109 protein-coding genes, 2 tRNA genes and 2 pseudogenes (1 of these 113 only partly in view) are annotated in these 113,370 nt (G+C 70.5%); 60 read left to right on the top strand and 53 right to left on the bottom strand.

Annotation, left to right across the window (positions count from 1 at the left end):
* The 13 genes and pseudogenes from ABH926_RS39705 to ABH926_RS39645 all read right to left on the bottom strand — a co-directional run.
* A protein-coding gene (locus tag ABH926_RS39705) for a DUF4233 domain-containing protein (protein WP_370371269.1) crosses the window boundary here: on the bottom strand, window positions 1–312 show its 5' portion. Its footprint begins 75 nt before the window's first position; the window shows 312 of its 387 coding nt (coding positions 1–312); it begins with the start codon at window positions 310–312; its stop codon lies off the left edge, out of view.
* Entirely contained in the window at window positions 309–1,859 is a 1,551-nt protein-coding gene (locus ABH926_RS39700) for a folylpolyglutamate synthase/dihydrofolate synthase family protein (RefSeq protein ID WP_370371267.1), read from the bottom strand. Before ABH926_RS39700 ends, ABH926_RS39705 begins: the two co-directional genes overlap by 4 nt.
* A 37-nt stretch (window positions 1,860–1,896) precedes the next feature.
* Window positions 1,897–4,560 carry a valine--tRNA ligase gene (locus ABH926_RS39695; protein ID WP_370371265.1) on the bottom strand — a complete coding sequence of 888 codons (2,664 nt, stop codon included), beginning with the start codon at window positions 4,558–4,560 and terminating at the stop codon, window positions 1,897–1,899.
* Between the two features lie 47 nt (window positions 4,561–4,607).
* The gene (locus ABH926_RS39690; RefSeq protein WP_370371334.1) at window positions 4,608–4,958 is read right to left on the bottom strand and encodes a type II toxin-antitoxin system PemK/MazF family toxin; all 351 of its coding nucleotides are present in this window, start codon (window positions 4,956–4,958) and stop codon (window positions 4,608–4,610) included.
* A gap of 17 nt (window positions 4,959–4,975) precedes the next feature.
* Window positions 4,976–5,191, bottom strand: coding sequence for an antitoxin (locus ABH926_RS39685; protein WP_370371264.1), 216 nt, complete (start codon window positions 5,189–5,191; stop codon window positions 4,976–4,978).
* Between the two features lie 110 nt (window positions 5,192–5,301).
* Complete coding sequence (gene clpX, locus ABH926_RS39680; protein ID WP_370371263.1) at window positions 5,302–6,618, bottom strand: ATP-dependent Clp protease ATP-binding subunit ClpX; 1,317 nt, start codon at window positions 6,616–6,618, stop codon at window positions 5,302–5,304.
* A gap of 216 nt (window positions 6,619–6,834) precedes the next feature.
* A complete protein-coding gene (locus tag ABH926_RS39675; protein WP_370371261.1) occupies window positions 6,835–7,479 on the bottom strand; it encodes an ATP-dependent Clp protease proteolytic subunit in 645 nt (214 codons plus the stop codon).
* Window positions 7,480–7,556: 77 nt separating this feature from the next.
* Window positions 7,557–8,183, bottom strand: coding sequence for an ATP-dependent Clp protease proteolytic subunit (locus ABH926_RS39670; protein ID WP_370371260.1), 627 nt, complete (start codon window positions 8,181–8,183; stop codon window positions 7,557–7,559).
* A 219-nt stretch (window positions 8,184–8,402) separates the two neighbouring features.
* Complete coding sequence (gene tig, locus ABH926_RS39665) at window positions 8,403–9,803, bottom strand: trigger factor (RefSeq protein ID WP_370371258.1); 1,401 nt, start codon at window positions 9,801–9,803, stop codon at window positions 8,403–8,405.
* A gap of 127 nt (window positions 9,804–9,930) precedes the next feature.
* Entirely contained in the window at window positions 9,931–10,389 is a 459-nt protein-coding gene (locus ABH926_RS39660) for a GNAT family N-acetyltransferase (RefSeq protein ID WP_370371255.1), read from the bottom strand.
* Window positions 10,390–10,443: 54 nt separating this feature from the next.
* Window positions 10,444–10,974, bottom strand: a complete 531-nt coding sequence (locus ABH926_RS39655) for a hypothetical protein (protein ID WP_370371254.1) — start codon at window positions 10,972–10,974, stop codon at window positions 10,444–10,446.
* Window positions 10,975–11,017: 43 nt separating this feature from the next.
* A complete protein-coding gene (locus ABH926_RS39650) occupies window positions 11,018–13,873 on the bottom strand; it encodes an acyltransferase family protein (protein ID WP_370371252.1) in 2,856 nt (951 codons plus the stop codon).
* 3 nt (window positions 13,874–13,876) lie between these two features.
* Window positions 13,877–15,342, bottom strand: a pseudogene (locus ABH926_RS39645) (glycosyltransferase family 2 protein); the annotation flags it as partial.
* Window positions 15,343–15,466: 124 nt separating this feature from the next.
* Between ABH926_RS39645 and ABH926_RS39640 the strand changes: the two are divergent.
* Entirely contained in the window at window positions 15,467–16,189 is a 723-nt protein-coding gene (locus ABH926_RS39640) for a DUF2625 domain-containing protein (protein ID WP_370371250.1), read from the top strand.
* A 31-nt stretch (window positions 16,190–16,220) separates the two neighbouring features.
* Here ABH926_RS39640 and ABH926_RS39635 read toward each other — a convergent pair whose 3' ends face one another.
* Together ABH926_RS39635 and ABH926_RS39630 are read right to left on the bottom strand one after the other, a co-directional pair.
* Window positions 16,221–17,648, bottom strand: a complete 1,428-nt coding sequence (locus ABH926_RS39635; protein ID WP_370371332.1) for an aldehyde dehydrogenase family protein — start codon at window positions 17,646–17,648, stop codon at window positions 16,221–16,223.
* Window positions 17,649–17,818: 170 nt separating this feature from the next.
* Window positions 17,819–19,924 carry an MMPL family transporter gene (locus ABH926_RS39630; RefSeq protein WP_370371249.1) on the bottom strand — a complete coding sequence of 702 codons (2,106 nt, stop codon included), beginning with the start codon at window positions 19,922–19,924 and terminating at the stop codon, window positions 17,819–17,821.
* 180 nt (window positions 19,925–20,104) lie between these two features.
* Between ABH926_RS39630 and ABH926_RS39625 the strand changes: the two genes are divergently transcribed.
* Complete coding sequence (locus tag ABH926_RS39625) at window positions 20,105–20,584, top strand: ribose-5-phosphate isomerase (protein WP_370371247.1); 480 nt, start codon at window positions 20,105–20,107, stop codon at window positions 20,582–20,584.
* Window positions 20,585–20,746: 162 nt separating this feature from the next.
* Here the strand turns inward: ABH926_RS39625 and ABH926_RS39620 are convergent.
* The 3 genes from ABH926_RS39620 to ABH926_RS39610 all read right to left on the bottom strand — a co-directional run bounded on the left by ABH926_RS39620 (window position 20,747) and on the right by ABH926_RS39610 (window position 23,174).
* Window positions 20,747–20,817 (bottom strand) — tRNA-Gly (locus tag ABH926_RS39620).
* A 103-nt stretch (window positions 20,818–20,920) separates the two neighbouring features.
* Complete coding sequence (locus ABH926_RS39615; RefSeq protein WP_370371245.1) at window positions 20,921–22,240, bottom strand: SpoIIE family protein phosphatase; 1,320 nt, start codon at window positions 22,238–22,240, stop codon at window positions 20,921–20,923.
* A gap of 100 nt (window positions 22,241–22,340) precedes the next feature.
* Window positions 22,341–23,174: an Fpg/Nei family DNA glycosylase gene (locus ABH926_RS39610; protein ID WP_370371243.1), complete on the bottom strand. Its 834-nt coding sequence runs from the start codon at window positions 23,172–23,174 to the stop codon at window positions 22,341–22,343.
* Between the two features lie 57 nt (window positions 23,175–23,231).
* On the opposite strand from ABH926_RS39610, the gene ABH926_RS39605 reads away from it, so the two are divergent.
* On the top strand, window positions 23,232–23,798 hold the full coding sequence (locus tag ABH926_RS39605) for a hypothetical protein (protein WP_370371242.1): 567 nt from the start codon (window positions 23,232–23,234) through the stop codon (window positions 23,796–23,798).
* A gap of 65 nt (window positions 23,799–23,863) precedes the next feature.
* Here ABH926_RS39605 and ABH926_RS39600 read toward each other — a convergent pair.
* Both ABH926_RS39600 and ABH926_RS39595 read right to left on the bottom strand, forming a co-directional pair.
* Window positions 23,864–23,937 (bottom strand) — tRNA-Pro (locus ABH926_RS39600).
* A 143-nt stretch (window positions 23,938–24,080) separates the two neighbouring features.
* Window positions 24,081–24,716 (bottom strand): disulfide bond formation protein DsbA, encoded by a 636-nt coding sequence (locus ABH926_RS39595; protein WP_370371240.1) that lies wholly within the window; start codon window positions 24,714–24,716, stop codon window positions 24,081–24,083.
* Window positions 24,717–24,829: 113 nt separating this feature from the next.
* Here ABH926_RS39595 and pepN point away from each other — a divergent pair, with 113 nt between their 5' ends.
* On the top strand, window positions 24,830–27,406 hold the full coding sequence (gene pepN, locus ABH926_RS39590) for an aminopeptidase N (RefSeq protein ID WP_370371238.1): 2,577 nt from the start codon (window positions 24,830–24,832) through the stop codon (window positions 27,404–27,406).
* Window positions 27,407–27,517: 111 nt separating this feature from the next.
* Here pepN and ABH926_RS39585 read toward each other — a convergent pair whose 3' ends face one another.
* The 3 genes from ABH926_RS39585 to ABH926_RS39575 all read right to left on the bottom strand — a co-directional run bounded on the left by ABH926_RS39585 (window position 27,518) and on the right by ABH926_RS39575 (window position 28,970).
* The gene (locus tag ABH926_RS39585) at window positions 27,518–27,907 is read right to left on the bottom strand and encodes a DUF5130 family protein (RefSeq protein WP_370371236.1); all 390 of its coding nucleotides are present in this window, start codon (window positions 27,905–27,907) and stop codon (window positions 27,518–27,520) included.
* A complete protein-coding gene (locus ABH926_RS39580; protein WP_370371235.1) occupies window positions 27,894–28,307 on the bottom strand; it encodes a hypothetical protein in 414 nt (137 codons plus the stop codon). Before ABH926_RS39580 ends, ABH926_RS39585 begins: the two co-directional genes overlap by 14 nt.
* A 120-nt stretch (window positions 28,308–28,427) precedes the next feature.
* Entirely contained in the window at window positions 28,428–28,970 is a 543-nt protein-coding gene (locus ABH926_RS39575) for an HNH endonuclease (RefSeq protein ID WP_015795894.1), read from the bottom strand.
* Between the two features lie 263 nt (window positions 28,971–29,233).
* Here ABH926_RS39575 and ABH926_RS39570 point away from each other — a divergent pair, with 263 nt between their 5' ends.
* The 12 genes from ABH926_RS39570 (at window position 29,234) to ABH926_RS39515 (ending at window position 41,876) form a co-directional block, all read left to right on the top strand.
* Window positions 29,234–31,393, top strand: coding sequence for a prolyl oligopeptidase family protein (locus tag ABH926_RS39570; protein WP_370371232.1), 2,160 nt, complete (start codon window positions 29,234–29,236; stop codon window positions 31,391–31,393).
* 5 nt (window positions 31,394–31,398) lie between these two features.
* Complete coding sequence (locus ABH926_RS39565; protein ID WP_370371230.1) at window positions 31,399–32,328, top strand: LLM class F420-dependent oxidoreductase; 930 nt, start codon at window positions 31,399–31,401, stop codon at window positions 32,326–32,328.
* A gap of 53 nt (window positions 32,329–32,381) precedes the next feature.
* Window positions 32,382–33,413, top strand: a complete 1,032-nt coding sequence (locus ABH926_RS39560; protein WP_370371229.1) for a mechanosensitive ion channel family protein — start codon at window positions 32,382–32,384, stop codon at window positions 33,411–33,413.
* Between the two features lie 80 nt (window positions 33,414–33,493).
* A complete protein-coding gene (locus ABH926_RS39555) occupies window positions 33,494–34,348 on the top strand; it encodes an ABC transporter ATP-binding protein (protein WP_370371228.1) in 855 nt (284 codons plus the stop codon).
* Window positions 34,345–35,226, top strand: a complete 882-nt coding sequence (locus tag ABH926_RS39550) for an ABC transporter permease (protein ID WP_370371226.1) — start codon at window positions 34,345–34,347, stop codon at window positions 35,224–35,226. Before ABH926_RS39555 ends, ABH926_RS39550 begins: the two co-directional genes overlap by 4 nt.
* Window positions 35,223–36,512, top strand: a complete 1,290-nt coding sequence (locus tag ABH926_RS39545) for a sensor histidine kinase (protein ID WP_370371225.1) — start codon at window positions 35,223–35,225, stop codon at window positions 36,510–36,512. Before ABH926_RS39550 ends, ABH926_RS39545 begins: the two co-directional genes overlap by 4 nt.
* Window positions 36,505–37,140, top strand: a complete 636-nt coding sequence (locus ABH926_RS39540; protein WP_370371223.1) for a response regulator — start codon at window positions 36,505–36,507, stop codon at window positions 37,138–37,140. The genes ABH926_RS39545 and ABH926_RS39540 overlap by 8 nt, the downstream gene beginning before the upstream one ends.
* Window positions 37,141–37,225: 85 nt before the next feature.
* On the top strand, window positions 37,226–37,864 hold the full coding sequence (locus tag ABH926_RS39535) for a maleylpyruvate isomerase N-terminal domain-containing protein (RefSeq protein WP_370371331.1): 639 nt from the start codon (window positions 37,226–37,228) through the stop codon (window positions 37,862–37,864).
* Between the two features lie 76 nt (window positions 37,865–37,940).
* Window positions 37,941–38,354, top strand: coding sequence for a TIGR03668 family PPOX class F420-dependent oxidoreductase (locus ABH926_RS39530; RefSeq protein ID WP_370371221.1), 414 nt, complete (start codon window positions 37,941–37,943; stop codon window positions 38,352–38,354).
* Window positions 38,355–38,448: 94 nt separating this feature from the next.
* Window positions 38,449–39,630 (top strand): ROK family protein, encoded by a 1,182-nt coding sequence (locus ABH926_RS39525; protein ID WP_370371219.1) that lies wholly within the window; start codon window positions 38,449–38,451, stop codon window positions 39,628–39,630.
* Window positions 39,631–39,669: 39 nt separating this feature from the next.
* Complete coding sequence (locus tag ABH926_RS39520; RefSeq protein ID WP_370371218.1) at window positions 39,670–40,938, top strand: 6-phospho-beta-glucosidase; 1,269 nt, start codon at window positions 39,670–39,672, stop codon at window positions 40,936–40,938.
* Entirely contained in the window at window positions 40,929–41,876 is a 948-nt protein-coding gene (locus ABH926_RS39515) for an N-acetylglucosamine kinase (protein ID WP_370371216.1), read from the top strand. The genes ABH926_RS39520 and ABH926_RS39515 overlap by 10 nt, the downstream gene beginning before the upstream one ends.
* A gap of 159 nt (window positions 41,877–42,035) precedes the next feature.
* On the opposite strand, the gene ABH926_RS39510 is transcribed toward ABH926_RS39515, so the two are convergent.
* Both ABH926_RS39510 and ABH926_RS39505 read right to left on the bottom strand, forming a co-directional pair.
* Complete coding sequence (locus tag ABH926_RS39510; protein WP_370371214.1) at window positions 42,036–42,464, bottom strand: OsmC family peroxiredoxin; 429 nt, start codon at window positions 42,462–42,464, stop codon at window positions 42,036–42,038.
* Window positions 42,465–42,537: 73 nt separating this feature from the next.
* Complete coding sequence (locus ABH926_RS39505; protein ID WP_370371212.1) at window positions 42,538–43,914, bottom strand: DUF2079 domain-containing protein; 1,377 nt, start codon at window positions 43,912–43,914, stop codon at window positions 42,538–42,540.
* Between the two features lie 280 nt (window positions 43,915–44,194).
* Between ABH926_RS39505 and ABH926_RS39500 the strand changes: the two genes are divergently transcribed.
* The 3 genes from ABH926_RS39500 to ABH926_RS39490 all read left to right on the top strand — a co-directional run bounded on the left by ABH926_RS39500 (window position 44,195) and on the right by ABH926_RS39490 (window position 45,752).
* Window positions 44,195–44,584 carry a globin gene (locus ABH926_RS39500; protein WP_370371211.1) on the top strand — a complete coding sequence of 130 codons (390 nt, stop codon included), beginning with the start codon at window positions 44,195–44,197 and terminating at the stop codon, window positions 44,582–44,584.
* Between the two features lie 44 nt (window positions 44,585–44,628).
* On the top strand, window positions 44,629–44,982 hold the full coding sequence (locus ABH926_RS39495; RefSeq protein WP_370371209.1) for a DUF6204 family protein: 354 nt from the start codon (window positions 44,629–44,631) through the stop codon (window positions 44,980–44,982).
* Between the two features lie 113 nt (window positions 44,983–45,095).
* Entirely contained in the window at window positions 45,096–45,752 is a 657-nt protein-coding gene (locus tag ABH926_RS39490; RefSeq protein WP_370371208.1) for a M23 family metallopeptidase, read from the top strand.
* Window positions 45,753–45,771: 19 nt separating this feature from the next.
* Here ABH926_RS39490 and ABH926_RS39485 read toward each other — a convergent pair whose 3' ends face one another.
* A complete protein-coding gene (locus ABH926_RS39485; protein WP_370371207.1) occupies window positions 45,772–46,266 on the bottom strand; it encodes a MarR family winged helix-turn-helix transcriptional regulator in 495 nt (164 codons plus the stop codon).
* A gap of 111 nt (window positions 46,267–46,377) precedes the next feature.
* Here ABH926_RS39485 and ABH926_RS39480 point away from each other — a divergent pair, with 111 nt between their 5' ends.
* Window positions 46,378–46,878, top strand: coding sequence for a YceI family protein (locus ABH926_RS39480; RefSeq protein ID WP_370371205.1), 501 nt, complete (start codon window positions 46,378–46,380; stop codon window positions 46,876–46,878).
* 6 nt (window positions 46,879–46,884) lie between these two features.
* On the opposite strand, the gene ABH926_RS39475 is transcribed toward ABH926_RS39480, so the two are convergent.
* From ABH926_RS39475 to ABH926_RS39455, 5 genes are all read right to left on the bottom strand, one after another.
* Entirely contained in the window at window positions 46,885–47,601 is a 717-nt protein-coding gene (locus ABH926_RS39475) for a hypothetical protein (protein ID WP_370371204.1), read from the bottom strand.
* The gene (locus ABH926_RS39470) at window positions 47,598–48,077 is read right to left on the bottom strand and encodes an acyl-CoA thioesterase (protein WP_370371202.1); all 480 of its coding nucleotides are present in this window, start codon (window positions 48,075–48,077) and stop codon (window positions 47,598–47,600) included. Before ABH926_RS39470 ends, ABH926_RS39475 begins: the two co-directional genes overlap by 4 nt.
* Window positions 48,077–49,741: an energy-dependent translational throttle protein EttA gene (ettA, locus tag ABH926_RS39465; RefSeq protein WP_370371200.1), complete on the bottom strand. Its 1,665-nt coding sequence runs from the start codon at window positions 49,739–49,741 to the stop codon at window positions 48,077–48,079. The genes ABH926_RS39470 and ettA overlap by 1 nt, the downstream gene beginning before the upstream one ends.
* A 168-nt stretch (window positions 49,742–49,909) precedes the next feature.
* Window positions 49,910–51,001 (bottom strand): hypothetical protein, encoded by a 1,092-nt coding sequence (locus ABH926_RS39460; RefSeq protein ID WP_370371199.1) that lies wholly within the window; start codon window positions 50,999–51,001, stop codon window positions 49,910–49,912.
* 769 nt (window positions 51,002–51,770) lie between these two features.
* Window positions 51,771–52,307, bottom strand: coding sequence for a single-stranded DNA-binding protein (locus tag ABH926_RS39455; RefSeq protein ID WP_370371197.1), 537 nt, complete (start codon window positions 52,305–52,307; stop codon window positions 51,771–51,773).
* A 219-nt stretch (window positions 52,308–52,526) separates the two neighbouring features.
* On the opposite strand from ABH926_RS39455, the gene ABH926_RS39450 reads away from it, so the two are divergent.
* Window positions 52,527–54,392, top strand: coding sequence for a long-chain fatty acid--CoA ligase (locus tag ABH926_RS39450; protein WP_370371195.1), 1,866 nt, complete (start codon window positions 52,527–52,529; stop codon window positions 54,390–54,392).
* On the opposite strand, the gene ABH926_RS39445 is transcribed toward ABH926_RS39450, so the two are convergent.
* From ABH926_RS39445 to ABH926_RS39435, 3 genes are read right to left on the bottom strand one after another with little or no spacing between them, the layout of a single operon-like run.
* Window positions 54,383–55,165 (bottom strand): oxygenase MpaB family protein, encoded by a 783-nt coding sequence (locus ABH926_RS39445; RefSeq protein WP_370371194.1) that lies wholly within the window; start codon window positions 55,163–55,165, stop codon window positions 54,383–54,385. The genes ABH926_RS39450 and ABH926_RS39445 overlap by 10 nt on opposite strands.
* Window positions 55,162–55,524 carry a fluoride efflux transporter CrcB gene (gene crcB / locus ABH926_RS39440; protein ID WP_370371192.1) on the bottom strand — a complete coding sequence of 121 codons (363 nt, stop codon included), beginning with the start codon at window positions 55,522–55,524 and terminating at the stop codon, window positions 55,162–55,164. Before crcB ends, ABH926_RS39445 begins: the two co-directional genes overlap by 4 nt.
* Window positions 55,521–56,123: a CrcB family protein gene (locus ABH926_RS39435; RefSeq protein WP_370371191.1), complete on the bottom strand. Its 603-nt coding sequence runs from the start codon at window positions 56,121–56,123 to the stop codon at window positions 55,521–55,523. The genes crcB and ABH926_RS39435 overlap by 4 nt, the downstream gene beginning before the upstream one ends.
* Window positions 56,124–56,449: 326 nt before the next feature.
* On the opposite strand from ABH926_RS39435, the gene ABH926_RS39430 reads away from it, so the two are divergent.
* A complete protein-coding gene (locus ABH926_RS39430; protein WP_370371189.1) occupies window positions 56,450–58,867 on the top strand; it encodes a phosphocholine-specific phospholipase C in 2,418 nt (805 codons plus the stop codon).
* A 1-nt stretch (window position 58,868) separates the two neighbouring features.
* Here the strand turns inward: ABH926_RS39430 and ABH926_RS39425 are convergent, their stop codons facing one another.
* On the bottom strand, window positions 58,869–59,381 hold the full coding sequence (locus ABH926_RS39425; protein WP_370371187.1) for a GNAT family N-acetyltransferase: 513 nt from the start codon (window positions 59,379–59,381) through the stop codon (window positions 58,869–58,871).
* A gap of 47 nt (window positions 59,382–59,428) precedes the next feature.
* Window positions 59,429–59,767, bottom strand: a complete 339-nt coding sequence (locus ABH926_RS39420) for a hypothetical protein (RefSeq protein ID WP_370371185.1) — start codon at window positions 59,765–59,767, stop codon at window positions 59,429–59,431.
* A 205-nt stretch (window positions 59,768–59,972) separates the two neighbouring features.
* Between ABH926_RS39420 and ABH926_RS39415 the strand changes: the two genes are divergently transcribed.
* Window positions 59,973–61,172 (top strand): MFS transporter, encoded by a 1,200-nt coding sequence (locus tag ABH926_RS39415; protein ID WP_370371184.1) that lies wholly within the window; start codon window positions 59,973–59,975, stop codon window positions 61,170–61,172.
* A 47-nt stretch (window positions 61,173–61,219) separates the two neighbouring features.
* A complete protein-coding gene (locus tag ABH926_RS39410) occupies window positions 61,220–62,524 on the top strand; it encodes a D-arabinono-1,4-lactone oxidase (protein WP_370371183.1) in 1,305 nt (434 codons plus the stop codon).
* Between the two features lie 22 nt (window positions 62,525–62,546).
* Here ABH926_RS39410 and ABH926_RS39405 read toward each other — a convergent pair.
* A pseudogene (locus ABH926_RS39405) lies at window positions 62,547–63,005 on the bottom strand (cation:dicarboxylate symporter family transporter); the annotation flags it as partial.
* 466 nt (window positions 63,006–63,471) lie between these two features.
* Between ABH926_RS39405 and ABH926_RS39400 the strand changes: the two are divergent.
* The 4 genes from ABH926_RS39400 (at window position 63,472) to ABH926_RS39385 (ending at window position 67,854) form a co-directional block, all read left to right on the top strand.
* Window positions 63,472–65,181 carry a nitrite/sulfite reductase gene (locus ABH926_RS39400; RefSeq protein WP_370371181.1) on the top strand — a complete coding sequence of 570 codons (1,710 nt, stop codon included), beginning with the start codon at window positions 63,472–63,474 and terminating at the stop codon, window positions 65,179–65,181.
* The gene (locus ABH926_RS39395; protein ID WP_370371179.1) at window positions 65,178–65,357 is read left to right on the top strand and encodes a hypothetical protein; all 180 of its coding nucleotides are present in this window, start codon (window positions 65,178–65,180) and stop codon (window positions 65,355–65,357) included. The genes ABH926_RS39400 and ABH926_RS39395 overlap by 4 nt, the downstream gene beginning before the upstream one ends.
* Before the next feature lie 91 nt (window positions 65,358–65,448).
* Window positions 65,449–66,429, top strand: coding sequence for a GH25 family lysozyme (locus tag ABH926_RS39390; RefSeq protein ID WP_370371177.1), 981 nt, complete (start codon window positions 65,449–65,451; stop codon window positions 66,427–66,429).
* Window positions 66,430–66,738: 309 nt separating this feature from the next.
* On the top strand, window positions 66,739–67,854 hold the full coding sequence (locus tag ABH926_RS39385; RefSeq protein WP_370371175.1) for a hypothetical protein: 1,116 nt from the start codon (window positions 66,739–66,741) through the stop codon (window positions 67,852–67,854).
* Between the two features lie 34 nt (window positions 67,855–67,888).
* On the opposite strand, the gene ABH926_RS39380 is transcribed toward ABH926_RS39385, so the two are convergent.
* On the bottom strand, window positions 67,889–68,632 hold the full coding sequence (locus tag ABH926_RS39380) for a hypothetical protein (protein WP_370371173.1): 744 nt from the start codon (window positions 68,630–68,632) through the stop codon (window positions 67,889–67,891).
* A gap of 51 nt (window positions 68,633–68,683) precedes the next feature.
* On the opposite strand from ABH926_RS39380, the gene ABH926_RS39375 reads away from it, so the two are divergent.
* Complete coding sequence (locus ABH926_RS39375; protein WP_370371171.1) at window positions 68,684–70,414, top strand: thiamine pyrophosphate-dependent enzyme; 1,731 nt, start codon at window positions 68,684–68,686, stop codon at window positions 70,412–70,414.
* A 9-nt stretch (window positions 70,415–70,423) separates the two neighbouring features.
* On the opposite strand, the gene ABH926_RS39370 is transcribed toward ABH926_RS39375, so the two are convergent.
* Entirely contained in the window at window positions 70,424–71,272 is an 849-nt protein-coding gene (locus ABH926_RS39370; protein WP_370371169.1) for an LLM class flavin-dependent oxidoreductase, read from the bottom strand.
* 484 nt (window positions 71,273–71,756) lie between these two features.
* Here ABH926_RS39370 and ABH926_RS39365 point away from each other — a divergent pair, with 484 nt between their 5' ends.
* The 8 genes from ABH926_RS39365 to ABH926_RS39330 all read left to right on the top strand — a co-directional run bounded on the left by ABH926_RS39365 (window position 71,757) and on the right by ABH926_RS39330 (window position 79,558).
* Entirely contained in the window at window positions 71,757–72,494 is a 738-nt protein-coding gene (locus ABH926_RS39365; RefSeq protein WP_370371167.1) for a phosphoadenylyl-sulfate reductase, read from the top strand.
* Between the two features lies 1 nt (window position 72,495).
* A complete protein-coding gene (gene cysD / locus ABH926_RS39360; protein WP_370371165.1) occupies window positions 72,496–73,419 on the top strand; it encodes a sulfate adenylyltransferase subunit CysD in 924 nt (307 codons plus the stop codon).
* A gap of 2 nt (window positions 73,420–73,421) precedes the next feature.
* Window positions 73,422–74,762, top strand: a complete 1,341-nt coding sequence (locus ABH926_RS39355) for a sulfate adenylyltransferase subunit 1 (protein WP_370371163.1) — start codon at window positions 73,422–73,424, stop codon at window positions 74,760–74,762.
* A gap of 124 nt (window positions 74,763–74,886) precedes the next feature.
* Entirely contained in the window at window positions 74,887–76,014 is a 1,128-nt protein-coding gene (locus tag ABH926_RS39350; RefSeq protein ID WP_370371161.1) for an ABC transporter substrate-binding protein, read from the top strand.
* A gap of 29 nt (window positions 76,015–76,043) precedes the next feature.
* On the top strand, window positions 76,044–76,850 hold the full coding sequence (locus ABH926_RS39345; RefSeq protein ID WP_370371160.1) for an ABC transporter ATP-binding protein: 807 nt from the start codon (window positions 76,044–76,046) through the stop codon (window positions 76,848–76,850).
* Window positions 76,840–77,721: an ABC transporter permease gene (locus ABH926_RS39340; protein WP_370371158.1), complete on the top strand. Its 882-nt coding sequence runs from the start codon at window positions 76,840–76,842 to the stop codon at window positions 77,719–77,721. Before ABH926_RS39345 ends, ABH926_RS39340 begins: the two co-directional genes overlap by 11 nt.
* Window positions 77,718–78,479: a sirohydrochlorin chelatase gene (locus ABH926_RS39335; RefSeq protein WP_370371156.1), complete on the top strand. Its 762-nt coding sequence runs from the start codon at window positions 77,718–77,720 to the stop codon at window positions 78,477–78,479. Before ABH926_RS39340 ends, ABH926_RS39335 begins: the two co-directional genes overlap by 4 nt.
* Before the next feature lie 101 nt (window positions 78,480–78,580).
* The gene (locus ABH926_RS39330) at window positions 78,581–79,558 is read left to right on the top strand and encodes a quinone oxidoreductase (RefSeq protein WP_370371154.1); all 978 of its coding nucleotides are present in this window, start codon (window positions 78,581–78,583) and stop codon (window positions 79,556–79,558) included.
* Window positions 79,559–79,574: 16 nt separating this feature from the next.
* On the opposite strand, the gene ABH926_RS39325 is transcribed toward ABH926_RS39330, so the two are convergent.
* The 4 genes from ABH926_RS39325 to zapE all read right to left on the bottom strand — a co-directional run bounded on the left by ABH926_RS39325 (window position 79,575) and on the right by zapE (window position 82,736).
* A complete protein-coding gene (locus ABH926_RS39325) occupies window positions 79,575–80,141 on the bottom strand; it encodes a hypothetical protein (RefSeq protein ID WP_370371153.1) in 567 nt (188 codons plus the stop codon).
* A 43-nt stretch (window positions 80,142–80,184) separates the two neighbouring features.
* Window positions 80,185–80,682: an N-acetyltransferase family protein gene (locus ABH926_RS39320; protein WP_370371152.1), complete on the bottom strand. Its 498-nt coding sequence runs from the start codon at window positions 80,680–80,682 to the stop codon at window positions 80,185–80,187.
* A 62-nt stretch (window positions 80,683–80,744) separates the two neighbouring features.
* Window positions 80,745–81,590, bottom strand: a complete 846-nt coding sequence (locus ABH926_RS39315; protein WP_370371151.1) for a polyphosphate kinase 2 family protein — start codon at window positions 81,588–81,590, stop codon at window positions 80,745–80,747.
* A 57-nt stretch (window positions 81,591–81,647) separates the two neighbouring features.
* Complete coding sequence (gene zapE, locus ABH926_RS39310) at window positions 81,648–82,736, bottom strand: cell division protein ZapE (RefSeq protein WP_370371149.1); 1,089 nt, start codon at window positions 82,734–82,736, stop codon at window positions 81,648–81,650.
* Window positions 82,737–82,880: 144 nt separating this feature from the next.
* On the opposite strand from zapE, the gene ABH926_RS39305 reads away from it, so the two are divergent.
* Together ABH926_RS39305 and msrB are read left to right on the top strand one after the other, a co-directional pair.
* Window positions 82,881–83,657: a pyrimidine reductase family protein gene (locus ABH926_RS39305; protein WP_370371147.1), complete on the top strand. Its 777-nt coding sequence runs from the start codon at window positions 82,881–82,883 to the stop codon at window positions 83,655–83,657.
* A 5-nt stretch (window positions 83,658–83,662) separates the two neighbouring features.
* The gene (gene msrB, locus ABH926_RS39300) at window positions 83,663–84,073 is read left to right on the top strand and encodes a peptide-methionine (R)-S-oxide reductase MsrB (protein WP_370371145.1); all 411 of its coding nucleotides are present in this window, start codon (window positions 83,663–83,665) and stop codon (window positions 84,071–84,073) included.
* 10 nt (window positions 84,074–84,083) lie between these two features.
* On the opposite strand, the gene ABH926_RS39295 is transcribed toward msrB, so the two are convergent.
* Entirely contained in the window at window positions 84,084–84,899 is an 816-nt protein-coding gene (locus ABH926_RS39295) for a hypothetical protein (protein ID WP_370371143.1), read from the bottom strand.
* Window positions 84,896–86,974: an ATP-binding cassette domain-containing protein gene (locus ABH926_RS39290; protein ID WP_370371142.1), complete on the bottom strand. Its 2,079-nt coding sequence runs from the start codon at window positions 86,972–86,974 to the stop codon at window positions 84,896–84,898. The genes ABH926_RS39295 and ABH926_RS39290 overlap by 4 nt, the downstream gene beginning before the upstream one ends.
* A 250-nt stretch (window positions 86,975–87,224) precedes the next feature.
* On the opposite strand from ABH926_RS39290, the gene ABH926_RS39285 reads away from it, so the two are divergent.
* Complete coding sequence (locus tag ABH926_RS39285; protein WP_370371141.1) at window positions 87,225–87,518, top strand: hypothetical protein; 294 nt, start codon at window positions 87,225–87,227, stop codon at window positions 87,516–87,518.
* A 111-nt stretch (window positions 87,519–87,629) separates the two neighbouring features.
* On the opposite strand, the gene ABH926_RS39280 is transcribed toward ABH926_RS39285, so the two are convergent.
* On the bottom strand, window positions 87,630–88,421 hold the full coding sequence (locus ABH926_RS39280) for an NUDIX domain-containing protein (RefSeq protein WP_370371139.1): 792 nt from the start codon (window positions 88,419–88,421) through the stop codon (window positions 87,630–87,632).
* Window positions 88,422–88,754: 333 nt separating this feature from the next.
* Here ABH926_RS39280 and ABH926_RS39275 point away from each other — a divergent pair, with 333 nt between their 5' ends.
* Window positions 88,755–88,898 carry a hypothetical protein gene (locus ABH926_RS39275; RefSeq protein ID WP_370371137.1) on the top strand — a complete coding sequence of 48 codons (144 nt, stop codon included), beginning with the start codon at window positions 88,755–88,757 and terminating at the stop codon, window positions 88,896–88,898.
* Here ABH926_RS39275 and ABH926_RS39270 read toward each other — a convergent pair.
* On the bottom strand, window positions 88,875–89,573 hold the full coding sequence (locus tag ABH926_RS39270) for a hypothetical protein (RefSeq protein WP_370371135.1): 699 nt from the start codon (window positions 89,571–89,573) through the stop codon (window positions 88,875–88,877). The two genes, ABH926_RS39275 and ABH926_RS39270, sit on opposite strands and share 24 nt — an antisense overlap.
* A gap of 61 nt (window positions 89,574–89,634) precedes the next feature.
* Between ABH926_RS39270 and ABH926_RS39265 the strand changes: the two genes are divergently transcribed.
* From ABH926_RS39265 to ABH926_RS39255, 3 genes are all read left to right on the top strand, one after another.
* Window positions 89,635–90,336, top strand: a complete 702-nt coding sequence (locus tag ABH926_RS39265; RefSeq protein WP_370371134.1) for a hypothetical protein — start codon at window positions 89,635–89,637, stop codon at window positions 90,334–90,336.
* 124 nt (window positions 90,337–90,460) lie between these two features.
* A complete protein-coding gene (locus ABH926_RS39260; RefSeq protein ID WP_370371330.1) occupies window positions 90,461–91,126 on the top strand; it encodes a molybdopterin-dependent oxidoreductase in 666 nt (221 codons plus the stop codon).
* Window positions 91,110–91,886: a cytochrome b/b6 domain-containing protein gene (locus tag ABH926_RS39255; protein ID WP_370371133.1), complete on the top strand. Its 777-nt coding sequence runs from the start codon at window positions 91,110–91,112 to the stop codon at window positions 91,884–91,886. Before ABH926_RS39260 ends, ABH926_RS39255 begins: the two co-directional genes overlap by 17 nt.
* Here the strand turns inward: ABH926_RS39255 and ABH926_RS39250 are convergent.
* Window positions 91,862–92,761, bottom strand: a complete 900-nt coding sequence (locus ABH926_RS39250; protein ID WP_370371131.1) for a hypothetical protein — start codon at window positions 92,759–92,761, stop codon at window positions 91,862–91,864. The two genes, ABH926_RS39255 and ABH926_RS39250, sit on opposite strands and share 25 nt — an antisense overlap.
* Window positions 92,758–94,566, bottom strand: coding sequence for a DUF4192 domain-containing protein (locus ABH926_RS39245; RefSeq protein WP_370371129.1), 1,809 nt, complete (start codon window positions 94,564–94,566; stop codon window positions 92,758–92,760). The genes ABH926_RS39250 and ABH926_RS39245 overlap by 4 nt, the downstream gene beginning before the upstream one ends.
* Before the next feature lie 190 nt (window positions 94,567–94,756).
* Between ABH926_RS39245 and ABH926_RS39240 the strand changes: the two genes are divergently transcribed.
* From ABH926_RS39240 to ABH926_RS39210, 7 genes are all read left to right on the top strand, one after another.
* Window positions 94,757–95,446, top strand: coding sequence for a response regulator transcription factor (locus ABH926_RS39240; RefSeq protein WP_370371127.1), 690 nt, complete (start codon window positions 94,757–94,759; stop codon window positions 95,444–95,446).
* On the top strand, window positions 95,443–96,957 hold the full coding sequence (locus ABH926_RS39235) for a sensor histidine kinase (RefSeq protein ID WP_370371126.1): 1,515 nt from the start codon (window positions 95,443–95,445) through the stop codon (window positions 96,955–96,957). Before ABH926_RS39240 ends, ABH926_RS39235 begins: the two co-directional genes overlap by 4 nt.
* Before the next feature lie 203 nt (window positions 96,958–97,160).
* A complete protein-coding gene (locus tag ABH926_RS39230) occupies window positions 97,161–98,945 on the top strand; it encodes a S1C family serine protease (protein WP_370371124.1) in 1,785 nt (594 codons plus the stop codon).
* A 30-nt stretch (window positions 98,946–98,975) separates the two neighbouring features.
* Window positions 98,976–99,782: a lipoyl(octanoyl) transferase LipB gene (gene lipB / locus ABH926_RS39225; protein ID WP_370371122.1), complete on the top strand. Its 807-nt coding sequence runs from the start codon at window positions 98,976–98,978 to the stop codon at window positions 99,780–99,782.
* A gap of 81 nt (window positions 99,783–99,863) precedes the next feature.
* The gene (gene lipA, locus ABH926_RS39220) at window positions 99,864–100,823 is read left to right on the top strand and encodes a lipoyl synthase (RefSeq protein ID WP_370371120.1); all 960 of its coding nucleotides are present in this window, start codon (window positions 99,864–99,866) and stop codon (window positions 100,821–100,823) included.
* A 278-nt stretch (window positions 100,824–101,101) separates the two neighbouring features.
* Window positions 101,102–101,323, top strand: a complete 222-nt coding sequence (locus ABH926_RS39215; protein WP_370371118.1) for a hypothetical protein — start codon at window positions 101,102–101,104, stop codon at window positions 101,321–101,323.
* 62 nt (window positions 101,324–101,385) lie between these two features.
* Entirely contained in the window at window positions 101,386–102,114 is a 729-nt protein-coding gene (locus ABH926_RS39210; RefSeq protein WP_370371116.1) for a DUF4191 domain-containing protein, read from the top strand.
* Window positions 102,115–102,312: 198 nt separating this feature from the next.
* On the opposite strand, the gene ABH926_RS39205 is transcribed toward ABH926_RS39210, so the two are convergent.
* Window positions 102,313–102,720 carry an RDD family protein gene (locus ABH926_RS39205; protein ID WP_370371115.1) on the bottom strand — a complete coding sequence of 136 codons (408 nt, stop codon included), beginning with the start codon at window positions 102,718–102,720 and terminating at the stop codon, window positions 102,313–102,315.
* 238 nt (window positions 102,721–102,958) lie between these two features.
* Here ABH926_RS39205 and glnA point away from each other — a divergent pair, with 238 nt between their 5' ends.
* From glnA to ABH926_RS39180, 5 genes are all read left to right on the top strand, one after another.
* Complete coding sequence (gene glnA, locus ABH926_RS39200) at window positions 102,959–104,383, top strand: type I glutamate--ammonia ligase (protein ID WP_370371113.1); 1,425 nt, start codon at window positions 102,959–102,961, stop codon at window positions 104,381–104,383.
* A 280-nt stretch (window positions 104,384–104,663) separates the two neighbouring features.
* Window positions 104,664–104,888 carry a type II toxin-antitoxin system VapB family antitoxin gene (locus ABH926_RS39195; RefSeq protein ID WP_370371111.1) on the top strand — a complete coding sequence of 75 codons (225 nt, stop codon included), beginning with the start codon at window positions 104,664–104,666 and terminating at the stop codon, window positions 104,886–104,888.
* Complete coding sequence (locus tag ABH926_RS39190; RefSeq protein WP_370371110.1) at window positions 104,885–105,295, top strand: PIN domain nuclease; 411 nt, start codon at window positions 104,885–104,887, stop codon at window positions 105,293–105,295. Before ABH926_RS39195 ends, ABH926_RS39190 begins: the two co-directional genes overlap by 4 nt.
* Window positions 105,296–105,411: 116 nt before the next feature.
* A complete protein-coding gene (locus ABH926_RS39185; RefSeq protein WP_370371108.1) occupies window positions 105,412–106,050 on the top strand; it encodes a hypothetical protein in 639 nt (212 codons plus the stop codon).
* Window positions 106,051–106,255: 205 nt separating this feature from the next.
* Window positions 106,256–107,290 carry an SMI1/KNR4 family protein gene (locus ABH926_RS39180; RefSeq protein WP_370371107.1) on the top strand — a complete coding sequence of 345 codons (1,035 nt, stop codon included), beginning with the start codon at window positions 106,256–106,258 and terminating at the stop codon, window positions 107,288–107,290.
* 153 nt (window positions 107,291–107,443) lie between these two features.
* Here the strand turns inward: ABH926_RS39180 and ABH926_RS39175 are convergent, their stop codons facing one another.
* Window positions 107,444–107,932: a hypothetical protein gene (locus tag ABH926_RS39175; RefSeq protein WP_370371105.1), complete on the bottom strand. Its 489-nt coding sequence runs from the start codon at window positions 107,930–107,932 to the stop codon at window positions 107,444–107,446.
* Between the two features lie 712 nt (window positions 107,933–108,644).
* On the opposite strand from ABH926_RS39175, the gene ABH926_RS39170 reads away from it, so the two are divergent.
* The 3 genes from ABH926_RS39170 (at window position 108,645) to ABH926_RS39160 (ending at window position 110,541) form a co-directional block, all read left to right on the top strand.
* On the top strand, window positions 108,645–108,935 hold the full coding sequence (locus ABH926_RS39170) for a GlsB/YeaQ/YmgE family stress response membrane protein (protein ID WP_370371103.1): 291 nt from the start codon (window positions 108,645–108,647) through the stop codon (window positions 108,933–108,935).
* Window positions 108,936–108,999: 64 nt separating this feature from the next.
* Window positions 109,000–109,746 (top strand): ANTAR domain-containing protein, encoded by a 747-nt coding sequence (locus ABH926_RS39165; RefSeq protein WP_370371102.1) that lies wholly within the window; start codon window positions 109,000–109,002, stop codon window positions 109,744–109,746.
* A 66-nt stretch (window positions 109,747–109,812) separates the two neighbouring features.
* Window positions 109,813–110,541, top strand: coding sequence for a GAF and ANTAR domain-containing protein (locus tag ABH926_RS39160; RefSeq protein WP_370371100.1), 729 nt, complete (start codon window positions 109,813–109,815; stop codon window positions 110,539–110,541).
* Window positions 110,542–110,565: 24 nt separating this feature from the next.
* Here the strand turns inward: ABH926_RS39160 and ABH926_RS39155 are convergent, their stop codons facing one another.
* Window positions 110,566–110,967 (bottom strand): DUF1003 domain-containing protein, encoded by a 402-nt coding sequence (locus tag ABH926_RS39155; RefSeq protein WP_370371099.1) that lies wholly within the window; start codon window positions 110,965–110,967, stop codon window positions 110,566–110,568.
* Window positions 110,968–111,236: 269 nt separating this feature from the next.
* Here ABH926_RS39155 and ABH926_RS39150 point away from each other — a divergent pair, with 269 nt between their 5' ends.
* Window positions 111,237–113,057 carry an APC family permease gene (locus ABH926_RS39150; RefSeq protein ID WP_370371097.1) on the top strand — a complete coding sequence of 607 codons (1,821 nt, stop codon included), beginning with the start codon at window positions 111,237–111,239 and terminating at the stop codon, window positions 113,055–113,057.
* Between the two features lie 7 nt (window positions 113,058–113,064).
* Here the strand turns inward: ABH926_RS39150 and ABH926_RS39145 are convergent.
* The coding region (locus ABH926_RS39145; RefSeq protein ID WP_370371095.1) for a sigma-70 family RNA polymerase sigma factor at window positions 113,065–113,370 on the bottom strand (306 nt) is incomplete at its 5' end.

Raw genomic sequence — 113,370 nt, 5'->3', positions numbered from 1 at the left:
CTCCGCGTCGATCTGCCGTCCGGCCTTCAGGGCCCAGTACCACAGCAGCGCGAAGCAGCCGCCGATGAAGAACATGTCGGTGATGACGAAGCCGGCGACGATCAGCGCCGCCTGCAGCACCCAGCCCACGGTGTAGGCCCAGGGCTTGCGCAGCGTGCCGCACAGCAGCGCGGCCAGCACCATGCCCGGACCGCATATCGCCCAGACCGTGCCGGAGCTCAGGTCGGAGAGCTTCATCGCCACCAGGGCGAAGAAGAGGATCACCAGGACCTCGAAGCACAGCACCGAGGCCGCCATCCGCCGGACCATCATCGGTCGTCACCGCCGAACTCGTCGTCAGAGAACTCTTCGCGGGCGCCGTCGCTCCCCCGATCCCGATCCCCGAAGGGGTCGAAGTCGCGGTCGTCGAAGTCCTCCTTCTCGGCGTCCTGGAACTGGACGTCCTCGAAGGAGTGCCGGTCCTCGACGCGCTCGGAGCGGTCCCGCACCAGCAGGGTACGCGCCTGCCCCGCGGTGACCACCGACCCGGTCACGATGACGCCGGCCCCGCTGGAGGTGCCGGCCGGGACCGCCTCCTCGGCCAGGCCGATCGCCACGTCGATGGCCTCGTCCAGACGGTTCGCCACGTGCACCCGGTCGGCGCCGAAGATCTCGGTGGCCAGCTCGGCCAGCACCGCGGCGGGCATCGCGCGCTCGGTGTTGTTCTGGGTGACGACCACCTCGTTCAGCACCGGCTCCAGGACCTCCAGGATCCCGGCGACGTCCTTGTCGCCCATCGCGCCGATGACGCCGACCAGGTGGTCGAAGGTGAAGTCGTCGGCCAGGGCCTGCGCGGTGGCCCGGGCGCCGGCCGGGTTGTGGGTGGCGTCCAGGATCACCGTGGGGCCGCGGCGGACCACTTCCAGCCGGCCCGGCGAGGTGACCTTGGCGAACGCCTCGCGGACCACGTCCGGGTCCAGCGCGGCACCGCCCCGGCCGGCGCCGAGGAAGGCCTCGACGGCGGCCACCGCGGTCGCCGCGTTGTGCGCCATGTGCTCGCCGTACAGCGGCAGGTAGACGTCGGTGTACTCGCCGGCCAGGCCCTTGATCGCGATCTGCTGGCCGCCGAGCGCCTGCTGGCGCTCCACGACCCCGTACTCGATGCCCTCGCGGGCCACGGTGGCGTTGACCTCGGCGGCCCGGCGCAGGATGACCTCGGCGGCCTCGACCGGCTGCTGGGCCATGACGACGACCGCGCCCTCCTTGATGATCCCGGCCTTCTCCGAGGCGATCTGCGCCGGGTTGTCGCCGAGGATGTGCGCGTGGTCCACGGCGATCGGGGTGATCACCGCGACCTGGCCGTCGGCGACGTTGGTGCAGTCCCAGGTGCCGCCCAGGCCCACCTCGAGGACCGCGACGTCCACCGGGGCGTCGGCGAAGGCCGCGAAGGCCATGCCGGTGATCACCTCGAAGAAGGACATCGGGAACTCCTGCGAGGAGTCCACGATGTCCACGTACGGCCGGATGTCCTCGTAGACCTCGACGAAGCGCCGAAGCGGGATCGGCGCCCCGTCCAGGGTGATGCGCTCGTTCATCGACTCCAGGTGCGGCGAGGTGAACCGCCCGGTGCGCAGGTTGAGCTCGCGCAGCAGGGTCTCGATCATCCGCGCGGTGGACGTCTTGCCGTTCGTCCCCGTGATGTGGACGACCGGGTACGCCTTCTGGGGGTCGCCCAGGATCTCGGTCAGGGCCCTCACCCGTGCCAGGGTGGGGTCCATCTTGGTCTCCGGCCAGCGCTCCAGGAGCTCGTGCTCGACTTCGTCGAACTGCTCCTGGAGGCTCTGCTCGTCAAAACCTGGATGGTCGATGTTCGTCGCCATGGTGCTGATGGTTCCTTATCGCGGCCGATGAGGCCGATTAAGCGGACGGCAGCGCGTCGAGCTGGGCGCCCAGGCGGGCGATGTCACTCTCGGCGTCGGCCAGCCGCTTGCGGATCTTGTCCACCACGGCGTCGGGCGCCTTGGCCAGGAAGTCGGCGTTGCCGAGCTTCGCGTTCGCCTGCTCGACCTCCTTGCGCGCGGCGGCCAGGCCCTTGTCCAGCCGCTTGCGCTCGGCGGCCACGTCGATGGTGCCGGACGTGTCCAGCTCCACCTTCGCCCCGGTCGCGGCCAGGGTCGCGGTCGCGCTGAAGCCGTCCTCGGGGGCGGTGAGCCGGTTCAGCAGCCGGATCGCCGGCTCCTGCCCGGCCAGCTTCGGGTCGGTCAGGGTCAGCCGCGCGGCCACCCGCTGCGCGTCCTTCACGCCCTGGTCGGTCCGGAACCGGCGCACCTCGGTCACGACCTCCTGCACCGCCTCGATCACCGCCTCGGCGTCCGGGTCCACCCGCGACAGGTCGGCGGCCGGCCACTCGGCGATCACGATCGACTCGCGGCCGGTCAGCGCCGTCCACAGCGTCTCGGTCACGTACGGCACGGCCGGGTGCAGCAGACGCAGCATGACGTCCAGCACGTGGCCGAGCACCGCGCGCGCGGTCTGCGCAGCCCTGCCTTCCGATGTCTCAGTGTCTGCGGCCACGCCGATCGGCAGGCGCAGCTTGGACAGCTCGATGTACCAGTCGCAGACCTCGTCCCACGCGAAGTGGTAGAGGGTCTCCATGGTCTTGGCGAACTGGAAGTCCTCGTAGAGGGCGTCCACCTCGGCCACCACCTCGTTGAGGCGGCTCAGGATCCAGCGGTCCTCGACCGTGAGCTTCTCGGCGGCCGGCAGTTCGGACGGCACGAACGCGCCGTTCATCATCGCGAACCGGGTGGCGTTCCAGATCTTGTTCGCGAAGTTGCGCGCACCGGCGATCCAGTCCTCGGCCACCGCCTGGTCCGCGCCGGGGTTCGCGCCGCGCAGCAGGCCGAAGCGCACCGCGTCGGAGCCGTACTTGTCCATCCACTCCAGCGGGTCGACGCCGTTGCCCTTGGACTTCGACATCTTCTTGCCGAACTGGTCGCGCACCAGACCGGACAGGACCACCTTGTCGAAGGGCTGCACGCCGTCCATGGCGTACAGGCCGAACATCATCATCCGGGCCACCCAGAAGAAGATGATGTCGTAACCGGTGTGCAGCACCGAGGTCGGGTAGAACTTCGCCAGATCAGGGGTCTGCTCCGGCCAGCCCAGCGTGGAGAAGGGCCACAGCCCGGAGGAGAACCAGGTGTCGAGCACGTCCGAGTCCTGATACCAGCCCTGGCCGGCCGGCGGCTGCTCGTCCGGGCCCACGCACACGACCTCGCCGTTCGGGCCGTACCAGATCGGGATCCGGTGGCCCCACCACAGCTGGCGGGAGATCGTCCAGTCGTGCATGTTGTCGACCCAGGCGAAGTAGCGCGGCTCCATCTCCTTCGGATGGATCTGCACCCGGCCGTCCCGCACCGCGTCGCCGGCGGCCTTGGCCAGCGACTCCACCTTCACCCACCACTGCATCGACAGGCGCGGCTCCACCACGGTGTCGCAGCGCGAGCAGTGGCCCACCGGGCGCAGCAGCTGCTTCTGACCGACGATGCGGCCCTCCTCGCGCAGCGCCCGCACCACGGCCGGCCGTGCCTCGAAGCGGTCCAGGCCCAGGAACGGGCCGTGCACGGTGATGTTCGCGTGCTCGTCCAGGATCGTGGGCATCGGCAGGTTGTGCCGGCGGCCGATCTCGAAGTCGTTCGGGTCGTGCGCCGGCGTCACCTTCACCGCGCCGGTGCCGAACTCGGGGTCCACGTGCTCGTCGGCCACGATCGGGATGCGGCGGTCGGTGAGCGGGAGGTCCACCTCCCGGCCGATCAGGTGCCGGTAGCGCTCGTCGTCGGGGTGCACGGCCACCGCGGTGTCGCCGAGCATCGTCTCGGCGCGCGAGGTCGCCACCACGATCGAGTCGTCGCCCTCGCCGTAGCGGATGGAGACCAGCTCGCCGGGCTCGTCGTAGTGGTCCACCTCGATGTCCGACAGCGCGGTCAGACAGCGCGGGCACCAGTTGATGATGCGCTCGGCGCGGTAGATCAGGCCGTCGTCGTACATCTTCTTGAAGATGGTCTGCACGGCCTTGGACAGGCCCTCGTCCATGGTGAAGCGCTCGCGCGACCAGTCCAGGGAGACGCCCAGCCGGCGCTGCTGGCCCAGGATCTTGCCGCCGTACTCGGCCTTCCAGTCCCAGACCTTCTTCACGAACGCCTCGCGACCCAGGTCGTGCCGCGACAGGCCGTCCTTGGCCAGCTCACGCTCCACCGCGTTCTGGGTGGCGATGCCGGCGTGGTCCATGCCCGGCAGGTACAGGGCCTCGAAGCCCTGCATCCGCTTGCGCCGGATGATGGCGTCCTGGATCGACTGGTTGAGCGCGTGGCCCACGTGCAGCGAACCGGTCACGTTCGGCGGCGGGATGACGATGGTGAACGGCTCCTTGTCGGAGGCCGCGTCGGCGGTGAAGTAGCCGTTCTTTACCCACCGCTCGTACAACTCGCCCTCTACCTCTACCGGCGCGTAAGCGGTCGGCAGTGTGGTGGCGGCGCTGTCGGCAGCGCCCTGGGCGGCTGGGTTGGTGGTTTCATTCACGCAGACAAGCTTAGTGGTGCGCAGGTGGCCTTTCTGCCGAGTATCCGCTACAGCGCGAGATGCAGGCGCAGGGCGGCATCCAGGCGCTTCATGGTCTCCGGGTTCAGGGTCGTGATTCGGCGGCCGACACGGGAGACGTCGACAGTGCGGACCTGTTCGGCCTGGGCTTTGGAGTCATTGCGCAGTCCCGGGTGGTCGGCGGCCTTGATGAGCACCTGGAACGGATAGACGCGCGTGGTGTTGGAGGTCACGGGCACGATCGTGACGACGCCGCGGCCGTGCCGGTGCGAGGCGGTGTTCGCGCCGTCGTTGGAGACCACGACGGCCGGCCGGCTCTTGGGGGCCTCGCTGCCGCGCGCCGGGTCCAGATCGACCCAGAAAACGTCGCCGCGGCGCATCGCGGGGACCGGAGCGCTCACTCGGCGATCCCGTCGCCGAGCACGGCCTCCCACAGCTCGGCGTCGCCGGAGCCGACCCATTCGTCGTAGGCGGCGGTGTAGTCGTCGACCAGGCTCAGGGAGCGGGCCAGATCGATGGCCTTGTGGACCGCCGCCGAGCGCGACTCCGCGTTCAGCTCGTCCAGGAACGCCAGATCGTCGTCCGGGAGGGAGATGCTGAGTTTCGTCACCATGAGGTAATCCTACCCTGGTACGACCCCGGTGCTACCACGGTAGTACTCGAAAGAGCGAAAGCGGCGGTCCGCCGAAGCAAACCGCCGCCTTGCCTGTCTGTTGAGGAACCTTAAGCGGACCGCTCCCGCCGCTCGTTGAGGTTCTGCTGAGTTCCGGTCCGCCGGAACTGCTGGTCCCGCGGCACCAGCGTGGGCAGCACGTGCTCGCGCACCACCTCGCCGGTGATGACCACGGTGCCGACGTCGGAGTGGCTGGGGACCTCGTACATCACCGACATCAGCACCTCCTCCATGATCGCGCGCAGCCCGCGGGCGCCGGTGCCGCGCAGGATCGCCTGGTCGGCGATGGCCTCCACGGCGTCGTCCTCGAAGACCAGCTCCACGCCGTCGAGCTCCATCAGGCGCTGGTACTGCTTGATCAGCGCGTTGCGCGGCTCGACCAGGATGCGGACCAGGGCCGCGCGGTCCAGCTTGTGCACCGAGGTGACCACCGGCAGCCGGCCCACGAACTCCGGGATCATGCCGTACTTGAGCAGGTCCTCGGGCAGCACGTCGGCGAAGACGTCGGTGGTGTCCACGTCGTAGCGGGAGCGCAGCTGGGCGGTGAAGCCCATCCCGCGCTTGTTCACCCGGGCGTCCACGATCTTGTCCAGGCCCTCGAAGGCGCCGGCCACGATGAACAGCACGTTGGTGGTGTCGATCTGCAGGAACTCCTGGTGCGGGTGCTTGCGGCCGCCCTGCGGCGGCACCGAGGAGACCGTGCCCTCCAGGATCTTCAGCAGCGCCTGCTGCACGCCCTCGCCGGAGACGTCCCGGGTGATCGACGGGTTCTCGGCCTTGCGGGCGATCTTGTCGATCTCGTCGATGTAGATGATCCCGGTCTCGGCCTTCTTGATGTCGTAGTCGGCCGCCTGGATCAGCTTGAGCAGGATGTTCTCGACGTCCTCGCCGACGTACCCGGCCTCGGTCAGCGCCGTGGCGTCGGCGATGGCGAACGGGACGTTCAGCATCCGGGCCAGGGTCTGCGCCAGGTAGGTCTTGCCGCAGCCGGTGGGGCCCAGCATGAGGATGTTGGACTTGGCCAGCTCGATGTGCTCGGCCCGGCGCCCGCCGCGCTCGCGCTGGTAGTCACCGGCCTGCACCCGCTTGTAGTGGTTGTACACCGCCACCGACAAGCTCTTCTTGGCGTTCTCCTGGCCGATGACGTACTCGTCGAGGAAGTCGTAGATCTCCTTGGGCTTGGGCAGCTCGGCCAGGCCCCGGGCCGCGGCCGGCTCGCCGGGCTCCTCCTCGATGATCTCGTTGCACAGATCGATGCACTCGTCGCAGATGTACACGCCGGGGCCCGCGATGAGCTTCTTGACCTGCTTCTGGCTCTTGCCGCAGAAAGAGCACTTCAGCAGGTCGGCGTTGTCGATGCGTGCCACGGTGGAGCTTCTCCTTTGTGAAGATCCCGGTGCTGGACCCACTACTGGCGCCCTGGAGGCGCTTCGTAGTCTGTCCCCCAAGACGGTACCGCTCATACCCCCGGCAAGGCTTGAGCGCTCGGCAATCGCGAGCGCATCGGCCGTGGCATCGAATGATAATCCGATACCACGGCCCGTGGCGGGTCACCCCGCCCATATATCAGTGTCCGCAACCGGTCATCGCGTGTTCAGGGTGTCCGTGCGGGAGGTCAGGACCTGGTCGATGATCCCGTAGTCCTTGGCCTCGTCGGCGGACAGGATCTTGTCGCGGTCGATGTCCTTGTGCACCTGCTCGGCGTCGCGGCCGCTGTGCTTGGCCAGCATCTGCTCCATGACGGTGCGCATCCGCAGGATCTCGTTGGCCTGGATCTCCAGGTCCGACAGGTCGCCGCGGCCGCCCTCGCTCCAGGGCTGGTGGATCAGGATCCGGGCGTTGGGCAGCGCCAGGCGCTTGCCCGGGGTGCCGGCCGCCAGCAGCACGGCGGCCGCGGAGGCGGCCTGGCCCATGCAGACCGTCTGGATGTCCGGCTTGACCCACTGCATCGTGTCGTAGATGGCGGTGAGCGCCGTGAAGGAGCCGCCGGGGCTGTTGATGTAGATCGAGATGTCCCGGTCCGGGTCCATCGACTCCAGGGTGATCAGCTGGGCCATCACGTCGTTGGCCGAGGCGTCGTCGATCTGCACGCCGAGGAAGATGATCCGCTCGTCGAACAGCTTCGAGTACGGGTCCCACTCGCGGAAGCCGTAGCTGGTGCGCTCGCTGAACTTGGGGACGATGTAGCGGGCGTCGTGCTCGGGCCCGCGGTAGAGCATGTCGTTCATGGAAAGAGGTCCTCCGAGAGGGGGCGGCCGGGTGGAAGCGGGGCTGGGGGGGCGGGCGAGCGGGCTCGCCACGGGCCTCAGTCCTGGGCGGTGCCGCCGGCGCCGGGGACGTCGTTGGCGTGCGTCATGATGTCGTCGATGAGGCCGTACTCCTTGGCCTCCACGGCGCTGAACCAGGTGTCGCGGTCGGAGTCCAGCTCGATCTTGTCCAGCGACTGCCCGGTGTGCTGGGCGGTCAGCTCGGCCATCCGCTTCTTGCTGCGCAGCAGGCGCTCGGCCTGGATCCGGATGTCCGCCGCCGAGCCGCCGATGCCCGCGGAGCCCTGGTGCAGCAGGATCTCGGTGTTCGGCAGCGCGAAGCGCTTGCCGGGGGTGCCGGCGGTGAGCAGGAACTGGCCCATCGAGGCCGCCATGCCCATGCCCACGGTCACGATGTCGTTGGGGATGTACATCATCGTGTCGTAGATCGCCAGGCCGGCCGAGACCGAGCCGCCGGGGCTGTTGATGTAGAAGTAGATGTCCTTCTCGCTGTCCTCGGCGGTGAGCAGCAGCAGCTGGGCACAGAGCGAGTTGGCGATGTCGTCGTCGACCTGGGTGCCCAGGAAGATGATCCGGTTGCGCAGCAGCCGGTTGTAGACCTGGTCGCTCAGGCCGAGCGGGCTGTCAACGCCCGCACGGGCCATCGGGGTCAGCGGCGTCGTCATAGGTTCACCCTGCCTGGTTCGTCGGAAGCGGAAATGCCGGACCGGCGACGACGAGCCCTGTCAGGGGTGTGATCGATCCGGTCCTAGGACGACCCTAACGCCCCGCTCCCCCGGGACGTCGGCGGCCCGGCCCTTGTTCGCTGACGGCATACGCGAAAGCCCCGCCTCCTGCGCAGGGGACGGGGCTTTCGTATGACCGCGTGTTCGAACGGCGCGGAATCAGTCGTGCTTGTGGCCGTAGTGCTCGTCCTCGGGCGCGCGGCCGTGGCTGTCCGGGTTCTCGCCGTCGGTGTCCTCGACGTCGGGAGCGTTGATCTTCTTGACGTCGACCTCGTTGCCGGAGGCGTCCTTGACCGTGGCGGCCTCCAGGACCAGGTTCAGCGCCTTGCCGCGGCGGACCTCGCCGACCAGGGCCGGGATCTGGCCCGCCGAGGAGATCTGCTGGGCGAACTCGTCCGGACGCATGCCGGCCTGCTGCGCGCGCTGGATGAGGTGGTTGGTCAGCTCGCCCTCGTTCACCGAGATCTCCTCGGCGTTGGCCAGCTTGTCCAGGATGAACTGGGCCTTGACCCCGTCGCGCACCTCGTCGGCGAGCTCGGCGTCGTACTCCTCCTCGGTCTTCTCCTGCAGCTTGAAGAAGCCCTCGCGGGTCATGCCGCCCATCGCGATCTGCCGGTCCAGGGCCTCGTTGCGCCAGGCCAGCTCGGCGTCCACGACGGACTTGGGCAGCGGGATGTCCACGCGCTCCAGCAGGACCTCCAGGACCTTGTCCCGGGCCGAGGCGACCTGCTCGAACTGCTCGGAGCGCTCCAGCGTCTCGCGGACGTTGGTGCGGAACTCCTCCATGGTGTCGAACTCGCTGGCCAGCTGGGCGAACTCGTCGTCCAGCTCGGGCAGCTCGCGCTCCTTGACCGCGGTGACGGTGACCTCGATGGTCGCCTCCTCGCCGGCGTGCGAGCCGCCGAGCAGCTTGGAGGTGAAGGAGGCGGTCTCGCCGGCCTTCTTGCCGATGATCGCCTCGTCGGTGCCCTCGATCAGCTGGGTGGAGCCGACCTCGTAGCTCATGCCCTTGGCGGTGCCGTCCTCCAGCACCTCGCCGTCGATCGAGGCGGCCAGGTCCAGCGTGACGAAGTCGCCGTCGGCCACCTCGCGCTCGACCTCCTTCAGGGAGCCGAAGCGCTTGCGGATCTCCTCGATGCGCTCGGTCACGGCCTCGTCGGCCACCGTCGCGTCCTCGACCTCGACCTCGATGTCGTCGTAGGCCGGCACCTCGAACTCGGGGCGGACGTCCACCTCGGCGGTGAACTTCAGGTCCTGGCCCGGCTCGAGCTCCGTCAGGTCCACGTCGGGCTGGCCGACGACCTCGATCTTGTGCTCCTCGACCGCCTGGCCGTAGAACTGCGGCAGGGAGGAGTTGATGGCCTCCTCCAGCGCGGCACCGCGGCCGAAGCGCTGGTCGATGACCGCGGCCGGGACCTTGCCCTTGCGGAAGCCCGGGATCGAGACCTGCTCGGCGATCTTCTTGTAGGCCGCGTCGAGGCTCGGCTTGAGCTCCTCGAACGGGACCTCAACGGTGAGCCGGACCCGAGTCGGGTCCAGGGTCTCGACAGCGCTCTTCACTGCTGCTCTCCTTGCGGCGCTGCCGGCCGGCAGCCTCGAGTCATGGCGCGACGTCGCGCGTGGACGGGATACGAAGCCCCATCGTAACCCGGAGTGCCGCCCCTGAAGGAAACGGTCCCCGAACTCGCTACAGCTCTCTTGCGTAGCAGTGGGACGTCGGCTCATCGGCATACGCTCCGAAACCCGGGATCCGTATGTAGCCGGAACGCTCGTAGAAGCGGATCGCGGCGGCCTGTTTGGGCCCGGTCTCCAACCGGAGCGTGCGCCAGCCGCGTGCTACCGCTGCGTGTTCCAACGCCGCCAGGACGGCGCCGGAGACACCCCGGCCGCGCTGGTCCGGCACGACGTACATGCGCTTGATCTCGGCCGCGCCGGACTCCAGCGGACGCAGCGCCCCGCAGCCCGCCGGCACGCCCGCGACCTGCGCGATCAGGAAGACGGCGATGTCCGCCGCGGTCGGCGCGACGCCGGGCTCGCTGCCCGGGCCGTAGAGGGCCTCTATCTCGGCCCGCTGCGCGTCACGCAGAGCGACCGCGCGCGGATCGTCCCAGGGGACCTCGTCGACGGTGATGGTCGGTGCGCTCACCGGATCAGTGTGGCGCGGACAGATGTCCCCGGTGTTTCCCCTGATTCAGCTGGTTCAGCTGAACAACGCCTGCACGGTCATCAACGGCATCATCACCAGCAACACCGCGCCCAGCGCCGCCAGGACCGCGAACACCACGACGTTGAACCGGCCGATCGGCCCGACCGCGAAGTCGGCCTCGGCCGGGACGTACCGCACCTCGGCGGTCGCCCCGACCTCCAGCATGCGGCTGGAGGCGTCGGCGTGCCGGTGGGTGGCGCCGTCGGGGGTCGCGTACTCGAAGACGGGATAGGTGAAGTCGCTGTTGTAGAAGGAGACCACGGCGGCCACAGTCGCGGTGGCACTCTCGGCGCCGGAGCGCAGCCGCCAGCGCAACCGCAGGCCCGCGAGGTAGTCGGTGCGCAGCGCGGCGACCGCCAGGAACGTGCCGAAGGTCGAGGTGACCGCGCCGATCAGGACACTCGCATAGCCGTTGTTGGTGTCGGCGTCGGTCGCGACTGTCAGGACCGCCTCCACGACATAGAGAAGCACTGCGACCAGCAGTATCCGTGCGCCCTTGGACATAGCGGCCCACTTCTCAGCCATGCGCAGCCCCTCCCAGGGTTCTCGAGGGCACCGATGGTAGCGGTCATCCCTCCCGGGTCGAGATCCGGAGGGCGGCTACGGTCATCGGGCGGCCGGCGGCGGTGGCGGGGCCGGGACGCGCGGCGGCCGGACCGCCGACCGAGCCGGGGAAGGTGCCGCCGAGCGCCAGGTCGAAGATCACGAAGAACCCGTGGTGGACGGCGGCGTCCCAGGTCGCGGGGTCGACCGCGGTGGCGTCGAGCTGGAAGACCTCGGTGTCGTCGACCGACCAGCGGATCTGCTCGGGGCTGCGGGAGCGGTCGATGTCGACGGAGTACTCGTGCGTACCGGAGGTGCAGGTGGGACAGGGACGCTCGCCGGAGGTGAGACCGGTCGGCTCGTGGCAGGGCGCGCCGCAGTGGAGCGTGGACCACATGGAAGGGTGACCGTCCAGCCCTTCGAGGACGTCGATCTCGCCGCCGGACGGCCAGGGCGCGCTGCCGTCGCGGACGCCGCTGCCGAGCGCCCAGAACGCGGGCCAGTAGCCGGTGCCGTCGGAGGTGGTGACATCGGGAAGCGTGACCTTGGCGCTGATCCGGAGCTCGCCGCCGGGCAGCGCGGCGAAGTCGGAGCGGCGGGTCTCGACGCGGCCGGAGGTCCAGGTGCCGTCGGCGGCGCGCAGCGGGGTGAGCTGTAGGGCGCCGTGACCGTCCAGCTGGACGTTGGCCGGGTCGGCACTCATCGTCTCTACCTCGCCGGTGCCCCAGTCCGGCGCCGGACAGCCCGGATAGCAGTGGCCGGTGTCGATCAGCCAGTCGCGGGACGGCGGCGAGGACCCGGCCGGCCCCTGGAAGTCAGCGGCGAACACCGTCCGCCACGGGCTCGCGAACGGAAGCCGCGCGGCGAGACGCGAGATCAGGAGGTAGGCGGCGGCATCGGTGAGGTGGGAGTCGTCGCGATAGAGAAGGACACTGTCGAGGACCGCCGGGCACTTGGCATCGGGGCACAGCAGGGAGCTGAAGTCGATCGGCGTGACACGGGGATCCGCGGTGAGCGGATCGGTGGTCAGCGCGCTGCTTTTGCTGAAGGCGCAGTCGTTCCAGTCATGGTGCGAGCCGGAGACGCAGACCGGGATGTCGGCGTCGGGCTTGGGGGTGTCGTGGATGGCGGCGATCGGGACGCCGAGGCCGGCCGGCACGCTCAGCGGACGGTCCCACGCGGCCTTCGTCTGCGCGGGTGAGGCGTACCAGTCCAGCTCGGAGATGACGATCAGAGCCGGCCGCGGCTCCTTGCCGAGCTGGTCCAGGACCGAGTCACGCCAGGTGTGGCCCTCGCGATAGTCGCGGCCGAGGACGGGACTGCTGACCGTGAGGTCGGCGAAGGGACACCCTTGTTTGACGCGTTCCTCGACGTCCATGTGCCGGTCCGCAGCGATGCGGCTGATGGCGGAGAACCATTGGCCGGCATGGGAATCGCCGATGAGGACGATGCGGTCGGCGGGAAGGTCGGCCGGAGCCGGCGGGTTCGAGGCTCGGACCAGGCCGGTCGACGACGGCGTCGCTTGGGGCGCCGGGACGAACAGGCAGGGCCGGCTGACGGCGACCGCCGGCGCCACCTCGCAGTCCCCGTCCGGCGGGAAGTCCTTGCGGGCCTGGGCCGGCGTGGGCATGGTCGGACCGCCGGTGCGGTACGTCGCCGGGGATGCCAGGAGATGCGATCCGCCCGACGCCGCCGCCGGCAGGCTTCTGAGGTCGAAGGCCTGGGCACCGCCGAGAGTGCGGGCCGCTCCGGTCCCGACCGCGAGACCGGCGGCCAGAGGGAGCATCACGGCTGTCGCGCCGATGGCCATGCCTCGGCGTGGTACTTCGGTGATGAGCTTCGAGAAGCGGACTGGCTGCTCGACCAGGCGCATGGTCGCATAAGCCGGGAGCGCCGACGCCGCTGCCAGCATCGCGGACGCCTCCCAGGGGAGGTCGCCCCATCTCGCCTGAGCCAGGACCAGGATCGGCCAGTGCCACAGATACAGAGTGAAGGACAAGCGCCCGACGGCGCGCGGCGGTCTGGTCGCGACGAGCCCTGATATCGAGAACTTCGGGTACTCCCCTGCGCCCGCGAACAGAATGAGGACGGTACCGGCAACGGGCATCAGCGCTGCGGTTCCGGGATACGGCGTCTTGGCGCTGAAGCTGGCGGTCGCGGCGACGACCAGCGCCATGCCCGCGAAGCCGGCGGCTGTCCGAGTTCGTTTGCAGTCAAGCGATCTGCCGCCGATGGCCACAGCGAGCACCGCACCCGCGCCGAACTGCCAGGCACGCGACGGCGAGCCCATGTAGGCGAGCGGCAAGGACGTGTGCGTCCAGTGCAGCGACAGCACGAACGAGGCAACCGACAGCACCAGGACCTCGGCGAGGACATAGCCACGCACCGACCTGTTCCGCTTACGGGCGAACAGGATCGCGAGGAGCACCAACGGCGCCCACACGATGTAGAACTGCTCCTCGACGCCGAGCGACCAGTAGTGCAGCAGCGGACTCGGCGCCCGCGACGCGGCCAGGTAGTTGGTCTGGTCCGCGACGAAGCGCCAGTTCCCGCCGTTGAGCGCCGCGCTGAGGAGGTCGTACGCAACGTCCTGCTGGCGCAACGGTGGCAGCCACACCCACGTGGCCGCCGCGGTGAACAGGAGGACCACGGACGCCGCCGGCAAGATGCGGCGCGCGCGACGTGCGTAGAACTCTTTGAGAGAGAAGCCGCTGCCCCGCACCACCTGGCCGGTGATGAGGTAGCCCGACACGACGAAGAACACGTCGACGCCCACGTAGCCGCCGGCCATCCCCGGCACCGCGGCATGGAAGCCGAGCACCAGCACGACGGCGACGGCTCGCAGGCCTTCGATGTCCGGACGGAATCCGCGCACGGCCACGCGTCAGCCCAGCCAGGGCAGCATCGGACGGAACACGCCGGTGGCCGCGGCGCCGCAGAGGACGAGGGCGAGGGTGATGGCCACGGCTTCGGGCCAGCGGAGGCGGTGGTCGGTATTGGCTGGTTGAACACCGTCAGTGGTTGGCTGAAGACCGTCCCGGTCTGTGTCGTTCATGACGCCGTCCTTGCGTGCAGTATTCATTTGGTTCGCACCAGATCCCTGATCAGCGGCAGGGTCAGATAGCCGGTCACGGCCACATACGCGGCCACGCCCCACAACCGCCCCGCCCCGAAGCGCGCGACGTCCGCCGCCAGCGCGACCACCGCCGCGCCGGTCGTCGCGCCCAGCCACAGCACCGCGAGCCGAGCGATGCTCCGCGCCAGCCGCGACCGTCCGCCCCCGGCGCCGGTCGGCACCCAGTCGGCGGCCCGGCCGCGCAGCGTGTGCACGAGCGCCGCCGCCGCGGCGAAGGCGACGAGGTGGTTCGCGCGGACCACCTCGATGCGCCAGCGCGTGCGCGACACCGCCGGCAGCAGCACGAACCACACCCACAGCGGGGCCGGCAGCGGCAGCACGTGCCAGGGCCGGATCTGCTCCGGGTAGCCCGCCAGCATGATCAGCGGCGGGATCGGCGCGGCGAACACGTTCACCGCCATGACCACGTAGCCGATGACGCCGTTGTAGAAGCACAGCCGGGTCCGCCAGGCGGCACCCACGCGCTTCAGGTCGCGGCCGGTGAGCAGGTGCAGGTTGCCCATCGCCCAGCGGTACTGCTGGTTCACGAACGCCGGCAGGCTCTCCGGCGAGATGCCCTTGGCGACCAGCACCGGCACGTACTGCGTCCGGTAGCCGCGCCCGAGCATCTCAAGGCCCGTGTACATGTCCTCGGAGTGGTCCAGCTTGGCGAAGCCGCCGATCGCGTCCAGCGCCGCGCGCCGGTAGACGGCGTTGCTCCCGCAGCAGATCGCGGCGTCGGCTGCGTCCCGTGAGGGCTGGACCCACCGGAAGAACCACTCCTGCGCCGCACCCGCTGCGCGCTGGAGCCATGACATCGACTCGTCGGTGTCGAAGAACTGCGGGCTCTGGACGATCCCGACTGTCGGGTCGGCCAAGTACGGGACCAGGTGGTCCAGGAAGTCGGCGCGCGGGCAGAAGTCGGCGTCCAGGATCGCGACCACGTCGCCGGTCGAGATCGTCAGCGCGTGGTTCAGGTTCCCGTCCTTCTTCAGGTGGCCTCGGTCCGGTCGCACCACGTACCGGAACCCGAACTCGCCGGCCAGCGCCGCCACGTCGGGGCCGGCGGCGTCGTCCAGGACGTATACGGTCAGCTCGCCGCGCCACCGCATGCGGGCGACGTGGGAGTACGCGTTCCTGAGGACGTCCAGCGGTTCGCCGCAGGTCGGGAGGAACAGGTCCACGCTTGGCGCGTCTGCGGGACTCCACGCGCGTACCAGGACGTCGTGACCGGCGCCGCTAACCAGCGGTCTAGACCTCTCGATGGCCGTCCGGTGAACGATCTCTGAATCGTCCCGGAGCCCCGACGGGGCTGCGACAGGGTCGGCAACGCCGGGCGGATCTGCCATGATCGGGCGGATGCGAGAACTCACCGACCTGATCGAGGTGGAGGATCCGGCGTGGCCGGAGCTCCAGGCGTTGTTCGCGGCGTCTCCGTCACCCCTGACCGTCTTCGCGCCCGATCCCGGGGAGAGCACACGCGGGCTGCGACAACTCCAGGTGACGGCGCGGTCGATGCTCGGCGGGCTGACCCTCAACTGCGGCGGCCTGCTGGTCGACGACGGCTGGGTGCGGGTGTTCGGCGGCGGCTCCGGGCGGGACGGGAGCCTGCCGAGTCTGGCGCGGGTGAACGGGTTCCCCGAGGCTTTCGACCCGGCGTGGCAGGCCGGAGCCGGGCTGGTCCTGGCGCACGACGTGCTCGGCGGGGTGTTCGCGCTGAACGGCGTGGACCCGGCCGGCGCGGGGCGTCCCGGGCAGCCGGGGCAGATGATCTACTTCGCGCCGGACACGCTGCAATGGGAGGCGCTGGAGATCGGGCACTCGGCCTGGCTCGCGTGGCTGCTGTCCGAGCGGCTGGAGGAGTTCTACAGCGCGCTGCGCTGGGAGGGATGGCGCGAGGAGGCAGCCGCGGCCGGTCCGGCGCAGGGCATCAGCGTGTTCCCGTTCCTGTGGTCCAAGGAGGCGAAGGACGTCTCGACCACCAGTCGGCGGACGGTACCGATGGCCGGGATCCTGGGGATAGCCGCAGACTTCGCTCAGCAGATCGGCGCCGGGGACCCAGGGTTCCTCGGGCTTGTGTGACCCCGCGGCGGAGCCTGCGGCTGCTCCCGTCTCAGCTCACCCGGAACTGGAGCGACTTCGTCTGCAAATATTCCTCCAGCCCGAAGCGGCCCAGCTCGCGGCCGACGCCGGAGCCCTTGTAACCGCCAAAGGGCGCCGCGAGGTTGAACCGGCCGCCGTTGATGTCGACCTGGCCGGTGTCCATGCGGCGGGCGAAGGCGGCGGCCTCGTTGTCGTCGGCCGCCCACACCGCGCCGGCCAGGCCGTACTCGGTGGCGTTGGCGATGCGCAGGGCGTCCTCGGCGTCGTGGAAGGACATCACGGAGATGACCGGGCCGAAGATCTCCTCGCGGGCCACGGCCATGTCCGTGGTGACGTCGGCCAGGACCGTCGGGCGGACGTAGAAGCCGGTGGGCAGGTCCTCCGGCGCCTGCGCGCCGCCGACCACGACCCGGGCGCCCTCGCCGACGGCGTCGTTCAGGTAGCCGCGCACACGTTCTCGCTGCTTGGCGTTGACCAGCGGGCCGACCCGGGTCTCGGGCCTGGTCGGGTCGCCGGGCGCGAACTTGGCCGCGGCCTCGGCGGCGATCGCCACCGCCTCGGCGTAGTGGTCCTCGGGGACCAGGAGCCGGGTCCAGGCCGAGCAGGTCTGGCCGGAGTTGTTGAAGACGTTGGCGACCGCGACGTTGACGGCCTTCGCCAGGTCCGCGCCGGGCAGCACCACGCACGCCGACTTGCCGCCGAGTTCCAGCGCCACCCGCTTCACCCCGCGCCCGGCCTGCTCGGCGACCTGCCGGCCGACCGCGGTGGAGCCGGTGAAGGAGAGCATGTCGACGTCCGGGTGCGCGGCCAGGGCCGCCCCGGCCTCCGCGCCGGTCCCGGTGACCAGGTTGAAGACGCCGGCCGGGAAGCCGGCCTCGTCGACCAGCCGGGCGAACAGGCGCGCGGTCAGCGGGGTGTCCTCGGCGGGCTTGAGCACCACGGTGCACCCGGCCGCCAGCGCCGGCATCACCTTGGCGACGACCTGGTGCAGCGGGTAGTTCCAGGGCGTGATCGCACCGACCACGCCAGCCGGCTCGTGGTAGACCGTGGAGTTGCCGACCTGCTCTTCGAACTCGTAGTCGGCCAGGATGCGCAGGTAGCTCTCGGCCACCCCCAGCGGCAGCGCGGCCTGCACGGCGGTGGCGAAGCCGACCGGGCAGCCGAGTTCGGCCACCACGGTCTCGACGATCTCCGGCTGCGCCTCGGCCAGCTTGGCGACCAGGTGCCCGAGGAACTCCAGCCGGTAGTCCTTGTGGCTGGCGCCCCAGGCGCGCGCGGCCGACCGCGCCGCGGCCACGGCGGCGTCCACGTCGGCGGCCCCGCCGGCCGGGATCACGGCGATCACCTCTTCGGTCGCCGGGTTCAGCACGTCCACGGTCTCGGTGGACGCCGAGGGGATCCATTTGCCGCCGATGTACTGGTCGGTGAAGCTGAGCACGCTCATTGGGCCGTCCCGGTTAACTAGCAGTGCGAATTTCTGCGGACGCTAGCGCCACGATCATGGCGGCACAAGGACGGACCGGGAGGTAGCGGTCGTGTCGTTGCTCACGGACCCCGCGGGGCGCACCCGGCTCACGGCCGTGCCCACGGTGGTGCTCACGGCGACGCTCACGGCGACGGCCGCACGCGCAGAACCCGGGCGGCCCACCGCGGCAGCACCCAGTTCCAGTGCCCGAACAGCGACACCAGCGCGGGCACGAGCAGCGCGCGCACCACGGTGGCGTCCAGCAGGATGCCGATGCCCAGGCCGGTGGCGAAGATCTTCAGGAACGTCGGCGGGGCGCTGGCCAGGGCGGCGAAAGCCAGGAAGAGGATCAGCGCGGCACTGGTGACCAGCCGTCCGGTGCGGCCCAGGCCCACGATCACGGCGTCGTTGGTACTGGCCCCGGCGTCGTGCTCCTCGCGCATACGGGACAGGATGAAGACCTCGTAGTCCATCGACAGGCCGTAGAGGAACGCGAAGACGATCATCGGGATCCAGAACGGGATGCCGCCGGTCGCCGGGATGCCCCAGACGGCCTCGGAGCCGTGGCCGTCCTGCCAGATCAGGACCATGCCGCCGTAGGCCGCGGCGACCGAGAGCAGGTTCGCCAGCACCGCCTTGGCCGGGAGCAGCAGCGAGCGGAAGGTGCGGGCCAGCACCAGGAAGGTGAGGATGGCCAGGATCGTGAGCAGGATCGGGAACTGGCCGTACATCTTGTGGATGTTGTCGATGTTGGCCAGCGCGCTGGAGGCCACGAGCGTCCCGGGGACGGCGGTGTCGAGGGTGGTGCGGGTGAGCTTGGCGACGTGCTGGCCCTGGCGGGTGGCGGATTCGTCGCTCGGCAGGACGACCGTGAGCGGCCAGCGCGTGGTCGGAGCCTTCTCCGTCCCCGGCGGCGGCGTGGTCACCGGGATCACCGCGTAGACGCCGTTGCCGGGTGTCAGGGTCGTGGGCTGGGTGTTCGGCGGACTCAGGACCACGTAGGGATTGAGCACGCCGCTGGGGATGTCGGCGGCACGCAGGGCCTCCAGCCCCTGCCGCGCCTGGCCGGACTTGGCGAGCGAGTCGGTGGTCGGGTCGCCCTCGTGGATGCCGAGCGCGACGACGGCCAGCGGGACCAGCACGAGCAGCGCCAGCCCGGCGGCCAGCCAGCGCCGGCGGACCACCCAGCGCGCCCACGCCGTCCAGGCTCGGCTCGGCTTGTCCTCGTGCCGCAGGCGCGGCCAGTCCAGGCGGCGGCCGAAGCCGGTGAGCGCGATGGGCAGCAGGGTCAGGGTCACGGCCACGCTGACCACCGGGATCAACATGCCGCCGATGCCGATGGAGCGCATGAACTGGATCGGCACCACGATCAGCGACAGCAGGCCCAGCGCCACGGTCAGACCGCTGACCAGCACGGCGCGGCCGGCCGTGGCCATCGCCCGGTGGACCGCGGCCTCGTTGTCGGCGCCGTGCGCCACCTCCTCGCGCCACCGGGTGACCAGCAGCAGCGAGTAGTCGATGGCCACACCCAGCCCGATCAGCCCGACCATGTACTGCACCACGGCCTGGACCTTCATGAATTCGGACAGCAGCAGCACCACGAGGTAGCTGGACAGGATCGAGACCGCGGCGATCACCAGCGGCAGCACCGCCAGGAAGGACCCGAACACGAAGGCCAGCACGATCAGTGCCCCGGCCCCGCCCAGCAGCGCCTCGGCCAGCACCCCGTTGCCACCGCCGTTGCCGTTGGACGACAGCGCCGTGATGCCGGTGACGTATACCTGGGTCCCCGGCGGCGCCGCGGCCGCGAGCTGGTGCGGAAGCGCACGGACGGCGTCGGTCTGGGTCCGGGCGTCATGCACCTGGTCGCCGGTGGCGGGAGTGAAGACGAGCGCGAACATGGTCCGGCCGTCGGACCCGATGAACGCCGGGTCGCCAGTGGTGTAGTAGTCGACGACCCGCCCGGGCACCGCCGCCAGCGCGGGCTCCAACGCCGGCCGGGCCTGCTCCGGCGTGACACCCGGAGGCAGCACGAATACGGGCACGAGCGGATCGAGCCCGCCCCCGACGTGATACTGGGCGACCAGGGCATCACTCGCGGCGGCGCTCGGCGTCCCGGCGATGGTGAAGCTCTGGTTCAGGTGCTTGGACAGGATCGACGAAGCCCACCCACCACCGAGCAGCAGCACCAACCACAACGCGGCGATCCCCCGCCGCCTCGCGAGCACGAATCTCGAGAATCGTTCCACGGCTGCCACCCCCGTCGGTAGGAATCGGCTTCGCTACTCCACTCTGCTACCGGTAACGGTGCTCACTCCAGCATCATGATTGACTACCACAACAACAGTGCACCACCGCACCACCGACCGCAATCGGCCGAACGGGTGGCCGACGCTGCCGCCCGGGCCCCGGATGGGATAATCCTCCATATGCGCATCTACCTCGGCAGCGACCACGCCGGCTACGACCTGAAGAACCACCTCGTGACCTGGCTGACCGCCGCCGGGCACGAAGCAGTCGACTGCGGCCCCCACACCTTCGACGCCCAGGACGACTACCCCCCGTACGTGATGCTGGCAGCGAGCAAGACCGCCGCCGACCCCGACAGCCTCGGCATCGTCATCGGCGGCTCCGGCAACGGCGAAGCAATCGCCGCCAACAAGGTCTCCGGCATCCGCGCCGCCCTCGCCTGGAGCGAGGAAACAGCCCGCCTCGGCCGCGAGCACAACAACGCCAACGTCATCAGCATCGGCGCCCGCATGCACACCGAGGACGAGGCCACCCACTTCGTCGAGGTCTTCCTCACCACCGCCTTCACCAACGAAGAGCGCCACATCCGCCGCATCGAGATGATGAGCGACTACGAGAAGAGCGGCGAGCTCCCGCCCCTGCCCACCAGCGCCGGCTGAGGCACGCAGGTCGCACTAAGGCTGAGATGTCAGGGGCCGCCCGAGTTCGGGCGGCCCTTTCACGTTGTACTCGTCGCGAAGGCAGCACCGCACCGAAGCAACCCGCGAAACGCCGAGAGCCCAACTCCGCCGCGAGGCCTGAGCTGGGCTCCAGAAGTAAAGAGCGGATGACGGGAATCGAACCCGCACAATCTGCTTGGAAGGCAGAGACTCTACCATTGAGCTACATCCGCACCCGCAGCCCCGAAGCGCCGCGCGTGCGTCTATCTTGGCACACTCCGTGCTCCGTTCTCACCCCGGTTCCGGCTGGCGCCGCCGCCGGCTGAGTGCGCCGGGCTACGTGCGCCAGACGACGACCAAGGCGCGGTCGTCCTTCACGTTCGGGGCGACCTCGTTGATGAGGCGGTCGGCTCCGCCGGCGAAGCTGGTGGTGAGGCGGGTTTCGGCGGCGCCGAGGAGGCGGTCCAGGCCTTCGTCGAGGTCGCGGCCGGGGCGTTCTACGAGGCCGTCGGTGAACAGGAGGAGGGCGTCGCCTCGGTCGAGGCAGCCTTCGGTGGCGGGGAATTCGGCGTCGTCGAGGATGCCGAGGAGGGGGCCTTCGGCTTCTTCGGTGGACCAGCGGCCTGTTTTGGCTGTCAGGCGGGCGATGGGTGGGTGGCCTGCGCTGTGGAAGCGGTAGTGGCCGGTTTCCAGTTCGACGACGAGGTGGACCGCTGTGGCGAAGCCTTCGTCCCAGTCCTGGCGCAGGAGGTACTTGTTCGCCGAGGTGAGGAAGTCGCGGGAGGGGACGGTGCCCAGGAGGCCGCCGAAGGCCCCCGACAGGAGGAGGGCCCGGGTGCCTGCTGCCAGGCCCTTGCCGCTGACGTCGACCAGGCTCAGTTCCAGGGTCTGGCCGTGGGTGTGCGGTTCGTCAGAGTCGGCGCCGTGGGCGGAGGGGTGGTCCTGGTCGGCGGGGGTCGGCCCTGAGGCGGTCGCGGGGGTGGCCTGCATGGTGGCCGGCGGGACGCCCGGGACGCTGCTCGTGCCGACCGGGTTGGTCGCCGGTTCGGGGCGGCGTTGGGACGGGAAGGCCGGGTGGGACAGGGCCGCGATGAGGAAGTCGCCGGCGAAGGACTGGCCGCCCGCGGAGCGGATTGACATGTCGACGTGCCAGTCGGCGGGGAGGCGGGGGACCAGGCCCTGGGCGCGGAGGCGTTCTCGCAGGTCCAGGAGCATCGCCTCGCCGCGGGTGCCCTGTACGCCCAGGCGGAGGCGGGAGCGGGAGGTCAGTATCACCAGGGCCGCGGTGGCGAACACGGCCAGGGCCGCGCCGAAGGCGACCTCGGCGCGCTCGCGGTGCCAGGACACGCCAGCCAGGACCGCGATGCAGATCACCAGCAGGAGCAACTGCCCGCGCAGCTTCATCAGCAGGCCGCCGGCCAGGACCGGCAGGGCCAGCATCGCCGGGGTCCAGGCCTCGGGGAAGGCCACGGTGAGCATGCCGAAGCCGACGGCCACCATCCCGAGCGCGGGCAGCAGGTAGAGGTCAGAGGCCATGGCGTGGTCGGTGAGCCAGCGGCCGATCCCGCTGTCGGCCAGGCGCGCGCCGACGATGCGTCGGCGTCGCCCGGTGGCGCTGCGCCTGCCGGACCGCCCGTTCCCCGAGTCCGCGGTCATGCGCGAACCATATCGGGAGTACGGCCTCTTCGTCACCCTGCGATCACCGGGCGACCACGGTGCGCAGTGGATCGCAGGATTCGAACATTCGTCCGTTGACTCAAGCGGCGGCCTTCTGGCAGGTCGGGCACCAGAACAGGTTCCGGTCCCGGACGCCCGCCGTCGCGACCGGGGTTTCGCACACCAGGCACGGCTGGCCGCTCCGGCGGTAGACGTACACCTCTCCGCCGTGGTCGTCCTTGCGCGGCGGACGTCCCATCGCTTCCGGTGTGTGCTGCGGCCACACCGTGTCGATCCGGCCGATGCGCGCGCCCTCGGCCATCAGGGCGACCAGGTCGTCCCAGATCCCGTCCCACTGCTCGCGGGTCAGCTCGCGGCCCTTGCGGTACGGGTCGAGCCCGGCCCGGTAGAGCACCTCGGCGCGGTAGACGTTGCCCACGCCGGACAGCACCGACTGCTCCATCAGCAGCTCGGCGACGGTCAGCGAGCTGTTCGAGATCTTGCGCCAGGCCAGGTCCGGGTCGGCGTCGGCGCGCAGCGGGTCCGGGCCCAGGCGGCGCAGCAGGGCCGAGCGCTCCTCGGGGCCGTACAGGTCGCACGCCGAGGCGCCGCGCAGGTCGGCATGTCCGGATTTGCCCACCATCCGCAGCCGCACCTGGCCCACCACCGGGCCGGGCGGCTCCTCGGTGACGTGGAACTTCCCATACAAACCCAGGTGCACGTGGATCCAACGGTCCGGGCCGAATCCGATGAACAAATGCTTCCCGTGCGCCTCGGAGCCGGCATACGGAAGATCTGCCACCAGCCGCGCACTGGCTTCGAAACGCCCCTGCGGGCTGCTGACCTCGGACAACGGGGATTCGGAGGTGAATTCGGGGGTGAAGACCGAGTCGAGTTTGCCGGCAAGACGGTGAATCACGTGACCTTCGGGCATACCTAAGGACACTACCCGTCCCCACCGACACCGGATCACGACGAAGGCGGCAGCCTGATGACCATTGAGAGCCTCGGCCGCAAGGGCGGCCCCAAGCCCGGAGACCTCGGCGCGAACCCGCGCCACAGCCGACGCCCGCAGCCGGAGACGAGGATCGTGCCCACGGCGCGACCCAAGCCCGCACCGCCGCGGACGCCTCCGGGTATGAGCGAGGCACGACGGGCCGTCCCCCAGCCGCCGGCGCAGCGACCCCAGGGACAGCAGCCCCAAGGACAGCGGGCCCAGGGAATGCAGCCCCAGGGAATGCAGGGAGCTCAAGAAGCTCAGGAGTCGCAGGGGCAACAGGCCCAGGGACAGGCACAGGGACAACAGGCGCAGGCGCACACCTCGACGCAGTCCCGCGTCAGCGAAGCGAAGCCGGCCAGGCCCCCCGAAGCCCAGAACACCCGGGACCGGACTCCCGGACCGAACCCCGGACAGCAGAAACCCCGCGGTCGCGGGGACGCCAAGGCCGAGAACCGCGGCGAACGCTCCCTCTACGACGGCGGCTCCCCCTCCGCGAACCGCCTGGGTCCGGCGAAGGCGATGCGCGCCCGGGACGTTTCGCGGCCGCGTGACTGGTGATGGGGGACACGGCGATATATGGCGAAGGCCCGGGACCGTCAGGTCACCGGGCCTTCTGCGTCATGTCGGGATGACAGGATTTGAACCTGCGACATCGTGCCCCCAAAGCACGCGCGCTACCAAGCTGCGCCACATCCCGGTCCTCGCGACAGCAGGTTAGCACTGCGGTAGTCCCTCAGTCCTGACGCTTTCCGCGCTGAGCGGACGGCGACAGGGACAGCGACAGGGACGGGGACCGTATTAGCGGTCCCCGCCTGAGCACACCTCTATAGCGTGTCCCGCTCAGTCGAAGATCGGGTCCTGAGTCCGGGTCCGCTTGAGCTCGAAGAACCCGGGCGTGGACGCCACCAGCACGCAACCGTCCCACAGCTTGCCCGCGTCCTCGCCCTTCGGCGCCGGGGTCACGACCGGGCCGAAGAAGGCCACGCCGTTCACCGCCACCACTGGGGTGCCGACGTCCTGGCCGACCAGGGTTATGCCCTCGGAGTGCGACTTGCGCAGCGCCTCGTCGTAGCGGTCGGTGTCGGCGGCGTCGGCCAGCGAGGCCGGCAGGCCGACCTCCTCCAGCGCCTCGATGATCACCTCGCGGGTGTACTCGCGACCGCCGGGGTGGTGCCGGGTGCCCAGCGCCGTGTACAGCGGCAGCACGTACTCGTCACCGTGCTCCTGCTGCGCGGCCGTCACCACGCGGACTGGGCCCCAACCTGCGTCCATCAGGTCGCGGTACTTCTCCGGCAGGTCCTCGCGGTGCTCGTTGAGCACCGACAGCGACATGACGTGCCAGCGCACGTCCACCGGACGGGTCTTCTCGACCTCCAGCATCCAGCGGGACGTCATCCAGGCCCAGGGGCACAGCGGGTCGAACCAGAAGTCGGCCACGGCGCGCGGGACCGCCGTTTCGGGGGTAGGAGAGCTCATGCCCCAACCCAACACCATCGGACCTGCGGCTAATCCCGGAGGCGCCCGCCAGGGCGATCGTGCAAGGATCGATGGCGACAACTCGATTCAAAGCGACAAGGAGCCGTGCAAGGGTGCCCGGTACTAATCTGACCCGCGAAGAAGCCCAGGAGCGCGCGGCGCTGCTGGACGTCCAGTCCTACGAGGTGAGCCTGGACTGGTCGAACGCCTCCGATCCGGAGGCGAAGACCTACCCATCGGCCACGACGGTGCGGTTCCGGGCGAACACCCCGGGCGCGTCCACGTTCATCGACCTGATCGCCCCCGGAGTGCGGGAGATCACGCTGAACGGGAAGGCGGTGGACCCGGCCGAGGCCTTCAAGGACAGCCGGATCACGCTGGCGAACCTCCAGGCGGACAACGAGCTGCGGGTCGTCGCCGACTGCGCCTACATGAACACCGGCGAGGGTCTGCACCGGATGATCGACCCGGTGGACGGCGAGGCCTATCTGTACACGCAGTTCGAGGTCCCGGACTCGCGACGGGTGTTCGCCGCGTTCGAGCAGCCCGACCTGAAGGCCACCTTCGCCTTCACCGTCCAGGGCCCGGACTCCTGGCAGATCTTCTCCAACTCCCCCACCCCGGCCGCCGAGCCGAACGGGGACGGCACGGCCGTGTGGGTCTTCGAGCCGACCCCGCGGATCTCGTCGTACATCACCGCGCTGGTCGGCGGGAAGTACCACGTCGCGCGCTCGGAGCACACCACCAAGCGCGGGCAGAAGATCCCGCTGGCGGTGGCGGTGCGGACCTCGCTGGCCGAGTACCTGCGTCCGGAGGAGATCTTCGAGGTCACCCGGCAGGGCTTCGACTTCTTCACCGAGAAGTTCGACCGCGACTACCCGTTCGCGAAGTACGACCAGCTGTTCGTGCCGGAGTTCAACGCCGGCGCGATGGAGAACGCGGGCTGTGTCACCTTCCGCGAGGAGATGATCTTCCGGTCGAAGGTCACCGACGCCGCCTACGAGCAGCGCGCCGAGGTCATCCTGCATGAGATGGCCCACATGTGGTTCGGTGACCTGGTCACCATGCAGTGGTGGAACGACCTGTGGCTGAACGAGTCGTTCGCCACCTTCACCTCGTTCTACGCGCAGTCCGCCGCGACCCGCTTCAAGGACGCCTGGACCACCTTCGCCAACGGCGAGAAGTCCTGGGGCTACCGCCAGGACCAGCTGCCCAGCACGCACCCGATCGTCGCGGAGATCAGCGACCTCGAGGATGTGATGGTCAACTTCGACGGCATCACGTACGCCAAGGGCGCCTCGGTCCTGAAGCAGCTGGTGGCCTGGGTCGGCGACGACCACTTCTTCGAGGGCGTCCGCGCCTACTTCAACCGCCACGAGTGGGGCAACACCACCCTGGCCGACCTGCTCGGCGCGCTGGAGGAGACCTCCGGGCGCGACCTGAAGGAGTGGGCGAAGGCTTGGCTGGAGACCGCCGGTCCGAACACGCTGCGGCCGGTGTATGAGGTCGATGACGCGGGCAACTTCACCTCCTTCGCCGTTGAGCAGGAGGGCTTCTCCGAGCAGTTCCCGACGCTGCGTCCGCACCGTTTGGCGATCGGTTTGTACAACATGGTCGAGGGCGCGCTGGTGCGTACCGACCGGGTGGAGCTGGACGTCACCGGCGCCCGCACCGACGTGGCCGACCTGGTCGGCAAGGCCCGCCCGGCGCTGGTGCTGCTCAACGACGACGACCTCACCTACGCCAAGATCCGCCTGGACGAGCATTCGATGGCGACGCTGGTGGACCATGTCGGTGATTTCGCCGAGTCCCTGCCGCGGACCCTGTGCTGGGGCGCTGCCTGGGACATGCTGCGCAACGCCGAGCTGGCCGCGCGCGACTACCTCAAGCTGGTGTTGAGTGGCATCGGCCGGGAGTCCGACATCGGCGTGGCGCAGCTGCTGCAGCGGCAGGCCAAGTCCGCGGTGGAGCTGTTCGCCGACCCGGCGTGGCGCCCGACCGGCCAGGCGCTGCTGGCCGACGCCTCCTGGGAGCACCTGAAGGCCGCCGAGCCCGGCTCGGACTTCCAGCTCGCCTGGGTCCGCTCCTTCGCCGGCGCCGCGCTGACCGACGAGCAGCTGGCCTACGTGGCCGCCCTGCTGGACGGCTCCCAGACCCTGGAGGGCCTGACGGTCGACACCGAGCTGCGCTGGACCCTGCTGATGGCCCTGGTGGTCGGCGGCAAGGCGGACGTCCCGGAGATCGAGGCCGAGCTGGAGCGCGACAAGACCGCCACCGGCGAGCGCTACGCCCTCCAGGCCCGCGCCGCCCGGCCGACCGCCGAGGCCAAGGCCGAGGCGTGGGCATCGGTGGTGGACGGGGACACCCTGGCCAACCACACCGTGGCCTCGGTCATCGGCGGCTTCCAGTCGGTCCCGGCCGACAAGCGCGAGGAACTGCTGAAGCCCTACGTCGCGAAGTACTTCGCCTCGGTCGAGGGCGCCTGGGACTCCCGCACCCACGAGATCGCCACGCAGATCGCGACCGGCCTGTACCCGACGTTCGTGATCGAGCAGGGCACGCTGGAGGCCACGCAGGCGTTCCTGGACTCGGCGCAGCCGGTCCCGGCGCTGCGGCGGCTGGTCGTGGAGTCCGCGGACACCGTCGGGCGCTGCCTGAAGGCGCAGGAGAAGGACCGCTCCGCGGCCTGAGAACAGACCGGTCCGGCATCTCGGGGACGAGAGGCCGGACCGGGTCGGAAAGACTGAAGCGGCCCGGGCGGACATCGCCCGGGCCGCTTCGCTGTGCGGTGGTTCCTGCGGTTACGGCTGCCCGGCGTGCAGCACCGGGGCCTTCATCGCGTGCTCCATCAGCGAGCCCAGGCCGTTGACGATCCCGCCGGCCAGGTCGCCGAGGGCGAACGTGGAGGCCATGGCGGCCGCGGCCAGGCCGGCCGCGCGATCGTCGACACGGCGCTTGGCGTCCACGCCGGTGACGATCTGCAGCTGGTTGCGGCGCGGGTCGACGACGACCAGCACGGAGCGGTCGGCCTCGGCCAGCTGCCGGTGCAGCCGCACCGACTGGGCGTGCAGGTCGCCCTCGACGGAGCCGACGTAGACCGAGAACTTCAGGCCGGTCTGCTGCTCGGCGGTGGCGATCGCCTTGGCGATGTCCTGCTCCTGACGGGCGCTGAAAGCGTCACCAGCGGGCACTGGCGCCTCCCTCGGTCTGGGCCTCGGAGTAGGCCGTGAGCTCCTTCAGCGAGGTCCCGGTCAGCGCGCGGCCGGCGGCCTCGCCGTGCTCGTCGCGCGGGCCGCCGAACCAGACCGGCGCGGCCCACCAGCTGAGCTGGTGCGGCCGGTAGCGGTTGCCGCGGGCGATCGACGGGGCGAGCACCAGCAGCGCGATGATGCAGAAGATCGCAGCCGGGATGCCGATGTACACGAGGATGGTGGCGACGGCGGACATGCCGGGGCCCGGGTCGTCGCCCGCGTCCCTGTGCAGGGCGAACGCCGGGGACGCCAGCAGCAGGGGCACCGCCGCCAGCGAGCCGAGGGTCGCCGTACGCAACGCCCGGCGCGTCCGCGCTTCGGGGGTGGTCGGTGGTTTCACGTCTCCACGGTATCTGACGTGGCCTCACGCCTGAAAAGCAGGGGCCGCCCCCGGCGAACCGGGAGCGGCCTCTGGCTTTCTGTACTGCAATTCGCGGGTCGGTGCTCAAAGAGATTCAGGTCAGGCGGCCGCGAAGGCTCCGTCCACCCCGAGCCCTTTAGGCTCCCCGCCGTACGCCTCCAGATAAGGCGACCAGCGCGGGTCCTGTCTTCCTGAGGACAAGATCCGCCAAGCCGAACCGGCCGGCTGTGCCGGGGCCCGGCGCATGCGCCACCCCAGGTCCGGCAGCGGACGGTCCGCCTTCACGTGGTTGCAGCGGCGGCAGGCCGAGACGACGTTGTCCCAGGCGTGCTGTCCGCCGCGCGAACGCGGGATCACATGGTCGATGCTGGTCGCGGGCGCGTCGCAGTAGACACACCGGCCGCCGTCGCGAGCGAAGATGGCACGGCGTGTCAGGGGCACCGCCCGGCGGTTCGGCACCCTGATGTAGCGGGTGAGCCGGATCACCGAGGGCGCGGGCATCGACCAGGTGGCCGCGTGGAGCAGGTCGCCGGATCCCTCAAGGGTGACGGCCTTGTCGCTGAGGATCAGAACCACTGCGCGGCGTTGGCTCACGACGCATAACGGCTCATACGAAGCGTTCAAAAGAAGTGCGTGCGGCACTGGTGGCCTCCTGACCGAGTCCGACGCGTGGCTCGCGCCGGAGCTAACGTTCCCGGCCCGCTTACAGCGCACCCGGCGGGCGGCCGATGCCTCAGCTGACACATCAGCGCACGTCGGAGTGCGTATCCGCGGATCGGTTCACGGGTAGATCCAGTCTGTCCGCTGTTGTGGTTCCCGCGCTACCAGATTTCACGCACATCTTCAAAATCATGTGTCACGAGAGGGTTAACGCAGATCGTCCACAACACATAGTCTTCTGAGGCATGTCGTCCTTTGCATACCCGCAGGCCGAACGTCTCACTGTGGCCGATCACCTGCATGGCCGCGACGTCCCCGATCCTTACCGCTGGCTGGAGGACCCGAAGGACCCGCGGACCGAAGCCTGGGGCGCGGCCCAGGACTCCCTGCTGGCCGAGGCCCGCGCGGGCTGGCCGGCCACCTCCGGATTCGCCGCGCGGCTGGCCGCGCTGATGGGCACCGGCGACGTCTCGGCGCCGACGTGGCGCGGCGGACGCCGCTTCCTGACGCGGCGGCTGCCGAGCCAGGAGCACGCGGTGCTGCTCGTGATCGAGGCCGACGGCACCGAGCGGGTGCTGCTCGACCCGGTGGCGCTCGATCCGTCCGGCACCACGACCCTGGACGGCTGGCAGCCGTCGAAGGAGGGCGACCGCCTGGCCTACCTGGTCTCGGAGGCCGGGACCGAGGAGTCCGTCCTCTACGTGATCGACGTCGACACCCTGGACCGCATCGAGGGCCCGATCACCCGCGCGCGGTACACCCCGGTGGCCTGGCTGCCCGGCGGCGAGGCCTACTACTACGTCCGCAAGCCGCACCCCGACACCGTTCCCGAAGGGGAAGAGCAGTTCCACCGGCGCGTGCAGCTGCACAAGGTGGGGACCGACCCGGACGTCGAGGACGTCGAGATCTTCGGCGCCGGCAAACCGAAGACCAGCTATTACGGGGTCTCGGTGACCCGCGACGGCCGCTGGCTGGAGATCGACACCCACGCCGGGACCGCGCCGCGCAACGACGTGTACGTCGCCGACCTGGCCGCGAGCTCCCACGAGTGCCCCGAACTGGTCCCGGTCCAGGTCGGCCAGGACAACCTGACCTCGGTCGAGATCTGCGACGCCGACTCCCCGCTGACCGGCAGCGTCCTGCTGTGGACCGACCGGGACGCCCCGCGCGGCCGGATCTGCGTGGCCCCGGCCGGCGAGCTCGCCTACGAGAACTGGCGCGACCTGGTCCCCGAGGACCCGGACGCGGTTCTGAACTCCTTCGCGCTGCTGGACGGCCCAGAATTGGAACGGCCGCTGCTGGCCGTGGCCCGCACCCGGCACGCGGTCGGCGAGCTGGCGCTGCACGACGCCCGCACCGGCGAGAAGGTCGGCGAGATCCCGCTGCCGGGCCTGGGCACGCTGGCCGGGCTGACCACCCGCCCCGGGGGCGGGCACGAGCTCTGGTTCGGCTACACCGACTACACCACCCCGCTGCAGATCCACCACTTCGACGCCCGCGCCGGCCTGACCACCCTGTGGGAGCGGCCGCCGGCCGAGGTCGAGCTCCCGCAGGTCCGCACGCGGCAGGTCACGTACACGTCCAAGGACGGCACCGCGATCCGGATGTTCGTCATCGAAGCCGGCCAGGACGACGCAGGGGCTGCAGAGGGCGCAGAGGGCGCCACGGGCCCGAAGCCGACCATCCTCTACGGCTACGGCGGCTTCAACATCTCCATGACCCCGGTCTACAGCCCGCGGATCCTGGCCTGGGTCGAGGCCGGCGGCGCCTACGCGGTCGCGAACCTGCGCGGCGGCTCCGAGGAGGGCGAGGAGTGGCACCGCGCCGGGATGATGGAGAACAAGCAGAACGTCTACGACGACTTCCACGCCGCCGGCGACTGGCTGGTCGACGACGGCGTCACCACGCGCGCGCAGCTCGGGATCTTCGGCGGCTCCAACGGCGGGCTGCTGGTCGGCGTGGCGCTGACCCAGCACCCTGAGAAGTACGCGGCCGTGCTGTGCTGGGCGCCGCTGCTGGACATGATCCGCTACGAGCAGCACGGCCTCGGCGTCACGTGGAACGAGGAGTACGGCACGGTCGAGGACCCCGAGCAGTTCGGGTGGCTGATCGCCTACTCCCCGTATCACAACGTGCACGAGGGCACCGCGTACCCGGCCACGCTGTTCGCCGTCTTCGACAGCGACAGCCGCGTCGACCCGCTGCACGCCCGCAAGCTCGCCGCCGCCCTCCAGCACGCCACCTCGGCGCCGATCGCCGAGAAGCCGGTGCTGTTCCGCGCGGAGCGCGAGGCCGGACACGCCGCCCGCAGCGTCTCCAAAACCGTGGGGGTATACGCCGATATGTGGGGCTTCATGGCCGCGGAGCTGGGACTGGAAGTGACGCCGACCGGCGTGCCAGTCTGACCCTTATGGATCTTCGAGTACTCACGGAACCGCAGCAGGGTGCCTCCTACGACACCCTGCTGCGGGTCGCCCGCGCCGCCGAAGACCTCGGCTACGACGGCTTCTTCCGCTCCGACCACTACCGGGCCGGCGGAGTCGCGGACGGGCTGCCGGGTCCCACCGACTGCTGGACGACGCTGGCCGGACTCGCACGGGAGACGCGGCGCATACGCCTGGGCTCGCTCGTGACGCCGGTGACGTTCCGCCTCCCGGGGCCGCTGGCGATCCAGGTGGCGCAGGTGGACCAGATGTCCGGCGGCCGGGTCGAGCTGGGCCTGGGCACCGGCTGGGACGCGGCCGAGCACGCCGCGTACGGGATCCCGTTCCCGGACCGCAGGTTCGACCTGCTCGAGGAGCAGCTCCAGATCGTCAAGGGGCTCTGGAGCACGCCGGCCGGGCAGAGGTACTCGTTCAAGGGCGAGCACTACGAGCTCACCGACTCCCCCGCGCTCCCCAAGCCCGCGCAGAGCCCGCATCCGCCGATCATCGTCGGCGGCCGGGGTCCGCAGCGGACGCCGCGCCTGGCCGCGACCTACGCCTCGGAGTACAACTCGAACTTCCGGCCCTCGGACCAGGTCGCGGACAGCTATGTCCGGGTGCGGGAAGCCTGCGAGGCGGTCGGGCGCGATCCGGACACCCTGACTCTGTCGGTGACCATGGTCGTGGCCTGCGGACGGACCGACGCGGAGATCGAGCGGCGCGCCGAGGCGATAGCGCGCAAGACCGCGGCGAACCAGATGGTGCTGCGGCTGACGCCGGGTCGACTTCTCGAAAAACTTGGCGAATATCACGCGATCGGAACCCGGCGCGTCTACCTGCGCACTTTCGACCTCGACGACCTGGACCAGCTGGAGCTCATCGCGAGCGAAGTTTTTCCGGCCGCGCGGATCCTCTAATCTGGCGATGTTTTCATACGTCTTCTTGATGACCCCGTGAGGCCCTGAACCAAGTGTCCGCAGCTTCCATCCTCGCCGCAGCGCACAAGCCGCCGTCCACGCCCGGTGCCGGCTCCTCCAGCGCTCCGTCGACCGATCCGACCGGGTCGCTGAGCACGAAGGCGGAACACGTGGGCAACTGGTTCAGCAACCACACCAGCGTCATCGTCTCCGACACGATCACGATCGTGTCGATCATCGTCGTGGCGATGATCCTGCGGAAGGTCACCCGGACCTTCATCCGCCGGACCATCGAGAAGGCCGCGATGCGCGCCGAGTCCAAGCCGGGGCGGTTCCTGGAGTCCGGGCTCCTCATGGGCGCCGAGCGGCGGATGCAGCGCACCCGCGCCCTCGGCGGCGTCCTGGGCAGCATCGCCAGCGTGACCATCATGATCATCGCGACGCTGATGATCGTCCAACAGCTGCACATCCCCACCGGGCCGCTGCTGGCCTCGGTCGGCGGCCTGTCGGTGGCGGTCGGCTTCGGCGCCCGCGACGTGGTGACCGACCTGCTGGCCGGGATCTTCATGATCATGGAGGACCAGTACGGGGTCGGCGACTTCATCGACGCCGGCGTCGCCAAGGGCACCGTGGAGGACGTGGGCCTGCGGATCACGCAGCTGCGCGACCCCGACGGCGTGGTCTGGTACGTGCGCAACGGCACCATCAAGCGGGTCGGCAACCAGTCGCAGGGGCACGCGCGCGCCATCGTGGACGTCCCGGTCTCGTACACCGAGAACCCCTCGCGGGTCAGCGACATCATGGTCGAGACCGCGCACCAGCTGTTCGAGGACCCGATGTGGAAGGCCAGCTTCCTGTCCGAGGCGCCGACCATCGCGGGCATCGAGTCCATCGAGGGCGACCACATGATGATGCGCGTCAGCATGCGCACCGCCCCGCGCACCAGCTCCGAGGTCGCGCGGGAGCTGCGGTACCGGCTGCTCGCGGCCTTCGACGAGGCCGGGGTGAAGGTCGGCCTGCCCGCGGCCTCCGGGAGCAGCGGCGTCGAGGACGCCGTCCCTGCTCAAACGGGGCGCAACCCCTGAGGGGTCCATCGACCGGTTGACCCCCGGATTCAACCGGTAGCACCTCATGTCCGGACCGCCCCGGCGGGCACTGTGGAGGCATGACCACAGCACTGCGCGTCAGGGGACTGCGCAAGAACTACGGGGACGCCGCGGCGCTCGCCGGCGTCGATCTGGACGTCGCCGCCGGCGAGGTCTTCGCGCTGCTGGGACCGAACGGCGCGGGCAAGAGCACCGCCGTGGAGATCCTGGAGGGGCTTCGGGGGCGCGACGCGGGCGAGGTGTCGGTGCTGGGCGTGGACCCGGCCCGGGCGGACCACCGGTGGCGGGCCCGGATCGGGGTCGTGCTGCAGGAGGCCAAGGACTTCACCATGCTGCGGGTCGGGGAGGCCGTGCGGCAGTTCGGCGCCTACTACCCGGCCCCCCGCGACCCGGACGAGGTGATCGCGGCCGTCGGGCTCACCGAGCAGACCCGCACCCTCACCTCGCGGTTGTCCGGCGGGCAGCGGCGGCGGCTGGACGTGGCCCTGGGCATCATCGGCGGCCCGGAGCTGCTGTTCCTGGACGAGCCGACGACCGGGTTCGACCCGGCCGCCCGCCGGCAGTTCTGGGAGCTGATCCGCTCGCTGCGCACCGCCGGGACCACGATCCTGCTCACCACGCACTACCTGGAGGAGGCCGAGGCGCTGGCCGACCGGGTCGGCGTGCTGGCCGAGGGCCGGCTGGTCGAGGTGAACGCGCCGGACCGGCTCGGCGGCCGGGACCGGGCCGAGGCGATCGTGACCTGGGAGGAGGACGGCCACCGCTGCGAGCAGCGCACCTCGGAGCCGACGCGGTTCGTCGCTGAGCTGTCGACGCTGTTCCGGGGCGAGATCCCGGGGCTGTCGGTGGTGCGGCCGTCGCTGGAGGACATCTACCTGGGGCTGATCGGGGCGCGGGAGGAGAGTTCGCGATGAGCGCGATGGCGACAGGGCAGACAGTCGAGACGGCGGGGGCCGCGGAGGGGACGACTGAGGCCTTGGAACGACAGCGTGCCACGCTGCGCGAGGTGTGGCGGATCGGGCGGGTGCGGATGGCCGTGGAGGTGGTGCAGCTGACCCGCAACACCGGCCTGCTGATCTACACCTTCGCGGTGCCGGTGGTGATGCTGCTGCTGTTCGGGTCGATCTTCCGGGGGCGGATCGAGGGGACGGACGCGACGTACCAGCAGGTCTACGCGACCGGGATGATCGGTATGTGCGTCATCAACGGCGCGCTGCAGAACCTGGCGTACCAGGTGGCCGGGGAGCGCCACACCAAGGCGCTCAAGCGGCTGCGGACCACGCCGATGCCGGCCGCGTCGTACTTCCTGGGCAAGGTCGCCTCGGTGCTGGCCGCGACGCTCGCTCAGGTCGCGGTGATGCTGCTGGTCGGGGTGACGGTGATGGGGCTGAGCCTGCCGACCTCGCCGGAGCGCTGGTTCACCTTCGCCTGGGTGCTGATCCTCGGCTGCACCGCCTGCAGCCTGCTGGGCATCGGGATGAGCGGGCTCATCCGCTCCGAGAACGGCGGCGCGATCGTCTGGCTGCCGATCATGGTGTTGCAGTTCATCTCGGGGGTGTTCATCTTGTTCTCGCAGTTGCCCAAGGCGGTCCAGGAGATCGGGGCGGCGTTCCCCATCAAGTGGCTGTGCCAGGGGATGCGCTCGGTGTTCCTGCCGGACTCGTTCAAGTACGCCGAACCGGCCCGGTCCTGGGAACACGAGCGGCTTGCCCTGGTGCTGGCGGGCTGGTGTGTGATCGGCTTGGTCCTGTGCCTGAAGACGTTCACGTGGCGGGGAAGGGACGACGGGTGATCGAGCCCGACACGTCGGACGGGCCCGCGGGCCCGTCCGACGCCCCGGCGTCCGGCACCCCGGCGTGCAGCGGCCCGGCCGAAAAGCCGGCCGCCGGCGCTTCCGCCGTCAGCGACACCATCGCCCAGGACGCCCGCGACTCCTTCGAGTCCTGGAAGCGCATCGCGCGGTGGTGGGCCATCGGATGGCACTTCGGCCTGGCCGTCGGGGTCCTGCTGGTCGCGATCGAGCACAAGCCGGTCTGGCTGTACTTCGCGCTCGCCGGGATGTCGGCGTCCTACCTGCTGCTCCAGCACCGCTGGCTGCTCGACCGCGGCAGCCCGCGCGCCGTGTACTACCACCTGGCGATCGTGTGCACGCTGTGCTTCGCCCTGGTGTGGGCCGACATCAGCCTGGTCTTCTTGGCCAGCGTCGTGTTGTCCCAGTTCTCGCCGCTGACCGGTTTCCGGACCCGGGGCATCCTGCTCCTGGCCGTGGCCTCCGCGGTCCTGACCCTGCCGATCGCCCTGCGCGACGGCCTCACCGGCGGCAGCGCGGCCGCCTGGGGGCTGACGGCCGGCGCCGCGCTGTTCTTCAACCTGTTCATCGGGGTCTTCTTCGGCGAGATGCTGAACGACCACGACCGGCGCGGCGCGCTGATCCGCGAGCTGGAGGCCACCCGGGCCGAGCTGGAGCGGGCCCACCACGAGGCCGGCGTGCGCGAGGAGCGCGAACGGCTGGCCCGGGAGATCCACGACACCCTCGCCCAGGGCTTCACCAGCCTGCTGATGCTGATCCAGGCCGCCGAGGCGACGCTGGACACCGACCCCGCGACCACCCGGGAGCGGCTGGACCTGGCCGCCCGCTCCGCCCGGGAGAACCTGGCCGAGGCCAGGGCCCTCATCGGCGGCGACCCGACCGCCGGACTCCCGCTGGACGCGGCCCTGCGGCGCGCGGCGGCCCGGATCGGCGAGGAACTGGGCATGACCACCGCGGTCGACATCGGCGGGACCCCGCGGACACTGACCGCCACCGTGCAGGTCGTGACACTGCGGGTGGCGCAGGAGGCGCTGGCCAACATCCGCAAACACGCGCAGGCTGCGTCGGCCACGGTGTGGCTGACCTACGGCGCCGACCGGCTGACGCTGGCCGTGGAGGACGACGGCGTCGGGATGCCGGCGGCGCCCTGCGACGGGTTCGGCATGCGCTCCATGCGCGAGCGCGTCGAGCAGGTGGGCGGCGAGCTGACGATCACCAGCGCGCCCGGTGCCGGGACGCGCGTCGAGGCGGAGGTGCCCTATGAGTGAGCGGGACGGGAATCTCCGTGTCCTGATCGTGGACGACCACCCGGTGGTCCGCGCCGGGCTGACCGGCATGCTGGCCGCCGAGCCGGACCTGGAGGTGGTGGCCGAGGCCGCCGACGGGGCCGAGGCCGTGCGCCTGGCCCTGGAGCTGGCTCCGGACGTGGTGCTGATGGACCTGCGGATGGCCGGCGTGGACGGGGTCGAGGCCACCGCCCGGCTGGCCGCCGCGGCCCCGGCCGTCAAGGTGCTGATCCTGACCACCTACGACACCGACGCCGACATCGTCCGGGCGGTCGAGGCCGGGGCCACCGGCTACCTGCTGAAGGACACCCCGCGCGCGGACCTGGCCGAGGCGGTGCGGCTGGCCGCCCGCGGCGAGACGGTCCTGGCCCCGGCGGTGGCCGCCAAGCTCGTCAGCCGCATGCGCACGCCCGCCGCGCCGCCGCTGACCCCGCGCGAGCGCGAGGTGCTGGCGCTGGTCGCCCGCGGCCTGGCGAACGCCGAGATCGGCCGCGAGCTGTTCATCAGCGAGGCCACGGTGAAGACCCACCTGGTCCGGGTGTTCGGCAAGCTCGGCGTGGACGACCGCACCGCGGCGGTGACGAAGGCGATGGCCCAGGGCCTGCTGTGAGGGGAATGCCCCGCCCCCGCCGCGAGGTTGACCGCGCAGGAACTCGGCGACGGCGATTGGGGACAGCACGGTGGCACAGACAACGGTGGCACAGACAAGGGATCTCTACCTGAGCGTGGCGGACACGGCAGCGAAGCTGTTGGCCGCACCAGAGGTCGCAGAAGGCTGGGACAAGCCATCGGCCCTGGCGAAGCTCAGCGTCCAGGGGCTGGCAGGCCATCTGGCCGGGCAGGTCTTCTTCATCCCCGCGGTGCTGGCCGAGCCGGTACCCGCCGAACCCGCCATCTCGATCCACGAGTACTACGAACAGGTCAGCTGGATCGGCTCGGACCTCGACACGCCGTTCAACCAAGCCATCCGGTCCGGTGGCGAGCAGGAGGCAGCCGACGGGCCGGCCGCTCTGGCCGCCCGGGTCGCCGCGTGCGTCGAGGGGTTGGGCACCGTCCTGCCGGCCGCACCGGACCGCCTGGTGCGCCGCCCCACCTGGGGTCCGTGGTCGATCACCCTCGACGACTTCGTGACCAGCCGGATGCTGGAGTTGATCGTCCACTCCGACGACCTCGCCTACAGCGTCGGACTGCCGACGCCGGAGTTCCCGGCCCGCGCCGTCGAGACGGTCGTGGACCTGCTGTCCCGCATCGCCCTGCGCCGGCACGGCGCGACCGACGTCCTGCGCGCGCTGAGCCGCAGCGAACGCGCTCCGGCTTCGATCTCCGCGCTCTAGCCCCGTTCCGGGACCGGGGGCGGCCGGGCGGCGCGCTGACCGCGCCGCCCGCAGGACCCTGCCTACCCTCGGAGCCATGACCCCCGAACAAGCCCGCGCCCTCTTCCTGCGGCAGCCGCACGCGATCCTGGCCACCGCGGACGCCTCAGGCGTCCCTCATCTGGTGCCGGTAGTCTTCGCCGAGGCCGGTGCCGGCCTGGCCCTCGTGGTGGACCACAAGCCCAAGCGCAGCACCGATCTGAAGCGGTTGCGGAACATCGCGGCGAACCCGCACGTCTGCTTATTGGCGGAGCACTACGACGCCGACTGGAACGCCTTGTGGTGGGCCCGCGCCGACGGCACCGCCCGCGTCAGCCCTCTGGCGCCGGAGGTACTGACCGCGTTCCAGCGGAAGTACCCGCAGTACCGCGCGACGCCCCCGCAGGGGCCCGCGGTGGAAGTGGCGGTCGCGAAGTGGTCGGGCTGGGCCGCCCGGCGGGAAGACTCTTGACGAGCGGGGACGGGACCGCTACCCTCCCTTTTCGTTAGTAAACTTTCCTAATAGTTGCCGACCGGCACGAGGGAGCGGGGAGGAGAATGCCGCCGTGGCCAATCCTGACACCACCCCCGGTACCCCCCGTCTTCTGCGGTCGATCAACGACCGGTCGGCCCTGGAGCTGCTCCTGGAGCACGGTCCGCTGACCCGCACCCGGATCGGAGCGCTGACCGGGCTGTCCAAGCCCACCGCCAGCCAGCTGGTCGACCGGCTGCTGACCGCCGACCTGATCGTCCCGGCCGGCACCGCGGCCGGCGGCCCCGGACCCAGCGCGCAGCTGTACGCCGTGAACCCGGCCGCCGGGCACGCCGGCGGGGTCGACGTCACCCACACCCGGGTCACCGCCGCCGTCGCCGACCTGACCGGCGAGGTGGCCGGCGAGTTCGAGGTGCCGGTGGTCGGCCGCAGCGCGGCCGGGAGCGTGGAGCGCGTGCGCGACGCGCTGCACGGCGCCGCCGAGGCCGCCGGGGTCGCCCCGGAGGCGGTGCGGCACGTGGTCATCGGCGTCCCCGGCGCCCCGCACCCGCAGACCGGCCAGCTCGGCTTCGCCCGCGACCTTCCCGGCTGGCACGGCGGCAACCTGGCCCGCCTGCGCGAGGTGCTGGGCGTGCGGGTCGAGGTGGAGAACGACGTGAACCTCGCCGCCATCGCCGAGCAGCACCTGGGCCAGGCCCGAGGCGCCGACGACTTCGTGGTGTTCTGGATGGGCAACGGCATCGGGCTGGCGATCGTGCAGGACGGCAGGTTCGTGCGCGGCGCGAGCGGCGGGGCCGGCGAGATCGGCTACATGCCGGTCGCCCTGGATCCGCAGGACCCGCTGATGAGCTCGACCAAACCGGTGAAGAACACCTTCCAGAACATCGCCGGCCGCCCGGCGGTCCTGCACCTGGCCCGCGAGCACGGCATCCGCGTCGACGACCACTCCGAGGCCGTGCGGCGCGCGGTGGAGACCGGCAACACGGCCATGCTGACCACCCTGGCCCAGCGCACCGCGCGCGGGCTGGCCCCGGTCCTGGCGGTCCTGGACCCCTCGCTCGTCGTCCTGTCCGGCGGCACCCTGCGCGCCGGCGGCGACCTGCTCAAAGACCTGATCACGCACGAGCTGCACGCGGTGGCGGTCCCCCGCCCGACGCTCGCGGTGTCCACCGTGGAGGGCAACCCGGTCCTGGCCGGAGCCATCCACGCGGCGCTGCGGACGGTGCGCGAAGACCTCTTCAACCGCGGGGTGTAGCTCGCGTATGGACGATTTAGACCGGGACAGGAGCCTGACATGAAACTTGCCGTTGTGGGCGGTGGGTCGACGTACACCCCGGAGCTGGTGGACGGTTTCGCGCGGCTGCGCGACACGCTGCCGCTCACCGAGCTCGCGCTGATCGACCCGGCCGCGGACCGGGTGGAGCTGATCGGCGGGCTGGCCCGCCGCATCTTCGCCAAGCAGGGGCACCCCGGCGTGGTCACCACGCACACCGAGCTGGAGTCCGGTGTCGAGGGTGCGGACGCCGTGCTGATCCAGCTGCGGGTCGGCGGGCAGGCGATCCGCAACGTGGACGAGAGCTTCCCGCTGGAGTTCTGCTGCGTCGGCCAGGAGACCACCGGCGCCGGCGGCTTCGCCAAGGCGCTGCGGACCGTGCCGGTGGTGCTGGACATCGCCGAGCGGGTCCGGCGAATAGCACCGCAGGCCTGGATCATCGACTTCACCAACCCGGTCGGCATCGTCACCCGCTCCCTGCTCGATGCCGGGCACCGCGCCGTCGGGCTGTGCAACGTGGCCATCGGCTTCCAGCGCCGCGCCGCCGCGCACCTGGGGGTGGAGCCCTCGCGGATCAAGCTCGACCACGTCGGTCTCAACCACCTGACCTGGGAGCGCGGCTTCTACCTGGACGGCGAGGACTTCCTGCCGAAGTACCTCAGCGAGTCGCTGGAGGAGATCTCCCACGACATCGAGCTGCCGGCCGAGCTGATCAGCAGGCTCAACGCGATCCCGTCCTACTACCTGCGCTACTTCTACGCCCACGACATCGTCGTGAAGGAGCAGATCGACCAGGTCGCCAAGGGCGAGAACCGGGCCAAGGCGGTCGCGGCCGTGGAGGCCGAACTGCTGGCGCAGTACGCGGACCCGACGCTGGACACCAAGCCGGAGGCGCTGAGCAAGCGCGGCGGTGCGTTCTACTCCGAGGCCGCGGTCGAGCTGCTGGCCTCGCTGCACGGGAACCTCGGCGAGGAGCTGATCGTCAACGTCCGCAACGCCGGCACCTTCGACTTCCTGGCCGACGACGCGGTGATCGAGGTCCCCGCGATCGTCGACGCCTCGGGGGTACGCCCGGCGCCGCTGCGCACGCCGATCGAGCCGCTCTATCGGGGCCTGATCGGACACGTTTCCGCCTACGAGGAGCTGGCCGTGGAGGCGGCGATCAAGGGCGGGGTGGACCGGGTCCGCACCGCGCTGCTCGCGCACCCCCTGGTCGGCCAGGCGGACCTGGCGGACAAGCTGGCCGACTCGCTGGTCGCCAAGAACCGCGACTTCCTGCCGTGGGCGTGACCCGGGCGGCCGTCCTGGCGATCGACGGCGGGAACAGCAAGACCGAGGTGGCGCTGGCGGCGGCGGACGGCACCATCCTGGCCTGTGTGCAGGTGGGCGGCTTCACGCCGCACCTGGACGGCATGGCCGGGGCGGTGTCGGCGGCCGGGCAGGGCGTGGCGCTGATCCGCGCCGAGCTGGGCCTGGCCGCGGACGAGCCGCTGGCCGAACTGCTGGCCGCCTACGTGGCCGGGGCGGACTTCCCGGTCGAGGTCGAGGCGCTGGCCGCGGAGTTCGCCGCGCGCGGCTGGGCCGAGCGCACGATCGTCGACAACGACTCGTTCGCGCTGATGCGCTCGGGGACGTCGCGGCCCTGGGGTGTGGCCGTGGTCTGCGGGGCGGGCATGAACTGCGTCGGCATCGCGCCGGACGGCACGCACGCGCGCTTCCCGGCGCTCGGCATCGTCTCCGGGGACTGGGGCGGCGGTCCGGGCATCGGCGAGACCGCGCACTGGTACGCGGTGCGCGCCGAGGACGGCCGCGGCGCGCCGACCGTGCTGCGCAAGGCGGTGGCCGAGTACTTCGGCTGCGCGTCGATGGCGGAGCTGGTGGAGTCGATCCACTTCGGGCGGATCGCCGACGACCGGTTCGGGGAGCTGGCGCCCCTGGTCTTCGAGGTCGCCGGACTCGGCGACGAAGTGGCGCTGTCGATCGTGGAGCGGCTGGCCGACGAGGTGTGCTCGTGGGCGTTCGCCGCGCTGGCCCGGCTGGAGCTGATGGACTCCGACGTCGAGGTGGTGCTCGGCGGCGGGGTGCTGCGGGCGCGGCAGCCGCTGCTGACGGCCGGGATCGAGCGGCGCTTCGCCGAGCGGGCGCCGCGGGCGGTGCTCACCGTGGCGACCGAGCGGCCGATCCACGGGGCGGTGCTGCTGGGGCTGGACGAGCTGGCCCGGCGCTAGCCCGGCGCTAGCCCGGCGCCGGCTGGGCGCCGGCTCGGTGCTAGCTCGGCACTACTAGCTCGGCGCAGATGTACGGACTCCGGTGCGCCGGGGTTCGTCTCCTGAGATGACTGAGGTCCCTGTCGCCGAGACAGGGACCTCAGTCATTCGCTGACCGGCTCAGACGAGCGCGGCGTCCAGCGTGATCGACGGGACGCCGGCCAGCGCCTTGGACACCGGGCAGTTCGCCTTGGCGTTCTCGGCGGCGGCCTGGAAGTCCTCGGCGCTCAGGCCCGGCACGTCGGCGCGGACCACGAGCCGGATGCCGGTGATGCCCTCGCCGGGCTGGAAGTCGACCTCGGCGTGGGTGTCGACGGTGCGCGGCGGGGTGCCGGCGCCGGCCAGGCCGTGCGACAGCGCCATCGAGTAGCAGGTGGCGTGGGCGGCGGCGATCAGCTCCTCGGGGCTGGTCTGCTCCGCGGCCTCGGTGGCGCGCGACGCCCAGGTCACGTCGAAGGTGCCGCTGTGCGACGAGGCCAGCGTGACGTTGCCCTTGCCGTCGAGGAGGCTCCCCTCCCAGTGCGTGTCGGCCTTGCGCGTAGTCGCCATGGGTGTCCTACCTTCTTCCTTGCAGCAGTCGAAAGCTCCTGACGCGATCCTCTCACGCAGTCGGCGGGTGCGCTCAGCCAGTCCGTTTGAACACGAACACGTTGTTCTGGCGATCGGCGAACACTTCCTGGTAGCTGTAGCCCGGGTGCCGGGAGACGACGAAGTCCAGGGCCGAGGTCTGCCCCTCCCACCCCGTGCGGTCGATGTCGAAGGCCACGTAGTCCGGCGGCACGACGATGTTCGCGTTGCCGATCCACAGCGTCTGGTCGCGCGCGGCCAGCGCGGGCAGCATCTCGACGGTGGTCTCCACGGTGACGCCGGGCGGGATCGTGGCTTCGGCGCGCTTGATGGCCTCGGCGCGCGCGTCGGGGAACCAGGTCTGGTGGTGCAGCAGGTCCTGGAGCGGGAAGGACGGCGTCAGCGCGGCGGCGACCGCGAGCATGGCGACAGCGCCGTGCTTGAGCTGGGCATCGCCGATGACCCGGAGCCAAGTGCGCGATTCCGGAGTTTCTGCGGGGTCGGCCGCCTCCCGTTCCCGGGACTCCCGCATCAGGACCAGGCCGTGGATCGCGGCGGCGAAGACCACGACCATCGGGACGACGCTGTAGTGGAAGTCCGTGCCCCAATAGGACGGCATGACGTTGATGAAACGGGCCACCAGCGCGGGAACCGCGAGCAGGACCAACGGGGAGCGGAGCGCGACGAATGCGACTGGCAGAAGCGTCATCAGCATCGTGCGCTCCTTGTCGCCGATGCCGTTCACGAACTGTCGGGGAACGCAGGTGAGGAGCTTGCCGACGCCGGTGTGGAGCTTGGGGTCCAGGCAGCCGCCCTCGTTCCAGTACTCGTAGACGCCGTTCGGATTGAAGTGCGGTATGACGATCTTCACCAGGAAGGAAGTCGTCAGCACTCCGAGGGCGAGGCCACAGGCGAGGACGGTTCCTTGGGAGAAGCGGCGTCCCCGGAAGCGCGTCCGGGCCACGACCATCGCGATGATGATCGGGACGAGCAGTGCGAGGTCTTCCTTGACGAACAGGAGCGGTAGCGCCCACAGGATGGTCTTGCTGTTGTCGCCCCGGATGTAGGCACAGAGGCTGAACGCTAAGGCCGGGACCGCGAAGGCCACCTCATGGAAATCGAAGTTCGCGGCCTGGACGACGCCCCAGGACAGACCGAAGGCGGCGCCTATGGCGTATCCCTGATAGCGGCCCACCAGATCGATCGCGGTTCTGGTGAGCGGAACGGCGGCCAGCGCGAGGAGTACGGACTGCCCCACCAGAAGCGTGACCGGCGTCGGGAAGACGCGGAAGAACGGGGCCAGGAGTATCAGGATCGGGTGCCAGTGGTCGCCGAGGAGGTCCATGTTCTCGCCCCGGATACCGACCATGGGCGCCTGCAAGTGCGCGTAGCCGCGGACTGCTTCGGTGAAGATGCCGAGGTCCCAGGACATGGAATCACGGCGTTCGTACCTGAGTATGGAGATCAGCGCATAGAGGACAAATGAGACGCCGGCTATGAGCCACGGCGCATAGCGGGCGAGCTTGTTCGGCGGCTCCGCAGCGGGTTCTGGAAAGCTGCCCTGTGGGTCGCCTATAGGGGAGTTCTCTATAGCGAGATCTGCGGGTTCGGTCGTTCCCATGGTTTTCGCGAACCCCGTATCCAGCGCTTTTGACTCCCCCGGCATGCATGCAGCATAGAACCCGGCCTCTGAGCGGTGGGACAATGGGGTTGTGAGTGATCGCGAGGAACCCGTCACGTTCTACGAGGCGGTCGGCGGCGCGCCGACCTTTCGGAAGCTGGTCGCGCGCTTCTACGAGGGCGTGGCTACCGACCCCCTATTGCGGCCGATGTACCCAGAGGAAGACCTCGGCCCCGCTGAGGAACGCCTGCGCATGTTCCTGGAGCAGTACTGGGGCGGCCCGACGACGTATTCGGACCAGCGCGGCCATCCACGCCTGCGCATGCGCCACTTCCCGTTCAAGGTCGACCCGGCCGCGCGCGACGCCTGGCTGACCCACATGCGGGTCGCGGTGGACGAACTCGAACTGCCGCCCCTGTACGCCGCGGAACTGTGGGACTACCTTGTGCGCGCCGCGCACAGCATGGTCAACGCAGAGTAGAAATCCACTCGTGGCGCCGGCCGAGGCGGTTTAGGGTCGGCGCCATGAACGATCGCACCTTCCGGGTCATGGTCCGCGGCTCCTTCGACGCCCTGACCGACGACCAGCGTGCCGCACTGCTTGCCGAGGCGGCGGAGCACGACGTGCTGAACGCGGCGTTCACCCCGGAGGGGCGGCTGACGTACGACCTGACGATGCGGCCGTTCTTCACGTTCCGGTACCTGGAGCACGGCGAGCGCGAGGAGGACATCGTCGCCGCCGGCGAGCTCGCGCAGGCCAAGGCGGAGCAGTGGCTCACGGAGCACGGCTACGGGTACAAGGGGCTGAAGGTCAGCGCGGAGGACATGGCGCTGATGCCGCTGGCGAAGCGGCAGCGGAAGGCCCGGGCGGCGGGTTGAGGGCGAGTTCGCTCACATCCGGTGCACCCATCGACGGCTCTTGGTCAGCCCGAATAACAGGGCGTAACTAAGCGACCACTCTCCATGAGGCCCTATTTGTCTAGGTTTGACGGATGCTCTCCGGACGCCTCCGCAAGCCCGACCGTCGCCGTTCGCTGTTCATCGCAGCCGGCGTCGGCCTTTCGCTGACGCTGACGCTGGCCGCTGTCGCGACCCCGGCCGTCGGCGCACGTCCCGGCGCACCGATCGCCAAGGCGCAGGAAGCCGTGGCCGCCGCCGAACCGGCTGCGACACCCGAGGTGGCGGCTGTTCCCGCCCCTGAACCGGCTCCGGCTCCCGCTGCTGCCCCTGCGCCGGCTCCTGCGCCTGCGCCGACCCACGTCTCGCCGCTCCCGGGTGCACGCGTCACGGCCACCTTCGGCGCGAGCGGCACGAACTGGAGCAGCGGCAAACACACCGGCCTCGACCTCGCCGCGCCCCATGGCACCCCGATCCGGGCGGCCGCCGACGGCACAGTCGTCTCCGCCGGCTGGTCCGGGCCCTACGGTCTGCGCGTCGTCGTGAAGCACGCCGACGGCACCTCCACCGCCTACAACCACATGTCGCGGATCGAGGTCTCGCGGGGCCACGTCGCGGTCGGCCAGACCGTCGGGCGCCTGGGCTCCACCGGCAACTCCACCGGTCCGCACCTTCACTTCGAGGTGGCGGCCGCCAACGGCACGCTGGTGGACCCGCTGAGCTGGCTGCACGACAAGGGCGTCGCGGTCTGACCGACCGCTCCGCCCGCGCTCAGCACTCCGCGCCGCCACCGGGATCGAGCCCGACCACCGACTCCACCAGCGCCGCGAACCCGTCCTCCCCCATGGGCCCCAGCGCGCGCTCGCGCAGCGCCCCGAGGAAGGTCTGGATCGCCTCGCTGGCGACCCGCAGCCCGTGTTCGGTCAGCGTCACCAGGATCACCCGGCGGTCGGCGGCCGAGGGGCCGCGCTCGATCATCCCGGCCTCGGCGAGGCGGTCGGCGACCTTGGTCGTGCCGGCCGTGGAGAAGCCCAGGACCGCCGAGAGCTGACTCATCTTCGCCGTGTACTCCGGACTGCTCGCCAGGTACCACAGCGCCTGGAACGCCGAGGGCGCCACGCCGGTCCTGGCCTCGACGTCGTCGAGCAGGCGCCCGTTCAGCCGCCGGAACGCCCCCTGGAGCTGGTTCCACTGCTGCAACAGCGCGAGGTCCGCCATCGAGGGGCAGGCCTCTTCTCCCCCGCTGTGCCCATCCGTCCCGTTCACGTTGACCAGGATAGGTCACCGAGCTACTATCTCGCCAGTTAGATAATTACTGGCGAGAAGATAGCGTGCTACCTATCCGCTCGACCATCCGTCGCTTTCAGGGAGCTAGTCATGAGCGAGAAGTGGACCCTCGATCCCGCAGGCCACGAGGTCACCGTCAGGAACAAGACGTTCTGGGGCCTGGCCACCGTCCGCGGCGTCTTCAAGACCGTACACGGCGAGGGGGTGCTGGCCGAGGACGGCACCGGCGAGGGCCTCGTCACCGTCGAGTCCGCCTCGCTCGACACCCGCCTGGCCAAGCGCGACACCCACCTGCGGTCGAGCGACTTCTTCGACGTCGAGCGCCACCCGACGTTCCAGTTCGCGGCCGACCGGATAGGCCCGGTCAGCGCGGACAGCGCCGAGGTGCAGGTCCAGGGCACGCTGAAGGTGCGCGACGTCGTCAAGCCCCTGACGTTCATCGCGCATGCCGACCGGCGCGCGGACTCCGTCACGCTGACCGCGACGATCCCCTACACCCGCGCGGACTTCGGGATGACCTGGAACCAGCTCGGCATGATGGCCGCCAAGGGCGAGATCGGCGTGAAGCTGCGCTTCACGCGGCAGAGCTGAGCCCTCTTAGGCGAGCAGGCCGGACCCGGTCCGCAGCACTACCGTCCCGAACGGCGCGTCCAGCCGCAGCCACCGGCCCGAAGAGCGCACCACGGCCGACGCGGACTGGGCCTGCCCGAGGAACGCCATGGCCCGCGCGGCGTGCGCGGCCCGGACCGTCAGCCCGAACGTCAGGGGCCGGTCCCAGATCTCGGCGGCGATGCGGTCCACAGCCGCGCGCGTCCGCTCCTTGTCCGCGATCGCCTCGGCGCGCGCCTTGAACTCGGCGATGCCGCCCAGCGCGGCGGTCTCCACCTCCGCGACCGGCAGCTCGCCGACCGTCCGCCAGCCGGTGCGCGGCGGCAGGAACCCGGTCCAGGCGGTCGCCCCGGCCAGCGGGCGCGGCAGGGGCAGCGCGCCGTCGTCGGCGATCGCGTGGAGCAGGTCGCCGGCCGAGACGGTGACGTCGGCCTCCACGCTCACGGAGGTCCGGACCTCGGAGCCCGCCCCGGAACCGGCCACAGCCTCGGCCTCGGCCTCAGCCGCGGGTCCGGCGGGATCCAGCGCGAGGGTGCGCAGGGTCAGCACGTCGAACGGCGGCTGTCCCCAGACCCCGACCGCCGAGCCCGACGCCACCACCCGCACCGCCGCGGCCTTGTCGAACCGCAGCAGCCGCGTGAGGTACCCGCCGAGGTCGGCGGCCTCGTCCGCGCCGGCCAGCCGCAGCGCCGACACCGTGCTCACGCTCCCGCCGGGGTGTAGTACTCGGCGAGGTAGTCCTTCTCCACCTGCGACAGCCGCCGCAGGTGGTTCCCCTCGATGTTGAACGGCACCAGGACCGACGAGGCGGTCGCGTAGACGGCCTCGTCGTCGCGGACCTCGTAGGCCACGGTGAACTTCGCGGTGGCGATGGCGGTCACCCAGACCTCGACGCGCACCGGCTCGGGCCGGTAGACCAGCGGGCGCCGGTACTCGATCTCGTGCTTGGCCACCACCGTGCCGAACGTGGCGAACCCCTCCACCCCGGCCTCGGCGGCGCGGCGGAACATCCAGTCCACCCGCGCCTCCTCCAGGTAGCGGAGGTAGACCACGTTGTTGACATGCTGGTAGGCGTCCATGTCGGACCACCGCAGCGGGCACAGGTACACGTGCCGTCTCCCCGGCGCGGCCGGGGAGACGGTCGTCGTGCCGTCCGTGCTGGTCTGGGCGGTGCCGGTCATCAGTCGCGCGTCAGCTTCCGGTAGGTGGCACGGTGCGGGCGCAGCGACTCCGGGCCGAGACGCTCGGCCTTGTTCTTCTCGTAGCCCTCGAAGTTGCCCTCGTACCAGAACCACTTCGAGTCGCCCTCCCACGCCAGGATGTGCGTGGCGACCCGGTCCAGGAACCAGCGGTCGTGGGAGATGACCACGGCGCAGCCGGGGAAGTCCAGCAGCGCGTTCTCCAGCGAGGTCAGGGTCTCCACGTCCAGGTCGTTGGTGGGCTCGTCGAGCAGCAGCAGGTTGCCGCCCTGCTTCAGGGTCAGCGCCAGGTTCAGCCGGTTGCGCTCGCCGCCGGAGAGCACGCCGGCCGGCTTCTGCTGGTCCGGGCCCTTGAAGCCGAACGCCGAGACGTAGGCGCGCGAGGGCATCTCGACCTGGCCGACCTTGATGTAGTCCAGGCCGTCGGAGACGACCTCCCACAGGCTCTTCTTCGGGTCGATGCCGGCCCGGTTCTGGTCGACGTAGGAGATCGAGACGGTCTCGCCGATCTTGACCGACCCGCCGTCCGCCTGCTCCAGGCCCACCATGGTCTTGAACAGCGTGGTCTTGCCCGCGCCGTTCGGGCCGACGACGCCGACGATGCCGTTGCGCGGCAGCGTGAAGGACAGGTCGTCGATCAGCACCCGGTCGTCGAAGCCCTTGACCAGGTCGGACACCTCGATCACGACGCTGCCCAGACGCGGGCCCGGCGGGATCTGGATCTCCTCGAAGTCCAGCTTGCGGATCTTGTCCGCCTCAGCGGCCATCTCCTCGTAGCGGGCCAGCCGCGCCTTGCTCTTGACCTGGCGGGCCTTGGCGTTGGAGCGCACCCACTCCAGCTCTTCCTTGAGGCGCTTCTGCCGCTTGGCGTCCTTCTGCCCCTCGACCCGCATACGCGAGGCCTTGGTCTCCAGGTACGTCGAGTAGTTGCCCTCGTAGGGGTAGGCCCGGCCGCGGTCCAGCTCCAGGATCCACTGCGCGACGTTGTCCAGGAAGTACCGGTCGTGGGTGACGGCGACCACGGTCCCGGCGTACTTCTCCAGGTGCTGCTCCAGCCAGTTCACCGACTCGGCGTCCAGGTGGTTGGTGGGCTCGTCGAGCAGCAGCAGGTCGGGCGCCTCCAGCAGCAGCTTGCACAGCGCCACCCGGCGCTTCTCGCCACCGGAGAGCACCTTGACGTCGGCGTCGCCGGGCGGGCAGCGCAGGGCGTCCATGGCCTGCTCGATCTGCGAGTCCAGCTCCCAGGCGTTGCGGTGGTCCAGCTCGTCCTGCAGCTTGCCCATCTCGGCGAGCAGCTCGTCGGAGTAGTCGGTGGCCATCTGCTCGGCGATCTCGTTGAACCGCTTGAGCAGGTCCAGGGTCTCCTTGACGGCCTCCTGGACGTTCTCCAGGACGTTCTTGGTCTCGTCCAGCGGAGGCTCCTGCAGCAGGATGCCGACGGAGGCGCCGGGCGCGAGGTTGGCGTCGCCGTTCGACGCCGTCTCCAGCCCGGCCATGATCTTCAGCACGGTGGACTTGCCCGCACCGTTCGGGCCGACGACGCCGATCTTCGCCCCCGGCAGGAACGACAGGGTCACGTCGTCGAGGATGACCTTGTCGCCGTGGGCCTTACGCGCCTTGCGCAGGGTGTAAATGTACTCCGCCATAACCTAGAGCTTAGTTGCCGCGGGTTAATGGTTATGACGCCGTCACTCGGAAGGCGGGGATGTGACGGGGGTCACCAGCCCGGGACCCCCTCCTCAGACCCCGTTTCAGGACTCTGATTCGCTCGACCTTGCCGCATTGTTCCCGGTCACACCCCGCATACCGCCACTTCAGCAGGCCACCAGCAGACCGGGAGCATCCCCACCGGGACGCGACCGCGCCACACCACTGCCGTCGACACACGCCCCTTGCGACCCGGTGGCACGCGCGTACACGGCGACGAAGTCACGAGCGGAGTGGCTGAAGTAGCGCTCGGCGGACCGCGGGTAGTCACCCCACTTGAAGGGACGCGGGTCACCGGGGTTCGCAGACGAGTCGTAGGCCATGAACGACGGCCAGCTGATGTTGATGTCAAGCTCCATGGCCCGCACCGCACCGGCCTGCTGCAACGCGGTCGCCAGCGAACGCGGCGACATCGTCGGACCGAGCGCGAAGACGACATCCCCGGCCGCGGTGACACCGACCCCGGACCGACGCACATAGGTGGCGCCACCGTCGGTGACACCCCAGGTGAAGAGCGAGTCGATGTCCCCGGCGATCCGCCCACCGTCGATCATCAACTGCCGCTGCTGCCGCACCCCGACGATGTCGGGCCCCAACTGCGCATCACGCCCCCACACCCCCACAGTGAAGGAGCCATCCCGCCGAAAAACCTCGGCGGCGACCCCGGGCACGAGCGGCCCATGCTGCTTCCCGCCGAGATAGAAGCCACCACCGGAGTCACCCATGAGAAAGCCGCCATTCCACGTGGCGACAAGCCCATCCCGCCGATCCCGCGGCAGCATGTCGGGCTGCGACCAACTCCCACCGGGCTGCGCATAGCCGGGATGGAGCTCGAACCGCGCAGCGGACTCCTTGATCCACGCAATCGCCACCGGCGAGGAGGTCCCGGCAGCCCGCAGCATGGTCCCCTGCACAACGGGCTCCCCATGCGAATCAGCGGCGAGCACACGCCACTCCCCCTCCCCGGGAAACGCCCGAGCCGCAGCCGCGACAAGCGGGGCTTGCAGCGGGTCGGCCGGCGGCTGGCTCGCGCGCACGGGGGCAGGCTTCGCCGCGGGCAGCGCGGTGCCGACGGCGAGCGCCTGCGAGGGCGCGGACGCGGTACCCGCGCATATCGCACCGGTGACCGCCGCGGCCACGGCGGTGCTGACGGTCAGTGCTGGAATCCATCGCGCGCGACCGCGCTTCATGTCACCCACTGCGATTATCTGCCCGGGGTGGGTGGCGGGCAGACGACGCCGAATGGCTGATGTAGGGGCTGGGCGCGACGGCGCGGCAGGCGCCGCAGAGTCGCTGGCCCAGCACGGCGGGGTGCAATGCGCGCCGGCAAGGTGGGCTCAGCAGCGCTGCGCAGCGAGGCAATGGGCGCGGCAGCGTGGGCGATTCAGCTCAGCTCAACCGGCTCGGCAGGTGGGCGCCGCTGGCTCCTCGGCCGGCTGGCTTGGTATCGGCAGGGATACGGCGGCTCGGCGCGGCAGCATGGCCACCATCGGCTCGGCGGGACACCGAGCTTGGTGCGGCGGCAAATCGGCACCGGATGTGGCAGTCGTTCGGCAGCGCGGCAGAACGGCGGCTCGGCGGCTCGGCGGCTCGGCGGCAGCATGGCCACCATCGGCTCGGCGGGACACCGAGCTTGGTGCGGCGGCAAATCGGCACCGGATGTGGCAGTCGTTCGGCAGCAAGGCAGACCTGTCGCGCAGCGATGCGCCTCGCATGGCAGCTGGCTGCCAACACAGCGGCCTTGCCGGTTGCAGCTGTGGTCTCTCGCAAGGCGTGCGAGCACGCCACGCGTGGCAGCCGGCTGCCGTCGCCGGCAGCCAACACAGCGGCCTTGCCAGTGCGGCTTGGGCATGGCCTAATCCGCTGAGGCGACCGGTCCCCGCAACCGGTCGTTTACCTCAGGGCGCAGGCGCTTGAGATAGCGGCGTCATGACCTCAGCACTCGAGCCGCGTGGTGTCGGAGTCGTGTCATGCCGCCGCCGGAAGGCTCACCACCTCTGCGGGGGCGGGCGCTGTCGCAGTGTTCGCGGGTTCCGGGCCGGTGGTCGGCAGGGCTGCTGTGCTCGCCGCTGCTGCCACTGCCGCCTGCGCTGCCGCTGCCTCCTCGCGGCGGCGGCCGGGGCCTGGGATGCGGGTGCCGCCGGGCGGGGTGGAGTGGCGGTAGACGGTGGTGCCCCAGCGGAGGTCGTGGCCGATGGCTTGGATGTCGAGTTCGGCGGTGGTCATGTTCTCCTCGCCGCGGCGCCAGCGGCTGATGCGGAGGCGGCCGGTGGCCACCACCGGGTCGCCGACGCCCATGCTGCTTGCCACGTGGTCGGCCAGGGAGCGCCAGCAGACCGCGCTGAAGTAGTTGGGGTCGCCGTCGGTCCAGGTGCCGGTGCGTTTGTCGTAGCGGCGGGGGGTGTTGCGGATTTGGAAGCGGGCGATCGGGTTGTTGTCGGTGCCCTGGCCGTAGCGGATGTCGCTGCAGACGGTGCCGACCACGGTGACGGTGGTTTCGTTCATCGGTGCATCCCCCTGGATGTGCTGATGTGCTGGGTTTCTGGGTTGTTCGCGGGGTGATCGCCGGGCCCCGGGTTGCTGTGGGACTATGCTCGCATTCTTCGCTAATCGGGCACAAGGGTTCGAAGAGGGGTGCACTCTTTTGGCCTAGTCAGGGCTCTTCCGTGGGGCGGTGGGCGGTTTTAGTGTTTGCCGAAACGCTGCCGACGCAGGAGGTTCGTCGTGACCGGAACCGTGGACAACGCCGCCGCCGAGGACTTCTACGCCGTGATCGCGGGGCAGACTGTGCCCTCGCTGCTGGCGCGCAATGCGGTCGAGTTCGGGGAGCGGGCGGCGATCACGAGTGCCCCGGACGCCGACGGGCAGACCAGCACCCTGACGTGGGCCGAGTTGCGGGAGCGCGCCGCGGAGTTCTCCGAGGGCTTGGTGGCGCTGGGCCTGGAGCCCGGGGACCGGCTGCTCACCATGATGTCCAGTCGGCCCGAGCACTGGATCACCGACCACGGCGCGCAGCACGCCCGCGCCATCCCCTGCACCGCCTACGCCACCTTGTCCACCGACCAGATCGGCTTCGTCGCCGCGCACAGTGCCGCGCCGATCGTCGTGCTGGAGGGCCGGCACGAGATCGAGCGCTGGCAGCCGGTGTTGGCGAGCCTGCCGGCGTTGCGGCACGTCATCGTGGTCGAGGAGGCGGACTGCGTCGTCACCGGCGAGGACGCGCACGGCAAGCAGTTCCTGCCCTACAGCGCGGTGATGGCCATCGGCCGGGAGCGGCTGGCGGGCAATCCGAGCCTGTTCGAACAGCGGTGGAAGCAGATCCGGCCGGAGGACCCGGTCGGGATGATGTACACCTCCGGGACCACCGGGGATCCCAAGGGCGTCGTGCTGACGCATCTCAACGTGCTGTACGAGGCGGCGGTCGTGGACGCCATCACCTCGATCGAGGACTTCCCGGACACCATCGCCTACTTGCCGCTGGCGCACATCGCCGAGCGCGAGCTGAGCCTGTACGGCTCCGTCATGAAGGTCGCGCACGTCCACCTGTGCCCCGATCCGCGCCAGGTCGTCGGCGCGCTCGGCCGGGTCCACCCCGGCGGGCTGTTCGGCGTGCCGCGCATCTGGGAGAAGCTCGCCGCGGGGGTCCAGGGCCTGGTCAGGGCGGCCGATCCGGCGCAGCGTGAGGCGTTCGAGCAGGCGCACGCGGTCACCCTGGAGGCCTCCGAGCTGCTGACGGCCGGCAAGCAGGTGCCCGAGGAGTTGGCGCGGGCCGTCGAGGAGGCGGACCGCACCGTGCTGGCCCCGGCCCGCTCGCTGCTCGGGCTGGACCGGGTCACCCGCGCGACCAGCGGCGCGGCCCCGATCTCGGTGGAGACCCTGCGTTTCCTGCACGGCCTCGGCGTCCCGCTGATGGAGGTCTGGGGCATGTCCGAGACCAGCGGCGCGGCGACTGTGTGCACCCCGGAGGCGAACCGCGTGGGCACCGTCGGCAAGGCGGTGCCGGGCGTGGAGCTGAAGATCGGCGAGGACGGCGAGGTGTTCGTCCGCGGCCCGATCATGCTGGCCGGCTACCTCCAGCCGGACGGCAGCGTGCTGTCCCCGCTGGACGCCGACGGCTGGCTGGCCACCGGCGACGTCGGCACCCTGGACGCCGACGGCTTCCTGACCATCACCGACCGCAAGAAGGAACTCATCATCACCTCGGGCGGCAAGAACATCGCGCCGACGCTGATCGAGAGCCACCTGACCGCGCACCCGGCGGTCGGCTTCGCGGTCGCGATCGGCGACCGCCGGCCCTACGTCACGGCGCTCATCGTCCTGGACCCGGACGTGTACTCCGGCGACGCCGCGAACTCCCCCGAGGCGCGCGCCGCGGTGGACCAGGCGGTGGAGACGGCCAACGCCAAGCTGTCCCGGGTCGAGCAGGTGAAGAAGTACACGATCATCCCCGGTCCCTGGACCCCGGACACCGGCGAGGTCACGCCGAAGCTGAGCCTGCGCCGCCGCGTGATCGCCGAGCGCTACGCCGACGTCATCGCCGAGATGTACGTGGAGCTGGAAGGGAACGGTGTGGAGGACCTTCACGCATAAGCGCGGAAGCGCCTACGGAAGTACTGCATATAGAGCGTCATAGGCAGGCGGCGTACCCGTCGGGGAACCCGTGGGTACGTCAGCCTCGCCGCACGCACCCCGACCCGGAACAACCGCTCACGCCGCGCGTCCCAGACAAGCCCGAACTCATCACGCAGGCGCTGCGGGAGCAGCCCTGTGGTGATCAACCGGTTCACCGGCAACAGCGGACGCAGGTAGAGCGGGACCGCACGACTGTAGAGCAGGTCATGGCAGATCTGCTTGGCGCCGTCGGAGATGACCAACTCCGCCAGCGCCTTGTCCCAGTACTCCTCGAACTCCGCTACAGAGGACGGCCACATCTCCTCGGGACAGCCGAGGAGAGTTCCATATAGCGCGCTCTCACGGCAGAACTCCTCCTGCATCGCCGGGGGCATCGGCCCAAGTGTCATCTCGTATATCTGGACCGCCGACTTGTAGAGCGTCGCGGCAACCCAGAGTTGGAGTTCCGGATCGTTGGCGGAGTAGCCCGCCCCTTTGACGTAGGTGTGGATGCGGTTCACACCGCCGGCTACCCAGGCGGACTCCTCAGGTGTGCCCAGAGTGGTGCCGTAGATGTAGTCCAGCGTCCCGCGCAGCCGCTGGAAGGGATGCTCTGCGAAGTTGCTGTGTTCGGCCACTCCCTGCGCCACCTTGGGATGCGCCACCTGCATCAGGATCGCGCGGCCCGCACCGGCCAGGACGCACGCCTCGCCGACGACCCGCTGGATCGCGGTCTGGTCCGGGTTCCTCACTGCGCCAACCCCAATCCGGCCGCCCCCGCGAGCAGGCCCGCGACGAGGCTCACGCCGACGTTCAAGGCGGCCTTGGCGAAGGCCCGTTCCTCCACGAGCCGCACGGTCTCGACGCTGAACGTCGAGAATGTCGTATAAGCGCCGCAGAAGCCGGTACCGAGGATCGCCACCGCCTGCTTGGACAACCCGTCATGCGCTCCCATACCCACCAGCAACCCCAGGATGAACGCGCCGGTGACGTTGATCACGAGTGTGCCCCACGGGAAGGCACCCCGGCTCCGGGACGCCACCAAGCGGTCTACGAGGTACCGCACAGGTGCGCCCACAGCGGAAGCGAAGGCGACGGCCAGAAGCGTCATGCGCGGGACCACCCAGGGGAACGTCTGACGAGAACGGCGCGCGTCAGGAAGATGCCGAGTGCTGTGGCCGCCAGCCCTGCGAACAAGCTGCCGAACACATCTAAGGCGGCCAAGCCATAGCGGCCCGCAGCCAAGAGACGGTCTGTGTCGATCATCCATGTGGAGAACGTCGTATAGGCGCCCAGGAAGCCGACCGCCCCGAAGGGACGCACATAGCGGGTCGGCGGCCACACCTCGATGACACACACCAACAGGACCGCCAGGACGAACGACCCGGTCACGTTGATCACGAACGTCGTCGTCGGGAAGGTGTGCGCGGCGGTCGGGAACGCCTGGCCGAGCAGATAGCGCGTGGGCCCGCCGAGGAACCCGCCGGCCGCGATGACCGCGACCACCCGCGCGACGCTCGGAGTGGCAGCCGCCTCGGCGCCGGTGGCCGGAACCGGGGCCTCGACGCTGCTGCCCTCGTCCTCCGGCGGGACCTCGTGGTGCCAGGCATGGTGCGGCGCTACATGGTGCGGCCCGACGTGGTGCGGCCCGCTGTGGTCCGGCCCGGTGTGGTCCGGCCCGGGGTCGGAGGGCGGCTGCGGGGGATTCACGCGCCCATGATCGCCCGCGCGGCCGCCGATCACCAAAACCCCGTCCCGGGCCGGATCCGGGCATCGCGGACGTCCCCCGATTTGGCCATGGCAGCCATAGCCGAATCGGCCCCTTACCGATTGTTGACGCGCTGGCCACAGCCGTAGCGACGATGGACCGTGGGTCCGGCGGGCGTTCCCTTGGAGTCTCCTCCACCGACGCTTGGATTTTACCGTAACGCCGCAGATCACGCATTTACAAGCACTGCGATGCGCACCTACATTCACAGGGCATCTCGCGCGAGCAGCCACCCTCACCCGATCTCCCACCACATGCCTGGAGTGAGATGTCTCCCCTTTCCAGACGCAAGTTCCTGTCCGCTTCCGCGGCGGCGGCCGCCGGTGCCGCCTTCCTGCCGGAGACGCTGCGCACCGCGATGGCCGCCACCTCGGGCATGAGCGGCTCGCTCGGTGACATCGGCCACATCGTGATCCTGATGCAGGAGAACCGCAGCTTCGACCACTACTTCGGCACCCTGGCCGGGGTGCGCGGCTTCAACGACACCACGCCGTACCTGTTCCAGAACGGCACCACGGTGTCCACCCAGCCCAACGGCAGCAAGACCATCCTGCCGTGGCACCTGAACACCGCGACCACCAGCGCGCAGTGCGTCCCCGACCTGGACCACTCCTGGAGCGGTATGCACAACGCCTGGGCCAACGGCTCATACAACGGCTGGGTCGCCGCCAAGGGCGTCGACACCATGGGCTACTACACCCGGGCCGACGTCCCGTTCCAGTACGCGCTCGCCGACGCGTTCACCATCTGCGACGGCTATCACTGCTCAGTCATGGGCCCGACCAACCCGAACCGGCTGTACCTGTGGACCGGGATGATCGACCCCAACGGCACCGGCGGCGGTCCGGTCACCGACAACTCCGAGGCCGGCTACACCTGGACCACCTACCCCGAGCGGCTGCAGGCCGCCGGCGTCACGTGGAAGGTCTACCAGGAGACCGACAACTACGACGACAACGCGCTGGCCTGGTTCAACCAGTACAAGAACGCCGCCACCAGCAGCCCGCTCTACCAGCGCGGCATGGTCAAGTCCACGGACTCGGTCGCGGAGTTCCAGGCCGACGTCACCAACGGCACCCTGCCGCAGGTCTCCTGGATCGTCGCGCCGGCCGGTAAGTCCGAGCACCCGAACTACGCCCCGGCCCTGGGCGCGGACTACGTCTCGAAGATGCTCACCGCGCTGGCGTCGAACCTGGACGTGTGGTCCAAGACCGTCTTCATCCTCAACTACGACGAGAACGACGGCTTCTTCGACCACGTCATCCCGCCGACCCCGCCGGCCGGCACCCCCGACGAGTTCGTCGGCGGCCTGCCGATCGGCCTGGGCGTGCGCGTCCCGCAGATCGTCATCTCGCCGTGGTCGCAGGGCGGCTGGGTGGACTCCACGCTCTACGACCACACCTCCACGATCCGGCTGATCGAGGCCTGGACCGGCGTGCAGGAGCCGAACATCTCGGCCTGGCGGCGCGCGGTCTGCGGCGACCTGACCACCGCGCTGAACTTCGCCAGCACGACCACCACGTTCCCGACCCTGCCGGCCACCGGCCCGCTGGTGACCGCGGCGAACAACCAGTGCTCGACGCTGCCCGCGCCGACTCCGCCGAGCACGCAGAGCATGCCGACACAGGAGTCGGGCACGAAGGGCCAGCGCGCCACGCTCTACCAGCCGAACGTCACCGGCCGCTACGACCTGGCCGCCGGCCGGTTCTGGACCGACTTCTCCAACGCCGGCGCGCAGGCCGTCCCGCTGCAGGCCTACACCATGGCCTACCGGACCTTCGCAAACTGGCAGTACCTCATCGCGCCGAACTCGACGTCCTCGGACTACTGGAGCGCGCAGAGCGTCAGCGCCGGCAAGTACTCGCTCGACGTGCACGGCCCGAACGGCTTCCTACGGTCGTTCGTCGGCGACCTGACCACCATCAGCAACGCCTCGCTGCCGCATCTGGAGGTCATGCCGAGCTACGACACCGCGAACAACGCGCTGGTGCTGACCATGACCAACACCGGCACCGCCTCAGCGGTGATCACCGTCAAGGCGAACAACTTCATCACCGGCGGGCCCTGGACCTTCACGGTCGGCGGCGGCGCGACCGTCACCCATTCCTGGTCCACGGCGGGCGGCTGGTACGACCTGACCGCCACCGCGAACGTCGGCGACAACTTCCTGCGCCGCTTCGCCGGGAAGATCGAGACCGGCCAGCCCGCGGCACCCACCGGCAGCGGGGGCGGCGGCACGCCGGGCGTCCTGAGCCGGACCGGCTGGACGGTGAAGTACTTCGACAGCCAGGAGACCGTCGGCGAGAGTGCCCCCGCGACGAACGCTATAGACGGCAGCACCTCCACGTTCTGGCACACGCAGTGGTACAACGTCACGCCGAACCCGCCGTGCCCGCACGAGATCCAGCTCGACATGACCGCGTCGCACTCCGTGTCCGGCTTCACGTACCTGCCTCGGCAGGACGGGAGCAACCACGGCTGGGTCGGGCAGTACGAGTTCTACGTGAGCACCGACGGCACCAACTGGGGCACCGCCGTGGCGACCGGTACGTTCGCCAACGACAACACCCTGAAGACGGTCAACTTCACCGCAGCGACCGGCCGCTATGTACGGTTCAGGGCGCTGACGGAGGTCAACGGGAACCCGTGGACCTCCTGTGCGGAGCTGAACGTTATAGGGATCTGATCTACCGGAAGTACTGGTAGCGCATCTCCAAAAGGTTGTGGGAGGGGTCGAGGTTGTGCGGCTGCTTAGCGCCGGTCAGCACGAACCCCTCCCGCTCGTAAAAGCGGCGCCCTCTGTCGTTGTCGTCACGAACCAGAAGGGTCAGTTCCTTGGCGTCCGTGGTCCGCGCGAAGTCGACACAAGCCTGGTTCAGTAGGCGAGCCACCTCAGTACCCCGTGCTTCGGGCCGCACATAGACGCCGAGCACGTGATGCACGCCAGGGTGGGCATTGTGCGGCATCACGCCCCACATGCCGACCAACCGGCCGGTGGCGTCGTCGACCGCGACGAAGAAGGCCTGCACGTCCGAGGCCGCGTTGGTCTGCGCCCGCTCCTGCCACGTCTGGTCGGGGATGGCGAGCGCCTGCTCGTGGGTCTGCCCGAAGTTCGTCGGCGAGTCCAGCAGCGCCGCCAGGCGCAGTTCTCGGTAGTCCCGCCACTCATCCGCTGTGGTGCGGCGCACGCTGTAAGCCATACGGCGCATCCTCACAGGCCTCCCGATCCGGGTGCCACGGAATTACCTCAGGCGACCAGCCCGACGAACCCGGCGAGGAACGCCGGCACCCCGAGCCCGACCAGGCCCCAGCCCACGACCTCCATCAGGCCTTCGCGCTTGCACTGCCGGTGGTGCTCGGCCCGGCCGCTGCTGAAGCGGGCTGTGGACTCATGCAGCCACTTCGCTCCCCGATCGGACATGTCCACGCGCCGGTAGGCGAGCACCCTGAGCACGTCCAGGGCCAGCACCAGCCCGAGCGCGACGAACGCCAGGCCGAGCGTCACCGCGCCGGCGTCTCCCCACATGCCGTGCAGCGCGCCGGAATGGTCGGCGAGGCGGTCGCCCAGGGACCTCGAAGCGATCATCCATGACTCCCAAAACAGTGGATGCGGGACGTCGACCGCGAACGCGGCCAACCCGTCCCCGCCAAGAGTCTCACCTAAAGATCTGATAGTCGCGACATGTGGGACGAACGTGAGCAACGTTTCGATTAATTCACGGCGACCACGCGCACCACCCGCCCGGGCGCCCCAGCAGGCGCAGCAGCCCCACAAGCTCGACCATCGCCCTATGGTGGCCAAGCACTATGCCGCGATCTTCAAGGCGCCGGGGTCGAAGGGCTTCTCCTCCGCCGCGTTCGTGGGCCGGCTGCCGATGTCGATGCTCGGGCTGGGCATCATCTTGATGATCAAGGAGTCGACTGGGAAGTACGCGCTGGCCGGGGTGGTGGCCGGGACGATGGCGCTGGTGCAGGCCTTCTGCGGGCCGTTCCTGGCCCGGCTGATCGACCGGCGGGGCCAGGCCGAGATCGGGTTCCCGTCGCTGGTCGTCTCGACCGCCGCGCTGATCTCGCTGATGCTCTGCGTGCGCTTCGACGAGCCGACCTGGACCTGGTTCGGCTCGGCGGCGCTGGCCGGGGCCTTCCTGCCGAACGTCGGGGCGCTGGTGCGGGCCCGCTGGACCAAGCTCTACACCGGCACGCCGTCGCTGCACACCGCCTACTCCTTCGAGGCGGTGATGGACGAGGTCGTCTTCATGATCGGCCCGATCCTGGTCACCTTCCTGACCCTGCAAGTGCACCATGAGGCCGGGGTGGGCCTGGCCACCGGGTTCCTGGCGGCCGGGACCACGGCGTTTCTGATCCAGCACCGCAGCCAGCCGGCGCTGCATCCGCCCGAGCACCACACGGGACCGCCGGCCATCGCCATCCCCGGCATGCGCGTGGTGCTGACCTGCGCGATCGCGATCGGGGTGATGTTCGGGTCGATCGAGGTGGTCACCGTCGCCTTCGCCGAGGAGCACGGGCACGGCGACTGGTCCGGGCTGCTGCTGGCGGTCTACGCCGGCGGCTCCTTCGTGGCCGGTCTGATCTTCGGCGCGACGCACTGGTCCGCGCCGCTGGCCCGGCGGGCCCAGATCCTGCTGGCGCTGGTCCTGGTGACCGCGACGCCGATGGCGCTGGCGCCGGACATCGGCGTGCTGGCGCTGGTGCTGCTGCTGGCCGGGTTCGCCATCTCCCCGACCCTGATCACCCTGGTCGCGCTGGTGGAATACCTGGTCCCGGCGGCGCGGCTGACCGAGGGGATGGTGATCGAGACCACCGGCGCCGCGGTCGGGATCACCGCGGGTTCGGCGGTCTCGGGCTGGCTCATCGACCGTTCCGGGGCGCACACCGCATATCTGGTCCCAGTGGCAGGAAGCGCCCTCGCCCTCTTGACTGCGGTGCTCGGCTCGCGTTGGCTACGTCCGGGGGATCCGGCGATCGAGTGAACGGCGCGGCTCACAGCTGGCGTGCCGGCGGAAGAATCGGGTGAGGCGTGGCGGGCGCGAACGAGTGGTCCAACTGGGCCGGCAACCAGACGGCGAAGGCGGCCAAGGTGGTCACCCCGCGGACCGCCTCCGAGGTCGTCGAGATCCTGCGCACCGCCGACGACGACGGGATGACCGTCAAGGCGGTCGGCTCCGGCCATTCCTTCACCCCGGCCGCGGTCACCGACGGGGTCCTGGTCAAGCCGGACGGCCTGACCCGGCTCAAGCAGATCGACCGGGAGGCGGGCCTGGTCACGGTCGAGTCCGGGATGCCGCTGCACCAGCTCAACGCGCTGCTCGCGGAGAACGGCCTGGCGCTCACCAATATGGGTGACATCCAGGTCCAGACCGTCGCCGGCGCGATCGGCACCGGCACGCACGGCACCGGCCGCGCCTCCGGCTCGATCGCCGCGCAGGTCGCGGCCCTGGAGCTGGTCCTGGCCAACGGCGAGATCGTGATCTGCTCCCCCACCGAGAACGCCGAGCTGTTCCAGGCCGCGCGCCTGGGCGTCGGGGCGATCGGCTATGTGACCGCCGTGACGTTCCGCACGGAGCCCTCGTTCCTGCTGACGGCCCGCGAGGAGCCGATGAAGCTGGACGCGGTGCTGGACGGCTTCGACGACCTGGCCGACAACAACGAGCACTTCGAGTTCTACTGGTTCCCGTACACGACCAGCACCAACATCAAGCGCAACAACCGCTCGGCGGGCCCGGCCGCGCCGCTGTCCGGCTTCCGGCACTGGATGGACGACGAGTTCCTGTCGAACTCGGTGTTCGGCGCGGCGCAGCGGCTGGCCCGTACCGCGCCGCGGCTGACCAAGACGGTCTCGAAGGTCTCCGGTTCGGCCCTGTCGCCGCGCACCTACACCGACCGCTCGGACAAGGTGTTCACCTCGCCGCGGCGCGTGAAGTTCGTGGAGATGGAGTACGCGGTCCCGCGTACCGCGTTCGTGTCGGCCTTCCGCGAGGTCACCCAGCTGATCAACGCCTCGAACTGGAACGTGAACTTCCCGATCGAGGTGCGCGTCGTCCCGGGCGACGACCTGTGGCTGTCCACGGCGCACGGCCGCGACACCGCGTACATCGCCTGCCACATGTACCAGGGCACGCGGTTCGAGGAGTACTTCAAGGCGGTCGAGCAGGTACTCATCGGGCACGAGGGCCGGCCGCACTGGGGCAAGATGCACACCCGCGACGCCGAGTACCTGGGCAAGACCTACCCCCGGTTCGAGGACTTCCTCGGGGTACGCGACCGGGTGGACCCGAAGCGGATGTTCGCCAACGAGTACACCCGGCGCGTGTTCGGGGACTGACGAGCAGGGAGCAGGGAGCCGGTTACGCCGCAGCCGTCACAGGCGTGGCGGCAGTGGCGGCCGGAACGGGAGCGGTAGCAGGGACGCCGGCCACAGACTCGCCGCCGGCGAGCGTCAGCTCGCCCTTGGGCGCGTCGTACACCGCGCGGTCCAGGATGCCCTCCCTGGCGGCGACCACGACCGGCACCATGGCCTACCCGGCGACGTTGACCGCGGTGCGGCCCATGTCCAGCATCGGGTCGATGGCCAGCAGGATGCCGGCGCCGGCCAGCGGCAGGCCGAGCGTGGACAGGGTCAGCGTGAGCATCACGATGGCGCCGGTCAGGCCCGCGGTGGCGGCCGAGCCCACGACCGAGGTGAAGGCGATCAGCAGGTAGTCCTTGACGCCCAGGTGCACCCCGAAGACGAAGACGTTGGCGACGAAGATCGCCGCCAGCGCCGGGTAGAGCGCGGCGCAGCCGTCCATCTTGGTGGTGGCCCCCTCCTGGTGGTCGAGCAGCAGCTCCTCCTGACCGTCCTCGGCCCTGCCGACGACGCCCGGCGAGAGCCGCCCTTCCGCCTCGGCCTCCGGCCACAAGCGCGGCCTGGCGGCGACCGGAGCACGGTTCGCCCCGTTCCTCGGCCTGGCCGCTGCGGCGCTGTCCCTCGGGGCCGGCTTTGTGGCGTTCACCACCCGCAAGAAGGGGACGCACGCCTAGCCACCGGCGATTGTGAGACAGCAGGTCCGCATCCCGGACGGCAGTAGACGCGTCCGGGATGCGCTGCCACGCTGATGAGCATGTCCCGTGCCGGAATCGCCCTCGTCAGTCGACGCCACGTCGACTACGGACGCCTGTCCAGCATGGTCTGTACGGCCCGTACCGCGCTCTGACCCGCGCTTTCAGGCGGTTCGCCCTCCCGCGCCCCTCCCACCGGCCGTACGAACCATTTCTAAGGAAACCCTCGACATGACCGTCACCGAGCCCACGCCTGCCCGCGTCAGCCGGCCCCGCCAACAGCGCGGCGAGGGCCAGTGGGCCAAGGGCTACTTCACCCCGCTCAACGGCAACGAGCAGACCAAGAAGGACGACGACGGCCTGAACGTCCGGGCCCGCATCGAGAACGTCTACGCCCACCGCGGGTTCGACGCCATCGACGGCGGCGACCTGCGCGGCCGCTTCCGCTGGTGGGGCCTGTACACCCAGCGCCGCCCCGGCATCGACGGCGGCAAGACCGGCATCCTGGAGCCGGAGGACCTGGACGACAAGTACTTCATGCTCCGCGTCCGCATCGACGGCGGCCGGCTGAGCCTGGCTCAGCTGCGTGCGGTCGCCGAGGTCTCGGAGAAGTACGCGCGCGGCACCGCCGACGTCACCGACCGGCAGAACATCCAGCTGCACTGGGTGCGGATCGAGGACGTCCCGGCGATCTGGCGCACGCTCGAGGGCGTCGGGCTGAGCACCGCCGAGGCGTGCGGCGACGTCCCGCGCGTGATCCTCGGCTCGCCGGTGGCCGGCATCTCCACCGCGGAGATCATCGACGGCACCCCGGCCATCGAGGAGATCTCGCAGCGCTACATCGGCAACCCGGAGTTCTCCAACCTCCCGCGCAAGTTCAAGACCGCGATCAGCGGGCTGCAGGACGTGGTCCACGAGATCAACGACATCTCGTTCGTCGGCGTGGTCCACCCCGAGCTCGGCCCCGGCTTCGACCTGTGGGTCGGCGGCGGCCTGTCGACGAACCCGCACTTCGCCAAGCGGCTCGGCGCGTTCGTGACGCTGGAGGAGGTCCCGGACGTCTGGGCCGGCGTCTGCGGCATTTTCCGTGACTACGGCTACCGGCGCCTGCGCAGCCGCGCGCGCCTGAAGTTCCTGGTCGCCGACTGGGGCGCGGCGAAGTTCCGCGAAGTGCTGGAGACCGAGTACCTCAAGCGCGAGCTGCCCGACGGCCCCGCGCCGGAGCCCGCGCCGACCTACGAGCGCGACCACATCGGGGTGCACGTCCAGAAGGACGGCAAGTGCTACGTCGGCTTCGCGCCGCGGGTCGGCCGCCTCGACGGCGCGACCCTGGCCAAGATCGCCGACCTGGCCGAGGCGGCCGGCTCGGACCGGGTGCGCACCACCGCGGAGCAGAAGCTGCTGATCCTGGACGTCCCCGAAGACCGCGTGGAGGAGCTCGTCACCAGCCTGGAGGCGCTGGACCTGCGGGTCCGGCCCTCGGTCTTCCGCCGCTCGACGATGGCCTGCACCGGCATCGAGTTCTGCAAGCTGGCGATCGTGGAGACCAAGAAGAGCGCCTCGAACCTGATCGACGAGCTGGAGCGCCGGCTGCCGGACTTCGACCAGCCGCTGACCATCAACCTGAACGGCTGCCCGAACTCCTGCGCCCGCATCCAGGTCGCCGACATCGGCCTGAAGGGCCAGCTGGTCCTGGACGAGCACGGCGAGCAGGTCGAGGGCTACCAGGTGCACCTCGGCGGCCACCTCGGGGCGCAGACCAAGGACCCGGAGGACGTCGGGGACGGCGCGTTCGGCCGCAAGGTGCGCGGTCTGAAGGTGACGGCCGCGGGGCTCCCGGACTACGTCGAGCGCGTGGCGCGCCGGTTCCAGGAGCAGCGGCACGAGGACGAGACGTTCGCGCAGTGGACGCTGCGCGCCTCGGAAGCGGATCTGTCATGAGCGAGCGCGCGGCCCCGGCGTATTGCCCATACTGCGGGGACGAGGATCTGCGTCCGGAGGAGGGAAGCCACCGGCGGTGGTCCTGCCGCGCATGCCGCCGCGTATTCGAAATCGCGTTCGTCGGGTTGTTGGCATCCCGGGCCGACCAAGCCCGGGATTCGGCATCCGGGTCCTGACAAATAAACACTAAAGATACCTCCAAAAGGGCTCCCAAAAGCAGCTTCTCGAGATCACAATGGTCTGTGACGCCTCTATAAGGAGCCGCCAGTGACCATTTTCGGACCCGACATATCGTCGTACCAAAGCGGGCTGAGCTTGTCCCGGCTCGCGGACGCCGCCTTCGTCATCGCCAAGACGACCGAGGGCACCTACTACACCGACGCCGACTACCAGGGCTGGCGCGGCCAGGCCGCGCAGCTCGGCAGGCCCTTCATCTGGTACCACTTCCTGTCCGGCGAGAGCGCCTCGGCGCAGGCCGCGCACACCGCTGCCAACGTGGGGGACAAATCCCTGCCGGGCATGCTGGACGCCGAGCCCGCCGGCTCGTACTCGCCGACCCTGGACCAGATCGTCTCCTACGTCGACGCCGCCCAGGCCGCCGGCCTCAACCTGCGCCTGGTCTACCTGCCCCGATGGGTGTGGACACAGATCGGCTCGCCGGACCTGTCCGCGCTCACCGACCGGGGCGTCTCGCTGGTCTCCTCGCAGTACCCGGGCGGGTCCGGCGGCCCCGGGAGCATCTATCCCGGGGACGGGGCCGCCGGATGGCAGCCGTACGGCGGGATGACGCCCCTGATCTACCAGTTCACGAACCAGGCGTCCGACGGCGGCCAGACGTTGGACTACAACGCGTTCCGCGGCACGACGGCGCAACTGGTCACGACACTGACCCAGACGAACGCTACGGAGGACGACGACATGCCCGCATTCGCCACTGGTGTGATCGCGCCGGGGGACGGCGCCGTGACGATGGTGCTGCCGCCGCCGGCGAACTACGGCGGCGCCGGCTGGGGCGACGTCTGGTTCAGCCTGGGCGCCGACTTCGGCACGGCCACCGTGCGGGTCGCGATCTTCACCCACGGCCAGGGCTGGTCGCACATCTACGAGGACGTGGTCGTCGACGCCGCCGCCGACCGCGTGAACCCCTTCGGCGGGCCGCTGCCGACCGGCGTGCAGAAGATCAGCGTCGCGCGCCGGGGCAACCCGGACGTGCCGCTGGCCTACCTGGTCGAGGCCGTGCACCGCTGAGCCCGCGGCAAGGGCAGGGCAAGGGTCCGGGCAGCTCACCGCGAGGTGAGCGGCCGGAGAACCGGCGCTTAATCGTTTGAGGCCAACCCGTTGACCCGGGTTGGCCTCATTGCTAGTTTCCCCCTCGCAGAAGATCTCAGGGGACTGGTCCGGCGGCTTTCGCCGGGCGCTGACAGACCCCGTCGCACCACGGACGACACGAGCAGCGCGTGGTACCGCCGCGTGCTGATCCAGTGCGCCCGCGCACCGCAACGCCGTCGCGGCCAACCCTGGCCGGGCGGCGAGGTCCCAGCGAGAGGAAGCCACCCCATGCTCCGCACCCCCACCACCGCCCACGGCAAGGCGCGCCTGGCCGCCGCCGCCATCGGCGCCAGCGCCGCGCTGGTCGCCGCGCTCGGCACCTCCGGCTCCGCGCAGGCCGCGCCGGCTCCCGTGCGCCACGGCGTGATGCCCACAGTCGCCGGTGCCGCGCAGTTCCGTGCGCAGGCCGCCCGCGACGCGGCCACCTCGAAGGCCGCCACCGGCCCGGAGACGCTGTCCTACGGCGGCGGCATCGACGGCATCGGCGTGATGGACCAGCACCCCAAGGTCTATGTCATCTTCTACGGCAGCCAGTGGGGGACGCAGAGCAAGGACGCCAACGGCAACCTGACCTTCTCCAACGACCCGAAGAAGGGTGCCGCGCCGGCCCAGATGCTGTTCAAGGGCATAGGCACCGGCGGTGAGTCGTGGTCCGGGACCATGACCCAGTACTGCGACGGCTCGCTGGTCAAGGCCGGCGCGACCAGCTGTCCGTCCGGCGCCGCGCACGTGCCGTACCCGACCGGCGGCGTGCTGGCCGGAGCCTGGTACGACAACTCGGTGAAGTCCCCCGCCGCGGCCACCGGCCACCAGCTCGGCGAGGAGGCGCTGAAGGCGGCGAAGCACTTCGGCAACACCACCGCGGCCCTGAACCGGGGCGCCTACTACGTCATCCTGTCCCCGCACAACACCAACCCCGACAACTACCAGGGCCAGTACTGCGCCTGGCACGACTACAACGGCGACACCACCCTGACCGGCGGCGCCGTGGCGTCGACGGTCGGCGACTTCGCCTTCTCCAACCAGCCCTACAACATGGACTCCGGCGCCGGCTGCGGTGTCAACTTCCTGAACTCCGGCAGCAAGGGCACACTGGACGGCTGGACCATGACCCTGGGCCACGAGTACAGCGAGACCATCACCGACCAGAACCCGGCCGGCGGCTGGACCAACAACACCGGCTCGTCCTACAACGGCCAGGAGAACGCCGACGAGTGCGCCTGGCTCAAGGGCGTGACCGGCGGCGCGGGCAACATCAAGTTCGCCAACGGCACCTACACGTTCCAGGGCAGCTGGTCCAACGACACCAATGTGTGCGCGCTGACGCACGCGACGGTGAAGTGACGCAGTTCTGATCCAGTGCGGCTTCCGCGGAGCCTCAGCCTTCGGGCTGGGGCTCCGCGGGGGTCCACAGGCCGGGTCCCGGGGGCAGCACCACGCCGCCGGCCGGCTGCTCGTCCCGTGACGGCTCCGACTGCGCCGGGATGATGAGCGTGGGCGCGTCGTCCGGCGCGTGCTGCGGCGGGATCACTGTGTGCCCAACAGGGGCGGGCACACCGGGATCCGCCTGCCGCACCGTCTCGCCGTACACCTCCACCCCGTGCGCCCGCGCCGTGGCGACCAGACTGTGCCGCACGTCGGGCCAGGTCGCCATCACCAGCGCCGCGAACACCCCGGCCTGGAGCGTCTTCTCCCGCCCGAGCGCGCCGCGGTACACGATCTCGCTGACCACGTCGCCGCCGCGGGTCTTCGTCAGGCGCGGCCCCGCGAACTCCCCCAGCAGCACCATCGCGTGGTCCACCACCCACTTGCGGCCCGGCACCGGGGGCAGCATGTGCCGGATCTTCTCCGCCTCACGCGCCATCGCCGCGTCCGAGACCACCTCGACCACGTCCCGCACGATCACCCGGACGGCCTTGTCCCAGGGCACGTCCTCGCCGTCGAAGGCCACGTGGTCCGGCCCGACGGCCACCTCGCCGTAGCGGTCGAGCAGCCCCAGCGGCTTCAGGGCCAGCGACGGCAGATCCGTGCGCCGCCTCAGGTACGCCGCGAGAGAGATCTCCCACAAGGCGGTCGCGGGCGCGTCCGGCATCGGAATCATCGGTGTCTTCTGGTCCCCCACGCGGCTTACTCTAGCGATCCGCTGGCGGGGCCCCTCCCCGAGACTGGCGGCATGCCTACTGTCGCGGACGTGCTGTGGAAGATGCTTGCCGACGCCGGCGTGCGGCGCTGCTACGGGATCGTGGGCGACGCCCTGAACCCGGCGATCGACGCACTCCGGCGCGCCGGCGACATCGACTTCGTCCATGTCCGGCACGAGGAGTGGGGCGTGTTCGCGGCGGTCGCCGAGGCGAAGATGTCGGGGCGGCCGGTGGCCGTGTGCGGAACCGCCGGCCCCGGGGTGAGCCACCTGATCAACGGGCTGCTGGACGCCCGCAAGGAGGGCGCCCCGGTAATCGCGATCGCCGGCGATGTCGAGACCGCCATCATGGACACCGACGGTCTAGAAGAGCTGAACCCTTATACGTTCTTCAACGTGGCGTCTCTATATACAGGGCGCCTTATAGATCCGAAGCAATTGCGTCCGATCGTCACCTCCGCGATCACCACTGCGCTCATCGAACAGGGCCCGACTGTCATCTCACTGCCGGGAGACGTGGCGGCGGCGGACGCACCGGGCGGGCCGACACATATAGCGCTTCCCAATGCGGCCGCCGGCCCGGCTCCCGACGCTGACATCGCGCAGTTGGCGGACATCATCAACGCCGCCAACACCGTCACCATCTTCGGTGGCGAAGGCTGCCAGAACGCCCGGGAGCAGGTCCTCGCACTCGCGGACAAGCTGAACGCGCCGGTCGGCTACAGCTTCAAGGGCAAGCAGTGGCTGGAGTACGACAACCCGCACGCGGTCGGCATGACCGGGCTGCTCGGCTACGGCGGCTGCTGGGAGGCGGTGAACCACGCCGACGTCCTGCTGATGCTGGGGACGGACTTCCCCTTCCCGCAGTTCCTCCCGCACGAGGGTGTGAAGGTGGTCCAGGTGGACCGGGACGGCCGCCGCTTGGGCCGCCGCGTACCGCTGGCCCACGGACTGGTCGGCGACGTCGGCGCCACCCTGGACCTGTTGCTGCCGAAGGTGTCGGAGAAGTCTGATGCCGCCTTCCTGCACAAGTGTCAGAAGAAGACTGAGGACTTCGACAAGCAGTTGCAGCACTACGTCGAACAAGGCCCGGCGCTTAAGCAGATCCGCCCCGAGTACCTGACGGCCACCCTGGACCGGCTCGCCCCCGAGGAAGCGGTCTTCACCGTCGACACCGGCACGGCGTGCATATGGGCCGCGCACTATCTGCACTTCGGCCCGAAACGCCACCTGTTCGGCAGCCTCACGTGGGCCTCGATGGCCAGTGCGTCGCCGAACGCGTTCGGCGCCAAGATGGCCTTCCCGGACCGCGCGGCGATCGCGCTGTGCGGCGACGGCGGCTTCACGATGCTCGGTCTCGGCGACCTCCTCACGGAGGTGCAGCGCAAGACCGAGATCGTCCACGTGATCCTGAACAACGGCAAGCTCGACTTCGTCTGGATCGAGATGCAGGAGGCCGGGCTGAAGCCGTGGGGCGTCGACTTCCAGAACCCGGACTTCGCCAAGGTCGGCGAGGCGCTCGGAGCCAAGGGGATCCGGATCGAGCACCCCGCCGATCTTGAACAGGGGTTGAAGGAGGCGTTGAACCACCGCGGCGGTCCTGTAGTGGTCGACGTAGTGGTCGATCCCTATGCGTTGTCCCTACCGGCGCACACTCCGGCGGCCACTGTTAAGGGCTTCACGCTCAGTGTCGCCAAGCAGGCGCTGACCGGGCACCTCGGGGATGTCGTCAAGGAAGCGACGCACAACGTGCGACTGCTCTGAGCTCGGGGCTCACAGAGCCTCCGCGATCCGCTCGACCTGACCCGGGTCGCGGCCGTAGCAGTAGAGCATCACCTCGTCGACGCCGAGATCTGCGTACTGTGCGATGGTGTGCCGGATCGCCGCCGGGGTGGTGAGCATGCCGGCGACCATCTGATCGGCCCGGTCACCGGTGAAGCGGTAGTACGCGGCCATGGCCGCGCGGGCGTCGTCGACGACAGGCTGCGGACCGAGCGCGGCGTTGGCCTGCGCCACGATCCGGGGCGTGCCGGACCGGCCGGCCTCGTCCCAGGACCTGCGGACCGTGTCGATCAGCGGTCCGACCCACGACGGCGGCGCGGCGGCCAGGAATCCGTCGCCGAACCGGGCGACGCGGGCCAGCGCGGCGGGCTGGAAACCGCCGAAGAGCACCTCGGGACCATTCGCACGGTGCGGTCGCGGACCGATCGGGCCGACGGTCTCGCTATAAGCAGCGCCGGACCAGATGCGCCGCATAACGGACATCTGCCGGTCCATGAGACGCCCCCGGCTGTGCAGATCGGTACCAGCGGCTTCGTGGTCGTCCTCCCGACCGCCGACGCCCAGGCCCAGAACCAGCCGGCCGCCGCTGATCCGGTCGAGCGTCGCCGCCTGCTTGGCCAACAGAACAGGCTCGCGCAGCGGGGCCAGCAGGACCTCGGTCTGAAGCCGGATGCGGCTGGTCGCCCCGGCCAGCACGGACAGGGCGACCAAGGGTTCGGGGTTGTCATAGACGAGGCGGTCGAGCAGACCGAGGGTGGTGAACGGACCGGCGTCAGCGGAGCGGGCCCAATCGGGCAGCAGCTCCGGGGCGCTGATGGGCAGACCGATTCCGACTTCCATGGGAAACCTCCGTGAGGACACGACGAATGGATGCCGCCCTCTCCAGGACCTCGGCCGGGCGAGGCGAAGGGCTCCCGTTCTGCGGCGTTCGTGCTGGGGAGCTCCCTGTCGGAGTATCGGCAGCGTAAAACGCTCCCCTCCGCCGGAACAAGCCGATTTCGGCACCGCGAAGTGGCGTGAGACACACAGTCCGCATCATGGACGACAGTGGACGACCCGCGGACCGCGTGCGACTCTCTAGTCATGTCTCGTGCTGGAATCGCGCTCGTCGGTCGGCGTCACGTCGACTTCGGACGGCTGTCCAGCATGGTCTGTATGCCGGCCCAGTAGACCTCGCCCCGATCTGTCGTTCTAGATCTTCCAGGGCCACGGTCCGCCGGCGCTACCCCCACGCCGTCCGTGTGACGCCGCGACGATGCGGCCCGCGGCGCGTCGGGCTCCCGGCACGCCCGTGTTGCCCGCCACTGTAAGGGGAAGCCCCGAAATGTCAGCGGACACCGAGCTCGCGTCGGTCGACCAGGCAGCCACCGCCTTCGCCGGCACCGACCTGCGGGCGCTGGCCGAGCAGGCCAACGCAGAACTGGAACACGCCCCGGCCGCGCGGGTCGTCGAGTGGGCCCACGCCACGTTCGGCGCGGGCCTGGTCGTCGCCTCGTCGATGGCCGACACCCACCTGGTGCACCTGGCCTCCGCCGCGGCGCCGGGCATCGACGTGGCCTTCCTGGACACCGGCTACCACTTCGCCGAGACCATCGGCACCCGCGACGCGGTCGCCGAGGTGTACCCGGTCCGGCTGCTGAACATCACACCGCTGCGGACGGTCGCCGAGCAGGACGCCGAGCACGGCCCGCGGCTGTACGAGCGCGACCCCGACACGTGTTGCGCGCTGCGCAAGGTCGAGCCGCTGGAGCGCGCGCTGAAGCCGTACGTGGCCTGGATCAACGGCATGCGCCGCGAGGAGTCCCCGACCCGCGCGGACATCCCGGTCGTCGGCTACGACGCCAAGCGCGACATGATCAAGATCTCGCCGCTGGCCGCCTGGACCCAGGACGACCTGGACACCTACGTCGCCGACCACGGCGTGCTGACCAACCCCCTGTTCCTCGAGGGCTACACCTCGATCGGCTGCGAGCCCTGCACGCGCAAGCCCCTGCCGGGCGAGGACCCGCGGGCCGGGCGCTGGGCCGGCAACGCCAAGACCGAATGCGGACTGCACACCTGATATGAGTACCCTCACCCACGACGAGACGGCCCCCGCGCACGATCATCTGCGGACGCTGGAGGCCGAGGCGGTCCACATCATCCGCGAGGTGGCGGCCGAGTTCGAGCGGCCGGTGCTGTTGTTCTCCGGCGGCAAGGACTCGATCGTCATGCTGCACCTGGCGCTGAAGGCGTTCGCGCCGGCGCCGGTGCCGTTCGGCCTGCTGCACGTGGACACCGGCCACAACTTCCCCGAGGTGCTGGCCACGCGCGACCGCACGGTCGCCGAACACGGCCTGCGGCTGTACGTCGCGCACGTACAGGACTACATCGACGACGGCCGCCTGGTGGAGCGCCCGGACGGCACCCGCAACCCGCTGCAGACGGTGCCGCTGGTGGACGCCATCCAATCGCACAAATTCGACGCCGTCTTCGGCGGCGGACGACGCGACGAGGAGAAGGCCCGCGCGAAAGAGCGGGTCTTCTCGCTGCGCGACGACTTCGGGCAGTGGGACCCCAAGCGGCAGCGCCCGGAGCTGTGGCGGCTGTACAACGGCCGGCACCGCCCCGGCGAGCACGTGCGGGTGTTCCCGCTGTCGAACTGGACCGAGCTGGACGTGTGGCAGTACATCGCCGAGCAGGAGATCGAGCTGCCGGAGATCTACTACGCGCACGAGCGCCAGGTGTTCGCCCGCGGCGGCATGTGGCTGTCCCCCGGTGACTGGGGCGGCCCGCGCGAGGGGGAGACGCTGCAGACCCGGACCGTGCGCTACCGCACCGTCGGGGACATGTCGTGCACCGGCGCGGTGGACTCCGACGCCGTCGACGTCGCCGCGGTCATCGAAGAGATCACCGCCTCCCGGATCACCGAGCGCGGGGCCTCCCGCGCGGACGACCGCCTTTCCGAGGCCGCCATGGAGGACCGCAAGCGAGAGGGGTACTTCTAGTCATGACTGTGCTGCTGGACGCGCCGACCGAGAAGGACACCCACGTCGCAGGACTGCTGCGGCTGGCCACCGCCGGCTCGGTGGACGACGGGAAGTCGACCCTGGTGGGCCGGCTGCTCTACGACACCAAGTCGGTGCTGGCCGACCAGTACGAGGCGGTGGAGCGCACCTCGCGCGACCGCGGCCTGGAGCAGGCCGACCTGGCGCTGCTCACCGACGGCCTGCGCTCCGAGCGCGAGCAGGGCATCACCATCGACGTCGCCTACCGCTACTTCGCCACGCCGCGCCGGCGGTTCATCCTGGCTGACACCCCCGGGCACGTTCAATACACCCGCAACATGGTCACCGGCGCCTCCACCGCCGAGCTCGCGGTCATTTTGGTCGACGCTCGCAAGGGTCTGGCCGAGCAGACCCGCCGTCACACCGCCGTGTCCGCCCTGCTGCGGGTGCCGCGGGTGCTGCTGGCGGTGAACAAGATGGACCTGGTCGACTTCGACAAGGACCGGTTCGGCCAGATCGAGGCCGACTTCGCCGCCTACGCCACGGCGCTGGGCATCGAGCACTACGCGGCGCTGCCGGTCTCGGCGCTGCGCGGCGACAACGTGGTGGAGCCCTCGGCGGACCTGGCCTGGTTCGAGGGCCCGACGCTGCTGGAGTACCTGGAGAACGTGCCGGTGGAGGCCGAGCGGCGCCCGGCCGGCCGGTTCCCGGTGCAGTACGTGATCCGGCACCAGAGCGCCGACTACCGCGGCTACGCCGGCACCGTCGCCTCCGGCCACCTGGAGGTCGGCGACCCGATCGTGGTGCTGCCCTCGGGCCAGCGCTCGACGATCGCCGCCATAGACCTGCTGGGCCGCCCGGCCGAGCGCGCCACCGCCGGACAGGCCGCCACCGTGCTGCTCGCCGACGAGCTCGACGTCTCCCGCGGCGACCTGATCGCCCCGGCCGGTGCCGCGCCGACCGCGGTGCAGGACGTGGTGGCGACCGTGTGCCACCTGTCCGAGAAGCCGCTGGCCGTCGGCGACCGGGTGCTGCTCAAGCACACCACGCGCACGGTCAAGGCGATCGTGAAGGAGATCTCGGCGAAGCTGGACATCTCCGACCCGCTGGCCGCCTCGGGGGCGGACAGCGGCGACGAGTTCGACTGGGACGACGCCGCGCCGGCCGCGCACACCCTGAACGCCAACGACATCGGCCGGGTGGTCCTGCGCACGGCGTCCCCGATCCTGCTGGAGCCCTACGCCGCCGACCGCGAGACCGGCTCCTTCCTGCTGATCGACCCGGCCAGCGGCGACACGCTCACCGCCGGCATGTCCGGGGACCCGCTGGGGGTCTTCTCGTGATCGAGCACGCTCTGTTCTCCCACAACTTCACGGGGGACGTCCGATGTCGGGTCGCCGGGCTGCGGCACCGCCGCGCCCTGTTCCGACATCGAAGTCCCTGACAGTCCCCGTCCTTGGAGCCAGCGTGATACGAAGGGCTTTCTCCGCCGTCGCCGCCACGGTCGCGGCCGGCTGGATGATCGTCTCGCTGGTGATCGTGATCGCCGCGTACGTCTCCGCCTCCGACCAGTCCTCCGGATCGGCCACGTCCTCGGCCGCCACGACTTCGACCGCCGCGGGCACCGCGTCCACGGCGGCCGGAGAACTGCGGCTCGGCTACTTCGCGAACGTCACGCACGCCTCCGCGGTGATCGGGGTCGCACACGGCGACTTCGCCAAGGCGCTGGGGAGCACCAAGCTCACCACGCAGATCTACAACGCCGGCCCCGCGGAGATGACCGCTCTGCTCGGCGGCCAGCTCGACGCCGCATATGTCGGCCCGTCCTCGGCGCTGGCGGCCTTCGCACAGTCGCACGGCCAGGCACTGAAGATCGTCGCCGGCGCCACCAGCGGCGGCGCGGAGCTCGTGGTGCGGCCCGGGATCAACACCGTGGCCGACCTCAAGGGCAAGACCCTGGCCACGCCGCAGAAAGGCAACACCCAGGACGTCGCCCTGCGCGCCTGGCTCAAGCAGAACGGCCTGACCGCCAACACGGACGGCACCGGGGACGTGTCGGTGAGCCCGCAGGACAACGCCGCCACCCTGGACCAGTTCAAGGCCGGCCACATCGACGGCGCCTGGCTGCCGGAGCCCTGGGCCTCGCGCATGGTGCTGGAGGCCGGGGCGAAGGTGCTCGTCGACGAGCGGAGCCTGTGGCCCGGCGGGCAGTTCGCGACCACCAACCTGGTGGTGTCCACGACCTTCCTGGACGCGCACCCGGACACCGTCAAGGCCCTCATCGACGGGCAGATCGCGGCCAACCAGTGGATCGCCTCCGACCCCGCCGACGCGCAGACGCTGCTCAACGGCCAGCTGAAGAAGCTCACCGGCAAGGCCCTCACCGGCGCCGAGATCCAGCGTGCCTTCAGCGAGCAGACGGCGACCGACGATCCGCTGGCCGCCTCGCTCCAGACCGAGATGGACCACGCCGTTTCCACCGGGCTGCTCAAGACGACCGACCTGCACGGCATCTTCGACCTGACGCTGCTGAACACCGAACTGGCCCAGGACGGCCGGCCCGCGGTGTCCGACGCCGGGCTGTCCACCAAATAGCGCCGGAATACCCAAGGGGAGAGACCGCCATGACCACCGCAATCGCAGCCGTTGAGTCAACACAGACCACCGCCACGGCCACCGTCGAGGCCGCCTCCGCTCCGGCCGTCCGCCTGTCCGGGGTCGGCAAGACCTTCCGGGGCGGGGCCCCGGTCCTCGACGGCATCGACCTGACCGTCGCCCCGGGCGAGTTCGTCTGCCTGCTCGGGGCCTCCGGCTGCGGCAAGTCCACGCTGCTGAACCTGGTCGCCGACCTGGACGCGCCGAGCGCCGGCACCGTCGAGGTGCCCTCCGGCCGAGCCGCCCTGATGTTCCAGGAGTCCGCGCTGTTCCCCTGGCTGACCGCCGGGGAGAACATCGACCTGGCGCTGCGGCTGCGCGGCCTGTCCGGCCGCCGCGACCGCCGGGCCGAGACCGAGCGGCTGCTGGAGCTGGTCCGGCTGCGCGGCGCCTACGACAAGCGCCCGCACCAGCTCTCCGGCGGCATGCGGCAGCGCGTGGCGCTGGCCCGCGCGCTCGCGCAGGACAGCCCGGTGCTGCTGATGGACGAGCCGTTCGCCGCGCTGGACGCCATCACCCGGGACGTGCTGCACGAGGAGCTCATCCGGCTCTGGGAGGCCACGGGCCTGGCGGTGCTGTTCGTCACGCACAACGTCCGCGAGGCGGTGCGCCTGGGCCAGCGGGTCGTGCTGCTGTCCTCCCGGCCCGGCCGGGTCGCCCGGGAGTGGCGCGTGGACATCCCGCAGCCCCGCCGCATCGAGGACAAGGCGGTCGCCGACCTGTCGGTGGAGATCACCGACCACCTGCGCAAGGAGATCAGCCGCCATGGCCGCTGACACCGACACCGCGGGGCCGGCCGGCGACACCCTCGCACACATCGAAGCCGGGCTTGACGCGCTGGAAACCTCCGCGGAACCGGAGTCCAGCAGACTCAGGCACGTGGCCGCATCCGTCTTACCGCCGATCATCGCCGTCGCGCTGATCCTGGCCGTCTGGCAGATCCTCTACGCGGCGAAGATCTGGCCGGACTGGAAGCTGCCCGGGCCCTCGCAGGTGTTCAGCTCTCTGAAGGACACCTTCTCCGAGGGCGACGCCTGGGGAGCGGTCGGCCACAGCATCGCCCACGGCGCGGTCGGCTTCGGCGCCTCGGTCGCGATCGGCACGCCGCTGGGCATCGTGACGGCCCGGTTCAAGCCGGTCCGCGCGGGCCTGGGCCCCATCCTGTCCGGCCTGCAGTCCCTGCCCTCGGTGGCCTGGGTCCCGCCGGCCCTGATGTTCTTCGGCCCCAGCCCGGCCATGCTCTACACCGTCGTCCTGCTCGGCGCGGTGCCCTCCATCTCCGTCGGCGTGATGTCCGGCCTGGACCAGGTGCCGCCGCTGTACCTGCGTGTCGGCCGCAACATCGGCGCCCGCGGCCTGGCCTCGGTACGGCACGTCCTGCTGCCGGCCGCGCTGCCCGGCTACCTGGCGGGCCTGCGGCAGGGCTGGGCGTTCGCGTGGCGCTCGCTGCTGGCCTCTGAGATCATCGTGCAGTCCGCGAATCTCGGACATTCCTTGGGATTCCTGCTGAAAAACTCCCAGGACGCCAACGACATGTCCGGGGCGTTCGCGGCGATCGTACTCATCCTGGCCGTCGGCGTGGCGGTCAACCAGCTGCTCTTCGCGCCGCTGGAACGGCGCGTGCTGAAGGCGAGGGGGTTGGCGTGAACCAGGGACAGGCGATGCTGGCGGTCGCCCACGGGAGCCGGGACCCGCGGCACCGGGAGGTCATCACAGGGCTCGTGGACGCGGTGCGCGAGCAGCGGCCGGAGCTGCGCGTCGAGACGGCCTTCCTGGACCACTGCGGCCCCACGGCCGCACGGGCCCTGCACGGCCTGGTCCGGGACGGGTACCAGAACGTGAAGGTGGTCCCGCTGCTGCTGAACACCGCCTTCCACGTCCGGCAGGACATCCCCGCGGCGGTGGCCGCCGCGCACGAGGCGCTGCCCCGGCGCTGGCGGGCCGGCGTGACCATGCCGATCCTGACCGGGCCGCTGGGCCCGCACCCGCTGCTGACGGCCGGACTGGAGCGGCGGATGCGCGAAGCCGGGGTGTGGCCCGGCGACGAGGAGGCCTCGGTGGTGCTGGCCTGGGCCGGGTCCTCCGACCGGGTCGCGGTCGCGGCGGTGGACGAGCTGGCCGAGGGCTGGCAGAAGAGCGGCTGGGAACACGTGGTCGCGGTGCCGGCGGTCGGCGATCTGGCCGGGGAGGCAGTGCGCAGGCTGCGCGACCGCGGCGCGCGGCGGGTCGTGGTGTCGCCGTACTTCCTCGCGCCGGGGTTCCTGGCCGACCGGATCCGGGGCTCGGCGCTGCGGGCCGGGGCGGACGCGGTGGCCGCCGAGCTCGGGGACGCGCCGGAGGTGGCCGCCACGGTGCTGGCCCGGTTCGACGGCGCGATCTCGGCCTGCCTGGCGCACGTGGCCTGACGCGGACACCGGCCCTGCGCGATGCGGGCACGGCGGAATCCGGGCGGCGGGTCCGGGGTTGCAAGCATGCGAACCACCGCAACCTTTGAAAGGATCCGTGTATGCGCGCGATCGTCGTCAGCCAGACTGGCGGACCCGAGGTCCTGCAGCTCTCCGACGTGAACCCTCCGAAGCCGGGGCCCGGTGAGCTCCTGGTGGAGGTCGGCGCCGTCGGCGTGAACTTCATCGAGACCTACCAACGCAGCGGGCTGTACGCGACGAACCTGCCGTTCACGCCGGGCGCCGAGCTGGCCGGGCACGTCCTGGAGGTCGGCGAGGGCGTGACGGACTTCCGGCCCGGGGACCGGGTCGCGACCGTGGACGCCCGCGGCAGCTACGCCGAACAGGTGATCGTGCCCGCCGACCGGGCCGTGGCGGTGCCGGACGGCGTGGACGTCGAGACCGCCGCCGCGGTGATGCTGCAGGGCATGACGGCGCACTACCTGACGCAGAGCACATACCCGATCAAGGCCGGCGAGACCGCGCTGGTGCACGCCGCGGCCGGCGGCATGGGCCTGCTGCTGACCCAGTTGGTGAAGGCCGCCGGCGGCAAGGTGATCGGCACCGTCTCCAGCGACGCCAAGGCCAAGCTGGCCGCCGAGGCCGGCGCCGACGAGGTGATCCGCTACGACCAGGTGGCCGGCGAGGAGCTGGCCGCCGAGGTGCGGCGCCGCAACGGCGGGCACGGCGTGCACGTGGCCTATGACGGCGTCGGCAAGGACACCTTCGAGGCCTCCCTCGGCTCGCTGCGCGTGCGCGGCATGCTCGTCAGCTTCGGCAACGCCTCCGGCCCGGTCCCGCCGTTCGCCCCGCTGCGGCTCTCGGCGGCCGGCTCGCTGTTCCTGACCCGCCCCACGCTCGCCAGCTACATCGTGTCGCGCCAGGAACTGGAGTGGCGCGCGGGCGACCTGTTCCGCTGGATCCAGGACGGCACGCTGACCGTGCGGGTCGGCGCCACGTTCCCGCTCGGCCAGGCCGGGCAGGCCCACGGGGAGCTGGAGTCGCGCAAGACGACCGGCAAGCTGCTGCTGGTCCCCTAGCTTCACCGAAGCAACTTCACCGAGCTCGCGTCGCGGCCGGTCCCCAACCGGCCGCGACCGCGCACAGGAACGCGGCGGTCGCCGTGACCACCGGGCCGGCGCGCATGGACGGCGCGAACGCGTCGACGCCCTGGAGTTCGGAGTGGAACCGGAAGGCCGCCAGCACCGCGCACAGGACCAGGGCCAGCGCGGCCAGCAGCGACAGCCAGGCCAGGCCCCGCGCGGGCACGATCAGCCGCAACGCCGACAGCACGATCAGGCCGACGCTCAGCCACTGCAGGACGTGCAGACAGGCGACCACGGCCCCGATGCCGTCCGCGACCGGCGGCGGATCGCCCATGATGTCGAAGCCGGACCAGGAGGGGCTGCCGTCGTCGTAGCCGGCCCAGGGGATGGCCAGCGAGCCGAGGGCCAGCACGGCGAAGCCGAGGGTGGCCAGCGCGTTGGCCCGGGACGGGCCGCCCGTGCGCGGCGAACGCGCCGCGCGGCGCGGCCCCGGTTCACCTGGCCGGCCCGGCGGCTCCGGCCCTTCCGGCTGGGCCGCCTCGGGCGGCGCGGTGTCGAGCATGGCGCCCATGGTCACGCATATCATCGGACCGAACAAGGGCCTTGATAAGGCGCCGGGCTCAATCGAACTTCTGATACATGACGTGGATCCCGACATAGCCGTGCGCCCGGCTCTTGAACGCCTCCGGGACCGTCCCGATGATCTGGAACCCGATCGACTGCCACAGGTGCACCGCGCGGGCGTTGCTCTCCACCACGGCGTTGAACTGCATCCCGCGGTAGCCCTGTTCGCGCGCCCACTTCAGCGTGTACTCGCCGAGCGCCCGGCCGACGCCCCGGCCCGCGGCCGCCGGGTCCACCATGTAGCTGGCGGTGGACACGTGCGCGCCGGGGCCGGGCCGGTTCGGGCCCATCTTCGCGCTGCCCAGGACCGTACCGGCGGCGTCGACCGCGACGACGGTCAGCCCCGGCGACCGCTCCATCCACATCTCGCGGCCCTCCTGCTCGGTGGGCTCGAAGGGGTAGACGTAGGTCTCCCCCTCGGCGCAGATGGTGCGGAAGAACGGCCAGATGTGCGGCCAGTCCTCATCGGTGGCCGGGCGGATCTCCATGTCCATGGCGCGAGGATAGCGGCCGGTCAGCTGGAGCCGGCCTGGTCTCTGGCGCCACGGCGCCACGGTCAGGAGGCCAGCACGCGCTGCTTCTCCGTCTTGATGTCGTAGTCGGCCGGCGGCCACTCCGGCCCGATCCGTTCCAGCGTCTCGATGAGCAGCCTGGTGATCGCGTAGTTCCGGTACCACTTGCGGTCAGCCGGGATCACGTACCAGGGCGCCGTCTCGGTCGAGGTCAGGCTCAGCGCCGCCTGGTACGCCTCCTGATACGCCGGCCACAGCTTGCGCTCCTTGACGTCGTTGGTGCTGTACTTCCACAGCTTCGTCGGGTCGTCCAGGCGGGCCAGCAGGCGTTCCTTCTGGGTGTCGCGGCTGATGTGCAGGAAGCACTTCACGACGGTCGTGCCCTGGTCGGCGAGTTCCTGTTCGAACTCGTTGATCAGGCCGTAGCGCAGCTCCCACTGCTCGCGCGGGACCAGGTCGCGGACCCGGACGATGAGCACGTCCTCGTAGTGGCTGCGGTCGAAGACGCCGACCATGCCGGGCGTCGGCAGCGCTTTGCGGATCCGCCAGAGGAAGTCGTGGGACAGTTCCTCCTCGGTCGGGGCTTTGAAGGAGTTGATGCGAAGGCCGCCGGGGTCCATCACGCCGGCCACGTGCTTGACCGTGCCGCCCTTGCCCGAGGTGTCCATGCCCTGCAACACCAGGAGCAGGTTCTGGCGCGCCGGGTCGGCGCCGCCCCGGGACTGCGCGAACAGCCGCTCCTGCAGGTCCGCCAGGCGCGCGCCGAGCTTGGGGAGCTTGTGCAGCGCCTCGGCTTTCGAATCGACGCCGGGGTGCACGTCAGAAGCAATCTTGCTCAGTTTGACCGGGGACTCGGGGGCCCGCAGCAGATGGGTGAACGACTTCGCCATGAAGGAAAGAGTGCCATCCGGGCTAACGCTCCGCATGTCATGGCAGCCGTTCCGGGATTAGGCGCCCGCCCCGACGGAGATCTGCGCGGCGTCGGCCAACGCCATGCCGTCCCGGGCCAGCGCGGTGATCCGAGAGATCGCGCGCAGGTACTTCTTGCGGTATCCGCCGCGCAGCAGTTCGGGGGTGAACAGGTCGCCGAGCGGCGTGCCGGAGGCGACCACCGGGACCTTGCGGTCGTAGAGCCGGTCTATCAGCACCACCAGGCGCAGGGCGACGTTCTGGTCGTCCAGCGGCCGCACGCCGGTGAGCCCGACCGCGCTGACGCCGTCGATCAGGGCACCGTAGCGGCTGGGGTGGACCGCGGCGAGCTCGCCGGTCAGGCCGTCGAAGGCGTCCAGGGTGGCGCCGGGGTTCTCCTCCACGGTGCGGGCCACAGCGTCCTCGGAGACCGGGGCCGGCGGCGTGGGCAGGTCGCGGTGCCGGTAGTCGGGGCCGTCCACCCGCAGGACCTCGAAGCGCGCCGACAGCGCCTGGATCTCGCGCAGGAAGTCGGCGGCGGCGAAGCGGCCCTCGCCGAGCTTGTCCGGCAGCGTGTTGGAGGTCGCGGCCAGCTTCACGCCGCGGTCGGACAGCCGGGTGAGCAGCGTGGAGACCAGGACGGTGTCGCCGGGGTCGTCGAGCTCGAACTCGTCGATGCAGACCAGCGCGAAGTCGGCCAGCCGCTCCACCGCGGCGGCGAAGCCGAGGGCCCCGACCAGGCTGGTGTACTCGACGAAGGTGCCGTAGGCCTTCTTCTCGCGCGGGGCCGGGGATTCGTGCCAGAGCGACGCCAGCAGGTGGGTCTTGCCGACGCCGAAGCCGCCGTCGAGGTAGACGCCGATCGCGCCGGACGCGGGGGCCTTCTTCTTGAACAGCCCGCGGCTCTTCTTAGGCGCCGCGCCGACGGTCGCGGCGAACGCCTCAAGGCGGTCACGGGCCGCGGACTGGCTGGGCTCGGCCGGGTTCGGAACGTAGCTGGAGAAGCGCACCTGGTCGAACCGCGGCGGCGGGACAAGGTCGGCTATCAGCCGGTCGGCGCCGACTTCCGGGCGTCGGCCGACGAGGGTCGCGGCGGGCGCGAAGACTTTCGGAGCAGACGTCGGCACTCTTCCAATGTCGCAGGCCGGAGCGGGTATCCCGAACCATGCGGGGGGTGTAATTGATCACATGTGAAGCCAGTCACAAAATCTTGTGCGGCGGGTGGATGAGCCGCGCGTGTCAGAAGTCCCCTGGTGTGATTCGCTGGTCCCATGTATCAGCTGGTGCCACCCACGAACCGCAGCCGCCAGGTCGATCTGGCGGAGGTCTACGCCTACCCCACCGGGGCCCGGCGCTGGGTGCGGGCGAACATGGTCGCGTCCGCCGACGGCGCCGCGACCGCCTCGGGCAAGTCCGAGGGCATCTCCGGCGAGGCGGACAAGCGGGTCTTCGGCGTGCTCCGCGCGCTGGCGGACGTGGTGCTGGTCGGGGCCGGGACGGTGCGCGCCGAGCAGTACCGGCCGGCGCGGGTCCGCCAGCAGTACCAGGAGGCGCGGGCGGCCGCCGGCCAGGCCCCGACCGCGGCCATCGCCGTGGTCACGCGGGCGATGGATCTGGACTGGACCATGCCGCTGTTCACCTCGCCCGCGGTGCCGACGATCGTGCTGACCGCGACCGACGCCCCGCAGGACCAGGTCGACGCGGCCGCCGAGGCCGGCGCCGAGGTGATCGCGGCCGGCACCGGCGAGGTCGACCTGGCCCTGGCCGTGGACCGGCTGGCCGAGCGCGGCTTGGGGCGGATCCTGTGCGAGGGCGGCCCGCACCTGCTGGGGCAGCTCGCGGCCTCCGGCAAGCTCGACGAGCTGTGCCTGTCGATCGCCCCGCAGCTGCGCGGCGGCGACTCGATGCGGGTGCTGGCCGGGCCGGATCTTACGGACGGATTACCGCTGATACTGCACAGCCTGCTGACGGAAGACGGGTTCCTCTTCTCGCGTTATCTAGTCGGGGGAACACAGGGTTCCGTCTCTGAACCCGCTAAGGAAGGGTGATCAGCATGGTCGAGAAGGTGCAGAAGTCCGAGGCCGAGTGGCGCTCGCTGCTCACGCCGATGGAGTTCTCGGTGCTGCGCGAGGCCGGCACGGAGCGGCCGTGGAGCGGGGATTACGTGTCCACGCACACGGAGGGCACCTACCACTGTCGGGCTTGTGACGCGCCTCTGTTCCGCTCACAGGCGAAGTACGACTCGCACTGCGGGTGGCCGTCGTTCTACGAGCCCGGCGAGGGCGACGCGGTGACGCTGCACCAGGACATGAGCCACGGCATGGTGCGGACCGAGGTGCGCTGCGCGGCGTGCGGGTCGCACCTGGGGCACGTGTTCGACGACGGCCCGACCGAGCACGGCGGGCAGCGGTACTGCATCAACTCGGTGTCCTTGAAGCTGGACGAGGACGCGAGCGCTTCCTGAGCACTCCCGCTCAGCTCCCCCGCTGCCAGCGCGCGGCGCCGGCGGCCATGCCGAGCAGCGCCACCGCCGCGAGCAGGGCGGTGGCCGCGAGCGAGGTCGGCGGGATCGGGTGCATGCCCGACTTCAGCGGCGGCCACGCGGTCAGCACGCGGGGGTTGAGCAGCGAGGACAACACGGGGGTGGTCCGCAGGTACTGCTCGGCGTCCGTCAGGGCCTTGGCGATCCCGGGCAGGCCGCTGACCAGGCGTCCGGCCGCCAGCGGCACGGCCAGCGCCACCACGGCCACGGAGACCGCCACCGAGGCCCGGTACCAGGCGGTCAGCCACCCTACGGCGAGCCCGAACAGCCCGGCCGCCGTCGCCGCCGCGGCAGCCGGCGCCACACCCTGCAGCACGGGGTCGGCGGCGGCACCGTCGGGGATGAGGGTGCGGTCCCCGGCGTAGGCCCACGCCAGCGCGAGCGCGTAGCCGAGGGCCGCGGCCAGCGCGACCAGCGCACCGGTCAGGGCGGAGACGAGCGCGGTGAGCGTGGCCTTGGCGACCGCCAGCCACGCGCGCCGCGGCACCACCGCGAGGGTCACGTAGCGCATTTCGTAGTGCCGCTCGTGCCCCGAGGCCGCGGCCCCGATCACGACGGCGGCGGCCAGCGCGGGCAGCGTCCCGGTCAACCGCAGCAACGCCACCACCCGCTCCGAGGCGCCGGCGGACACCGCCAAAGCGGCCGCCACCCCGAACGCGGCCGCCGCCACCGCGGCACCTCCCGGCACCCGCCGGGTGGCCCGCAGACTCCCGAGCCGACGCAGTTCGTAACGGAACGCAGCAATCATGCGGAAGCTTCCTGCTCTGCCGGGGCCGCCTCCGCGACCGACGCCTGCTGCTGACTCTGCTTCGACGCCCGAGCGGCCGCAGCCCGCCACGGGGTCATGCCGTCCCCGGCGCCACGCGGCTCGGTGCCACGCTGCTCGGCGCTGGGCGCGACGGTGAACGGGACGGCGGGCTGGACCAGGACCGGCGACGCGACGGTCTCCGGGGACGAAGCCGGCGCGGTCGCCGCCGAAGGATGCGGCTTGCCACGGCCCCACCGGAGACCGAACCCGCTGGTGCGGCGCGAGACCTCGCGGGACTTCGCGGCGGCGGGCGAGTCGAGGCGCGAGGCCGGGGCGGCGCTGTGAACCGGGGCCGGCTCGGGAACCTCCGGAGCAGCGGGCGCCGGCTCGGGAACACTCGGCGCGGGAGCGCTGGCCGGCGAGGGTGTGGCGGCCGACGCGGCAGAACCTCGCGGTGCCTGCGAACCCTTCACGGCCGACCAGCGGGAGCCGGCGACCGAACCCTGGGTGCGCCACGAACCGGCGGTGCTCGGCATCATGCCGCCGGACTGCTGGTCGGCAACCGGTGGTGTGGGCAGGCCGGCCGCTGGTTCCTGCGGGGGCTGCGACTCGGCCGCGCCGCCGGTCTGGCCCGGCTCGGGAGTCTGCGCCGCAGGACTCGGCTCAGGAGCAGGAGCCCCGGCAGTTGGCTCAGCAGCCCCGACGCTCGGCCGAGGATCCTGCACTGCGGGGGTCGGCTCCGAAGCCAGCACCACGACATTCGACTGAGAAACCTGCGCCCTGACGCTCGGCTGAGGAGTCTGCGCTGCGGGGGTCGGCTCAGAAGTCAGCACCACGACATTCGGCTCAGAAGTCTGGGCCCTGACCCTCTTCTGGGGGACTTGAGCACCGTCGCTCGGCTCGGGGACCTGCACCGCGACACTTGGCTGAGCAGCGTGCGCCTCGGCAGCCGGCTCAGGAGTGTGCGTGCCGGCAGTCGTCACCGTCACAGCACTCGCCTGCACTGTCGCGGAAGCGGGAACATCCTGCCCCGGCATCTCCGGTCGCTCGGCCTCCGCGCTCGCCTCGGCCGCGGCCTCGACGACTTCCGTCTCCTCGATCTCGTCGGGGACCACGCGGACGCCGGAGTGCCAGTTGCCGGCGCGGTTGAGGCCGGGGAGGAGTTCCTGCTGGCGGGGGACGGGGCGCAGGCCGAAGACGTCGTCGTCTTGGCCGATCTCGCTGAGTTCGTGCAGACACACGCCGGCGACGTGCGCCACTTCGCCGATGCGGGCTCGGTCCAGGCCTCGGACCTGGAGGGCGCCGGGGCCGGCGGGGGCCAGGCGGGCGCCCTCGGATTCCAGGGCCGCGGCCAGGCGGGCGGCCTGGGGGCTGCGGACCTGGACGACGGTGGCGCGGCGTTCGTCGAAGACCTCGGCGGCGGAGCGGCTGGCGATGACGCGGCTGACGCCGTCGTGTTCGTCGCGGCGGAGGACGACGACGTGGTCCGCGGTGCCGGACAGGGTGTCGGGGTCGGTGGCGGCGACCAGGACTGTGCGGCCTTGGGCCGCGTAGGCGCGGATCAGGGCGTGGAACCAGGACATGCCGTGGCTGTCGAGGGTGTACGGCTCGTCGAGGATGAGTGCGGCGGGGTCGCCGAGCAGGGCGGCGGCGATGGCCAGGCGCTGGCGCTGGCCGGCGTCGAGGCGGCCGCAGCGGACGGTGGCCTGGGTGGACAGGCCGGCGACTTCCAGGACCTCGGCGATGCGCGGCTTGGGGACGCCGCCGCCGGCCGCGTAGAGCTGCAGGTGGGCCTGGACGGTGCGGCCCGGGTGGACGGCGTCGGGGTTCAGGGCCAGGCCCACCTCGCGGACCGCGGGGCGCAGGGCGCGGTAGGGGCGGCCGCCGAACAGGGTGCGGCCGCCGCCGGGTTCGAGTTCGACCATGAGGCGCAGGACTGTGGACTTTCCGGCACCCGGCGCCCCGAGCAGGGCCGTCACCTGGCCCGGGTAGACGTCGAAGGAGACCTTCTCCACGGGGCCGCCGCCCACACCGCGGGACCGGCAGGTGCTGGTCAGCTCGATCGCCTCGATCACCGCGACTCCTCTTGCTCCGGGCCGTTGCTGCCGCACGGCGCCGGCTGTCCGGCGCCGGTGTCCATCGGTTGATCACCGTCCGCGACATCGCTGTCCGCTACGGTATCCGTGATCACTCACGGGACCGGGGGAAATCACCGTGAAGAGTGATGAAGTGTCGCAGCCGACTGCCTACCGCCCGCTTATAGACAACCCCGCTCAGGCGCGCGCACCATGAGAACAACCCCCCAAATGCGAGGAGGTCTGCGCCATGGTCCTCGCCCCCGCTGTACCCCTTTCCACCGCCATCGCCGAACACCTGGCCGCGACCGAAGGCGAGCACGGGCTTTACGCCGAGATCGTCGCCGCCGATCCGCGCCTGACCTACGCCGTCGAGACGCTGATCCGCGAGCACACCGAACTGCGCCGCGCGATGCAGCGCGACCTCGCGAGCATGAACGACAAACAGCTGGCCGAGCTGACCCGACGCCTCGACCGGCACTGCCAGCGCGGCAACGATCTGGTCTACGAGGCCTACGTCGTCGATCTGGGCGGGGAGCACTGACCGCCTGGCCCACACGGCCCGCGCAGTCCCCTCAGCCCTACAGCCAGCGCAACCCACTCTGCACAACCAACCCAGCCAGCGCGCCCGGCGCACGCCGCGTGCCCAGCCCCGTCAGTCCGACGACGGCCGCAGCATCGGCGGGTTCAACAGGCTCGCGGTCCCCCGGGTGAACAACTGCGCCGGCCGGCCGCCCTGCCGCGACGTGGTCCCGCCGGTCGGCACCAGGAAGCCCGGCGTGCCGGTCACCTTCCGGTGGAAGTTGCGCGGGTCGAGCTGCACGCCCCACACCGCCTCGTAGACGTTGCGCAGCTCCCCCACCGTGAACTCCGGCGGACAGAACGCCGCGGCCAGCGACGAGTACTCGATCTTCGAGCGGGCCCGCTCCACCCCGTCGGCCAGGATCCGGGCGTGGTCGAACGCCAGACCCTCCGACCCGGGCAGGGCGGCGACCGGCAGCCACTCGGCGGCGCGCGCGTCGCCGCCCGCAGCCGGGAACGGCCCCTCGGAGCCCTCCTGCAACGAGGTCAGCGGAGCGAGCGCCAGGTACGCCACCGACACCACCCGCATCCTCGGATCCCGGTCCGGGGCGCCGTAGCTGGCCAGCTGCTCCAAGTGGACGCCGTGGTCGGGCGCGGCGTGCAGGCCCTGCTCCGCGTCCTGCCCGACCTGAAGACCCAGCCCGGTCTCCTCGGCCAGCTCCCGCACCGCGGCGTCGCCCAGGCTCTCGTCGGGCTTCACGAACCCGCCGGGCAGCGCCCAGCGGTCGGCGAACGGCGGCTCGCCCCGCCGCACCGCCAGCACGCTCAGCCCCTGCTCGGCGACGGTCAGCACGACCAGATCGACGGTCACCGCGAACGGCGGGTAGTCGGTCGGGTCGTAGTCCGGGTCGAGATCGCGTGGCATCCGTTCATCCTAGCCTGATGTCGTCAGTGTGACGAGAACTGGGTCCGGCAGCTCGGTCCGCGGCCGCCCGGCACCCGGCACCCGGCACCCGGTAAATCAGAGGTCGGCGCCGCTCGGGCCGCCTACGATCGGCCCATGGCGAACCAGGATCCTGAGCTGATCACCATACTGGCCTACGAGAATCTGCCGGGCTGCCCGCCGCCGCAACGCGCCGTCGCCGATTGACTGCTCGACCGCGGCATCGACTGGCTCCCGTTCCGCCCCGAGGACATCCACATCCACCTGTACTGCGGACGCCGCGCCGACGGGCACTGGCACGGTTCGTTCTCGATCATGATCAGCGCGGACCTGCTCCGCGGTCTCGGCCTGCACCCCGACCAGCCGTGGTCGCGCATCACCGGACCGGAACGCCCCGGCTGGGCACGCGCCGAGGCGCTGCGGCACATGCTCGGCTCAGGCAAGTACCTGCGCGGCTAACCGCTGCGGGGTCATCCCACTCCCGGTGAAGCGCCACGTCGCGATCTCAACCTCGGTGACGCGCAGCCTCATCGAGGCCGCGGCGCGCCGCTCGGCGACCCAGTCGATCAGGGCCCGCGGATCGGCAACCGGCGCGGCGAAGTGCAGGATGTTGAGGTACCAGAAGTCGCGCCGGAACTCCTTCTCGAACCAGGCGTCCGGACCGAGCGCGGCAGCGTAGGCAGCCGAGAGCCGGTCCGCAGCGCCGTCGGCCGGGACGGCGCACGCCATCACCGACAGCGGCGTCAGCGTCAGGCCGGTGACCGCGAAGGTCAGGGGCCGGACACCGGCGGCCGCCGTGCGCAGGGCGTCGGCGTAGCGCGCGACACACGGGTCGTCGTCCCGGATGTCGGCCCGCGGCCACTCCAGCGCGCGCATGGTGAGGTGCGAGTTGCCCGCGGCACCGGTCAGCCAGTGACCGTCGCCGGCGACCGCCGCGGCCTCGCGCGCCAGCGCCTCCAGCGATGCCGCCGCCTCCGGATCCGGACGCAGCAAGGCAGACACGCCCCACCGCCTGCCGTCCCCGGGCGGCGCCACCTGGATCCCGTGCGAGCCGGCGGTCAACGCCGCCTCGCCGTCGGCGAAGAGCTGATCGAACGTGGCGCGTAGGGTCCTGCGGGGCAGCGTTTCACTCACTTGGTGACTCCAGGTCTCCATGTTCTCCAGGCCGGGGCTGTCCAGGCGAAGGGAAAGACACATGACCGGCTTCGCCCGGTTGCACCTCCGCGTCGCCGACCCGGCGCTGCCGCCGTATCGCCGACTCAGCTGTCTGCGGTCCGCTCTCGAGCACTTCCCGCCCTACGGGCTGCGCTCGACCTACATGTATCTCACCCTGGCCGCCGGGATCCCGAGGGACCTGAACGCGGACACCACCTCCTTGGTACGGGCTGTCGATGAACTGGGAGCCGCCCGGGCCCGCTGGCTCTCCGGCATGGAGGCCTTGATCCAGCGCCGCCGCGAGCAGAAGGCGGCCGGGATGCGGGCGCTTCCTGACGCCGCGGCGTGGGACGGACTCTGGGGCCGCGCTGTCGGCTTCCGCGACGACCCACGCCGCCGGCCCGGCATGACGCTGCTGGACTTCGTCGAACGCCGGCTGCGGCAGTTCGACGGCGTCCGGCTGCCGGGCTGCCCCGACTGCGGCGGGGAGGGCACCCGGGCGACGGCGACCGGACACGGCTTCGTGGAACGCTGCTCCGAGTGTGACCTCCTCCTTGCGCCCTGCACCTGCGGCTCGACACACTTCGAGCTGGCACCGGGGCCGGGATGGTGGCCCGCGATTTGGCGGCGCGAACACATGGACGATGCCGGACGTCCCGATCCCGCGTGGCCGGGCTGGCACGGCCCGCCGGCGGATATTACGAACCGAAGAACCTCCATGCCGAGTGCTGGTGCAGGATGACCTGCGGTGATGTGATGGGTTCGTGGCAGAGGCGTGGGATGCCGGCCGCGGCGGGAACACCGCCGGCGGCGGGGACGGACCCGGCCGGCGGGACCGCGAAGGGCGGCCGGTCGGACGGCGTGTCGTGTTCGGTGTGGTGGGGCTGGGCGCCCTGGGGGTGCTCGGCGGTTCCACCGTGCAGCGGTTCCTGGCCGATGTCGCGCAACACGACCCGACCGGACTGACGAACCTGCTCCCGCTGGGAGACCAGTTCCGCATCTACACGGTGACGGGGAGCGTCCCCACGCCCGATCCGGCCACCTACCGGCTGTCCGTCACCGGGCTGGTGGACCACCCGCAGCACTACTCGCTGACCGATCTGGCGGCGCTGCCGCAGACCGACCTGGTACGGGACTTCCAGTGCGTCACCGGCTGGCGGGTGCCGAAGGTGCCGTGGACCGGGGTGCGCTTGCGGGACATGCTCACGCTGGCCGGGGTGCAGAGTTCGGCGAAGGCCCTGCGGTTCGTCTCCTTCGACGGGACGTACACCGAGTCGTTGACACTGGACCAGGCCCAGAACCCGGACATGCTGGTGGCGCTGAAGATGCTCGGCGGGCCGGTGAGCCACGACCACGGCGGGCCGGTGCGCCTCTACGCGGCGCCGATGTACGGGTACAAGAGCATCAAGTGGCTCTCGGAGATCCAGGTGGTGGACGCGGTCCATCCCGGCTACTGGGAGGGCTACGGCTATGACGTGGACGCCTGGGTCGGAAAGTCGAACGGGAGGACCGGCGATGTCCCGACCGGCTGAGGCCGGCGGCGTCCGGCGGCCGATCGAGCGGTTCACCCGCGCCGAGCGGTACGTGCACCGCGCGACCGCCACCTTGATGCTGACGTTGATCATGACCGGGGCGGTGCTGTACCTGCCGTCGTTGTCGGTCGCGGTCGGGCACCGCCCGACCGTGGCACTGATCCATCTCTACTGCGGCTTCGCGCTGCCGATCCCGATGGCGGCCGGGCTCTTCTCGCGGGCGTATCGGGCAGACGTGCGGCGCCTGAACCGGCACACCGACACCGACCGCGAGTGGCTGCGCGAGCGCGCCTGGCGGCGGGAGAAGGCCCGGGAGCTCGCGCTGCCGGTCGGCAAGTTCAACGCCGGCCAGAAGCTGAACGCCGCCTTCCAGTGCGGCGCGATCCTGGTGATGGCCGGGACCGGGACGCTGATGTGGTTCCCGCACCTGGTCGGGGTCTCGGCCCGGACCGGCGCCACGTTCGTGCACGACTGGCTGGCGCTGGCGATCGGGTTCGTGGTGATCGGCCACGTCTGGTTCGCGCTGAACGACCGGCAGGCCCGGATCGGGATGCGGACCGGCTGGGTGACGCGCGGCTGGGCGGAGCGGGAGCATCCGGCCTGGGCGGCCGAAGTGGCGGCACGAGACCGGTCCGCAGACCAGACCCCGCGACCGGACGCCGTGCGCGAGGCGGAGGACCGCGCGGCCCGCGGTGAGGCGGGCGCGCGCGATCGGGTAGAGGGCGGCGCCGTTCATCAGGCGCGCGCCTGGGACAAGTAGTCGACCCGCGCCCCACAGACCGTGCGGTGCGGGGTGGCGACGACATCCATGGCGTCCGCCGCCGGGCGCAGGTGCGCCACCATGTAGCGGTCCCCGCCGGCCGGATAGGCATCGCGCAGGCAGTACGAGGACGTCGGCAGGTCGGCGGCCGTCACAACGGCGGTCTGTCCGACAGCCGGCGCCGGAGTAACGGCACCGTTAGGGATGTCGGCGTCCGTCCGGGACGGGCTCATCATCTGCTTGGTGTTGGCCGGACTGAACGGGATGAGCGGATCCGGGACGACGGGGGAACGCGCGGCACGCAAGGCAGTCGTGTCCCCCGTGTCCCTCGATGGCCACTCCATGGACGCATCACCCGAGGGCACCGAACCGGTGGAGCCGTCCGAGCCGGTCGAGTCGGCGGGGTCGGCGGGGTCGGCCGGAATCTGCGCCTCCGGGACGTGGGGATCGTCGGCGCGCAAGCCGGTGGGTACCACCCGGTAGTCCGCGATCTCCCCCCGCTTGCCGTCGGGGAGGATGACGGGCCGCGGGTGGTCGATCGGGAGGCCGGGCTCACCGGTCCAGGGGACGTAGCGGCCGTCGCGGGCCGGCACGGTGAGCGTCCAGCCGCTGGCCGTCCAGGCCTGGAGCGTCAGGACACCGGGGCCGGGGAGGACCGGGCCGTGGGGAAGGTGATGCCGGGCCTGTGACGGCGCCTCGGTCGCGGTCGCACCGGCACCGCCGGAGGAAGTGGTGCCGAAGGCCATGCCCGGCAGCAGCGGCACGGCCAGCGCCGCGATCGCGACGGCCACCCCGGAGGTTGCGCGGCGGGCGCGGGGCAGGCGGGGCTGCGGCTGCGCCGGGATCGGCATGGCGACTTGCTCTATGCGGTTCATGGGATCTCCACATCGGGTTCGTTGGGGACGTTCTCGGTCGAGCGGGAAGTCGAGCGGGGAGAAGGGATCGGGGCCGGAGCGGTGTCCGGATCTGTCGGGTCGGCGCCGCTGTCGCAGTGGTCTGCGGCCTCGGCCTCGACGGCGTCCTCGCCGAACAGGTCGCGCCGCGTGCTGGCGGCGGACTCGCGCACGCCCTCGCCGTCGATGGCGTGGTGCAGGCCGGCGCGGATCAGCGAGGCGAACTTGTACTCGGGATCGATGGCCAGCGCCCGGTCCACCGCGCACTGCGCGATGGCGGGCCGGCTGATCGCCCACGCCGCCCACGCGGCCAGCGCATAGGGGGCGAGGCGAAGATCGGGATGCGGCGCGCGCCGGGCCAGTTCCGCGCCCAGGCGGAGCAGCCTCCCGGCGGAGTCCACGGTCGCGGCGGCGCAGGCCAGGTAGTCGCGGACCCGCCAGTTGAGCAGCGCGACCAGCAGTTCGGCCGCCTCGGCGTCGGTGATGGCCGGCGGCGCGAGCAGCGAGCCGGGCGGTTCGGCCAGCGCGCCGAGCGGAATGCCGTCCGGCGTGCCGACGAGCGCCGGGACGCGGTTGGTCACGCGGCGGGAGGAGCGCGCGGCCGGGATGGCGGCGTTCGAGGCTTGCTTCGAGGCGGGTGAGGAGGAGTCGGTGTCCTGCGACGCGTCGGGGTCCGATGAGGCAGACCGGCCCTTGTGCCCGGAGGACTCAGCCGCCGCCGACTCCTCGTCGGGCGCGGTCAGAGCCGCGGTCGCGCTGTCGGACAGACCGCGGCGGCCGGCTCGGGGGCCTTCGGCGCGGGACGCGCGCAGAGCGGGTTCCGCGGCGTCGTCCCCGCACCGGGCCAGCAGCACGTCCATCAGGCGGCGAGCGTCGGCCAGGCCGGCGTCGGTGTCGTACCAGGCGGGGTCGAGGTGCTCCACCGCCGCGGCGGTACGGGCCAGGATCTCCCGCGGGTGCGGATCCAGGGTCGCCTCCAGGGCCTCGCGGCTGGCGTAGACCGTGTGGCCGCGGGCGGCGAAGGCTCCGGCCAGGGCGGCCGGGGCCTCGGCGGGGACGACCGTCCCGGCCGCCGGGCAGCAGCGGTTGTTGCGGCACATGTAGGACCACCAGCGGCCGTTGGCGGTGTAGAGGGCGTCGACGACGGTGACGCGCTCCTCGCTGGCCGCGGCCTCGAGTTGGGCGCGGAACGCGGCCATCAGCTTGCGGCAGTGGTCGGGGCGGGCCTTGGCGCCGGTGGCGCCGCGCGGGCCGAAGGCGACCAGGATGGCGATGTCCGCGTCCTGATCGCGCAGGCGGGCCGCGAGTTCCAGGGCGGTGGTGCGCTCGTGGCCGCGGACCTGTTCCAGGTCGATGCGGACGCCGTGCCGGATGAAGCTGCCGCCTTCGGCCGAATGACTGACGCCGAGCACCACCAGGCTGTTCTCCGGATGGAAGCCGAACAGGAACGGGATCGAGGCCACCACCGAGCCCGGAGAGGCCAGCCGGACGGTGCCGGACGGACCGGCGGCACCGGCTCGAGCGGCCGTGCCCGCGGCGCCACCGGCCGGCTCGCCGGCGTCACCACCACCGTCACCACCACCGGCACCACCACCGGCACTGCCCGCGGCACCCACGTCGGCAAGCCCATCGGCACCGCCTCCGGCCTGGCCCGGGATGCCGCCGCGGGCACCGCGCCGGCGGGGCGGGGCCTGGGCTGCGGTCCGGGCGCCTTCGGTATCGGGGCCGCCGGACGTGAGGCCGTCGGCGGCGACGGCTCCGGGGGCGGGGGTGAGGTCGTGATCCATGACCGATACTGTGCCGATTCCCGGGCACGGAGTGCGACCAAGACATGACCGACTGTGGATAAACCCCCGGGTCTGGATCCGCGTATCCCTCTAACGGTCTAATCCGCACGCTCGGCCGCGCCGCGACCGCCAGGAAAAAACATCGGCGTGATCTCAGCGTCTTCTCAACCGATGGGGGCAGAATGCGGCCATGCACATCCTCGTGGTGGACGACGACCAGGCGGTCCGTGACTCGCTGCGCCGCTCGCTGGCCTTCAACGGCTACGAGGTCGAGCTGGCGGCCGACGGACTGGCGGCGCTGGAGGCGATCGCGAAGCGGCGGCCGGACGCCGTCGTGCTCGACGTCATGATGCCCAGGCTGGACGGCCTGGAGACCTGCCGCCGGCTGCGCTCGGCCGGCGAGGACCTGCCGGTCCTGCTGCTCACCGCGCGCGACGCGGTCCCGGACCGGGTCGCCGGCCTGGACGCGGGCGCCGACGACTACCTCCCCAAGCCGTTCGCGCTGGAGGAGCTGCTGGCCCGGCTGCGCGCGCTGCTGCGGCGCACCCAGGGCAGCCTGGCCGACTCCTCGGACGCCCCGCTGGCCTTCGCCGACCTCACCCTGGACCCGGCCACCCGCGAGGTGACCCGGGCCGACAAGCCGGTGCGCCTGACCCGGACCGAGTTCAACCTGCTGGAGCTGCTGATGCGGCACCCCCGCCAGGTGCTGACGCGCGCGCAGATCCTGGAGGAGGTCTGGGGCTACGACTTCCCGACCACCGCCAACTCGCTCGAGGTCTACGTCGGCTACCTGCGCCGCAAGACCGAGGCCGACGACCTGCCCCGCTTGATCCACACGGTCCGCGGAGTGGGGTATTCCCTGCGTGAGACGGCACCGTGAGTCCCCTCGTCGCCACTGACCACCTGGAATCCGAGGAGCGCCCGGGACCCTACGAACGGCTGCGCGCGAAGATCACCGAGATGATGTCACACGTCCCGCTGCGGACCCGGATCACCGCCCTGGTGATGATCGCGGTGGGGCTCAGCGTGGCGCTGGCGTCGATCGCGGCGTGGGTGACGGTGCGCAACCAGATCCTGAGCCAGATGGACAACAGCCTGTACCAGAAGGCCGAGCGGGCCACCGACCTGGTCAACAGCCACGTCGCCGTGGGCCTGCTCGACCCCACCGTGTACGTGGTGTACCAGGGCGACGGCACCCCCACGGGCCCGTCGAACCTGCCCCTGCAGGTGGTGCAGGACGACATCAAGTTCACCCCCGCAGACCTGCAGGTCGCCCAGACGTCCTCGGGCGACCACTACTCGACCCTGGTCATCGACGGCGTCCACTACCGGGCGCTGAGCGTGCCGATCAAGACCGTCGAGACCCCGCTGCTGCCGCCGAACGAGCGGACGGCCGTGCTGGTCGCGGAGTCGATGGCGGACACCCAGCAGACGCTGGGCCGGCTCAGCCTGGTCTCGATCCTGGTCGGCATCGCGGGCATCGCGGTCGCCGGCAGCGCCGGCATCACCGTGGGCCGCGCCGGCCTGCGCCCCGTGGACCGGCTCACCGAGGCCACCGAGTACGTGGCCAGGACCGGCGACCTGCGGCCGATCGACGTCCAGGGCACCGACGAGCTGGCCCGCCTGGCGACCAGCTTCAACAGCATGCTGACCGCGCTGGCCCGCTCCCAGGAGCACCAGAAACGCCTGATCGCCGATGCCGGCCACGAGCTGCGCACCCCGCTGACCTCCATGCGCACCAACATCGACCTGCTCTCGCAGGTCTTCGGCGCGGGCTCGGGGCTGAACCCGATCCAGATCAGCGACGCCGACCGCTCCGAGCTCATCGGGGACGTGCGCGCCCAGATGGAGGAGCTGTCCGTCCTGGTCGGCGACCTGGTCGAGCTCTCCCGGGACACCAAGCCGCAGGCCTCGCCGGAGCCGGTGAACCTGGGCGACGTGGTGCGCCAGGCCGTGGACCGGGTCCGCAGGCGCGCCCCGCACCTGAAGTTCGACATCCAGCTCCAGCCCTGGTACCTGGAGGGCGATCCGGCGGCGCTGGAGCGCGCCGTGACGAACCTGCTGGACAACGCCGCGAAGTGGAGCCCGGAGGACGGCACGGTCACCGTGCGCCTGTCCGACGGCCTGCTCCAGGTCGCCGACCAGGGCCCGGGCATCGCCGAAGAGGACCTGCCCCACGTCTTCGAGCGCTTCTACCGCTCCACCGAGGCGCGCACCATGCCGGGCTCCGGTCTGGGCCTGGCCATCGTGCGGCAGGCCGCTGAGAACCACGGCGGCCGGGTCGCCGCGGCGCGGGCCCCCAGCGGCGGCGCCCTGCTCGGGTTCTGGCTGCCCGGGCGGCCGACCGAGGACGCCGGCCCCCAGAACGGCGGCACCCCCGCGAAGGCCTGACCGGACGCCGAGCCAGCAGGTCACAGGCGCGTTCCCGCTGTGCGGAGGACGCGCCTGATGCCGTCCCGGAAGCAGGTACCGCATAAAGTCGGTACGCGCCAGATCCCATCCCTGTGGAAACACAGGGGATCCAGGGCCCTTTTTCGGTCACCTCTTGTCCGGGTCTCAGCAGCATTTAAGGTGAACAGGCGAAGCTCCTCCTCATGAACGAACCCTCGAGCAACGCAGGCGGCGTCGGCGGCCTGGGCGACAACGGCGCCACCGAAGCGGCGCACCAGGACGTGAGCGAAAGCTTCGGCGCGAACCCCGCCGCGTCCGGCGGCTCGGGGGCACAGGACCCCCAGACGGTGCCGCCGCAGCAGGACGCGGTCCCCCCGACCGTCGCCTCCCAGCCGGCTCCGCAGGCCCCGCAGGCCCCCGCGGACACGAACCCGACGCTGATCCAGCCGACCGCCGGCCCCTCGGACCAGACCCTGGTCCAGCCCGCGGTCCCGGCCGCCGCGCATCAGGCGCAGTCCGGCCCGGTCGGCCCGGCCGGCCCCGGCCCGCAGGCGCCCCAGCCGCAGCCCGGCGCCGCCTTCGGCCCGACGGCCCAGGCGCAGCAGGCGCAGCAGGCCGGCGGCATGGGCTCGCACCTGGGCCCCGGCCCCACGCCCCCGCCGAACTGGGCCGCCCCCTCGGACGGCACCGGCTTCCCGCCCTACACGCCCCCCGGCGGCACCGCCACGGCCCAGCGCTCCTCGCTCAGCGGCGGCAAGATGCTGGTCGCGGTGGCCCTGATCGCCGGCCTGATCGGCGGCGGCATCGGCACCGCGGTCACCTACGCGGCCAAGGACAACAACAGCTCCTCCTCCTCGGCGGCGTCGAGCACGCGCTCCCCGCTGAACACCAACAACACCGCGCTGAACACCCCCGGCAGCGTCACCCAGGTGGCCGCGTCCGTCATGCCGAGCGTGGTGGACATCCAGGTCAGCACCGCCAACGGCAGCGGCGACGAGGGCACCGGGATCATCTACAGCTCGGACGGCCTGATCGTCACGAACAACCACGTGGTCGCCGCGGCGAACACCTCCAGCCAGAACAACGGCAGCTCCAACGGCAACGGGAACGGCAACAACAACGGGAACGGGAACCAGAACCCGTTCGGCGGCGGCAACGGCAACGGCAACGGCAACACCTCCAGCGGCCCGGCGACCATCACCGTCACGTTCAACGACGGCCGGACCGCCACCGCGCACATCGTCGGCACCGAGCCGCTGGCCGACCTCGCGGTGATCAAGGTCGACGGCGTGTCCGGCCTGACCAAGGCCTCCTTCGCCGACTCCAAGAACCTGGCGGTGGGCCAGCAGGTGGTGGCCATCGGCTCGCCGCTGGGCCTGACCAGCACCGTCACCTCCGGCATCGTCAGCGCCCTGAACCGTCCGGTGGAGACGCAGGCCGAGGACGGCAGCACGGTGGTCCTGGACGCGGTCCAGACCGACGCCGCGATCAACCCCGGCAACTCCGGCGGCCCGCTGGTGGACATGCAGGGCAACGTGATCGGCATCAACTCCGCGATCGCCTCGAACAGCCAGAACTCCGGCGGCCTGGGCGGCAGCAGCGGGCAGGCCGGCTCCATCGGCCTGGGCTTCGCCATCCCGATCTCCGAAGCGCTGCCCATCGTGGACGCCCTGGCCCAGGGCAAGCCCGCGCAGATCGCCTCCCTCGGGGTGGCGCAGTCCGGCAGCAGCGACACCACGACCCGCACCTCCGGCGGCTACAAGGTGGAGCAGGTCGCCTCCGGCGGCCCGGCCGACAAGGCGGGCCTGAAGTCCGGCGACGTGATAACCAAGATCGGCGACCGTCTGGTCTACTCCTACCAGGACGTGGCGGCCGCGGTGCGTTCGCACCGCCCCGGCGACGTCGTCCCCATCACCTACACCCGCAACGGGTCCTCCACGACGGTCAACGTCACGCTCGGCGTGCTGGCCACCCAGCCGGCCCAATAGGGCGGTAATAAGCAGGCGTACCCTTGAGGGGTGTCTGACGAACGTGGTATCTCGGTCCTCCGCGCCGGCTTCGGCGCGGAGGCCGTTCCGTATCTGGCCGCTTGGGATCTCCAGCGCGACGTCCACGCCCGGCGGGTCGCCGACGAGATCGGCGACACGCTGATCCTGTTGGAACACCCCCCGGTGTTCACGGCCGGCCGCCGCACGACCCCGGTGGAGCGCCCCACCGACGGCACCCCGGTCATCGACGTCGACCGCGGCGGCCGCATCACCTTCCACGGCCCCGGCCAACTGGTCGGCTACCCGATCCTGCGGCTGCCCGAGGCGATGGACGTGGTCGGCCACGTGCGCCGGCTGGAGGAGGCGATGATCCGGGCCTGCGCCGAACTGGGCCTGGAGACCACCCGGATCCACGGCCGCAGCGGCGTGTGGATCCTCGGCGAGGAGATCGAGCGCGAGGATCTGGGCGGCCTGAAGCTCCAGCTGAAGACCGTCGGCGCCCCGGTGGACGAGGACGAGGAGTTCGACCCGCGGCTGGCCGGGCCGGAGTACGCGCCGTCCAACGCCGGGCAGCGCAGGGCCGACCGCAAGCTGGCGCAGATCGGCGTGCGCGTGGCCAAGGGCGTCACCATGCACGGCTTCGCCATGAACTGCGACGTCGACCTGGCCTGGTTCGACAAGATCATCCCCTGCGGCATCCGGAACGCCGGGGTCACCTCGCTGTCCGCCGAACTCGGCCGGGACGTCACCGTCGAGGAGTTCGCGCCGCTGGTCGCACGGCATCTGGACGACGTGGTTTCCGAGGCGTTCGGACTCGTCGGGGCCGTCAAGGAATAGTCCGACGGCCACGTAGGCTGGTAATCGCAGGAATAAGCCCGACGCGGCAGGCAGTAGCCGTTCAATGCAAGGAGACTCGAAGTGACGGCCGTCACCCCAGAACCAGAAGGCCGCAAGCTGCTCCGGCTTGAGGTCCGCAACAGCGCCGTCCCCATCGAGAAGAAACCCAGCTGGATCAAGACCCGCGCCAAGATGGGCCCGGAGTACACCGGGCTGAAGAGCCTGGTGCGCAGCGAGGGCCTGCACACGGTGTGCGAGGAGGCCGGCTGTCCGAACATCTATGAGTGCTGGGAGGACCGCGAGGCCACCTTCCTCATCGGCGGCGACCAGTGCACCCGGCGCTGCGACTTCTGCCAGATCGACACCGGCAAGCCCAAGGCCTACGACACGGACGAGCCGCGCCGCGTGGCCGAGTCCGTCCAGACCATGGGCCTGAAGTACGCCACCGTCACCGGCGTGGCCCGCGACGACCTGGAGGACGAGGGCGCCTGGCTGTACGCCGAGACCGTCCGCCAGATCCACGCGATGCTGCCCGGCTGCGGCGTCGAGCTGCTGATCCCGGACTTCCACGCCAAGCCCGAGCACCTCGCCGAGGTCTTCGGCAGCCGTCCGGAGGTGCTGGCGCACAACATCGAGACCGTGCCGCGCATCTTCAAGGAGATCCGCCCCGGCTTCCGCTACGAGCGCTCGCTGGACGTCATCCGGCAGGCCCGCGACTTCGGCCTGGTCACCAAGTCCAACCTGATCCTGGGCATGGGCGAGGAGCGCGAGGAGATCTCGCAGGCCCTGGCCGACCTGCGCGAGGCGGGCTGCGACCTGGTGACCATCACCCAGTACCTGCGGCCGTCCCCGCGGCACCACCCGGTGATGCGCTGGGTCAAGCCCGAGGAGTTCGTGGAGCTGGCCGAGGAGGCCCGCGAGATGGGCTTCGGGGTCATGTCCGGACCGCTGGTGCGCTCCTCGTACCGCGCCGGGCGGCTGTACAAGGAGGCCGTCGAGGCGCGCGCGGCGGCGGCTGCCGGCGCCGGCGTCCCGGCGTGACGGCGTGACGTTCGCCGCATCGGCCGGGGCGACTCGGCCGGCTTCGCGGGCGGCACGTCAGCAAGTTTGTTAGGGAGTTGCTATAGGCGGCCCCGGTCCACGTCGGACCGGGGCCGTTTCGCATGCCGGGCGCGGGGAATGCCCAGCATTGCGCAACGCGTTACCACGATTTGACCGGCTACACCAGACCCTGTAACAAAGAAACCTGATAGTGGTGGTGGCCCGCCACCGGCTCCGTTCCCCGACGTCCGCCTTTTTCTTCTGGACGAGGTTCCGCAATGAGCACCGCAACGTCCTCCGCAGCCACTCCCCCGACCCCCAGCGCGACGTCCTCCGTCCGCACGATGATGCTCACCTTCGAACGCCGGGTCCTGCGGGCCGGCGGCCAGCGGGGCGCCCTGGCGAACGCCCGCGCCGCCGTGCTGGAGGGCCAGGAGCGGGCCGCGCTGCGCGCCGAGGCCCACGAGTCGCTCACCAGGATGGGCGTCCGCGGCCGGTAACCGGCACCGATAAGCCCGAACTGGTTTACCACCGGACGCGGGCACCACGTATCCTGCGTGGCATGGCACGCGACACCACGACGAAGACCCCCGCCGGCGGGGATGCGCCCAAGAAAAAGGGCCGGCTGACGCAGATCCGCGAGGTCTACGGGATGACCCGCAAGGAGGATCCCAAGCTTCCGCTGGTTCTGGCCGCTTGGGCCGTGGGCGCCCTGGTGGTGTTCGTGGGGCTGGGCTTCCTGCTCGGGTCCCCGGTGTTCTACGGGATCTTCGGCATCCCGGTCGCGGTGCTGGCCGCGATGATCGTCTTCGGGCGGCGGGCGCAGCGTGCCGCCTACTCCTCGATCAAGGACCAGCCCGGCGCGGCGGCCTCGGTGCTGGACACCCTGCGCCGCGGCTGGGACGTCACCCCCGGCGTGCGCTTCAACCGGCAGCAGGACATGATCCACCGGGTGCTCGGCCGCCCGGGCATCGTCCTGGTCGGCGAGGGCAACCCGAACCGGCTCAAGGCGCTGTTCACCGAGGAGCGCCGGCACCTGACCCGGCTGTTCGGTCCGGATGTGCCGCTGGTCGGCCAGGACATCGTGGCCGGCGACGAAGAGGGCATGGTCCCGCTGGGCAAGCTGAACAAGACGGTGATGCGGCTCAAGCCGGCCACCGGCAAGGGCTACCTGCGTCCGGCGCAGGTGCAGGAGTACCAGAACCGGCTCAAGGCCGTCGGGCCGAACATGCCGATCCCGAAGGGCCCGATGCCGCGCAACGGCAAGATGCCCCGGGGCCAGATGCGCTGAATCGTCGCAAGCCACTTCAGCCGGATGTAACCCCGGCGAAACGCCATGGAACGTACGACGGCCCGCGACCGGTGATCGGTCGCGGGCCGTCGGCGTTCGTGGCGCGGATTGTGGACGTTCGCAGCGCGGACGTCGGCGTTCGCAGCGCGGATGGCCGGGGCCGTAGCGCGGAGGGCTGGTGCCCGTAGCGCGGACGGACTAGCGGGTGCTGACGATCATCGTGCGCGCGATCCGGTCGTGCAGGCCGCGGCCGTCCGCGTCCCAGACCACCGGCGGGATGACCAGGAACAACAGCACGGTGCGCATGCCGATCGCGTACAGCGAGGCCCGGCCGCCCTGGTCGGAGCCGACCCGCAGGCCCAGGACCGACATCCCCAGCGTGGCGCCGCTGATCCCCAGCCCCACCAGGTAGATCACGGCCAGCACGCTCAGCGCCGCGAACTGGCCGTTGCGCAGGAGCCGGTCGCCGACCAGCAGGTAGGCCGCCCCGTAGGCGATGGCCCAGTCGATCATCAGCGCACCCAGCCGGCGGCCGACCGAGGCCATCGAGCCCGGACCGGTGCGCGGGAGGCCAAAGCGATGGCCGGAATAGTCGGACGAGGTCATGGCGTCCACGGTACCCCGCACCCGTTCGAGGTCCGCCACCGCGTCGGACGGACCCGCTCCCACAGTGCCGACCTGCCCACGCGGTAAGTTGGAGGGAGCCGGGCTCTGTGTAACACGCCGGAAACAAAAGGGACACGGCCGGGAAACCCCCCGGTCCTACGGTCACAGGAGTGCCCGTTGGGTCCCGGCCCGGTGGCGAGAGGCTTCCGGCCGGTGAGAATACTCAAAGGAGTAGTGGATGTTCTCGAACGCCGACGAGGTACTCAAGTACCTCAGGGACAACGACGTGAAAAGCGTCGACGTGCGGTTCTGCGACCTGCCCGGTGTGATGCAGCACTTCACGGTGCCGGTCGAGTCGTTCGACGCCGATGTCTTCGCACACGGCCTGGCCTTCGACGGCTCCTCGATCCGCGGCTTCCAGGCCATCCACGAGTCGGACATGCAGCTGCTGCCCGACCCGACGACCGCGCGCCTGGACCCGTTCCGCGCCGAGAAGACCCTCAACATCAACTTCTTCATCCACGACCCGCTGACCGGTGAGGCCTACTCCCGCGACCCGCGCAACGTGGCCAAGAAGGCCGAGGCGTACCTGAAGGGCACCGGCATCGCCGACACGTGCTACTTCGGCCCCGAGGCCGAGTTCTACGTCTTCGACGACGTGCGCTTCACCTCCGGCCCGCAGGAGAGCTACTACCACATCGACGCCGAGGCCGCGTTCTGGAACACCGGGCGCGCCGAGGAGGGCGGCAACCGCGGATACAAGCCGCGCGTCAAGGGCGGCTACTTCCCGGTGGCCCCGAACGACCACTACACGGACCTGCGCGCGGTCATGAGCCGCACGCTCATCGACTCCGGCCTGATCGTCGAGCGCCAGCACCACGAGGTCGGCTCGGCCGGCCAGGCGGAGATCAACTACAAGTTCAACACCCTGCTGGCCGCCGCCGACGACCTGATGCTGTTCAAGTACATCATCAAGAACGTCGCCTGGAACGCAGGCAAGACCGCCACCTTCATGCCGAAGCCGGTCTTCGGCGACAACGGCTCGGGCATGCACTGCCACCAGAGCCTGTGGAAGGACGGCGCCCCGCTGTTCTACGACGAGGTCGGCTACGCGGGCCTGTCGGACACCGCCCGCCACTACATCGGCGGCCTGCTCAAGCACGCCCCGTCGCTGCTGGCCTTCACCAACCCGACGGTGAACAGCTACCGCCGCCTGGTCCCCGGCTACGAGGCCCCGGTGAACCTGGTCTACTCCCAGCGCAACCGCTCGGCGTGCATCCGCATCCCGATCACCGGCTCGAACCCGAAGGCCAAGCGCATCGAGTTCCGCTGCCCGGACCCGTCCTCGAACCCGTACCTGGCGTTCTCGGCCATGATGATGGCCGGCCTGGACGGCGTGAAGAACAAGATCGAGCCGATGGCCCCGGTCGACAAGGACCTGTACGAGCTCCCGCCGGACGAGCACGCCTCGATCCCGCAGGTGCCCGGCAGCCTGCCGGCGGTGCTGGACTCGCTGGAGGCCGACCACGGCTACCTGCTCGAGGGCGGCGTGTTCACGCAGGACCTGATCGACACGTGGATCTCCTACAAGCGCGAGCGCGAGGTCGACCCGGTGCGCCTGCGGCCGACGCCGCACGAGTTCGAGCTGTACTTCGACATTTAGAACGCGGCTTGACCTGCGGAAACGCAGTTTGAAGAATATGCAGCACCTCGTATCGCTCTAGGTCGGCAAGCCGCTGACCTGGGGCGATACGCGTATCTATACGTCTGAGGATCTCTCATGTTCTCGTGATGTGGGCCCAAAGTGGGCCCGTCACCGCGTATGAACTCGCCCAGCTGGCACACCGTCCAACCCCACCTGCCCGTGAGCCCGACAGCGGCATGTACATGATGTACATTAGAGACACATGCCATGTACATGCGACCAGATCGGAGGCGAACCCATGTCGCTCACCCAAATCGATCTAGACGAGGACGCACTGGCAGAGGCCATGAGGCTGCTGGGAACGACGACGAAGAAGGACACCGTCAACAAGGCCCTACAGGAGACAGCAGCCAGGCTGAGGCGCCTTGAGGCGATGCAGAAGCTAACCGCCATGGGCGCACGAGGCGACTTCGACAGGGGCATCGCCGCGTACGAAGCACGAAAAGAGGCGTGGCACGAGTGAAGTTCGGGTTCCTCCTCGACACCTCAGCCTTCTGGCATCTGACGCGCGCCCCGGAGACGATGAAGGCCTGGGAGCACTACGGCGCGGAGGGCCTGTTCCATGTCAGCGAACCGACACGCGCCGAGATTCTCTATTCCGCGGAAAACGCGGCACACCGCGATGAAATGGCCGGCGTCATCGACATCCTGTGCGAGTTGGCGCCAGTGCCGAAGGATGCATGGCGCTGGGTCGATGCGGCCCAGTACAAACTCACGCTCAAGTCGCAGCACCGCGGACCCGGCCCCATCGACCTTCTAGTCGCCGCGACAGCCGTGCACCACGGCCTCACCGTTCTGCACGTCGACAACGACTTCGTAACCATCGCCTCTGTACTATCGGAGCTTCGACAGCAGGACATCCGCAGCTAGTACAGCATGTGAGTTCAAACTGGGCCCGTCGCCACAGCTCGGCCTCGTCCGACTGACCCCGGTTGTCACCTCGGGTCCACTGGTTCCCGGGATTTCTCGTCTGACAGTGTTGGCGGATGGTGGAGCGCGAAGAGTCCAACCCTGACGACTGGTCGACACATGCACGCCAGTCGTTCCTGACCACTGTGTGGAGCATGGTCGTCGACGAGGACAGCTACTCCGATGGTCGTCCGTCATGGATTGATCTCCGAGGCGACCAGCAGGGCGGGGTTCCCGCCGGTACGGGGGCGGACGCGCTGCAGCGGATCCTGGCATGCGGCGCGGACCCGGACGATCTGACCGATGTGGTGCGGGAGATGCAACACAACCTCCTCTATGGGGTCTGCCAACTGATCGACGATCCAGGACTGTTGGGCATCGGGCTGGACGAGGAATGGTCCGAGCCGACGGACCCCCGCTGGGAACTCGTGGCTGTCCGCACCGTAGGGCCGGCGGGACAAGCACCGATCCGCGATCTGCACTCTTCACTCGATGCGGTTGACCCCAGCGGCCGCGACGGTGCGCCGTGTGGAAGACCGATTCCTGCTCGGCTGCCGGGCTATGCCAGGCTGGCCGTCGCCCACGCACATGCGGGCGACCGCATCCAAGCGATCACCACCTGGCGAAAGGCGACTGGTGCGCCCGTGTCGGAGGCAAAGGCTGCCGTCGACCTTCTGCTCGACCAGGTACAGCAAGATCCGGGGAGTGCGCCCTGACGCTCCGGACGTCATACCGATCCGGCAGTCGTCGACAAAGCCGCCCTTGGCTGGATCCCGCCCCTCGAGACGTTCATCCAGTGGACGACCGCGCAGCCTCATCGGTGCGCCCGCCCACCTTGACGCCGCACCGATCGCCCCTGGAGCCGTCATCGGCCAGGCACCGAATCTACAATCTCCTGACCGGTAGATACGGGAGGGCACAGTGGGACACTTCGAGGGCTTCGACGTCGCCGGTTTCTGGGACGACTCGGCGTACGCGCTTAAGGAGTACGTAGAAGAGGCGCCGCCCTCGCGGGAGTTGATCGCCTCGTTGGAGGAGGAACTCGGCGGGTACCATCTGCCCGACTCATACATCGCGCTGATGAACGCGCAAAACGGCGGCGTTCCGACCCGGGTCTGCTTCCCCATGGCCGAGCCGACCGACTGGGCCGAAAGCTACTTGGAGATCTCCGGTATCCGGGGCATTGGACGGACCCGGTCGCAATCGCTCGGCGGTGAGTTCGGCAGCCGGTTCTGGATCGAGATGTGGCAGTACCCCGACATCGGTGTGTATTTCGCGGACACACCCTCGGCCGGCCACGACATGCTCGCCCTCGACTACCGCACGTGCGGCAAGCACGGCGAGCCGACCGTGGTTCACGTCGACCAGGAGCACGACTTCGCGATCACCTCGGTCGCGGAGAACTTCGAGGCGTTCGTGATGGGCCTGGTCGATGAGTCCGTCTACGACACCTCCGAGCAGGATCGGCTCGACGCGCTGGCCACGGTGCGGGAGGGCAGCTTCTCCCCGATCCTGCTGCGTGCCTTCGGCGAGGTTGAAGACGTTCTGCCCGACGCCGACCGCCGACTGCGGGCGCTCGGGGAGGCCGTCGTGCAGGACAAGGGGTTCTTCGCCCTGCACGCCGACGCGCGCTCCATGCTGATGTACGACTACCTGTTCTGGCTGTTCACCAGCTTCAACCGGGTCGGTTCCTTCGAGCAGTACCTCAGGACCCCTCCACAGCACGAGCGGTCCTACGCGCTACCGGACTACGAGCTCATGATCATCTTCATTCTCGGGTCCGAGCCGTACGGCTTCACCACCGGCGGGTACGGCCCCGGCTTCCTCGAACAGTGGTGGGAGTCCCGCATCGCGTCAAGCCATATCGTCGAGACCGCCGACGGCTATCGGTTGGCCGACGCCGTCATCACCGCGATGCTCGACAAACTTGCCACTGTGGCCGGCCAGGGCGGGTAGCCGTACTGTCATGACGCCGGCGTAGCCCACGGACTGCCGCCTCCCGAGTCGCCCGCTCTGGCTATGGACTCAAGCTCGTCGAGTCCGCCCGGGGCCGACGGCGAGCCTGAACGCACCTCGCCGCCTGCCCCTGCCATCGACCGCGATAGAGCCCTACCGTTCCGCGGCAGTGCGCGGCCATGGATAGTCCGGGTCCGCGGTGATCACCACCAGGTGCGGGGCGTCGCGCGGGAAAGCCCAGACGCGTCCCAGAGTGCTGGTGGCGGTGACCGTGGCCTCGTCAAGGGTGACTTCGGCGAACGGGTTGGACGAGCAGGCCACCGCCAGCCACTGCAGCGTGCGCTGCTCGTCGTCAAGCGTCAGCGCAACCCAGCCGACGCTGCCGTGGCTCGCCGACTCCCCGGCGAGGGCACAGTACCCGGCGTCGCCGGACGAGGCCATCGTCCCGTCGACGTCGAGCCAGCCGCTGGCGCGCCACGCAGTGGCCCGCAGGATCTCCGACCAGTGCCAGTCTTCCGACCGCGGGTCGTGGCGCTTGTCATGCGCACGGAGTCGCATCAGGCTCATGACCGACAGCGAGCCGTCGGAGTACACGATGAAGTCTCCGTCGGGGGCCTCGCGGTTCCGCCAACGTTCATGCACGTGGTCAGGAGGATCAGGCACCGCTTCGTCGAAGTTCACAGCGGCCATGATGTTCGAACCGCTCGAGGCGAGTCCAACTCGCCGACTATCAGCAATGAGCGATAGCCATCAGGCGATGAGCCGAGCACCGACGAGCCACGACACTGCGTCGAGCAGCACGTATGGCACTGACTTCGCTATGAAGCCTCAATCCGACGGATCGCTTCACGGGTAGGGCCTCGTGGGCAGGGTGGGCCCAAAGTGGGCCGCCCGTACCCACTCGCCGCGTTTCCGCAGGTCAGAGGTTTTCATGTCCATTACTTCGACATCTAAACACGCTCAGGGCAGCTATCTGCGCCGCAAGCGCAAAAACGGCAGCTGACCAGCAGTAAGGCTGTTGGACACTCTTTAGTGATCATGGGTGTTTTCAAGCCTCATGTGGGCCCGAAACGGGCCAGATGATCTTGGTTCGACAGTCTCAGAACGTCGATCGCGGTCGGTCCGCGAGCCTCTACGGCTCGCGGACCCACTGTCGTTTGTAGGCAGGCTCCTTCATGGCCCAGCCTTGCCACTACGGCCACCGGACGCCCGCAGCCCATGGTCTTCGCAGGGTCCGCTCAACCTGCTCTCCGTTTGGAAACGGTGGCACGGGTACGCGGCAACAGACATCGGCCAACGGTCCGGCCCGCGTTCGCGGCTTTCACGGATGGCCGTGAGATGTAGGTGTGTTCCGATGGGCGTCATCGCCTGGATCGTGCTCGGTTTGGCCGTCGGTCTGATCGCCGACAAGATCATGCACAGCCCGCACGGCGTCGTCATCACGACCCTGATCGGGATCGGCGGGGCGCTGCTCGGCGGCTGGGTGGCCTCCCGGGTCTTCCACGTCACCGATCTACAGGGGTTCTTCAACATCTCGACCTGGGTCACCGCACTGGGCGGGGCTGTGGCTTTGCTGGCCGTCGTGGATCTGGTGGGCGGTCGGCGCGGCGTCCGTTCGTCTCGTAGGCGGAGCCTGCGCCGCTGACTCGGCGCGGTGGCCTCCGAGGCCCGTGGGCGGGGACTAACGTGGTTGGTGTCCGGCGCCGTCGGTGCATTCGGAGGAGGGCGGTGCCGAGGTGGTCAGCGACCGGATGGCGATGCTCCTGGCACAGCTGGACGGTGGCGGTGCCGCTGACGGCGCCGACGGCTTGTCGCATCTGGCCTCCGCGACCGTGGCCGTGATCATGGGAGTCGACGGTATCTGTGCCGGAGTGGGCGCCGGGCCCGCGGGCACGGTGGCGGCCTGGGGCGGTGAGGCGGTCAGCACCGAGGTCGAGGACCTTCAGTTCACCCTCGGTGAGGGACCCAGCCGGGATGCCGCGGCGACCGGGGTTCCGGTGCTGACGCCGGATCTGGCCGACGCCCTGGTCCGCTGGCCGGTGTTCGCCCCGGCCGCGATGGGCTTGGGAGCGCGTGCGCTGTTCGTGTTCCCGCTGCGGATCGGGGCGATCGGGGTCGGCACGATGCTCGCGCACCGCAGCGCCCCCGGTGCCCTGACTGCGGGCCAGATCGCCGACGCGCTCGCACTGGCCGACGCGGTGACGCTCGCCCTGCTGCACCGGCAGTGGTCCGCGCCCGAGGGCACCGAGCGGCCGGGTCCTGGCTGGGCGCAGCCGGTGACCTACCGTGCCGAGGTGCATCAGGCGACCGGGATGGTCAGCGTGCAGCTCGGGGTGAACCTGGCCGAGGCGCTGGTCCGGCTGCGGGCCCACACCTGGGCCCAGGACCGGCTGCTCGCCGACGTCGCCGCCGACGTGGTGGCCCGTCGCCTGCGCTTCGGCGACCTGGATTTCTGACATCCCGACCTCGCCAGGACGGCGCGGCCAGGCCTGCGGGCTCCCCGGCGGGTCTAACTTGGAGGCATGAGCGTGACCCGTGAACGACAACTCGTCGAGACGTTCGTCGAGGTCGCCGACACCCTGGTCGACGACTTCGACGTCATCGACTTCCTGCTCACCCTGGCCGGGCGCTGTGTGCGGCTCCTGGACGTGGAAGCCGCCGGCATCATGCTCATCGACCAGCGCGGGCACCTGCACGCCGCCGCGGCCTCCACCGAGAACGCGCGGCTGGTGGAACTGTTCGAGCTGCAGAGCGACGCCGGTCCCTGCATCGACTGCTGCCGCACGGGCAGTCCCGTGGTCAACGCCGATCTGGAGGCCAACGCCGAGCGCTGGCCCCGGTTCGCCGAGGCCGCACGGGACTCGGGTTTCGTGGCGGTGCACGCCCTGCCGCTCCGTCTGCGGGAAACCGTCATCGGCGCCCTGAACCTGTTCAGCGCCCAGAGCCGGGTGCTGACCGAGGACGACGTCCGCGCCGGGCAGGCACTGGCCGACGTGGCGACCATCGGCATCCTGGCCCAGCGGAGCCTGCACCAGGCCGAACTGCTCGCCGCACAGCTGCAGAGCGCCTTGAACAGCCGCGTCGTCATCGAACAGGCCAAGGGCGTGCTGGCCGAGCGCCGGCGGATCAGCGTCGACGAGGCTTTCACGCTGCTGCGCGAACACGCCCGCAACCACAACCTGCGACTGTCCGATCTGGCCCGTGACGTCGCCGAAGGCTCGGCGACAGCCTCCGAGCTGTTACGCGCCTGACGCCTGATGGAAGGTCTCGAAGTGCTATCGCGCTTCTGATGCGGCCGGCAGCCGATTATGGAGTTCGGTGGTCATGGCGTGGATGGCCCGGGTCAGCTCGGTGTTGGACTTGAGCTCCAGTTCCGATTCGATGAAGTCATGGTCGGCCTTGGCCTGTTGGAAGGACGCCTGCCGGTTCTGGCCGATCATGACGAACGTCGAAAGGAAGATCGCTTCCAGGGACACGACGAGGGTGAGCGTGGGCCACGGGTTGGTCTCGACGAACAGCATCCAGCCGATGAAGATCACCGCATGGAGATAGACGAACGTCATGGAGCCGGCGAACTTGGTGATCGCATCGGCGATGCGCAGTTGGACGTCGGCGGCGCTGGTGGCGTGGTGCGCGGCGACGACTGGATGGTGTCGGGCCAGGTCCGGACTGCTCATTGAACGGTGCTCCTCGGATAGGTCGTCGAGCCTTTGGGAAGCGGTCCAGGCTTGACGTGTCCTCGTCAGAGTGCCCGATCTCGCAGTCTCAAACGGAGTCCGCGACGCACCGCCCCCACCGCTGGCGGCGGTTTGCGTTCGGATGTTCCGGACAGCAGGAAGGGCGTCGGCCGACCTACTTTTCGGCCGGTGGCGTTCCGACCGATCCCTCCGAGTGATCGGTAGCGTGGGCTCCGACTGGGCTTCGACAGCAGGGATCTGGGTCTGCGATGGGCTATGGAACGGCGTCGAAGAAGCTGGTGCCGCGCGTCCCGCAGCGCCACGGCGAGGGCGATAAGGATCATCTGACGAGCTTCGGCGGCCTGGCCGCGCTGTCGCTGGACGCGTTGAGCTCGGTGGCGTACGGCCCGGAGGCGATACTGCTGGTCCTGGCGACGGCCGGCGCCTCCGCACTGCGCCTGACGCTGCCGATCACCGTGGCCATCACCGTGCTGCTGGCGGTGCTGGTGATCTCCTACTGCCAGGTCATCGCGGTGCATCCGGACGGCGGCGGCGCCTACGCGGTGGGCAAGAAGGACCTGGGCGCCACCGTCAGTCTGCTGGCCGCCGCCAGCCTGGTGGTCGACTACGTCCTGACCGTCGCGGTCAGCCTGGCAGCCGGTGCGGCGAGCCTGGCCTCGGTGTTCCCGTCGTTGGCGCACCACATCCTCGGCCTGACCCTGCTCGGGCTGGTCCTGATCGCGGCCGTCAACCTGTACGGCGTCGCCGAGAGCGCCCGGGTCTTCATGCTGCCGATGCTGCTCTTCCTGGGCGCCGTGTTCGCCGTCATCGGCGCCGGATTGTTCCGGACGCAGCCGGTGGCGGTGGTGGGCACCGCTGTCCCCGTCCACGCTGTAGAGGCGGTGAGCGTACTTCTGGTCCTGAAGGCCTTCGCCGCCGGCTGCTCGGCCCTGACCGGGATCGAGGCCATCGCCAACGGGGTGCCGACCTTCCGCGAACCGCGCGCCGAACGGGCTCAGCGTACTGAGCTGATGCTCGGTGCGCTGTTGGCCGCGATGCTGCTCGGGCTCGCGGTCCTGATCCACAAGCAGCACGTGGCACCGCGCGGCGGCGTCACGGTGCTGGCGCAGCTCACCGCCGGATCGTTCGGCACCGGCTGGGCCTACTACGCCACGAACATCATCGTCACGCTGATCCTGGCCCTGGCCGCGAACACCAGCTTCGGCGGTCTGCCGGTGCTGATGAGCCTGTTGTCCCGCGACGATCGCCTGCCGCACTTGTTCGGCCTACGTGCCGAGCGCCCGGTCTACCGCTACGGCGTGGTCGCGCTCGCCCTGCTGGCCGGCCTCCTGCTGACCGCGGTGCACGCGGCCACCGACCGGCTCATCCCGCTCTATGCGATCGGGGTCTTCATCGGATTCACCATCAGCCAGACAGGGCTGGTCCGCCACTGGTTCGGCGAACGCCCGCCCCGCTGGAGGCTGCGCGCGGCGATCAACGGGACCGGCGCCGTCCTGACCGGGCTGGCCGCCGTCGTGTTCATCGCGACCAAGTTCGCTGCGGGGGCCTGGGTCGTCGTGCTCACCGTGCCGGCGCTGATGCTGCTGTTCGCCCGGATCCAGGCCTACTACACGGCGGTCGGCCGCGAACTCGACCTGTCCGGACCGCCGACGCCGACGCCACAGCCGACCCGTGGCCTGGTGATCGTCCCGGTCGGAAGCGTCAGCAAACTGACCGAGCACGCGCTGCTCGCCGCCCGTTCCCTCGCCGACGACGTGGTCGCGGTCAGCGTCTGGCCGGATCCCGAGCGGTGCTCGGAATTCCGCACCGCCTGGGACCGGTGGGATCCCGGTGTCCGGCTCGAAACCCTGGTGAGTCCGCACCGGTCGCTGGTCCACCCGATGGTCGGCTACGTCCGCCAGGCGGCGGAGGGCGGCCGGCAGATCGCCGTCCTCATCGTCGAGGTCCAGCCGCACCGATGGCGCTACCGCATCCTGCAGAACCAGCGCGGCCTGCTGTTGGCGGCGGTCCTGCGCGCCAGCACCGACGTCGTCATCTGCACCATCCCCTACCGCCTCATGACCCGATAGAACGCGGCTACCGCGGGCCGCAGCCGGCGCGTGTTCTGAGCCCGCCGAGGATCCCGGTGAGGAGACGGGAGACCTGCATCTGCGAGACTCCGAGCTCCTGGCTGATCTCGGTCTGCGTCATGCTCCGGAAGAAGCGCATGAGCAGGATCTTCTTCTCCCGTGCCGACAGTGTCGCCAGCAGCGGCCGCAGGGTCTCGCGATCGATGACGTTCTGAATACCGCGGTCGTCGGCGCCCAGCAGGTCGCCCGGCAACGAACCGGTTCCGTCCTCAGTGGCGGCCGACACGTCCAGGGACCCCACGGCGTGCAGCCC

It is taken from the genome of Catenulispora sp. GP43 (genome assembly GCF_041260665.1).
Lineage (GTDB): Bacteria > Actinomycetota > Actinomycetes > Streptomycetales > Catenulisporaceae > Catenulispora.
This window is presented reverse-complemented; position numbering and strand designations above follow the sequence as displayed.

Coding starts and splice junctions, on each gene's coding strand:
- ABH926_RS39700 (WP_370371267.1), bottom strand. CDS start 1,859: ATGGCGACGAACATCGACCATCCAGGTTTTGACGAGCAGAGCCTCCAG.
- ABH926_RS39690 (WP_370371334.1), bottom strand. CDS start 4,958: ATGCGCCGCGGCGACGTTTTCTGGGTCGATCTGGACCCGGCGCGCGGC.
- ABH926_RS39685 (WP_370371264.1), bottom strand. CDS start 5,191: ATGGTGACGAAACTCAGCATCTCCCTCCCGGACGACGATCTGGCGTTC.
- ABH926_RS39675 (WP_370371261.1), bottom strand. CDS start 7,479: ATGAACGACATGCTCTACCGCGGGCCCGAGCACGACGCCCGCTACATC.
- ABH926_RS39670 (WP_370371260.1), bottom strand. CDS start 8,183: ATGACGACGCCGCTGACCCCGATGGCCCGTGCGGGCGTTGACAGCCCG.
- ABH926_RS39655 (WP_370371254.1), bottom strand. CDS start 10,974: ATGGCTGAGAAGTGGGCCGCTATGTCCAAGGGCGCACGGATACTGCTG.
- ABH926_RS39640 (WP_370371250.1), top strand. CDS start 15,467: ATGCGAGAACTCACCGACCTGATCGAGGTGGAGGATCCGGCGTGGCCG.
- ABH926_RS39625 (WP_370371247.1), top strand. CDS start 20,105: ATGCGCATCTACCTCGGCAGCGACCACGCCGGCTACGACCTGAAGAAC.
- ABH926_RS39615 (WP_370371245.1), bottom strand. CDS start 22,240: ATGACCGCGGACTCGGGGAACGGGCGGTCCGGCAGGCGCAGCGCCACC.
- ABH926_RS39610 (WP_370371243.1), bottom strand. CDS start 23,174: ATGCCCGAAGGTCACGTGATTCACCGTCTTGCCGGCAAACTCGACTCG.
- ABH926_RS39605 (WP_370371242.1), top strand. CDS start 23,232: ATGACCATTGAGAGCCTCGGCCGCAAGGGCGGCCCCAAGCCCGGAGAC.
- ABH926_RS39595 (WP_370371240.1), bottom strand. CDS start 24,716: ATGAGCTCTCCTACCCCCGAAACGGCGGTCCCGCGCGCCGTGGCCGAC.
- ABH926_RS39570 (WP_370371232.1), top strand. CDS start 29,234: ATGTCGTCCTTTGCATACCCGCAGGCCGAACGTCTCACTGTGGCCGAT.
- ABH926_RS39565 (WP_370371230.1), top strand. CDS start 31,399: ATGGATCTTCGAGTACTCACGGAACCGCAGCAGGGTGCCTCCTACGAC.
- ABH926_RS39555 (WP_370371228.1), top strand. CDS start 33,494: ATGACCACAGCACTGCGCGTCAGGGGACTGCGCAAGAACTACGGGGAC.
- ABH926_RS39550 (WP_370371226.1), top strand. CDS start 34,345: ATGAGCGCGATGGCGACAGGGCAGACAGTCGAGACGGCGGGGGCCGCG.
- ABH926_RS39540 (WP_370371223.1), top strand. CDS start 36,505: ATGAGTGAGCGGGACGGGAATCTCCGTGTCCTGATCGTGGACGACCAC.
- ABH926_RS39530 (WP_370371221.1), top strand. CDS start 37,941: ATGACCCCCGAACAAGCCCGCGCCCTCTTCCTGCGGCAGCCGCACGCG.
- ABH926_RS39520 (WP_370371218.1), top strand. CDS start 39,670: ATGAAACTTGCCGTTGTGGGCGGTGGGTCGACGTACACCCCGGAGCTG.
- ABH926_RS39510 (WP_370371214.1), bottom strand. CDS start 42,464: ATGGCGACTACGCGCAAGGCCGACACGCACTGGGAGGGGAGCCTCCTC.
- ABH926_RS39505 (WP_370371212.1), bottom strand. CDS start 43,914: ATGTCCTGGGACCTCGGCATCTTCACCGAAGCAGTCCGCGGCTACGCG.
- ABH926_RS39495 (WP_370371209.1), top strand. CDS start 44,629: ATGAACGATCGCACCTTCCGGGTCATGGTCCGCGGCTCCTTCGACGCC.
- ABH926_RS39490 (WP_370371208.1), top strand. CDS start 45,096: ATGCTCTCCGGACGCCTCCGCAAGCCCGACCGTCGCCGTTCGCTGTTC.
- ABH926_RS39480 (WP_370371205.1), top strand. CDS start 46,378: ATGAGCGAGAAGTGGACCCTCGATCCCGCAGGCCACGAGGTCACCGTC.
- ABH926_RS39470 (WP_370371202.1), bottom strand. CDS start 48,077: ATGACCGGCACCGCCCAGACCAGCACGGACGGCACGACGACCGTCTCC.
- ettA (WP_370371200.1), bottom strand. CDS start 49,741: ATGGCGGAGTACATTTACACCCTGCGCAAGGCGCGTAAGGCCCACGGC.
- ABH926_RS39455 (WP_370371197.1), bottom strand. CDS start 52,307: ATGAACGAAACCACCGTCACCGTGGTCGGCACCGTCTGCAGCGACATC.
- crcB (WP_370371192.1), bottom strand. CDS start 55,524: ATGACGCTTCTGGCCGTCGCCTTCGCTTCCGCTGTGGGCGCACCTGTG.
- ABH926_RS39430 (WP_370371189.1), top strand. CDS start 56,450: ATGTCTCCCCTTTCCAGACGCAAGTTCCTGTCCGCTTCCGCGGCGGCG.
- ABH926_RS39425 (WP_370371187.1), bottom strand. CDS start 59,381: ATGGCTTACAGCGTGCGCCGCACCACAGCGGATGAGTGGCGGGACTAC.
- ABH926_RS39420 (WP_370371185.1), bottom strand. CDS start 59,767: ATGATCGCTTCGAGGTCCCTGGGCGACCGCCTCGCCGACCATTCCGGC.
- ABH926_RS39415 (WP_370371184.1), top strand. CDS start 59,973: ATGGTGGCCAAGCACTATGCCGCGATCTTCAAGGCGCCGGGGTCGAAG.
- ABH926_RS39400 (WP_370371181.1), top strand. CDS start 63,472: ATGACCGTCACCGAGCCCACGCCTGCCCGCGTCAGCCGGCCCCGCCAA.
- ABH926_RS39395 (WP_370371179.1), top strand. CDS start 65,178: ATGAGCGAGCGCGCGGCCCCGGCGTATTGCCCATACTGCGGGGACGAG.
- ABH926_RS39385 (WP_370371175.1), top strand. CDS start 66,739: ATGCTCCGCACCCCCACCACCGCCCACGGCAAGGCGCGCCTGGCCGCC.
- ABH926_RS39375 (WP_370371171.1), top strand. CDS start 68,684: ATGCCTACTGTCGCGGACGTGCTGTGGAAGATGCTTGCCGACGCCGGC.
- ABH926_RS39370 (WP_370371169.1), bottom strand. CDS start 71,272: ATGGAAGTCGGAATCGGTCTGCCCATCAGCGCCCCGGAGCTGCTGCCC.
- ABH926_RS39365 (WP_370371167.1), top strand. CDS start 71,757: ATGTCAGCGGACACCGAGCTCGCGTCGGTCGACCAGGCAGCCACCGCC.
- cysD (WP_370371165.1), top strand. CDS start 72,496: ATGAGTACCCTCACCCACGACGAGACGGCCCCCGCGCACGATCATCTG.
- ABH926_RS39355 (WP_370371163.1), top strand. CDS start 73,422: ATGACTGTGCTGCTGGACGCGCCGACCGAGAAGGACACCCACGTCGCA.
- ABH926_RS39345 (WP_370371160.1), top strand. CDS start 76,044: ATGACCACCGCAATCGCAGCCGTTGAGTCAACACAGACCACCGCCACG.
- ABH926_RS39340 (WP_370371158.1), top strand. CDS start 76,840: ATGGCCGCTGACACCGACACCGCGGGGCCGGCCGGCGACACCCTCGCA.
- ABH926_RS39330 (WP_370371154.1), top strand. CDS start 78,581: ATGCGCGCGATCGTCGTCAGCCAGACTGGCGGACCCGAGGTCCTGCAG.
- ABH926_RS39320 (WP_370371152.1), bottom strand. CDS start 80,682: ATGGACATGGAGATCCGCCCGGCCACCGATGAGGACTGGCCGCACATC.
- ABH926_RS39315 (WP_370371151.1), bottom strand. CDS start 81,590: ATGGCGAAGTCGTTCACCCATCTGCTGCGGGCCCCCGAGTCCCCGGTC.
- ABH926_RS39305 (WP_370371147.1), top strand. CDS start 82,881: ATGTATCAGCTGGTGCCACCCACGAACCGCAGCCGCCAGGTCGATCTG.
- msrB (WP_370371145.1), top strand. CDS start 83,663: ATGGTCGAGAAGGTGCAGAAGTCCGAGGCCGAGTGGCGCTCGCTGCTC.
- ABH926_RS39295 (WP_370371143.1), bottom strand. CDS start 84,899: ATGATTGCTGCGTTCCGTTACGAACTGCGTCGGCTCGGGAGTCTGCGG.
- ABH926_RS39285 (WP_370371141.1), top strand. CDS start 87,225: ATGGTCCTCGCCCCCGCTGTACCCCTTTCCACCGCCATCGCCGAACAC.
- ABH926_RS39280 (WP_370371139.1), bottom strand. CDS start 88,421: ATGCCACGCGATCTCGACCCGGACTACGACCCGACCGACTACCCGCCG.
- ABH926_RS39275 (WP_370371137.1), top strand. CDS start 88,755: ATGATCAGCGCGGACCTGCTCCGCGGTCTCGGCCTGCACCCCGACCAG.
- ABH926_RS39265 (WP_370371134.1), top strand. CDS start 89,635: ATGACCGGCTTCGCCCGGTTGCACCTCCGCGTCGCCGACCCGGCGCTG.
- ABH926_RS39255 (WP_370371133.1), top strand. CDS start 91,110: ATGTCCCGACCGGCTGAGGCCGGCGGCGTCCGGCGGCCGATCGAGCGG.
- ABH926_RS39250 (WP_370371131.1), bottom strand. CDS start 92,761: ATGAACCGCATAGAGCAAGTCGCCATGCCGATCCCGGCGCAGCCGCAG.
- ABH926_RS39245 (WP_370371129.1), bottom strand. CDS start 94,566: ATGGATCACGACCTCACCCCCGCCCCCGGAGCCGTCGCCGCCGACGGC.
- ABH926_RS39240 (WP_370371127.1), top strand. CDS start 94,757: ATGCACATCCTCGTGGTGGACGACGACCAGGCGGTCCGTGACTCGCTG.
- ABH926_RS39230 (WP_370371124.1), top strand. CDS start 97,161: ATGAACGAACCCTCGAGCAACGCAGGCGGCGTCGGCGGCCTGGGCGAC.
- ABH926_RS39215 (WP_370371118.1), top strand. CDS start 101,102: ATGAGCACCGCAACGTCCTCCGCAGCCACTCCCCCGACCCCCAGCGCG.
- ABH926_RS39210 (WP_370371116.1), top strand. CDS start 101,386: ATGGCACGCGACACCACGACGAAGACCCCCGCCGGCGGGGATGCGCCC.
- ABH926_RS39205 (WP_370371115.1), bottom strand. CDS start 102,720: ATGACCTCGTCCGACTATTCCGGCCATCGCTTTGGCCTCCCGCGCACC.
- glnA (WP_370371113.1), top strand. CDS start 102,959: ATGTTCTCGAACGCCGACGAGGTACTCAAGTACCTCAGGGACAACGAC.
- ABH926_RS39195 (WP_370371111.1), top strand. CDS start 104,664: ATGTCGCTCACCCAAATCGATCTAGACGAGGACGCACTGGCAGAGGCC.
- ABH926_RS39185 (WP_370371108.1), top strand. CDS start 105,412: ATGGTGGAGCGCGAAGAGTCCAACCCTGACGACTGGTCGACACATGCA.
- ABH926_RS39170 (WP_370371103.1), top strand. CDS start 108,645: ATGGGCGTCATCGCCTGGATCGTGCTCGGTTTGGCCGTCGGTCTGATC.
- ABH926_RS39160 (WP_370371100.1), top strand. CDS start 109,813: ATGAGCGTGACCCGTGAACGACAACTCGTCGAGACGTTCGTCGAGGTC.
- ABH926_RS39155 (WP_370371099.1), bottom strand. CDS start 110,967: ATGAGCAGTCCGGACCTGGCCCGACACCATCCAGTCGTCGCCGCGCAC.
- ABH926_RS39150 (WP_370371097.1), top strand. CDS start 111,237: ATGGGCTATGGAACGGCGTCGAAGAAGCTGGTGCCGCGCGTCCCGCAG.